This is a genomic window from Prosthecobacter sp. (assembly GCF_044232965.1).
In the GTDB taxonomy this organism is placed as follows: domain Bacteria; phylum Verrucomicrobiota; class Verrucomicrobiia; order Verrucomicrobiales; family Verrucomicrobiaceae; genus Prosthecobacter.
Genome location: NZ_JBIIKX010000004.1, coordinates 1 through 114,442 on the forward strand (window position 1 = coordinate 1; position 114,442 = coordinate 114,442).

Annotated in this window: 98 protein-coding genes and 1 pseudogene (1 of these 99 cut by a window edge); 54 read left to right on the forward strand and 45 right to left on the reverse strand. The window is 60.6% G+C overall.

Annotated elements, in window-relative coordinates; all coding sequences use genetic code 11:
* Positions 1-135 precede the first annotated feature (135 nt).
* The 13 genes and pseudogenes from ACILSI_RS02700 to ACILSI_RS02760 form a co-directional block, all read left to right on the forward strand.
* Positions 136-603, forward strand: a pseudogene (locus tag ACILSI_RS02700) (DUF1552 domain-containing protein); the annotation flags it as partial.
* A gap of 25 nt (positions 604-628) precedes the next feature.
* Positions 629-1,387 carry a hypothetical protein gene (locus tag ACILSI_RS02705; RefSeq protein WP_395720298.1) on the forward strand — a complete coding sequence of 253 codons (759 nt, stop codon included), beginning with the start codon at positions 629-631 and terminating at the stop codon, positions 1,385-1,387.
* A 17-nt stretch (positions 1,388-1,404) separates the two neighbouring features.
* A complete protein-coding gene (locus ACILSI_RS02710) occupies positions 1,405-2,397 on the forward strand; it encodes a G protein-coupled receptor LGR4 (protein WP_395720299.1) in 993 nt (330 codons plus the stop codon).
* 153 nt (positions 2,398-2,550) lie between these two features.
* A complete protein-coding gene (locus ACILSI_RS02715; protein ID WP_395720300.1) occupies positions 2,551-5,487 on the forward strand; it encodes a DUF1553 domain-containing protein in 2,937 nt (978 codons plus the stop codon).
* Positions 5,488-5,536: 49 nt separating this feature from the next.
* Positions 5,537-7,153 (forward strand): L-lactate permease, encoded by a 1,617-nt coding sequence (locus tag ACILSI_RS02720; RefSeq protein WP_395720301.1) that lies wholly within the window; start codon positions 5,537-5,539, stop codon positions 7,151-7,153.
* Between the two features lie 60 nt (positions 7,154-7,213).
* Positions 7,214-8,647 (forward strand): DUF1501 domain-containing protein, encoded by a 1,434-nt coding sequence (locus tag ACILSI_RS02725; RefSeq protein WP_395720302.1) that lies wholly within the window; start codon positions 7,214-7,216, stop codon positions 8,645-8,647.
* Between the two features lie 56 nt (positions 8,648-8,703).
* The gene (locus ACILSI_RS02730; RefSeq protein ID WP_395720303.1) at positions 8,704-9,426 is read left to right on the forward strand and encodes a hypothetical protein; all 723 of its coding nucleotides are present in this window, start codon (positions 8,704-8,706) and stop codon (positions 9,424-9,426) included.
* On the forward strand, positions 9,392-10,048 hold the full coding sequence (locus ACILSI_RS02735; protein WP_395720304.1) for a hypothetical protein: 657 nt from the start codon (positions 9,392-9,394) through the stop codon (positions 10,046-10,048). Before ACILSI_RS02730 ends, ACILSI_RS02735 begins: the two co-directional genes overlap by 35 nt.
* A 20-nt stretch (positions 10,049-10,068) precedes the next feature.
* Entirely contained in the window at positions 10,069-10,527 is a 459-nt protein-coding gene (locus ACILSI_RS02740) for a YhcH/YjgK/YiaL family protein (protein ID WP_395720305.1), read from the forward strand.
* 88 nt (positions 10,528-10,615) lie between these two features.
* Entirely contained in the window at positions 10,616-13,168 is a 2,553-nt protein-coding gene (locus ACILSI_RS02745) for a PSD1 and planctomycete cytochrome C domain-containing protein (RefSeq protein WP_395720306.1), read from the forward strand.
* Positions 13,165-14,613, forward strand: coding sequence for a DUF1501 domain-containing protein (locus tag ACILSI_RS02750; RefSeq protein ID WP_395720307.1), 1,449 nt, complete (start codon positions 13,165-13,167; stop codon positions 14,611-14,613). Before ACILSI_RS02745 ends, ACILSI_RS02750 begins: the two co-directional genes overlap by 4 nt.
* Before the next feature lie 30 nt (positions 14,614-14,643).
* A complete protein-coding gene (locus ACILSI_RS02755; RefSeq protein ID WP_395720308.1) occupies positions 14,644-15,900 on the forward strand; it encodes an MFS transporter in 1,257 nt (418 codons plus the stop codon).
* Positions 15,897-17,153 carry a hypothetical protein gene (locus ACILSI_RS02760; RefSeq protein ID WP_395720309.1) on the forward strand — a complete coding sequence of 419 codons (1,257 nt, stop codon included), beginning with the start codon at positions 15,897-15,899 and terminating at the stop codon, positions 17,151-17,153. Before ACILSI_RS02755 ends, ACILSI_RS02760 begins: the two co-directional genes overlap by 4 nt.
* A gap of 1 nt (position 17,154) precedes the next feature.
* Here the strand turns inward: ACILSI_RS02760 and ACILSI_RS02765 are convergent, their stop codons facing one another.
* Positions 17,155-17,940, reverse strand: a complete 786-nt coding sequence (locus ACILSI_RS02765) for a helix-turn-helix domain-containing protein (protein ID WP_395720310.1) — start codon at positions 17,938-17,940, stop codon at positions 17,155-17,157.
* Positions 17,941-18,011: 71 nt separating this feature from the next.
* On the opposite strand from ACILSI_RS02765, the gene ACILSI_RS02770 reads away from it, so the two are divergent.
* The 4 genes from ACILSI_RS02770 to ACILSI_RS02785 are packed head-to-tail and all read left to right on the forward strand — an operon-like array spanning position 18,012 to position 25,285.
* Positions 18,012-18,977, forward strand: coding sequence for a hypothetical protein (locus ACILSI_RS02770; protein ID WP_395720311.1), 966 nt, complete (start codon positions 18,012-18,014; stop codon positions 18,975-18,977).
* Positions 18,974-22,708 carry a PSD1 and planctomycete cytochrome C domain-containing protein gene (locus ACILSI_RS02775; RefSeq protein WP_395720312.1) on the forward strand — a complete coding sequence of 1,245 codons (3,735 nt, stop codon included), beginning with the start codon at positions 18,974-18,976 and terminating at the stop codon, positions 22,706-22,708. The genes ACILSI_RS02770 and ACILSI_RS02775 overlap by 4 nt, the downstream gene beginning before the upstream one ends.
* A gap of 1 nt (position 22,709) precedes the next feature.
* Entirely contained in the window at positions 22,710-24,101 is a 1,392-nt protein-coding gene (locus ACILSI_RS02780) for a DUF1501 domain-containing protein (RefSeq protein WP_395720313.1), read from the forward strand.
* A gap of 29 nt (positions 24,102-24,130) precedes the next feature.
* Complete coding sequence (locus ACILSI_RS02785; RefSeq protein WP_395720314.1) at positions 24,131-25,285, forward strand: hypothetical protein; 1,155 nt, start codon at positions 24,131-24,133, stop codon at positions 25,283-25,285.
* A gap of 79 nt (positions 25,286-25,364) precedes the next feature.
* Here the strand turns inward: ACILSI_RS02785 and ahcY are convergent, their stop codons facing one another.
* Positions 25,365-26,768: an adenosylhomocysteinase gene (ahcY, locus tag ACILSI_RS02790; protein ID WP_395720315.1), complete on the reverse strand. Its 1,404-nt coding sequence runs from the start codon at positions 26,766-26,768 to the stop codon at positions 25,365-25,367.
* A gap of 139 nt (positions 26,769-26,907) precedes the next feature.
* Between ahcY and ACILSI_RS02795 the strand changes: the two genes are divergently transcribed.
* Positions 26,908-27,543, forward strand: coding sequence for a DUF1080 domain-containing protein (locus tag ACILSI_RS02795; RefSeq protein WP_395720316.1), 636 nt, complete (start codon positions 26,908-26,910; stop codon positions 27,541-27,543).
* Between the two features lie 12 nt (positions 27,544-27,555).
* Here the strand turns inward: ACILSI_RS02795 and ACILSI_RS02800 are convergent, their stop codons facing one another.
* From ACILSI_RS02800 to ACILSI_RS02825, 6 genes are all read right to left on the reverse strand, one after another.
* The gene (locus ACILSI_RS02800) at positions 27,556-28,338 is read right to left on the reverse strand and encodes a ThuA domain-containing protein (protein WP_395720317.1); all 783 of its coding nucleotides are present in this window, start codon (positions 28,336-28,338) and stop codon (positions 27,556-27,558) included.
* 176 nt (positions 28,339-28,514) lie between these two features.
* Entirely contained in the window at positions 28,515-28,961 is a 447-nt protein-coding gene (tnpA, locus tag ACILSI_RS02805) for an IS200/IS605 family transposase (protein ID WP_395720318.1), read from the reverse strand.
* A gap of 308 nt (positions 28,962-29,269) precedes the next feature.
* Positions 29,270-29,809, reverse strand: coding sequence for a DUF4240 domain-containing protein (locus ACILSI_RS02810; RefSeq protein ID WP_395720319.1), 540 nt, complete (start codon positions 29,807-29,809; stop codon positions 29,270-29,272).
* Between the two features lie 23 nt (positions 29,810-29,832).
* Positions 29,833-31,473: a fumarate hydratase gene (locus ACILSI_RS02815; RefSeq protein ID WP_395720320.1), complete on the reverse strand. Its 1,641-nt coding sequence runs from the start codon at positions 31,471-31,473 to the stop codon at positions 29,833-29,835.
* A gap of 34 nt (positions 31,474-31,507) precedes the next feature.
* Positions 31,508-31,891: a molybdenum cofactor biosynthesis protein MoaE gene (locus tag ACILSI_RS02820; RefSeq protein ID WP_395720321.1), complete on the reverse strand. Its 384-nt coding sequence runs from the start codon at positions 31,889-31,891 to the stop codon at positions 31,508-31,510.
* Between the two features lie 9 nt (positions 31,892-31,900).
* On the reverse strand, positions 31,901-33,508 hold the full coding sequence (locus ACILSI_RS02825; RefSeq protein WP_395720322.1) for a hypothetical protein: 1,608 nt from the start codon (positions 33,506-33,508) through the stop codon (positions 31,901-31,903).
* A gap of 157 nt (positions 33,509-33,665) precedes the next feature.
* On the opposite strand from ACILSI_RS02825, the gene ACILSI_RS02830 reads away from it, so the two are divergent.
* From ACILSI_RS02830 to ACILSI_RS02845, 4 genes are read left to right on the forward strand one after another with little or no spacing between them, the layout of a single operon-like run.
* A complete protein-coding gene (locus ACILSI_RS02830) occupies positions 33,666-38,726 on the forward strand; it encodes a PVC-type heme-binding CxxCH protein (RefSeq protein ID WP_395720323.1) in 5,061 nt (1,686 codons plus the stop codon).
* 3 nt (positions 38,727-38,729) lie between these two features.
* Positions 38,730-39,062, forward strand: coding sequence for a DUF6883 domain-containing protein (locus tag ACILSI_RS02835; protein WP_395720324.1), 333 nt, complete (start codon positions 38,730-38,732; stop codon positions 39,060-39,062).
* A 17-nt stretch (positions 39,063-39,079) separates the two neighbouring features.
* Positions 39,080-39,301 (forward strand): DUF4926 domain-containing protein, encoded by a 222-nt coding sequence (locus ACILSI_RS02840; protein WP_395720325.1) that lies wholly within the window; start codon positions 39,080-39,082, stop codon positions 39,299-39,301.
* Between the two features lie 11 nt (positions 39,302-39,312).
* On the forward strand, positions 39,313-39,567 hold the full coding sequence (locus ACILSI_RS02845) for a hypothetical protein (protein ID WP_395720326.1): 255 nt from the start codon (positions 39,313-39,315) through the stop codon (positions 39,565-39,567).
* Here the strand turns inward: ACILSI_RS02845 and ACILSI_RS02850 are convergent, their stop codons facing one another.
* From ACILSI_RS02850 to ACILSI_RS02860, 3 genes are all read right to left on the reverse strand, one after another.
* On the reverse strand, positions 39,568-41,049 hold the full coding sequence (locus ACILSI_RS02850) for a PLP-dependent transferase (RefSeq protein ID WP_395720327.1): 1,482 nt from the start codon (positions 41,047-41,049) through the stop codon (positions 39,568-39,570).
* Positions 41,050-41,159: 110 nt separating this feature from the next.
* Positions 41,160-41,744: a hypothetical protein gene (locus tag ACILSI_RS02855; RefSeq protein WP_395720328.1), complete on the reverse strand. Its 585-nt coding sequence runs from the start codon at positions 41,742-41,744 to the stop codon at positions 41,160-41,162.
* 9 nt (positions 41,745-41,753) lie between these two features.
* Positions 41,754-42,935, reverse strand: a complete 1,182-nt coding sequence (locus tag ACILSI_RS02860) for a trans-sulfuration enzyme family protein (protein WP_395720329.1) — start codon at positions 42,933-42,935, stop codon at positions 41,754-41,756.
* 76 nt (positions 42,936-43,011) lie between these two features.
* On the opposite strand from ACILSI_RS02860, the gene pyrH reads away from it, so the two are divergent.
* The 4 genes from pyrH (at position 43,012) to ACILSI_RS02880 (ending at position 47,790) form a co-directional block, all read left to right on the forward strand.
* Positions 43,012-43,749 (forward strand): UMP kinase, encoded by a 738-nt coding sequence (gene pyrH, locus ACILSI_RS02865; protein WP_395720330.1) that lies wholly within the window; start codon positions 43,012-43,014, stop codon positions 43,747-43,749.
* A gap of 24 nt (positions 43,750-43,773) precedes the next feature.
* Positions 43,774-44,340: a ribosome recycling factor gene (gene frr, locus ACILSI_RS02870; protein ID WP_395720331.1), complete on the forward strand. Its 567-nt coding sequence runs from the start codon at positions 43,774-43,776 to the stop codon at positions 44,338-44,340.
* Positions 44,341-44,444: 104 nt separating this feature from the next.
* Entirely contained in the window at positions 44,445-45,122 is a 678-nt protein-coding gene (locus ACILSI_RS02875) for a UDP-N-acetylglucosamine diphosphorylase (RefSeq protein ID WP_395720332.1), read from the forward strand.
* A 52-nt stretch (positions 45,123-45,174) separates the two neighbouring features.
* Complete coding sequence (locus tag ACILSI_RS02880) at positions 45,175-47,790, forward strand: DUF6600 domain-containing protein (protein ID WP_395720333.1); 2,616 nt, start codon at positions 45,175-45,177, stop codon at positions 47,788-47,790.
* Between the two features lie 10 nt (positions 47,791-47,800).
* Here ACILSI_RS02880 and ACILSI_RS02885 read toward each other — a convergent pair whose 3' ends face one another.
* Positions 47,801-48,979, reverse strand: a complete 1,179-nt coding sequence (locus ACILSI_RS02885; RefSeq protein WP_395720334.1) for an enolase C-terminal domain-like protein — start codon at positions 48,977-48,979, stop codon at positions 47,801-47,803.
* 18 nt (positions 48,980-48,997) lie between these two features.
* Between ACILSI_RS02885 and ACILSI_RS02890 the strand changes: the two genes are divergently transcribed.
* From ACILSI_RS02890 to ACILSI_RS02910, 5 genes are all read left to right on the forward strand, one after another.
* Positions 48,998-49,372 (forward strand): hypothetical protein, encoded by a 375-nt coding sequence (locus tag ACILSI_RS02890; protein ID WP_395720335.1) that lies wholly within the window; start codon positions 48,998-49,000, stop codon positions 49,370-49,372.
* A gap of 100 nt (positions 49,373-49,472) precedes the next feature.
* A complete protein-coding gene (locus tag ACILSI_RS02895; RefSeq protein WP_395720451.1) occupies positions 49,473-49,787 on the forward strand; it encodes a PIN domain-containing protein in 315 nt (104 codons plus the stop codon).
* Positions 49,788-49,952: 165 nt separating this feature from the next.
* Positions 49,953-50,450, forward strand: coding sequence for a hypothetical protein (locus ACILSI_RS02900; RefSeq protein ID WP_395720336.1), 498 nt, complete (start codon positions 49,953-49,955; stop codon positions 50,448-50,450).
* 109 nt (positions 50,451-50,559) lie between these two features.
* On the forward strand, positions 50,560-51,153 hold the full coding sequence (locus ACILSI_RS02905) for a hypothetical protein (protein WP_395720337.1): 594 nt from the start codon (positions 50,560-50,562) through the stop codon (positions 51,151-51,153).
* A 113-nt stretch (positions 51,154-51,266) separates the two neighbouring features.
* Entirely contained in the window at positions 51,267-51,656 is a 390-nt protein-coding gene (locus ACILSI_RS02910; protein WP_395720338.1) for a hypothetical protein, read from the forward strand.
* A 159-nt stretch (positions 51,657-51,815) separates the two neighbouring features.
* Here ACILSI_RS02910 and ACILSI_RS02915 read toward each other — a convergent pair whose 3' ends face one another.
* Both ACILSI_RS02915 and ACILSI_RS02920 read right to left on the reverse strand, forming a co-directional pair.
* On the reverse strand, positions 51,816-52,337 hold the full coding sequence (locus ACILSI_RS02915) for a hypothetical protein (RefSeq protein WP_395720339.1): 522 nt from the start codon (positions 52,335-52,337) through the stop codon (positions 51,816-51,818).
* Positions 52,338-52,513: 176 nt separating this feature from the next.
* The gene (locus ACILSI_RS02920) at positions 52,514-53,938 is read right to left on the reverse strand and encodes a hypothetical protein (protein WP_395720340.1); all 1,425 of its coding nucleotides are present in this window, start codon (positions 53,936-53,938) and stop codon (positions 52,514-52,516) included.
* A 103-nt stretch (positions 53,939-54,041) separates the two neighbouring features.
* On the opposite strand from ACILSI_RS02920, the gene ACILSI_RS02925 reads away from it, so the two are divergent.
* On the forward strand, positions 54,042-55,568 hold the full coding sequence (locus ACILSI_RS02925; RefSeq protein WP_395720341.1) for a hypothetical protein: 1,527 nt from the start codon (positions 54,042-54,044) through the stop codon (positions 55,566-55,568).
* Here ACILSI_RS02925 and ACILSI_RS02930 read toward each other — a convergent pair.
* The 4 genes from ACILSI_RS02930 to ACILSI_RS02945 all read right to left on the reverse strand — a co-directional run bounded on the left by ACILSI_RS02930 (position 55,555) and on the right by ACILSI_RS02945 (position 59,322).
* Positions 55,555-56,406 carry an amidohydrolase family protein gene (locus ACILSI_RS02930; RefSeq protein ID WP_395720342.1) on the reverse strand — a complete coding sequence of 284 codons (852 nt, stop codon included), beginning with the start codon at positions 56,404-56,406 and terminating at the stop codon, positions 55,555-55,557. The genes ACILSI_RS02925 and ACILSI_RS02930 overlap by 14 nt on opposite strands.
* Positions 56,407-56,415: 9 nt before the next feature.
* Positions 56,416-57,330 (reverse strand): dihydrodipicolinate synthase family protein, encoded by a 915-nt coding sequence (locus ACILSI_RS02935; RefSeq protein ID WP_395720343.1) that lies wholly within the window; start codon positions 57,328-57,330, stop codon positions 56,416-56,418.
* 8 nt (positions 57,331-57,338) lie between these two features.
* Positions 57,339-58,481, reverse strand: coding sequence for an ATP-binding protein (locus ACILSI_RS02940; protein ID WP_395720344.1), 1,143 nt, complete (start codon positions 58,479-58,481; stop codon positions 57,339-57,341).
* 61 nt (positions 58,482-58,542) lie between these two features.
* Complete coding sequence (locus ACILSI_RS02945; protein ID WP_395720345.1) at positions 58,543-59,322, reverse strand: SDR family NAD(P)-dependent oxidoreductase; 780 nt, start codon at positions 59,320-59,322, stop codon at positions 58,543-58,545.
* A 53-nt stretch (positions 59,323-59,375) separates the two neighbouring features.
* Here ACILSI_RS02945 and ACILSI_RS02950 point away from each other — a divergent pair, with 53 nt between their 5' ends.
* Positions 59,376-60,752, forward strand: coding sequence for a neutral/alkaline non-lysosomal ceramidase N-terminal domain-containing protein (locus ACILSI_RS02950; RefSeq protein ID WP_395720346.1), 1,377 nt, complete (start codon positions 59,376-59,378; stop codon positions 60,750-60,752).
* Here the strand turns inward: ACILSI_RS02950 and ACILSI_RS02955 are convergent, their stop codons facing one another.
* Positions 60,753-61,733: a DUF3500 domain-containing protein gene (locus ACILSI_RS02955; RefSeq protein WP_395720347.1), complete on the reverse strand. Its 981-nt coding sequence runs from the start codon at positions 61,731-61,733 to the stop codon at positions 60,753-60,755.
* 142 nt (positions 61,734-61,875) lie between these two features.
* Here ACILSI_RS02955 and ACILSI_RS02960 point away from each other — a divergent pair, with 142 nt between their 5' ends.
* The 4 genes from ACILSI_RS02960 (at position 61,876) to ACILSI_RS02975 (ending at position 65,947) form a co-directional block, all read left to right on the forward strand.
* Positions 61,876-63,138, forward strand: a complete 1,263-nt coding sequence (locus ACILSI_RS02960) for an NAD(P)/FAD-dependent oxidoreductase (RefSeq protein ID WP_395720348.1) — start codon at positions 61,876-61,878, stop codon at positions 63,136-63,138.
* A 65-nt stretch (positions 63,139-63,203) separates the two neighbouring features.
* Positions 63,204-63,845, forward strand: a complete 642-nt coding sequence (locus ACILSI_RS02965) for an SHD1 domain-containing protein (RefSeq protein ID WP_395720349.1) — start codon at positions 63,204-63,206, stop codon at positions 63,843-63,845.
* Between the two features lie 39 nt (positions 63,846-63,884).
* Positions 63,885-64,556, forward strand: a complete 672-nt coding sequence (locus ACILSI_RS02970) for a response regulator (RefSeq protein WP_395720350.1) — start codon at positions 63,885-63,887, stop codon at positions 64,554-64,556.
* Positions 64,553-65,947: a sensor histidine kinase gene (locus ACILSI_RS02975; protein WP_395720351.1), complete on the forward strand. Its 1,395-nt coding sequence runs from the start codon at positions 64,553-64,555 to the stop codon at positions 65,945-65,947. The genes ACILSI_RS02970 and ACILSI_RS02975 overlap by 4 nt, the downstream gene beginning before the upstream one ends.
* Positions 65,948-65,953: 6 nt before the next feature.
* Here ACILSI_RS02975 and ACILSI_RS02980 read toward each other — a convergent pair whose 3' ends face one another.
* The 3 genes from ACILSI_RS02980 to ACILSI_RS02990 all read right to left on the reverse strand — a co-directional run bounded on the left by ACILSI_RS02980 (position 65,954) and on the right by ACILSI_RS02990 (position 71,535).
* Positions 65,954-67,375: a DUF1501 domain-containing protein gene (locus tag ACILSI_RS02980; RefSeq protein ID WP_395720352.1), complete on the reverse strand. Its 1,422-nt coding sequence runs from the start codon at positions 67,373-67,375 to the stop codon at positions 65,954-65,956.
* Between the two features lie 142 nt (positions 67,376-67,517).
* Positions 67,518-68,555, reverse strand: coding sequence for a 6-bladed beta-propeller (locus ACILSI_RS02985; protein WP_395720353.1), 1,038 nt, complete (start codon positions 68,553-68,555; stop codon positions 67,518-67,520).
* A gap of 82 nt (positions 68,556-68,637) precedes the next feature.
* Complete coding sequence (locus ACILSI_RS02990) at positions 68,638-71,535, reverse strand: PSD1 and planctomycete cytochrome C domain-containing protein (RefSeq protein ID WP_395720354.1); 2,898 nt, start codon at positions 71,533-71,535, stop codon at positions 68,638-68,640.
* A gap of 115 nt (positions 71,536-71,650) precedes the next feature.
* Between ACILSI_RS02990 and ACILSI_RS02995 the strand changes: the two genes are divergently transcribed.
* Positions 71,651-73,195 carry a cryptochrome/photolyase family protein gene (locus ACILSI_RS02995; RefSeq protein ID WP_395720355.1) on the forward strand — a complete coding sequence of 515 codons (1,545 nt, stop codon included), beginning with the start codon at positions 71,651-71,653 and terminating at the stop codon, positions 73,193-73,195.
* Between the two features lie 23 nt (positions 73,196-73,218).
* On the opposite strand, the gene ACILSI_RS03000 is transcribed toward ACILSI_RS02995, so the two are convergent.
* Positions 73,219-73,875 (reverse strand): hypothetical protein, encoded by a 657-nt coding sequence (locus ACILSI_RS03000; RefSeq protein WP_395720356.1) that lies wholly within the window; start codon positions 73,873-73,875, stop codon positions 73,219-73,221.
* 185 nt (positions 73,876-74,060) lie between these two features.
* Between ACILSI_RS03000 and ACILSI_RS03005 the strand changes: the two genes are divergently transcribed.
* Genes ACILSI_RS03005 through ACILSI_RS03025 form a run of 5 tightly spaced genes read left to right on the forward strand, consistent with a single transcriptional unit; the run spans position 74,061 to position 76,258 of the window.
* Complete coding sequence (locus ACILSI_RS03005) at positions 74,061-74,540, forward strand: TspO/MBR family protein (RefSeq protein WP_395720357.1); 480 nt, start codon at positions 74,061-74,063, stop codon at positions 74,538-74,540.
* Positions 74,537-75,355, forward strand: a complete 819-nt coding sequence (locus ACILSI_RS03010; RefSeq protein ID WP_395720358.1) for an SDR family NAD(P)-dependent oxidoreductase — start codon at positions 74,537-74,539, stop codon at positions 75,353-75,355. Before ACILSI_RS03005 ends, ACILSI_RS03010 begins: the two co-directional genes overlap by 4 nt.
* 4 nt (positions 75,356-75,359) lie before the next feature.
* On the forward strand, positions 75,360-75,503 hold the full coding sequence (locus ACILSI_RS03015; protein ID WP_395720359.1) for a DUF2256 domain-containing protein: 144 nt from the start codon (positions 75,360-75,362) through the stop codon (positions 75,501-75,503).
* On the forward strand, positions 75,500-75,745 hold the full coding sequence (locus tag ACILSI_RS03020; RefSeq protein ID WP_395720360.1) for a DUF3253 domain-containing protein: 246 nt from the start codon (positions 75,500-75,502) through the stop codon (positions 75,743-75,745). The genes ACILSI_RS03015 and ACILSI_RS03020 overlap by 4 nt, the downstream gene beginning before the upstream one ends.
* A 48-nt stretch (positions 75,746-75,793) precedes the next feature.
* On the forward strand, positions 75,794-76,258 hold the full coding sequence (locus tag ACILSI_RS03025; protein WP_395720361.1) for a hypothetical protein: 465 nt from the start codon (positions 75,794-75,796) through the stop codon (positions 76,256-76,258).
* Between the two features lie 9 nt (positions 76,259-76,267).
* Here the strand turns inward: ACILSI_RS03025 and ACILSI_RS03030 are convergent, their stop codons facing one another.
* The 4 genes from ACILSI_RS03030 to ACILSI_RS03045 all read right to left on the reverse strand — a co-directional run bounded on the left by ACILSI_RS03030 (position 76,268) and on the right by ACILSI_RS03045 (position 88,447).
* Positions 76,268-80,830: a protein kinase domain-containing protein gene (locus ACILSI_RS03030; RefSeq protein ID WP_395720362.1), complete on the reverse strand. Its 4,563-nt coding sequence runs from the start codon at positions 80,828-80,830 to the stop codon at positions 76,268-76,270.
* A gap of 86 nt (positions 80,831-80,916) precedes the next feature.
* Positions 80,917-84,381, reverse strand: coding sequence for a protein kinase domain-containing protein (locus ACILSI_RS03035; protein WP_395720363.1), 3,465 nt, complete (start codon positions 84,379-84,381; stop codon positions 80,917-80,919).
* A gap of 36 nt (positions 84,382-84,417) precedes the next feature.
* Positions 84,418-87,210 carry a family 16 glycoside hydrolase gene (locus tag ACILSI_RS03040; RefSeq protein WP_395720364.1) on the reverse strand — a complete coding sequence of 931 codons (2,793 nt, stop codon included), beginning with the start codon at positions 87,208-87,210 and terminating at the stop codon, positions 84,418-84,420.
* Complete coding sequence (locus ACILSI_RS03045; protein WP_395720365.1) at positions 87,155-88,447, reverse strand: protein kinase domain-containing protein; 1,293 nt, start codon at positions 88,445-88,447, stop codon at positions 87,155-87,157. The genes ACILSI_RS03040 and ACILSI_RS03045 overlap by 56 nt, the downstream gene beginning before the upstream one ends.
* A 205-nt stretch (positions 88,448-88,652) precedes the next feature.
* Between ACILSI_RS03045 and ACILSI_RS03050 the strand changes: the two genes are divergently transcribed.
* From ACILSI_RS03050 to ACILSI_RS03070, 5 genes are all read left to right on the forward strand, one after another.
* Complete coding sequence (locus ACILSI_RS03050; RefSeq protein WP_395720366.1) at positions 88,653-89,165, forward strand: RNA polymerase sigma factor; 513 nt, start codon at positions 88,653-88,655, stop codon at positions 89,163-89,165.
* A complete protein-coding gene (locus ACILSI_RS03055) occupies positions 89,158-89,493 on the forward strand; it encodes a hypothetical protein (RefSeq protein WP_395720367.1) in 336 nt (111 codons plus the stop codon). Before ACILSI_RS03050 ends, ACILSI_RS03055 begins: the two co-directional genes overlap by 8 nt.
* On the forward strand, positions 89,490-90,335 hold the full coding sequence (locus tag ACILSI_RS03060) for a Spy/CpxP family protein refolding chaperone (protein ID WP_395720368.1): 846 nt from the start codon (positions 89,490-89,492) through the stop codon (positions 90,333-90,335). Before ACILSI_RS03055 ends, ACILSI_RS03060 begins: the two co-directional genes overlap by 4 nt.
* Positions 90,332-91,756, forward strand: a complete 1,425-nt coding sequence (locus tag ACILSI_RS03065) for a hypothetical protein (protein ID WP_395720369.1) — start codon at positions 90,332-90,334, stop codon at positions 91,754-91,756. The genes ACILSI_RS03060 and ACILSI_RS03065 overlap by 4 nt, the downstream gene beginning before the upstream one ends.
* A 106-nt stretch (positions 91,757-91,862) precedes the next feature.
* Positions 91,863-92,381, forward strand: a complete 519-nt coding sequence (locus ACILSI_RS03070) for an RNA recognition motif domain-containing protein (protein WP_395720370.1) — start codon at positions 91,863-91,865, stop codon at positions 92,379-92,381.
* Between the two features lie 155 nt (positions 92,382-92,536).
* Here ACILSI_RS03070 and ACILSI_RS03075 read toward each other — a convergent pair whose 3' ends face one another.
* Positions 92,537-93,469: a PEP-CTERM sorting domain-containing protein gene (locus ACILSI_RS03075; protein WP_395720371.1), complete on the reverse strand. Its 933-nt coding sequence runs from the start codon at positions 93,467-93,469 to the stop codon at positions 92,537-92,539.
* A gap of 86 nt (positions 93,470-93,555) precedes the next feature.
* Positions 93,556-94,851, reverse strand: a complete 1,296-nt coding sequence (locus tag ACILSI_RS03080; protein ID WP_395720372.1) for an MFS transporter — start codon at positions 94,849-94,851, stop codon at positions 93,556-93,558.
* A gap of 153 nt (positions 94,852-95,004) precedes the next feature.
* On the opposite strand from ACILSI_RS03080, the gene ACILSI_RS03085 reads away from it, so the two are divergent.
* Positions 95,005-95,865, forward strand: coding sequence for a hypothetical protein (locus ACILSI_RS03085; RefSeq protein WP_395720373.1), 861 nt, complete (start codon positions 95,005-95,007; stop codon positions 95,863-95,865).
* 37 nt (positions 95,866-95,902) lie between these two features.
* On the opposite strand, the gene ACILSI_RS03090 is transcribed toward ACILSI_RS03085, so the two are convergent.
* From ACILSI_RS03090 to ACILSI_RS03125, 8 genes are read right to left on the reverse strand one after another with little or no spacing between them, the layout of a single operon-like run.
* A complete protein-coding gene (locus ACILSI_RS03090) occupies positions 95,903-96,076 on the reverse strand; it encodes a hypothetical protein (protein ID WP_395720374.1) in 174 nt (57 codons plus the stop codon).
* Between the two features lie 23 nt (positions 96,077-96,099).
* Positions 96,100-96,567, reverse strand: coding sequence for a hypothetical protein (locus ACILSI_RS03095; protein ID WP_395720375.1), 468 nt, complete (start codon positions 96,565-96,567; stop codon positions 96,100-96,102).
* A gap of 47 nt (positions 96,568-96,614) precedes the next feature.
* Positions 96,615-97,484 (reverse strand): ABC transporter ATP-binding protein, encoded by an 870-nt coding sequence (locus ACILSI_RS03100; protein WP_395720376.1) that lies wholly within the window; start codon positions 97,482-97,484, stop codon positions 96,615-96,617.
* Positions 97,485-97,489: 5 nt separating this feature from the next.
* A complete protein-coding gene (locus ACILSI_RS03105; protein WP_395720377.1) occupies positions 97,490-98,818 on the reverse strand; it encodes a hypothetical protein in 1,329 nt (442 codons plus the stop codon).
* Positions 98,815-100,869 carry an ABC transporter substrate-binding protein gene (locus ACILSI_RS03110; protein WP_395720378.1) on the reverse strand — a complete coding sequence of 685 codons (2,055 nt, stop codon included), beginning with the start codon at positions 100,867-100,869 and terminating at the stop codon, positions 98,815-98,817. Before ACILSI_RS03110 ends, ACILSI_RS03105 begins: the two co-directional genes overlap by 4 nt.
* Positions 100,870-100,922: 53 nt before the next feature.
* Positions 100,923-101,312, reverse strand: coding sequence for a type II toxin-antitoxin system VapC family toxin (locus ACILSI_RS03115; RefSeq protein ID WP_395720379.1), 390 nt, complete (start codon positions 101,310-101,312; stop codon positions 100,923-100,925).
* On the reverse strand, positions 101,309-101,533 hold the full coding sequence (locus ACILSI_RS03120) for a hypothetical protein (RefSeq protein ID WP_395720380.1): 225 nt from the start codon (positions 101,531-101,533) through the stop codon (positions 101,309-101,311). Before ACILSI_RS03120 ends, ACILSI_RS03115 begins: the two co-directional genes overlap by 4 nt.
* Positions 101,534-101,582: 49 nt before the next feature.
* Positions 101,583-103,199, reverse strand: a complete 1,617-nt coding sequence (locus tag ACILSI_RS03125; protein ID WP_395720381.1) for a formate--tetrahydrofolate ligase — start codon at positions 103,197-103,199, stop codon at positions 101,583-101,585.
* An 83-nt stretch (positions 103,200-103,282) separates the two neighbouring features.
* Here ACILSI_RS03125 and ACILSI_RS03130 point away from each other — a divergent pair, with 83 nt between their 5' ends.
* Both ACILSI_RS03130 and ACILSI_RS03135 read left to right on the forward strand, forming a co-directional pair.
* A complete protein-coding gene (locus ACILSI_RS03130; protein ID WP_395720382.1) occupies positions 103,283-104,305 on the forward strand; it encodes an NAD-dependent epimerase/dehydratase family protein in 1,023 nt (340 codons plus the stop codon).
* A 90-nt stretch (positions 104,306-104,395) separates the two neighbouring features.
* Complete coding sequence (locus ACILSI_RS03135; protein ID WP_395720383.1) at positions 104,396-104,908, forward strand: hypothetical protein; 513 nt, start codon at positions 104,396-104,398, stop codon at positions 104,906-104,908.
* 7 nt (positions 104,909-104,915) lie between these two features.
* Here ACILSI_RS03135 and ACILSI_RS03140 read toward each other — a convergent pair whose 3' ends face one another.
* On the reverse strand, positions 104,916-105,842 hold the full coding sequence (locus tag ACILSI_RS03140) for an aspartate carbamoyltransferase catalytic subunit (RefSeq protein ID WP_395720384.1): 927 nt from the start codon (positions 105,840-105,842) through the stop codon (positions 104,916-104,918).
* Positions 105,839-106,390, reverse strand: a complete 552-nt coding sequence (gene pyrR / locus ACILSI_RS03145) for a bifunctional pyr operon transcriptional regulator/uracil phosphoribosyltransferase PyrR (protein ID WP_395720385.1) — start codon at positions 106,388-106,390, stop codon at positions 105,839-105,841. Before pyrR ends, ACILSI_RS03140 begins: the two co-directional genes overlap by 4 nt.
* Before the next feature lie 135 nt (positions 106,391-106,525).
* Between pyrR and ACILSI_RS03150 the strand changes: the two genes are divergently transcribed.
* The 3 genes from ACILSI_RS03150 (at position 106,526) to ACILSI_RS03160 (ending at position 109,598) form a co-directional block, all read left to right on the forward strand.
* Positions 106,526-107,188, forward strand: a complete 663-nt coding sequence (locus tag ACILSI_RS03150) for a hypothetical protein (protein WP_395720386.1) — start codon at positions 106,526-106,528, stop codon at positions 107,186-107,188.
* Entirely contained in the window at positions 107,188-108,207 is a 1,020-nt protein-coding gene (locus tag ACILSI_RS03155) for a murein hydrolase activator EnvC family protein (RefSeq protein ID WP_395720387.1), read from the forward strand. The genes ACILSI_RS03150 and ACILSI_RS03155 overlap by 1 nt, the downstream gene beginning before the upstream one ends.
* A gap of 68 nt (positions 108,208-108,275) precedes the next feature.
* On the forward strand, positions 108,276-109,598 hold the full coding sequence (locus tag ACILSI_RS03160) for a neutral/alkaline non-lysosomal ceramidase N-terminal domain-containing protein (protein WP_395720388.1): 1,323 nt from the start codon (positions 108,276-108,278) through the stop codon (positions 109,596-109,598).
* Positions 109,599-109,603: 5 nt separating this feature from the next.
* On the opposite strand, the gene ACILSI_RS03165 is transcribed toward ACILSI_RS03160, so the two are convergent.
* The 6 genes from ACILSI_RS03165 to ACILSI_RS03190 form a co-directional block, all read right to left on the reverse strand.
* Positions 109,604-111,064: a hypothetical protein gene (locus tag ACILSI_RS03165; RefSeq protein WP_395720389.1), complete on the reverse strand. Its 1,461-nt coding sequence runs from the start codon at positions 111,062-111,064 to the stop codon at positions 109,604-109,606.
* Positions 111,065-111,143: 79 nt separating this feature from the next.
* Positions 111,144-111,566, reverse strand: coding sequence for a hypothetical protein (locus tag ACILSI_RS03170; RefSeq protein WP_395720390.1), 423 nt, complete (start codon positions 111,564-111,566; stop codon positions 111,144-111,146).
* On the reverse strand, positions 111,563-112,813 hold the full coding sequence (locus ACILSI_RS03175; protein WP_395720391.1) for a protein kinase domain-containing protein: 1,251 nt from the start codon (positions 112,811-112,813) through the stop codon (positions 111,563-111,565). The genes ACILSI_RS03170 and ACILSI_RS03175 overlap by 4 nt, the downstream gene beginning before the upstream one ends.
* Positions 112,814-112,870: 57 nt before the next feature.
* Positions 112,871-113,620, reverse strand: coding sequence for an RNA polymerase sigma factor (locus ACILSI_RS03180; RefSeq protein ID WP_395720392.1), 750 nt, complete (start codon positions 113,618-113,620; stop codon positions 112,871-112,873).
* A gap of 87 nt (positions 113,621-113,707) precedes the next feature.
* Complete coding sequence (locus ACILSI_RS03185) at positions 113,708-113,911, reverse strand: hypothetical protein (protein WP_395720393.1); 204 nt, start codon at positions 113,909-113,911, stop codon at positions 113,708-113,710.
* Positions 113,908-114,442: the final stretch of a formylglycine-generating enzyme family protein gene (locus ACILSI_RS03190; RefSeq protein WP_395720394.1), read on the reverse strand. The gene runs 554 nt beyond the window's last position; only the last 535 of its 1,089 coding nucleotides appear in the window; its start codon lies off the right edge, out of view — the gene reads right to left on this strand; it ends in the stop codon at positions 113,908-113,910. Before ACILSI_RS03190 ends, ACILSI_RS03185 begins: the two co-directional genes overlap by 4 nt.

The window sequence follows — 114,442 nt, forward strand, 5'->3', positions numbered from 1 at the left end:
CACGCACGCAAACGGGTGCTCAAGCTCTCGCTGCCTCAGAAAAAGCGCCCCTGGATGGACGCGATCTTCCGCCAAATCGAGGCCCGGCCACCACCCTTCGCTTACTCCATTGCATAATCCGGGTTCAAGCGACTCTTCGAAGCGCCGTCGGGCGGTTTGCAAAAGGAGCGTGAAGGGTTGGGCCGCCGCGGAAGCGTGCTGGAGGAGGCGCACGCTCTGGAGCTTCGAATCGGCAGCGAAGATCGTGGTAGTCTCGATCAATACTTCTCCTCAGTTCGCGAAGTGGAGATCCGGACCGAACGCGCCGATCACTGGCTCGACGTGCCGTGCCCGAAGATTGCAGAAAAGATCGCAAGCACCTCGCCCGCGTCATTCCACAAACCACGCTCGGCGATTACTACCGCAAGATGTATGATCGCATGGTGCTCGCGTTTTTAGACGGATGTGACACGCGTGGTTGCGTTCAGTTCCGGCGATTCAGGCAAAGGCCCGCCGATTTCTGAACTCGGCATCAATCAGACGCGCCATGCGCTCTCGCATCACAATCGCGATCTCGAACAGCTCGCCCGCCTCACGCAGAGCGATGCCTTCATCATGCAGTAGTTGACACACTTCCTCGACGATCTCCGTGCCGTCAAAGATCGCGCGTGAGTTCCGACTCGCGATTTTCAAGTTCGTCGGCAATCCCATGCAGCGCGGTTTCTGGCCTCGCAGTCTGCTCGATCAACGCATCGCGGCCTTCGCTGAAAAAGTGCAGCACCCCGAACTCAATCAGGCACCGCTCTTCCTCTACGGCCACTCCAACGGCAACGGCTTCTCGGCCATCTATCCCGCTGTCGAAGGCTCACGCGTCTGGGCCTGGGTTTCCATGCGTCCTGGCTCTATCTTCCAAGTGTATCAGCCCAAAGCCGCCCAGACTCCAGGCATGGTCATCTTTGGCGAGGACGATCCCTTCTTGGCCCGTCCGTCCAAAGAGCAAAACATGGCCGTCGTCGAAGCCATGCGCCAAAAAAACGCGGCGCTCTGGCTTTACGCTGTTGAGCCAAAGACGGGTTACGGCCCTGGCGAGAAAACCTGGCCGCTCGTCTTCTCCTTCCTGCGCCATAGCTTCGCCGCCCGCGTTCCTGCCGATACCAATCCAGCCAAAGGCCCGGTGAAACTCACCCCGCTCAAAGTCGAAGCCGGTCATACCGGCCAAAACTGGAACACAGTAACGGGCGGATACCAAACGATGCCCATCGCACCCATCGCACCCATCGCACCCATCGCACCCATCGCACCCTTCGCCGACTTCACCAGCGATAAATCTACCGCCTCCTGGCTCCTCAACGCCGCCTTTGCCGCCGACTGGCAAACATTCCAACGCGACGGCCAGCTCGCTAAATAATCTCACCACCAACCAACATGAAACTCACCCTCGCCCTATTCGCATCCCTCAGCGTCTACGCTCTCGAGCTCGATCCTCACGTCGAAGCCGTCACCCGCATCGTCGAAGGCGCCAAGGGCAAAGTCGAGAAGACCGAGGACGGCCAGAGCCTCAAACTCGTCGATCTCCAAGTGCCGAATGCCGGACCACACGATCACCGCAAAGACGATCCGTATGACGCGGCATTCTTCGAGCACCTCAGCCACATCACCACGCTGGAGTCGCTGAACGTCATCTCCACCAAAGCCAACGACGAATGGATCGCGCCACTCGGTAAGCTCACGAACCTCAAAACACTGCGCTTTACCAACAACGGCAAACTCACCGACGCCGGCATGGCGACCTTTGCTGGGCTCAAAAACCTCGAAACCTTCTCCTTCGTCGGCACCGCCATCACCGGCAAAGCTTACGCTCAATGCGCAGACTGGTCCAAAGTCATCAAAGTCAGCCACCGTGGTAGCAGCATCAACGATGAAGGCCTGAAGGAACTCTGCGATCATCTGCCCAACCTCGAAAGCATCAGCCTTGCCCACGCCAATTTCACCGACGCTGGCGCGCCACATCTCGCCAAGCTCACGAAGCTCAAAGGCCTCGAACTCGGCACCAAGAACGCCACGCCTGCGTGCCTGAAGAACCTTGCCAGTCTGCCGCTGGAGTATTTGCAACTCGGCGATGGCCTGGATGTCCCTGAAGGCATCGCCGCCATCAAAGCCGTCGCCACCTTGAAGCACGTCACGCTCACGGACTGCTCCAAACTCGACGACGCGGGCCTGAAACTTGCCGCCGACCTCAAGCAGCTCGAACAACTCGAACTCGGCCGCCTCGCGCTGCCCGATGAACGCATTCCACAACTTGCTGCCTTCGCCCACCTCAAGGAATTGAAGCTTATCGACCGCTCCAAAGGCTACTCACCCGAGACGCAGGCCAAAATCAAAGCCCTGCTGCCGAAGGTCGATGTGAAATTCCAGTGACTCCTTTTTCCTGCGCTTGCTTGTTCTTGGAGATGTAACTCATCGAAAATCCAGGCGGTGAAGGTGGCAAAATGTGAGGCGGCTGACGATCCAAGGGGTGTCCCGCGCTCGCGTGGCATGAAAACGCCGTTCACAGGCCGTATTGGATATCTCATGCGCCACTTCTGTCTCATCGCTCTCGCTGCCACGCCCGCTTTCGCGATGGATTTTGTGCGCGAGGTGCGCCCCATCTTTGAAAAGCACTGCTATGAGTGCCACGGCGCGGAGAAACAGAAGAACGACTATCGTCTGGACATCAAGGCGGTCGCTTTGAAAGGTGGCGTGGATCACGCGCCGAACATCATCGCTGGCAAAAGCGCGGAGAGTCCGTTGTTCCGCTTCGTGAGTGGCACGGACAAAGATCTGTCGATGCCGCCGAAATCGAAGCTCAGCAGCGCGGAGATCGACACGCTGAAACGCTGGATTGATGAAGGCGCGGTGTGGCCTGATGGCGTGGATGTGGCAAAACTGGAGGACAGAACGGATTGGTGGAGCTTCAAGCCACTGAGCGGAGGGCATAGGACGAAGGGCGGAGGGATTGATGCCTTCATTCAGTCGAAGCTAAAGGAACAAGGCCTCCCCCCCTCCCCTCAGGCTGACGCACGCACGCTCATCCGCCGCCTCTTCTTTGATCTCACTGGCCTACCTCCGACGCCGTCAGACATGTCAGACTGGTCGGACCTGTCTGACGGACGCTATGAAAAGCTCGTGGACACGCTCCTGGCTTCCCCCCGCTACGGCGAACGCTGGGCGAGGCACTGGCTGGATCTTGTGCATTACGGCGAGACGCATGGCTATGACAAAGACAAGCCGCGCAACAACGCCTGGCCTTACCGCGACTACGTCATCCGCGCCTTCAACAACGACAAGCCTTACTCTCGCTTCATTGAGGAACAGATCGCCGGAGATGCGCTCTATCCCGGCACCACGGATGGCATCACGGCGCTTGGGTTCATCGCAGCGGGGCCGTGGGACTATATCGGCCACGCGGAAGTGCCGGAGACGAAGCTCGATGGCAAAATCGCGCGCCATCTCGATCGCGATGACATGGTGCAGAATGCCATCGGCACCTTTTGCAGCCTCACCGTGCAGTGCGCACAGTGTCATTATCACAAATTCGATCCCATCTCACAGGAGGACTACTACTCGCTCCAGGCCGTGTTCGCCGGTATCGACCGCACCGACGTGGATTATTATCCCGACGATGCTTCGATGCAGAAGTTCGCCGCACTTCAAAAGCAGAAGAAGCAGCTCACCGACGAGATCGCCGCGCTGGAGGAGCCTTTGAAAAAGAAAGCTGGTGAAGCCTACACCGCGCTCAGCAAGCGCATTGACGGCGCGGCGGAGAAAGGCGCGAATCCAAACGCAAAACCTGACTTCGGCTACCACAGCGCCATTTCGCAGACGCAAGACGCCGTGAAGTGGGTGCAGGTGGATCTCGGCAAGAGCGTGCAGGTCGAGCGCATCGTGCTGAAGCCCTGCTACGACGACTTTGGCAAGATCGGCGGCGGCTTCGGCTTCCCGGTGCGCTTTAAGATCGAGGTCAGTGATGATCCCACCTTCAAGACCGGTGTCACGCTCGTCTGGCGGAAACACGACGCCACCTTCATGAATGATTTCGCGAATCCGGGGCTCAAGCCCTTTGAAACCGGCACAGCGGGAGATGACGGTGTCACCGGTCGCTTTGTGCGCGTCACCGCCGTGAAGCTCGCGCCGCGCATGAACGACTACATTTTCGCGCTGGCCGAGATGGAGGTCTATGAAAGCAAAAGCGGCCCCAACCTCGCCGCAGGCCGTCCCGTGACCTCGCTCGACAGCATCGAGGCCGCGCCGCGCTGGCGAAAAGCCAACCTCACCGATGGCATTGCCCCCGAGAGCCGCACCGAGGAGGACAAGCTGAAGCTCATCCGCGAGCGCGATGCCCTCATGCTCGCGCAAGCTGATGAAGCCACGAAGAAGAAGCTCCATGCCGCACGCAAGCAGCGCGATGCCTTGCCGCAACTACCCGCACCGCAGAAAGTTTATGCCGGAGCCGTCCACTACGGAAGCGGTGCCTTCAAAGGCACGCACGGCGTTCCGCGTACTATTCAGGTGCTCAAACGCGGCGACATGAAGCAGCCCGCGCAGGAAGTCAGCGCTGGCACGGTGACGGCACTGAGTGAGCTGCTCAAAGTTCCATTTAAGGTGGCCGGAGATTACGAATCTGACCGTCGTGCTGCTTTGGCGAAGTGGATCACCGACAAAAACAACGCGCTGACTTGGCGCAGCATCGTGAACCGCGTGTGGCAGCATCATTTCGGTCGAGGTTTGGTCGATACCGCGAATGACTTCGGCCGCATGGGCGGTAAACCGAGTCATCCTGAGCTGCTTGACTGGTTGGCGGTGACCTTCCGTGATGATTTCGGCGGCAGTTTGAAGAAGCTGCACAAACTCATCGTGATGTCGGAGGTTTATCGCCAAGCGTCCGACGCATCCGACCTATCGAAAAAGTCTGACGCCGCGAACATGTGGCTCTCTCATCAAAACCGCCGCAAACTCGACGCCGAGTCCATCCGCGACTCGATCCTCGCCGTCAGCGGCAAACTTGATCTAACCATGGGCGGCCCGAGCTTCCAGGACTTCATCATCGACAAGCCGCAGCACAGCCCGCACTACGAATACCATCTGCACGATCCCGAGGACCCGAAGAGCCACCGCCGCAGCATCTACCGCTTCATTGTCCGCAGCCAGCAGCAGCCTTTCATGACCGTGATGGACTGCGCCGACCCGTCCATGCGCGTGGACAAGCGCAACGAATCCCTCAGCCCGCTGCAAGCGCTCGCCCTGATGAACAACGGCCTCACCGTCGCTATGGCGAAGCACTTTGCCAAACGTGTGAGCAAGGAGGCTCAAGGTCTCGAATCGCAGACGAAGCGTGCCTTTGCCCTCGCGCTGGCCCGAGAACCGAAGGCCGATGAACTCGCCCCGCTTGTGGATTATGCGAAACGCGAAGGCCTCGAAAACACCTGTCGCGTGATTTTGAATCTGAACGAGTTCAGCTTTGTGGATTGAAGCAGGATGAGTGGTTGCAAGTTTGGCATCATGTGGACGCTTTAGAGCCATGACTTGGTCCCAAAACTATGATCCTCTCGGCAATCTGATTTTTTCGTCGCTCGTGGCGGCGTTGCCGGTGTTGGTGTTGCTGGGCCTGCTGGCTTTTTGGCATGTGCGGGCGCATTTTGCGGCGCTGGCGGGACTCGTGGCAGCTGCGCTGATCGCTGTGTTTGTTTACCACATGCCAGCGCAACTCGCGGGCATGGCGGCGGTGAGTGGCGCGGTGTTTGGCCTCTTCCCCATCGGCTGGATCGTGCTGAACGCGATGTTCGTTTACAACTTGAGCGTGGAGACGAATCAGTTCGCTGTGCTGCAACGGCAGATCGCCAGTGTCTCAGGAGATCGACGCATCCAGGCGCTGATGATCGCGTTTTGCTTTGGGGCCTTCATCGAAGGTGCGGCAGGCTTTGGCGCGCCAGTGGCGATCACGGGAGCGCTCATGATCGGGCTGGGCTTCAAACCACTCGAAGCGGCGAAACTGGCGCTCATCGGCAACACCGCGCCCGTGGCGTTTGGTTCGCTCGGCATCCCGCTCACGACGATGGCGGACATCACCGGACTCGACCTCATGAAACTCAGCGCGATGGTCGGCAGGCAGTTGCCCGTCTTCTCATTGCTCGTGCCATTCTGGTTGGTGGCAGCGCAGGTTGGCTGGCGTGGGATGCTGACGGTCTGGCCTGCGTGTTTTGTCACCGGGGCGAGCTTTGCCGTGATGCAGTTTTTGATGAGCAACTACCATGGACCCTGGCTGGTCGATATCGTCAGCGCGGTGGTGGCGATGGCTTCGTTGGTGTTTTTCATGAAGGTGTGGAAGCCAAAGGAAGACACCGACATGGTTCCGACTTCGGAGCCACCCACAGCTCAGGCTTGGAAAGCCTGGCTGCCGTGGGTGTTTCTGACCTTGTTTGTGTTTGTGTGGGGCATCCCGGCGGTGAAGACAGAGTTAAACGCGATCTTCAATCGCGAGATCGAGGTGCCGATGCTGCACAAGGCTGTCGAACGTGTGCCGCCCGTGGTCGTGCATGCGGAGATGGAGAAAGCAGTCTTCAAACTGAACCTGCTCAGCTCCGCCGGAACGTCGGCGATGCTTGCGGGAATGCTCGCGGGTCTTTGCCTCGGAGTATCGCCGCTTCGGTTGCTCGGCATCTATGGACGCACGATTTGGAAGCTGCGTGTGTCGTTGCTCACTATCTCGCTCATGCTCGCCATGGGTTACGTCACGCGCTACAGCGGCACGGACACCACGATGGGACTCATGATGGCCTCCACTGGCATGCTGTTTCCCTTTTTCTCACCGATCATCGGGTGGCTCGGCGTGGCGCTCACCGGCAGCGATACCTCATCGAACGTGCTTTTTGGCAATCTCCAGCAAGTCACGGCGAACCAACTGAATCTCTCACCGATCCACATGGCGGCCTCCAACAGCTCCGGTGGCGTGATGGGCAAGATGATCGACGCGCAGAGCATCGTCGTCGCTGCCGTGGCGACGGGTGGCCGCCCAGATAGCCCCGACGCTGGCACGGTGCTGCGCAGCGTCTTCTGGCACAGTGTCGCGCTGGCTTTGCTCATGGGCATGCTGGTGATGGCGCAGGCGTATTGGCTGCCGTGGATGGTGGTGAAGTGAGCCGCGATTGCGTGACAAGGCGTGACTCGCATGTCGCGTATGGATAATAGATACTCCTGAATGCTCACCCGCCGCCAGCTTCTTCAGACCACCGGACAAGGGTTCGGCGCGCTCGCGTTTGCCTCCCTGCAAGCGGGCGAGACAGCTCATCGCTCACAAGTCGTCGCGCCGAAGGCAAAGCGGGTGATCCAGCTCTTCATGGGCGGTGCGGCGTCGCACGTTGACTTGTTTGATTTCAAGCCGGCGCTGATCAAGCATCACGGCGAGGAATCGGACTTTGGTGAGAAGGTGGAGGCGTTTCAAAATGGGCTCGGGCCGTGGAAGAAGCCGGTGTGGGACTTCAAGCCCTATGGTCAGAGCGGCAGGATGCTGAGTGAGGCCGTCGCACCGCTCGGCGCGTGTGCGGATGACATGGCCTTCGTGCATAACATGGTGGGCAAGACCGGCGTGCATTCGCAGGGAACGTTGCTGCAAGCCACGGGATTCAATCTGCCTGGCTTTCCAGGCATGGGCTGCTGGGTGAGTTATGCGCTCGGCTCGTTGAGCGACAACCTGCCCACGTTCGTCGTGCTGCCGGATCACCGCGGCTTTGCCTCGAACGGGCCGAAGAACTGGGACAGCGCCTTTTTGCCCTCGCAGCATGCTGGGACGATCATTTATCCAGGAGCGGAGACACCCATCGCGGATCTGTTTCCGCACAAATCAGGCCGCTACATCTCAGCGCGTTCAGATCGCGCCGGATTTGAACTGCTGGAGCAGCTGAACCGCAAACACATGCAGCAACGCGAGGAAGACAGCCGTCTCGACTCGCGCATCCAGAGCTACGAACTCGCCGCGAAGATGCAGCTCGCCGCGCCGGAGGCGCTCGACATCTCGAAGGAGTCCGAGGCGATCAAGGCGATGTATGGGATTCAAGAACATCGCAAGGTCTGGCCCACGGAGATCAATGCCGAGGAAGAAGCCGACTACATGGGCCGCAAGTGCCTCGCCGCGCGGCGTTTGCTCGAGCGTGGCGTGCGCTTCGTGCAGATCTGGAGCGGCAACGACAACGGCTTCCCGCGCCGCAACTGGGACAGCCACGAGGACGTCGAGCGGGATCACGGTCCGCTCGCCTGGGGCATGGCGAAGGCGGTTTCAGCGCTCATTCTCGATCTCAAACAGCGCGGCCTGCTTGATGACACGATCATTCTCTGGACCACCGAGTTTGGCCGCATGCCCAGCACGCAGGGCGGCAAAGGACGCGACCACAACCCCTACGTCTTCACCAACTGGCTCTGCGGCGGCGGCATCAAAGGCGGTGTCACAGCGGGCGAGAGTGACCAATGGGGCTACAAGCCCCTCGACCGCGCCAACCCGACGACCTGCTACGACATCCACGCCACGATGATGCAACTGCTCGGCATTGATCACGAGAAGCTCACCGTCCGCCACAACGGACTCGACCGCCGCCTCACGGATGTGCATGGGCATGTGATCCGTGATTTGGTGGCTTGATGAAGCCTTTCAGGATCGTGATTAACTTGATCCTCGCATCCCGTAGTTCATCGGGCATGAACAAATTCCTGATTCTCCTCTCGGCACTGACCCTTCAAGCTCTGGGCCAGCCGCTTCGGCTCGCCACGTTTCGCGCGGACATCACGCCGCCCATTGGCGCGCCGTTGTGTGGTGGATTGGTGAAGCCGGTCGCGGGAGTCAGCGAGCCTTTGCTGGCGCTGGGAGTGGTGATTCTGAGCGACGACAAGCCGGTGGTGCTGTGCGCGGTGGACTGGTGTGAGATTCGCGCGGGGGATCATGTGCATTGGCGTGAGGTGCTGGCCCGGGCGGCGGGGACAACACCGGAGCGAGTGGCGGTGCAGAGTTTGCATCAGCACAATGCGCCGCTGGCGGATACGGCATCGCACAAGCTGCTGGCGGGGTTTGTCTCGCCTCCGAAGGTCCTCGATCTCGAATGGGCGGAACGGGCGCTGGCGGGTGTGGCGTCGAGTATTGAAGCGGAGTTGAAGAAGCCGTCGCCAGTGACACACATCGCGCATGGTGAGGCGGCGGTGGAAAAGGTGGCGTCAAATCGCCGCATCATGGGCGAGGATGGCAAGGTGGCAAAGATGCGGCTGAGTTCGACCAAGGACGCGACATTACGCGAACTGCCGGAAGGCACGGTCGATCCGATGCTGAAGACAATCAGCTTCTGGAACGACGAAAAAGAAGCTCGCAGCGCTGCACTATTACGCAACGCATCCGATGAGCTACTATGGCGACGGCATGGTGACGTCTGATTTCGTCGGCACGGCGCGTGAGCAGCGAACGAAGGATGATGGCGTGCCGCATGTCTATTTCACCGGCTGCGGCGGCAACATCGCGGCGGGTAAATACAATGACGCCAGCAAGGAAAGCCGGGTGCGTCTGGGCGAAAACATCCACACGGCAATGGTGAAGTCCGAGCAGGAGATGAAACGGGTGCCGCTGACAAAGATCGAGTGGCGTGCGCGCCCGGTGGTGCTGAAATCGAACACCGAATTCCCCGAGGAACGCATGATGAAGGTGATCGAGAACTCAGCGGCCGCTCCTTCGACTCGTATCAGCGCGGCGTTCCGCGTGGGATTCATCCGCCAGAGCGCGGCGGGCGTGCCGATTCAGTTCACGAGCCTGCATCTGGGCGATGACGTATGCCTGCTGCATCTGCCGGGAGAAACATTCATCGAGTATCAGCTCTTTGCCCAGCAGCAGCGTCCCGGCGGTTTTGTGGCGACGGCCAGCTACGGCGACGGCGGGCCAGGCTACATCCCGCTGGAAAAATCTTTCGCCGAAGGCGGCTACGAGCCGACACAGGCCTTCGCTGCACCGGAGTCAGAGAAGGTGATGCGGGAGACGATTGTGGAGTTGCTTCGCGCAAAGTGACTTGGTAACGATGACGCCTCATGATCCTCGACACTCTCGACCAAGCAGCCCGCTACGAATCGCTGAACTCCCGCTTCGCGAAGGCCTTTGCCTTCCTTCGTACGGTAGATGGCACGCAGGCGTTGGGCAGACATGATCTCGATGGCGATCACTGCTTCGCGCTGGTGCAGACCTATGAGACCAAGCCGATGGAGAAAGCGAAGTTTGAAGCGCATCGCAAATACATCGACGTCCAGTTCATTTACAGCGGCCGCGAAACCATCCTTTGGGCACCGCTGGCGGCGATGAAAGAGGAGACGATGGCTTACACCGAGGAAAAGGAGGCCGCGTTGTGGAAACTGGTGCCGGATGTGACGCCTCTGCACATGAGTGGTGGGCATTTCGCGATCCTGTATCCGCAGGACGCTCACGCGCCATGCATTGAGTGGGAAAAGCCTGAACAGGTGTTCAAAGTGGTCGTGAAAGTGGCCGTGGAGTGAGGTAGAGGCAAAATCGGGTGCTTCTGGGGCGTAGGTTTGTGCCCCCCCAATGAAGCTGACGCCTGCTGTTTTCCTTTGTTCCCTCGCCGTGACTGCTCACGGCGCGGATGCCGTGCTCACGTTTGAAAAAGATGTGCGGCCGATCTTGAAGACGCACTGCACACATTGCCATGGCGAGGAGGAGAAGCCGAAGGGCAAGCTCGATCTGCGGCTACGGCGGTTCATGGACAAGGTCGTCGTCGCGGGCGATCCTGAAAAGAGCAAGCTCGTTGAGTTGATCCGGTCCGGCGAGATGCCGGAGAAGGGGAAACCGCTCGCGGAAGCCGAGCTGGCCGCTATTGAGAAGTGGATCGTGCAAGGCGCGAAGACGGCGAAGACCGAGCCGCTCGCGCTGGCACCGGGACCGATCATTTCAGACGAGGATCGTGAGTATTGGGCCTTCCAGCCGATCCAGAAGCCAGCGGTGCCGAAGAATGTGGATGCGCAAAAAATGCGCACGCCTGTGGATGCCTTTGTTTTGGCCAAGATGAGTGAAAAAGGCCTGCAAATGGCCCCGGAGGCTGATCGCAGGACATTGATCCGCCGCGTGACGCTCGATCTGACCGGTCTGCTGCCGACACCAGAGGAAGTGGACGCATTTGTCGCCGACAAATCGCCGCTGGCTTACGAACAGCTCGTGGAGCGACTGCTGGCCTCGAAAAACTACGGCGAGCGCTGGGCGCGGCATTGGCTGGATGTGGTGGGCTATGCGGACTCGAATGGTTACACCGAGGCGGACAGCGTCCGCCCTCACGCGTGGCGCTATCGCGACTATGTGATTCGCTCAATGAACGAGGACAAGCCGTGGGACCAGTTCATCCAGGAGCAGATCGCGGGAGACGAACTCGCTGGCGCGACGCATGGCGACTATCAGCAGGCCGTGCTCGATCCGAAGAGAACCGACCAGCTCATCGCCACCGCGTTTCTGCGCATGGCTCCCGATGGCACGGGCGACACGGTGGATGATGCCAAGCTCGCCAAAAACCAGGTCATTGCCGAGCAGATCAAGATCACGACGTCCTCTCTCATGGGCATGACCGTGGCGTGTGCGCAGTGCCACGATCATCGCTACGATCCGATCACGCAGGCCGACTACTATCGTCTGCGGGCCGTCTTTGATCCAGCCTATCATTGGGAAGCGTGGCGCGCGCCCAACAGCCGCCTCTACTCGCTTTACACTCCGGAGCAACGCGCCAAAGCCGCCGAGATCGAGGCAAAAGCCAAGGAGATCGAAGTCGAAGCCCGTGCGATGTCGAAGAAGTTCCTCGATGAGATCTTCGAGGTCGAGATCAAGAAGGTGCCGGAGGCCGAGCAGGCCGCGTTCCGAGTGGCCCGTGACACGGCGGTGGCCAAGCAGACGCCGGAGCAGAAAGCGCTCATCAAGAAGTACCCCTCCGCGCTAGCCACCTACTCGCTGGATCTCTACGACAAGAAGAAGCAGGACATCGTCGATGCAAAGATGGCCGAGGCCACGAAGCTCCGCGCCACGAAGCCTGCAGAAGGCTTTGTGATGGCGCTCACCGAGGTGAAAGGCCAGATGCCAGTGTCGAAGCTCTTCAACCGTGGTGATCACGATCAACCAAAGCAGGTCGTGCAGCCCGGCGAGCTGGGCATTCTCGCCAGCCCACAGATCGAGCCCTTCAAGCCCGTGCCTGTCAGCAGCGGTTCCAGCGGCCGTCGTCTCGCGTATGCGCAGTGGCTTACGAGTGGGAAGCATCCGCTCGTGGCGCGAGTTTTGGTGAACCGCTTCTGGCTCAATCACATGGGTCGCGGCATCGTGAACACGCCCGGCGATTTCGGCCGCCAAGGCGAACTGCCCACCCATCCTGAACTGCTCGACTACCTCGCTGATGAGTTCGTGAAGAGCGGCTGGAAACTGAAGTCGCTGCATCGCCTCATCATGCTCAGCAGCGCCTACCGTCAGTCATCCGTGAATGATGCTTCGCTGCGTGCCGATCCCGAAAACCGATTCTATGCCCGCTTCAAAATGCGCCGCCTCGATGCCGAGACGCTGCGTGATTCGATGCTCGCCACCACCGGCACACTCGTGCAGGCCAGCTACGGCCCGCCGAGCGGCATCGGTCGTGATCCACAGGGCCGCGTGATCACTGGCATCGACAAAGGCACCATCACCACGCACAAAGTCGATCCCGCCGGTGCCGATGACTTCCGCCGCTCAATTTATGTGCAGGTGCGCCGCAGCAAGCCCGTCACCGTGCTCGACACCTTCGATGCACCAACGATGAGCCCGAACTGCGAGATGCGCAGCCAGACCACCGTCGCACCGCAGTCGCTCTTGCTCATGAACGACACCTTCGTGCTCGACAGTTCACGCCGTCTTGCCGATCGCGTCACCGCCGAGGCCCCGAACGACCGTGCCAAGCAACTCCAGCGCGTCTGGAGCCTGCTTTACAGCAAGCCCGCGACCGACACCGACATCGCAAAGTGCCTCAGCTACCTCGACGAGCAAACCAAGGCGCTCACGCAGTATCACCACGACATTCAGCACGCGAAAGGCGTCGTCCCGAATCCACCGCAAGAAGCCATGGCCAGCCTGTGCCAGATCCTTTGCAGCTCGAACCGTTTCCTCTACGTCGAATGAACCGCCCCCAACTCTGCTCACGTCGTCATTTCCTTCACGCCAACGGCTTCGGTCTTGGCACCGTGGCGCTTGCCTCCTTGCTGGAGCGCGATGGCCTGCTCGCCGCGCCGGTGAAGCCGGAAAGCTTTGGCGAGATCCGCTACGATCTGACGCCGAAGAAGCCGCACTTTGAGCCTCGCGCGAAGGCGATGATCTCGCTCTTCATGATGGGCGGGCCGTCGCAGATGGACCTCTTTGATCCGAAGCCGATGCTCACGAAGTATCACGGCCAGAAATTCCCCGGTGAGATCAAATACGACAACCTCGCACAAGCGTCGGCGAAGTGCTTTGGCTCGCCGTGGAAGTTCGAAAAGCAGGGCCAGTGCGGGATGGAGATCAGTGAGTTGCTGCCAAACCTGAGCAAGGTGGTGGATGAGATCACACTGATCCGCTCGATGACCTCCGGCGTGAGCAATCACGCGCAAGGTCTCTACGCGATGAACGGAGGCCGGATCACCGCCGGACGCCCCGCGCTCGGCTCGTGGCTGACGTATGGCCTCGGCAGCGAGACGGACGAACTGCCGGCCTACATGGTGCTCTCGCATCCTGGCGGCCTGCCGACTTTCCAAGGCGAGCACTTCACCAATGGCTGGCTGCCCGCGCTGTTCCAAGGCACGCTCGTGCGGCCCACCGAGCCGCGCATTTTGAATCTCGATCCGCCCGCCTCACTCGCCGGTGCGCCGCAGGAACGGCAACTCGCGTTGCTGAAGGCCTTCAATGAGGATCATCTCTCGCAGCATCGCGGCGAACTTGATCTCCAGGCCCGCATTTCCAGCTACGAACTCGCCGCAAAGATGCAGACCGCCGCGAAAGAGGCGCTCGACATCTCGAAGGAGCCGGATCACGTCAAAAAACTCTACGGCGTCGATAATCCGATCACGAAGGACTACGCCACGCGCTGCATCATCGCGCGTCGCCTCGTCGAGCGCGGCGTGCGCTATGTTCAGGTGCTGAATGCGGGTCAGTCGTGGGACCAGCACGGCTCGCTCATCACCGCGCTGCCGAAGAACTGCGAAGCCACCGATCAGCCGAGCTCGGCGCTCATCAGCGATCTCAAACAGCGCGGTCTGCTCGACACCACCGTCGTCCATTGGGGCGGCGAGATGGGCCGCCTGCCTGTGCTGCAAAACGACGCAGGCCGCGAGAAATGGGGCCGCGATCACAACACTTACGGCTTCAGCATGTGGGTGGCCGGTGGCGGTTTCAAGAAAGGCTACGTCCACGGCGAAACCGACGAATTCGGCCACAAGGCGGTCATCGACGAGGTAAAGCACTTCGATTATCACGCCACGCTGCTGAAGCTCTTCGGCCTCGACCACAGCAAGCTCACCTACAAGCGCAACGGGCTCGCTGCCTCGCTCACCGACAACCAAGGCGCGAAAGTGGTGGATCAACTCATCGCATAAATCGCAGTCACATCGCCGCTCGAATCCGACATGACCCCCGACGTTGATTCGAGCACGCCAAATCGGTCAGCGTCGTGGAAATGGACCATCTGCGGCCTGCTGCTGCTCGCTTCGGCGATCAACTACATGGACCGCCAGACGCTGGCGAATGCGTCCGTGCGTATCACGAAGGAGTTTCAGCTCACACAGGCGCAGTATGGCAACATCGAGGCTGTCTTCGCTTATGCCTTTGCGGCAGGCTCCATCGTGTTCGGCTGGCTGGCGGATCGTTTCTCCGTGCGCTGGTTGTATGCCGGCGTGCTGACGATGTGGTCGCTCGCCGGACTGGCGACGGGCTTCGTCCATAACGAACAAGAACTGCTGTGGTGTCGCATGGCGCTCGGGTTCTTCGAAGCCGGACACTGGCCTTGTGCCATCCGCACTACACGGGCGCTGCTGGATGCACGTGAACGTTCACTCGGCAACAGCGTGCTGCAAAGCGGCACCTCCATCGGCGCGATCATCACGCCGCTTATCATGACCGGACTCATGACGGCGGAGCTCGGCAGTTGGCGCGTCGCCTTTCAAGTCGTCGGCGCGGTCGGTTTCGCGTGGCTGGTGCTGTGGTTCGCGCTGGTGAAGAAGTCTGATCTGCCTGCACCGGTGAGATTGAGCACGAATGAGGTGGAGCCAGCCTCGGAGAGCCTGTGGAGCATCATCTTCAGCCGGCGCATGCTCGTCGTGTTCTTCGTGATCGCCTGCATCAACACGACCTGGCAGATCCTGCGCGCCTGGCTGCCGAAGATCCTTCAAGAAGGGATCGGCTACACGGAATCGCAGACGCTTTACTTCACGTCGGTCTGGTATGTGGCGACGGATGTCGGCTGTCTCGGCGCGGGCGCGCTCGCGGTGTGGCTTGGCAGGCGGAGGCTCTCGGTTCATGCCGCTCGCGTGATCGTTTTCGCCGCGTGCGGTGCGTTGTGCGCCACCTGCGCGCTCACGCCGATGCTCGACAAAGGCTGGGTCTTGCTTCTCGTGCTGCTGCTGGCCGGTGCGGGCGCGCTCGGCGTGTTTCCGCTCTACCATGCCTTCACGCAGGATCTCTCCGCGCGACATCAGGGCAAGATCACCGGCATCGCGGGTGTGGTCGCGTGGGTGTTGCCCGCGCAGGCGCAGAAGCTCTTCGGCGCGCTCGCGGATCGCACGCACTCGTTCGATCAAGGCCTCCTGCTCGCCTCCTTCTTGCCGCTCATCGCCGTTCTGCCTCTTTGGTTGTTTTGGGAAAACAAATCGGACCGCACCACATGAACACGAAGCTCATCAGCCGCCGCTCTTTTCTGCTCACCAGCGCTGCTGCGGCCGCCGCCAGCGCCGCGCCTGCTCCAGCGCGCAAAAAGATCGCGCTCATCGCCACCGTCGTCTTCGAGAAATCACACGCACAGCATTTCATCGACCGTTTCGCGCTCGGCTATGGCTGGGGTGGTGAATGGCGAAAGCCGGAGGTCGATCTCGTGTCACTTTACGTCGATCAATTCCCCGAGAAGGATCTCGCCCGTGGTCGCTCGAAGCGCTACGGCATTCCGATTCACAAAAGCATCGCCGAGGCGCTCACGCTCGGCACTGGCAAGCTCGCCGTCGATGGCGTCGTCATCATCGGCGAGCACGGCGAGTATCCCGAAAACGAAAAAGGCCAGACGCTCTACCCGCGCTACGAGTTCTTCAAAGAAGTGCTCAAAGTCTTCGAGTCCAGCGGACGCAGCGTGCCCGTCTTCAACGACAAGCATCTCTCCACCGATTGGAAGAAGTGCGTCGAGATGGTCGCCGACTCAAAGCGCCTGAACTTTCCTTTCCTCGCTGGTTCCTCGTTGCCCGTGACACGCCGCCTGCCAGCCATCGATCTTCCATTGGGCACGCCTTTGGCCGAAAGTGTCTGCGTCGGCTACGGCGGCGTCGAGAAATACGACTTCCACGGCCTCGAAACCGCCCAGTGCATGTCCGAGAGGCGCAAAGGCGGCGAAGTCGGCATCAAGAGCGTCCTCGCGCTTCGTGGTGACGCGATGTGGCAGCACGCCGCCGGCTTGAAACAAACGCAACGCCTCCTACTCGCCGCACTGAGTCGTAGCCACACGTTGCCCGTCAAAGAAGGCTATCCCACCGAAGCAATCAGCTTCGAGTGGGCGCGAAAAAACTTCCCCGACGCCTATGCTTACTTCATCGAGCACCGCGATGGCTTCCGCACCACGCTCTTCATGCTCGGCGTGCGCGACTTCAACTACGCCGGCCTCAACAGCGAAACCGGCGAAATCGCGTCCTGCCAGATGTTCCTGCCCATGCCGGCCTCCGTCGCCACCACCGCGGACTTCTTCAATCCGCTCGTGCATCACATCGAGCGCATGGTGCTTGAGAATCGAGCTGCTTATCCACCGGAGCGCACGCTGCTAACCTCCGGCATGGTCATCGCTGCCGTCGAGTCGCTTTATCAGAATGGAAAGGCCATCAAGACGCCTGAGATGGAGGTGCGCTACACCGTGCCGGGGGAATCGACCTTCTGGCGCGATTAATTCATGAGCCCACCCTCGGAATCGCCAAGGCTGGACGAGTGCGGTCCTGCTGCTGGCGTCGATAAGCCAGCGGCGTGAGTCCGGTGAAGCGCCTGAAGCGCTTCACGAAGGAGCTTGGATCGTAAAAGCCGCAGTCGATAGCGATCTCGGCCACGCTGGTGGCAGTGCGGCGCAGGGCGTCGATGGCGTGAAACATGCGCACCTGCTCCACAAAGGCATACGGCGTCATTTTCATGCGCTGCTTGAAGACGCGCATGAAGTGCGTCTCCGAGAAAGCGCAGCGCCGCGCGAGGTCGGCGATGGTGATGCGGCCGGCGTAATGATGCCGCACATGATCGATGGCCGGGAGCAGACGGTTCAGCTCGTGATCGTGGCCGGCGACGTCGTTGTATTTCTCATTGATGGTGATGAGGCCGATGACCTTGCCCTTCGGGTCATGCAGCGGATACTTGCTCGACCAGGCCCAGCTGGACGGATGATCGAAGAAGCTCGTGGCATGGATTTCCTTGATCAGCGGCTGGTTGTTCTCAAAGACGAGCAGGTCGTTCTGGCGGTAGCTTTCGGCGATGATGCGCGGGAAGAGGTCAAAGTCGGATTTTCCCACCACATCGAAATCAGGAGCCAGATGAATGGCTTCTTTTAGCGCCCGGCTCATGAAGACATAGCGGGAATCGAGATTCTTGATCATGAACATCGCACCCGGGAGCTGATCGAGCGCTTCCAGCATCTGTCGCGAATCCGCGAGGCGGGTAAAGAAATGGCGTTGGACCGGATTGAGGGCGTTCATGGCGGGATATTACCATTTTTTGATGGCAATGCCACACAGAGGCCAGGTGGCTGGTAGCGTTGGTTTACGACATGCATTTTCTCTCGCTCATCGGTGCCTCGGCACTGCTCTCGATATCCCTGGCTGCCCAGGAGACCCAGGTGATGCCCGGCTCAGTGCTGATCGCATCTGCGGATGGTCTCAGCGTGTTTGATCGCACGGGCGCGATGTCGTTTGGGCAGTTCTTTGTGTCAATGAACGAGGACAAGCCCGGCGCGGCGGTGTGGAGCGACATGATCTATGACGGCTGCAGGCTGGCATCGGGCAACTATCTCGCCTCATCACACGAGTGGGTGCGCGAGCTGACCAATAAGGGCGCAGTGGTCTGGGAGTATCGTGTGCAGAAACCCGTCGAGCTGAAAACATGCATCCCTTTGCCGAACGGCGATGTGATGACCGTCGATGCCGAGAAGATGGAGATGCTTCAACTCACGGATCAGGGGCGTCGTATTGCGAAGCGCATCCCGGTGCCGACGGACGTGAAAGCCTCGCCGCACAATCGCTACAATCTGCTGCGTCGCACGGAGGCGGGCACTTTCCTGCTCGCTCTGCGGGCGGAGAAGGCTTTCATCGAGATCAACGAGTCGGGCAAAGAGCTCTGGCGGCATCCGGTGCCGGACTTGCCCGTGGTGGCGGAGCGTCTTGCGAATGGAAACACGCTCATGTCCTGGCGCGGGGGCCTTCTGGAGGTGAATCCCGATCACGAGCTTGTCTGGGAGCTCAAGGCCGCGGACATCGAGGACTTCAAGGTCCTGATCTTCGGCGGTTTTCATCGCTTCGAGAATGGCAACACGCTCATCGCGAACTCTGACTGGCATTATCACGATGCGAAGGAGGCGGCGGTGCAGCTCTTCGAGGTCACCCGCGACAAGAAAGTCGTTTGGAAACTCGGCGTCGAAGCCTTTGCTGGCAGGAAGCCCGGCTCTCTGGAGCCCAAGACTGGCAATATCGAACACCGCATCATCGGCATCCAATGGCTGGGGGAGGATCGGAAATGAAGCGTGGGATCGTCCTCGGCTGTTTTCTCGTCGTCCGTTTCGCCAGCGGTGCTGATCTGTTTTCATCAAAGATCGAGCCGCTCCTCAAGCATCGTTGCTACGAGTGCCACTCGCATGAGAAGAGGATCAAAGGCGGACTCGCTCTCGATTCGAAGAGCGGCTGGGAAAAGGGTGGGGACAGCGGGCCGGCGATCGTGCCAGGCAAGCTGGAGGCGAGTTTGCTGATCCAGGCGGTGAGTCATGTGGAGAAGGACCTCAAGATGCCGCCGATGACCATGCTGCCCGCGGCGGAGATAGAATGGCTCAAGGAATGGGTGCGTCAGGGGGCACCTGATCCACGCACCGCGGCTCAATCGACCGCGCTCAACGCGAATGATGCCTGGGAGGTCGAGTTTCAGAAGCGTCTTGACTGGTGGAGCCTCAAACCCATGCGTCCCGCCACCACCGGCAGCGTGGACGGCTTCATCCAAGCCGCTCAAAAGACCGCCGGGCTCGAAATGACTCCGCAGGCCTCGCCGGAGGTGCTGCGTCGTCGTTTGAGCTTTGTGCTCACTGGCTTGCCGCCGTCCGACTCGTCGGACATGTCCGACCTGTCTGACTACGTCGATCATCTTCTCGCATCACCCCACTTCGGCGAACACTTCGCGCGCCACTGGATGGATGTCGTGCGCTACACGGACACCTACGGCTACGAATGGGACAATCCCGCCAAAGGCTCCCACGAATACCGCGACTACCTCATCCGCGCCTTCAACGAGGACATCGGCTTTGATCAATTGCTCCGCGAGCACCTCGCGGGCGATCTGCTGCCGAAGCCGCGCATTCACGCGAAGGCACAGACCAACGAAAGCCTCATCGGGCCGATGTTTTATCACCTCGGCGAGCATCGGCACGGCAGCAGCCTCATGTTCAACGGCATCCATCAGGAGATGGTGAACAACAAGATCGACGCCTTCTCGAAGGCTTTCCTCGCCACCACCGTCGCCTGTGCGCGTTGCCATGATCACAAGCTCGAAGCCGTCTCGCAGCGCGACTACTACGCGCTCGCCGCCATGTTCACCACGCCGCGTTGGACCTCGCGTGTCATTGATGCGCCGGGCAAGAACGACGCCGCCATCGCGAAGCTCAAACAACTGCGCCAAAGCATCCGCGATGAACTCGCCGCGCTCTGGACAAGGCAGGGCGCTTTTCAAGCACCCACACTCAAAGCATGGGCGGTCAAAAACCGCCCCTCCTTGGAAAACGCAAAGCCGGAGGACATCGCGTATCCGCTCGCACGCCTGCTGAATGACACACTGTGGCTCACGCCGCAAAATCTCCGCGCCACGGCGAAGCAGACGACCTTCATCATCGACAAGGATCACTCCATTCTCGCCACGGGCACCGCGCCGGACAAAGACAGCTACACGGTGAACTTCACCACCGAGCCCGGCGCGGTGAGCGAAATGCAGCTCGAAGCACTCACGCATCCCACCTTGCCCGAGCGCGGCCCTGGCCGCACGAATCGCGGCAACTTCGTGCTCAATGACCTCCGCATCGAGGTGAAGCCTCGCATGGCCGATGGCAGCACGGGCGCGGCGAAGCAGCTCAAGCTCGCGACCGCACGCGCCAGCTATGCGCAGCCCGGTTACGAAGTGGAAGGCCTGCTGAAGCCTGCTGCGGGCCGCCGTGGCTGGGCGGTCGGCCTCGCGCCGCAGAGCATGGATCACATCGCACGATTCACCTTCACCGAGAGCGTCGATCTGCCGCATGGTGGCGACTGGACGATCAGGCTGGACCACTCGTATGGCACCGATCATCTGCTGGGCCGCTTTCGCATTTCGATGGGCCGCGAAGTGGCCTCGACCAACGATGCGGCTCAAACCGCTCGCTGGCAGGGACTGGCCGCCGAATGGCAAAAAGCCCGCGAAACGGCGAAAACAAGGAACGGCGCTTTTCAAGCGCCCTGGGCGGTTACAAACCGCCCTTCCTTGGGTTGGGTCTTTGAGGGCGAAGGCTTCATCCATGGCCAAACCGACGACGGAACGCCTCTCATCGCCCTCGAAGGCGAAAACGTCCTCGCAGGCTTGTTGCCGCGTGGATGGCATTCGCACGCGTTGAGTTCGAAACTGCCCGTAAGCCTGCGCATGCCGCCGCAGCATCTCGTTCCAGGCAAGTTCGTGAGCCTCAACCTCGCTGGAGGCGAGTTCGCCGGGCATCTCGTCGTCGATGATCACGCCTTCCAAAACGAAACCATCGCGTTCTACACGAACCCCAAGCCGCAGTGGCGATCCTTCACCGACGCCGAGCTGAAAAATGGAGCGCAGCAGGTCACCATCGAGTTTTGCACCTCGTCGCTGAATCCGAACTTCCCACCACGCACCGGTTTGGCCAAGGGCCTCAAGAACAATGACTTCGGCTATGACAAACGCAGTTGGCTCAGCATCACCGGCATCGTCACGCATGACGCCGCTGGCACGCCGCAGGATGAACTCGATGCCTTCGCCAATTTGTATCCGGACAAGGCCGCCACGCCTTGGGAAAGCATCGCCGCGTGGTTCAATGCCGCCGTGAGCCGCTGGTGCGAAAACAAACCGCGCCCAGGCGACCGCGAGGTGCTCGATTGGCTGCTCGCGAACGCTTTGCTGCCCAACAAAGCTGAATCCAGCACTATGCTCGCTCAGCTCATCGCCGACTATCGCCGCATCGAGTCCAGCATCGCCTTCCCACGCACGGTGAACAGCATGGACGAGCGCGATGTGATGCCCGTGAAGTATCCGCTCAACGTTCGCGGCAACGTGGACACCACTGGCGAACTCATTGAGCCCGCCTCGCTGAAAATGCTGCATGGCGAAGGCATCACCAACCGTCTCGCCCTCGCCGAATCGCTGCTGCATCCCGAGCATCCGCTCACCGCCCGCGTCTATGTGAACCGCGTCTGGCAGTGGATCTTCGGCACCGGCCTCGTCGCCACACCCGATGACTTTGGCCGCCTCGGCGACAAACCCTCGCACCCCGAACTGCTCGACTGGCTCGCCCGCGAGTTCGTCCGCGAAGGCTGGTCCACCAAGCAACTCGTGCGCAAACTCGTGCTCAGCCAAACCTTCCGCCAAGGATCCGGGAACAGCCCAAGGAAGGGCGCTTTTCAAGCGCCCACGGCGGTTACAAACCGTCGCTCCTCTGATGTCGATCCCAACAACCGCCTGCTCACCTTCTACCCCACGCGTCGCCTCGAAGCCGAGTCCATCCGCGATTCCCTGCTCGCCGTGTCCGGCCAACTCGATCCCCAACTCTACGGCCGCCCCATCATGCCTCTCCGTCCCGTCGAGGACGGCGCCAAGCGCCTCTTCACCGGCCCCCTCGACGGCCACGGTCGTCGCTCCATCTACCTGCAAATGTCCATCATGGACCCACCGAAATTTTTGACCGGCTTCAACCTCCCCGACCTCAAACTCTCTACCGGCAAACGCGACGTCACCAACGTCCCCACCCAAGCCCTCATTCTGCTCAACGATCCATTCGTGAACGCGATGGCCAAGGCATGGGCGGAGAAGTTGGTGAAGGAGAAGTCCGTGAATGTCGAAGAACGTCTCCGACTCATGTTCACCCGCGCTTTCGCCCGCCAACCGAACGATGCAGAAGCAAAGCGCTGGTTAGCCGCACTCGACGACTTCGGCGGTGACGCACCCGAAGCCTGGGAACGTCTCGCCCACGCGTTTTTCAATGCCAAGGAGTTCATCTACTATCACTGACATGAACACTCACGACCACCGCCATTGCTCACGCCGCCAAGTTTTGGCCTCCGCTTCCGCAGGCTTCGGCATGCTCGCCCTCCGCGCTATGGCCGGGATGCCGCTGCACAACCGCGCACGAGCCAAGAACATCATTTTCTGCTTCATGGACGGCGGGCCGAGCCATGTGGACACCTTTGACCCGAAGCCGATGCTCAAAAAGCACGAGGGCAAACCCATCGGCGAGAGCGCGGTGACCAAGCGCTCGCAATCGAACGCAGGTCGCGTGTGGTTCGGCAGTCCGTGGGAGTTCCGGCAGCGTGGACAAAGCGGCCTGTGGGTCAGCGATCTGCTCCCGCACATCGCGCAAGTGGCGGACAAGCTCTGCGTGGTGCGCTCGATGGTCGGCGAGCTGCCGCTGCACGGTCAGCAGAATCTTTTGCTGCATACTGGGCGCATCCTCGGCCAGGCACCGAGCTTTGGCGCGTGGGTGTCGTATGGACTCGGCACCGAGAACGCGAACCTGCCCGGCTACGTCGTGCTCAACAACGATTGGGTGCCCAATGGCGGCCTCGAAAACTTTGGCAGCTCGTTTTTGCCCGCCAGTCATCAGGCCACGATGGTGCGAGCCAAAGGCGTGCCCGTGGATAACATCGCGCCACAGGACGCCGCGCCCATCCAGCGCCGCAAACTCACGCTGCTGGCCGAGCAGGACGCCGAGTTTGCCGCCATCACCTCCGACGCACGAGCCATCGAAGGGGCCATCGCGAACTACGAGACCGCCTTCCGCATGCAAAGCGCCGTTCCGGCCATCGCTGACATCGCCAACGAACCCGCGCACATCCGCCAGCTTTACGGCGTCGATTCCACCGACGAGCACCAGCGCTTCTACGCCACACAGGCCCTCCGAGCACGCCGATTGGTCGAAGCCGGCGTGCGCTTCGTCGAGATCACCTGCCCCAGCTTTGACGGCAACAACTCGCCCTGGGACCAGCACGGCCTCCTGAAGCAAAACCACGAGAAAAACGCCCGCATCACCGATCAAAGCGTCGCCGCGCTCATCACCGATCTCGATCAGCGCGGCCTGCTCGATGAAACCATCGTCCTCTGGGCCGGCGAGATGGGCCGCACACCGCACACCCCCAAAATCAGCGCCACTGCGGGCCGCGATCACCACGTGAACGGCTACAGCCTCTTCATGGCCGGCGGCGGCTTCAAAGGCGGCATGACCTTTGGCGAGACCGATGACTTCGGCAACGCGGCGGCCAGTGATCCGCTCAACATCCACGATGTCCATGCCACGCTACTGCACCAGATGGGCATCGACCACGAACGGCTGGTCTTTCGCCACGGTGGCCGCGACCAGCGGCTCACCGATGTGCATGGGCGAGTGGTGACCGAGTTGCTTGCATAGTCTTGCGGCAAATTGGCGTTTATGCCGCCATGAAGCTTGTTATCACGCTTGTATGCCTGCTGGCAGTTCGTTGTTTCGCCGACGATCCCGTCGCGGCATGGTCCAAGGATGTGCGCATCAAGCCCGTGTCATCGGTGGAGGGCAGGCATTCGATTCACACGTATTATGTGACGAATCCCGAAAGCCCCGATGGCAAACATGTGCTGTTTTTCACCTCCACTCATCCCGCAGGCTATGTGGGCGAGGTTCGCATCCTGGGGCGGACCACAGGGAAGGAGACCGTGCTGGCGGAGAATGTGCATACCGAGGACGCTCATCGTGCGGCGTGCCAGCAATGGCTTTCCGGCGGTAAACGCGTGGCGTTTCATGAGGTGATCGACAAAAAGTGGCGCGTGGTCGTGGTGGATGTCGAGACGCTGACGAAGACGATCGTGGCCGAAGATCATCAGGTTGGCTTTGGCAGGCCGGAGGGCGATTTGCTGCCGATGTATGGCTGTCATTGGAATCCAGGGCCGTATCGCGATCTCGAAGTGTGGGACGCGACGACGGGCCAAACGACCACGCGGGCCAAAATCAGCGAGGTGGAGGCGAAATACGGCGAATGGCTGACGAAGGAGTTCGCAGGCAAGCCGTGCTCGATCTTCTTTCCGGTGATCAGCCCGGACTTGAAGCGTGTGTTCTTCAAAATCGCCGCAGGCAACGGCGGGGACGATTTCATGGCGAAAAACGCCAGTCACCGGCAGGGACTTGTTTGTTACGACTTCGAGAAAGGCGCGTGCATCTGGCAGCACGGCAAGTGGGGGCATCCAGGATGGACGCCGGACTCGCAGCATATCTTTGAGATGGGGAACGTGAACTTCGACATTCTCACCGGCAAATACACGAAGCTCAAAGACGTGCCGAATCTGCGCGGATCGCATCCCTCCGTGAGTCCCGACGGCAAACTCATGGTAACCGACGGCCTGACCGAGCCGGTGGGCGGCAAACCGAACGAGTGGGGCATCCTGGTGGCCGACATGATCGGCGGAAAGTGGACGCTGCTCCATAGCTTTGAGCAAAATCGCGGCGCACGCTCCTGGCGGCGCAATGATCCGCATCCTGTCTACAGCGCGGATGGGAAGCGCATCTATTACAACACCAGCGATGGCCAGTTCACGCGACTGATGGTGGCGGAGCGGCCGTAAGTGGGTTGCGTGGAAAAAAAAGAGCGGCCATTGCTGGCCGCCCTCGTGGTCTTGGGGGTTGTGAGTGGTTCTGCCGCGATTAGTAGCGGTAGTGATCCGTCTTGTAGGGGCCTTCGACGGGGACGCCGATGTAGTCGGCTTGGTCCTTGGAGAGGACAGTGAGCTTCACACCGATCTTGGCAAGGTGCAGACGGGCGACTTCTTCGTCGAGCTTCTTGGGCAGGACGGTGACGCCGACAGGGCGGGTGTCCTTGGTTTCCCAAAGTTCGATCTGAGCGAGCGTCTGGTTGGTGAAGCTGTTGCTCATCACGAAGCTCGGGTGGCCAGTGGCGCAGCCGAGGTTCACAAGACGGCCTTCCGCCAGCATGAAGATGCTGTTGCCAGCCGGGAAGGTGTACTTGTCCACCTGGGGCTTGATGTTGAGGCGCTTGACGTCGGAACGGGCGTTGAGCTTGTCGACCTGGATCTCGTTGTCGAAGTGGCCGATGTTACAAACGATGGCCTGGTCCTTCATCTTCTCCATGTGTTCAAGGGTGATGATGTCCTTGTTGCCGGTGGTGGTGACATAGATGTCGCCGTAGCCGAGGGTGTCTTCGATCGGCATGACGCGATGACCTTCCATGGCGGCCTGAAGGGCGCACACAGGGTCGATTTCGGTGACGATGACCTGAGCGCCCATGCCGCGAAGGGCAGCAGCGCAGCCTTTGCCCACGTCGCCGTAGCCGCAGACGACGCCGACTTTGCCGGCGATCATAACGTCGGTGGCACGCTTGATGCCGTCGAGAAGGGATTCGCGGCAGCCGTAGAGGTTGTCGAACTTGGACTTGGTGACGCTGTCGTTCACGTTGATGGCTGGGAAGAGCAGCTTACCTGCCTTGGCCATTTCATAGAGACGATGCACGCCGGTGGTGGTCTCTTCGGAGACGCCCTTCAGATCTTTGACGATCGTGTGGAAGATGCCGGGCTGGTTCCTGGCGATGTCCTTGAGGAGGTCCTTGATGACCTTCACTTCGTGGTTGTCAGAAGGAGTGTCGACCCACTTGTCGCCGTTTTCCATTTCATAGCCCTTGTGGATGAGGAGGGTGACGTCGCCACCGTCGTCGACGATGAGCTGAGGGCCTTTGTCTCCTGGGAAGATGATGGCCTTCCAGGTGCACCACCAGTATTCTTCGAGGGTCTCACCCTTCCAGGCGAAGACGGGCGTGCCGGAAGCGGCGATGGCGGAGGCAGCGTGGTCCTGAGTGGAGAAGATGTTGCAGGAGGCCCAGCGGACATCGGCACCGAGTTCCTTGAGCGTCTCGATGAGCACGCCGGTCTGGATGGTCATGTGCAGGGAGCCGGTGATGCGGACGCCAGCGAGGGGCTTTTTCGGGCCGTACTTCTCACGGGTGGCGATGAGGCCGGGCATTTCGCTCTCGGCGATGTCGAGTTCTTTGCGGCCGAAGTCGGCGAGGGCGATGTCTTTTACTTTATAGTCGGACATGAGGTGTCGTGTGGGTTCAGGTTTGGGGTGAAATGGAACAAATCAACGTATCAGGATGCGTTGATATGTTCCAAAGACTCCCCTCGGTGTCAAACGGGGATTTATCTCGGTCACAGAGTCCGTTTGAGCCTGACCCACCATGAAACTCGCCTGCGTCCTCTCGTTCCTCCTCGCTCTGTCCCTCCACGCCGAAGATTTCCACCCCGCCACCGATGCCACCGGCTTCGTGCCCCTTTTCAACGGCAAAGACCTCACCGGCTGGAAAACGACCGGAAACTGGCTGGTCGAGCCGGATGGCAGCATCTCGCTGCATCCGCGCGAGGGCGAGAAGGGCTGGCAGCGCTACGACGCCTACCTTTCCACCGAGAAGCAGTACGCCGACTTCACGCTCGACCTCGAATTCAAGATCAACGCCAAGGGCAACAGCGGCGTGTTCATGCGCGTCGGCGACTTGAAGGATCATGTCAAAAGCGGTTTCGAAGTGCAGATCCTCGACACCTACGGCCTCGAAAAGCCCGGCCACCACGACTGCGGCGGCATTGTGAAGGGCATCGGCCCTTCGAAGAACATGGTCAAACCGGCTGGCGAGTGGAATCGCTACACCATCACCGTCAAAGGCCGCAGCGTGAAGGTCGTTTTCAATGGCGAACAGGTCATCGACGCCATTCTCGATGACATCCAAATGTCCGACCGCCCCAACCTCGGCCACATCGCCTTCCAAGACGAGGCGCTGCGCGTCTGGTATCGCAATGTCCGGATCAAGGAGCTGAAATAGGCCGGGCCAGCTTCACGACGAGAGCCTGCCACCCTCCACATGCACCGTTCCGCCGCGCACCTGGATGGCTTCGCGAGCCTGCTCCACAGGCACATGACGCGGCGTGCCCGCCGGTGAACCCTGCGGCCGCGCCCAGCGGATGCCGTTCGCGATCACACGCTGCACATCGGGATGGTGATAAATGGGATACACCTCATGCCCGGGGCTGAAGTAAAAGATGCGACCGCTGCCGCGTGTCCACGTCGCTCCGCTGCGGAAGACCTCGCCGCCTTGGAACCACGACACAAAGATCAGCTCGTCCGGCGTCGGGATGCCGAAGGGCTCGCCATACATTTCTGATTGCTCGATCTCGATGCAGTCGCCTAGCCCCGCTGCGATGGGATGACCCGGATTCACCACCCACACGCGTTCGCGCTCGCCCGCCTCACGCCAGCACAGCGCACAGCTCGTGCCCATGAGCCGTTTGAAGAGCTTCGACCAGTGCCCGGAGTGCAAAACGATCAACCCCATGCCCGCGAGCACCCGCTGCTGCACCCGCGTCACCGTTTCATCGAGCACCTGATCATGCGCCGCATGCCCCCACCACAGCAAAACGTCCGTTTCATCGAGAATTGCCTGCGAAACGCCCTGCTCCGGCTCATCGAGGGTCGCCGTGCGAATGATGAAGTCGTCGTGCTGGCCCAAAACCTCCGCCAGCAGCCCATGAATGCCCTTCGGGTAAATCGCCGCCACCGCCGCATCCCGGCGCTCGTGCACAAATTCGTTCCAGATGGTGACGCGGATGGGTGTGGGCATGATTTGCATTCAAACGCATGCGATGAAGCGATCAAACGGGCATTTGCTGTTCCGTCCTCGCGCGCCGCCGATCTGCCTCACGAGCCGGAGGCTCGAAAGAAATTAGCCGGTGGTGCAACCACCGGAACCCGGCCACCCAAACGCCCCGCGCCCTGAAAGGGCGCAAGAAGCCCGCCCTACCACAAAAACCTCTCCTCATACGCCACCATGCCGCGTTTCAGCATCGCCACGTATTCCTCCTGAAACGTTTTCACGCGATGATGCTCCTCCTGGTTCAGCACATACGCCCGCACGGCGTCCAGATCCGGCGCGGCGAATGTGAACGCCCCATAACCCTCCTGCCACGCAAAGCCCGCCAGCCGCAGTTCCTCGTGAATCCAGCGGGAGGACTCGCTCTTCACCTCCCGCATCACGTCCGCGAGGCAATGCGACGCCCGCAGACCGGCCGCGATGTGGATGTGATCGCCCGTCCCACCCACAGAATGCGCCACGCCGTCCAAGTTTCGGAGGATGCCGCCGATGTATTCGTGAACGCGTTGCCGATGCGTCGGCGAGAGCCAGGGTTCCCGGTTTTTCGTGCTGAACACGAGATGGTAGTGCAACGAGAGATGCGTCGAAGCCATGCAGGATCGTTTCAGATCGAAAACCACGACGCAACGATGAAATCGGCCCCACATCGGAAATTCAGCCCCGTGCCGGAGGCACGAGAGAAATTAGCCGGTGGTGCAACCACCGGACAACGCCGACGAACCACGAACCGCGCCCTGGAAGGGCGCGAGAAGGGCACGCGACGTCTGGCGGGCAAAATCGCCGGTGAACAATCCCACGTCTCTCGCGCCCCTGCCGGGGCACAGGCCATGTGGTGCGGCCCGGTTCCGGTGGTTTCACCAGCGGCTAATCTCTTTCGAGCCTCCGGCTCGGGGATACCCTCCTAAGCAAACGCTGATTCGCCAAATCGTGCATAAAGGCGAGGAAGCATGTTTTGGGCAGTTTGACGGTTCGGATGCCCATCTAGCCGTGGCCATAGATCACCAGGACGGTTGTCCGGCGGCAGATACTCATTCAGCAAATCAGTTCCGGCTTTTACACGACTTTGTTCATCAAAGACTTTGAATGGAAGGTGCCAAAAATGCCCTTCGTGGGGCGTCCACAGTGCCGGGACTTCAATCACACGGTCTGGATCAGCTACGAGGGTCTCAAACAATTCGTTTGGAATGACGGAGAGGTTATCTGTGAAATCCAAGAAGCCATCATTCCCTAGCGCCCCATCCCAAACCATGAACGCCGCATTGATCAGCAAAGGAGTGAACGCAAGCCGACGTCGCTTGGTTTGGATGACGTTGAAATCAACAAGGTCGGCGAGCGGCAGGACCATCAGTTTTCGATGAAGAACTTGCTCGTGCATGTCCCAATCGCCCTGCGACTCCGACCATGCGACTTGCAGCAATTCATGAAGGTCTGTCTCATTCATGGCCGAAATTAAAAGGCACTGCCTTAATGCTTCACCGAGCACCCGGGCCCGACGCTTTGGAAGAAGTCATTCCCCTTGTCGTCGATGAGGATGAAGGCCGGGAAATCTTCGACCTCGATCTTCCAGATGGCTTCCATGCCGAGTTCGGGGAACTCGACGACTTCGACCTTCTTGATGTTTTCCTTGGCGAGGATGGCGGCGGGGCCGCCGATGCTGCCGAGGTAGAAGCCGCCGTGCTTTTTGCAGGCATCCGTGACCTGCTGGCCGCGGTTTCCTTTGGCGATCATGATCATGCTGCCGCCGTGGCTTTGGAAGAGATCGACGTAGCTGTCCATGCGGCCGGCGGTGGTGGGGCCGAAGCTGCCGCTGGGCATGCCGGCGGGCGTTTTGGCGGGGCCGGCGTAATAGACGGGGTGATTCTTGAAGTAGTCCGGCAACGGCTTGCCGGCATCGAGCATCTCTTTCAGCTTCGCATGCGCGATGTCGCGGGCGACGATGATGGGGCCGTTGATGAGCAGGCGCGTGGTGGTGGGATACTTGCTGAGCTCGGCGCGGATCTCGACCATGGGGCGGTTCGTGTCGATGCGCACGGCGTTGGTGTCTTTGCGATGGCGCAGCTCCTCGGGGATGTATTGCAGCGGGTTCGTCTCGAGCTTCTCAATGAAGACGCCGTCACGGGTGATCTTGCCCTTCGCCTGGCGGTCGGCAGAGCAGGAAACGCCGATGCCGATGGGCAATGACGCGCCGTGGCGCGGCAGGCGGATGATGCGCACATCGAGCGCGAAGTATTTCCCGCCAAACTGCGCACCGATGCCGCACTCGCGGGCGGCCTGGAGCATCTGCGCCTCGAGCTCGACATCGCGGAAGGCGCGACCGTGCTCGTTGCCGGTGGTGGGCAGGCCGTCGTAATACTTCGTGGAGGCGAGTTTGACGTGTTTCATCGTCGATTCGGCCGAGGTGCCGCCGATGACGAAGGTGAGGTGGTAAGGCGGGCACGCGGCGGTGCCGAGCGTGACCATTTTGTCGGTCAAAAACTTTACGATGCTCTTCGGATTGAGCACGGCGCGGGTTTCCTGATACAGGAAGGCCTTGTTGGCCGAGCCGCCGCCTTTGGCGATGAAGAGGAATTTATACGCGTCGCCATCGGTGGCATACAAATCGAGCTGCGCGGGCAGGTTGGTGCCGGTGTTCTTCTCGTCGAACATGTTCAGCGCGGCGTTTTGCGAGTAGCGCAGGTTGTTCTCCGTGTAGGCGAGATAGACGCCCTTCGAGAGCGCGGCCTCGTCACCGCCGCCGGTCCAGACCTGCTGGCCTTTTTTGCCCATGATGATGGAGGTGCCGGTGTCTTGGCAGAACGGCAGCAGGCCCGCAGAAGCCACGTCGGCGTTTTTGAGCATCGTGAGGGCGACCATGCGGTCGTTCTCGCTCGCTTCTTTGTCATCGAGGATGGCGGCGACCTGCTTCAGGTGCTTCGGGCGGAGGAAGAAATTGATGTCATGAAACGCCTGGTTCGCGAGCAGCGTGAGCGCCTCGGGATCGACGACGAGCATCTCCTTATCGCCCAGTTTTTCGATGCGGACGTGATCCTTCGTCAGCAGGCGGTATTCGGTGTCCTCGGTGCCGAGTTCGAGGAGTTCTTGGTAGTGGAAGGCGGGGGTTGGCATGGTGTGAGAAGAGTTTGAAATAGGTTACGAAACATCAAAGCGCAAAGACCGGCTTCTTCCAGATTGGCACGCAGGTCTTGATCTCCTTCAAATACCAGCGGCACAGGTCGAAGGATTCCGCGCTGTGCTTCGTGCGCACCTTGATGATGATGCTCGGTTGCTCGGCGGCGACGAAGCCGAGGCGATGCTGGATAAAGACGCGATGCGGGCCGTGCTCGCGTTCACCACGCTCGACGAGTTCGCGCAGCATTTTCTCCGCCATGAGCAGGTAGGCGCTGTAGTCGATGCCGGAGATCGCTTTCCCATCTTCCATGCCACGCACCACGCCGAGAAACTGCGCCTCGGCGCCCTCGCCGGACTTAAAGACCGTCGTGGCGGGCTGGATGGGTTCTTCGTTCAGGATGAAGACAGGTGGCATGCGGGCAGTTTACTTTTTGAAACGTGAGACGTGTTTACCTCCTGCATCATCCGTGTCGAAGCGACCACACACTTTGCCGGATTCCGGGTCAAAGATAACCGTAGACCAATCAGAACCATCAAACACGACCCAATGTGTTTTGGGATGATAAGCCACCCAAAGAGCTGATCCAAGCCCTTCGACCACAGGTTGATACTCCCCTTTGGCACTGAGCCAGCCAACGGATTTTGTGCAACAGACCAAGAACCGGTCACCACCAACATCCATAATCCATCTTGGATCATCCATGCCTTTGAGGTCGAGGTTCCAAACAAAATCTCCTCGACGGTCAATACATGCGAGCTTGTTATAGCCAAGTAACAACATCAGCCCTGGCTTTGAGCTGGATGTGATAAAGCGCCAATCTGCCATCGATTGGGATACGGGGGACTGCCAGAGGAGCGAACCATCCGCCCCAAATTCTTCCGCCATCGATGAACCCGATAGCAGCCATAACCCTCCATGCCACGCGGAGGCGGGGGTGCTGCCCAAAGAAAAAACACGCATTTGGATGTTACCTTCTCGCGTCGCCAAAGCTCCGGTGTTGTTGCTTATGCCGCCCCAAATGAGCCCGCTGCAAAATGGCTGTCCTGCATCAATCCACACATCTTCTTCAGCCTTGGTTTGCTTGGCGGCTGTATCCAACCAAACCAAATCAATACGCCCACCAGAATGTTTCCTGACGACAGGACACGCGAGCGGTTCTGGCAAGCTCTCCCAGCTTGAAATTGTGCCCCTCCATTTACCCTTTTCCAGCATCGGGATGAGCTGCTCCGGCGGCGTTCCCCAGTCCAAACTGCCACCAATGCCTGATCGGAGCAGCATGGTGGATAGCGCCTGAATGGTCGGATCATAATGGCCGATGCTCTGCCGGAAGATGCTGGCCGCCAAAGCCGCATCCGCCGTGGCAAAGAATCGAGCAAGCCACAAACGAGTTCTCAGATAATCTTTGTCATAGTGGATGTGGCTGGACCGCTTCCACAGCCGTAAGGCCCATTTTTCAGCCATCGGTGGCGGCAGATCACCCAAGAGTGGGGCCAGCATTTCAGGTCTTGCCCAGGCAAGCTCGGCGTCTGTCGCCTTCTCAGGTTCAATTCTGCCCATCAACTCAAGCACACTGGCCAAAGCCTTCCACTTTGCCCATTCACACTCCTCTGCCACGGCATACATTGCCAGTTCACCGATCGACATCGCGCTGCCGGTTTTCCCGAGTTTGCGCAATACTGCATCCACGACCCTTCTTTTGTCATGAAGCCTTTGTAGTTTGAGTTCTGTAGTGGCCTTTCTCCAATAGGCCGAGACGTCCTCCCTCGTGCGATCTGCTTTCCAGAGATATTCATGTTCGATCTGGCTCACTTCCAAGTGCGAAACATCGGGAAGCCAGCTTTTTGCCAGAATCCAGTTTGCTGCCACATAGTTGAGAAGCTCTCTCTCGGTTGCTCGGTATAGCGAGCTTGCGGCAAGAACCTCATCCACCGATGGCGGTGGTGGTGGGTCTGGGATTATGTAGGTGGTGGCCCAACTCCAAGTGTTGAAGACGAGGCTGAACGCCAAAACCTGTGAACGTATGGTCATCATGTTTGGCATCCTCTAATGCTTTTGTGAAGTTTCAAGGAACGTCGGCGCTGCAGTGCTCGTGTTACACAAGTGAGTGTTCAGACGGATCGAATGGCCGATGGCGCATAAAACTTGTCCGCCACGGGCCAAATCTGTTAGCGTTGGTTTTTGCCCAGCCATGAAAACGGTCCTTTTCGCCCTCCTCGCGGCCTCAAGCCTGCACGCCGCCACGCAGATCACCTGGAAGCGCCAGCAGCTCCACGGTGACTTTTATTCCGAAGGTGCCGCGATCGGCGACATCAATGGCGACGGCAAACCGGACGTCGTCGCCGGGCCGTTTTGGTGGGAGGGGCCGGCTTTTGAAAAGAAGCACGCCTACTACGAGCCGAAGATCTTCAGCATCAATGGCTACTCGGACAACTTCTTCGCCTACGTCCACGATTTCGATGCCGACAAGAAGAACGACATCCTCATCCTCGGCTTTCCCGGCAAGGAAGCGCGGCTTTACCTGAATCCCGGCACGCACGACCACAAACCGTGGCCGATGCACCTCGTCGCCGACGTGGTGGACAACGAGTCGCCCGTCTTCACTGACATCACCGGCGACGGTAAACCGGAGATCGTGTGCAGCACCGGGGGCAAATTCGGCTGGTTCGCCCCGAACTGGGCCAAGCCGACCGAGAAATGGCCCTTCGTCGCCGTCACGGATGATTTGAAGGTCGCGAAATTCACCCACGGTCTCGGCGTCGGCGATGTGAATGGCGATGGAAAGCTCGACCTCCTCGAAGCGCGGCGCTGGTGGGAGAATCCAACCAAGAACGAAGAACTAGGAACCAAGAACTTCACCCAGCACAACTTCGCCGCCGGTGTCGGCGGTGGGGCGCAGATGTTCGCGTATGACTTCGATGGTAACGGCGCGAACGACGTCTTCACCGCTCTCGCCGCGCATCGCTATGGCGTGGCGGTGTATTTGCAGAATAAAGTGGTGCAGGCCTCTGGCCTGCCTGACGCAGCCGGGACGGCTGCACCACACTGGAACCGCGTCATGCTCGCCAGCGAGCAGCCGCAGGACAACGACTACGGCATCGTCTTCTCCCAGCCGCACGCCGCGCACCTCGCCGACATCGACGGCGATGGCGTGCAGGACATCGTCACCGGCAAGCGCTACTGGGCGCACAACGGCCACGACCCCGACGAGCGTGGCCACCGCGTGATCTATTGGTATCAAACGAAGCGCGACGGCAAAGGCGGCGTCGATTTCGTCCCGCACCTCGTCGATGCCGAAAGCGGAGTCGGTGTCGATGTGCAGGTCGGTGATGTGAATGGCGACAAGCTGCCCGACATCGTCGTCGGCAACAAAGCGGGCGTCTTCATCCTCACGCAGGAGCGGAAGGACACCACCGCCGACCTCACGCCAAAGAAGCTCTATGGCCCCGCGCTCAAACCGCAGGCCGAATACGCCAAAGGAAGCGTGGCTGCAGAAACGATGATCGAACTCAAGGTGTTGTCCGAATCAGAGTTTGAACTCAAAGGCAACCGCCATTCGAGAGACGAGCTGTTCAGGCGCATTCAAGCAGCCGCATCGATGATGCCAGATGTTGTAGTGAATCTAAGTCCAGACTCTCCAGCCTCCACAGAGACGCTCAAACGCATTCAGAATGACTTGGTGAGCGATACTGGAGTTCGCTGGGTTACCAACAAGCCCAAATCGCTCGACCTGATGCAACTACCCGGCGGCTTCAAAGCCGAGCTGATCGCCGCGGAGCCGGACCTCGTGCAGCCGATGGCCTTCACCTTCGATGAACGCGGGCGCATCTGGGTCGTGGAAGGAAATAGCTACCCGCAGCCTCGCGAAGTCGGGAAAGGCCAGGACCGCATCAAGATCCTCGAAGACCAGGACGGCGACGGCACCTTCGAGACGAAAAAGGTGTTTTGTGAGGGGCTCAATTTGGTGAGCGGCATTGAGCTGGGGTTTGGTGGAGTGTGGGTCGGTGCCGCGCCGTATTTGATGTTCATTCCGCGGGATGGGGATAAGCCGATGGCCTTGGTCAAGGAGTCAAAGGGTCAAGAGGTCAAGGATGCCTCGAAGCCAGCCTTGACCCCTAACTTGACCAACTTGACTGCCTTGACCCAAGTCCCCGGCCTCAACTTCACCGCCTACGCTCTCCTCGACGGCTGGGGCACCCAGGACACTCACGAAACCCTCAACTCCTTCATCTGGGGCCCGGACGGCTGGCTGTATGGCTGCCATGGCGTCTTCACGCACAGTCGCGTCGGCAAGCCGGGCACGCCGGATGACCAGCGCGAGCCCATCAATGCCGGCGTATGGCGCTATCATCCCGTGCGGCATGAGTTCGAGGTCTTCGCGCATGGCACCAGCAACCCGTGGGGGCTCGATTACGACCAGCATGGCGAGTGGTTCGTCACCGCGTGCGTCATTCCGCATCTCTACCACATCGTCCCCGGCGGTCGATACCACCGACAGGCCGGGCAGCACTTCAACGCGCACACTTACGAAGACATCAAGACCATCGCCGACCACGCGCACTACGCCGGCAATCCGCGCCCCGATGTCACCTTCGACAAAACGACCGGCGCAGGCGTGATGAACAACGACACCAACGCGCTCGGTGGCGGACACGCGCACTGCGGCCTCGCCATCTACCAGAGCAGCCTCTTCCCGCCGACGTATCGCAACCAGCTCCTCTTCGGCAACCTCCACGGCCATCGCCTCGTCGCGAACTACACCGACCCGCACGCTAGCACCTACATCGGCAAACACGCCGCCGACTTTCTCCGTGCGAACGACATGCACTTCATCCCCGTCACGCAACGCGTCGGCCCCGACGGTGCCCTCTACGTCAGCGACTGGAGCGACCAGCAAATCTGCCACCGCGGCAGCGGAGCCGTGGAGCACTGGGATCGCAGCAATGGGCGGCTTTACCGCATCAGCTACGACGGCTGGAAGCCGTGGAAAGGCGATCTCGCGAAGGAAAGCGATGAAGCGCTCGCGAAACTCGCCGTGCAGACCGAGAACGAGTGGGAATCGCGGATGGCGAGAAGGGTGCTGATGGAGCACCAATACAGAGGCGACACATTGAAAAAAATCTCTGTTCTGGCAGATGACCCAGCCAATAAAGTTGGTCAAAGGCTTCGTGCGCTATGGACGATTGCGGTAACGGGCTTTTACTCTCCAAATGCTGTCTTCAAACGCAACGGCGATAAACTCATCCCGGATGCCACTTCTACAGCTTTGGACCTTGGTGGTGAACCTGACGAACGCTTGCGAGTTTGGCAAATTCGCCTCGCTGGTTCACTTCGAGATTTCACGGACAATTCTCCCGGCCAACGTGAGTTTGTAGAGGGGATGGCTATCCAGCTTTCCAAGGAATCCTCTCCAATCGTCAGGTCACAGGCAGCATCATTCCTCCAGCGTCTTCCCATCGACCAGCGCAAAGACCTCGCCACCGCGCTCCTCAAGCACGGCGAAGACAAGGACGATCCGATGATCCCGTTGCTCATCTGGTATGGCATCGAGCCGGTGGTGGCGGCGGACCCGGCGGTGGGGATGCAGCTCGCGAAGGTGTCGAAGATGCCGAAGGTCACCGGATTCATCTATCGTCGCCTCTCGTCGGATGACGCGGGACGCACGAGCCTGCTCAAACTGGCCGCCGAGACACCGGATGCCGTTTTGAAGCTCGATTTGCTGAATGCGTTGGTCCAGGCCTCACGAAATGGTCACCAGATCACGAAACCGGATGGCTGGAGCGAGCTGCGCCAGAAAGTGGCTTCGGCTTTAGCCGAACCCTATCCAGATGCGGCTAAAGCCGCAGCCACTTTGCTCGAACTCGAAGCCTCCATGGGCATCGAAACGGCTCTCGCGACCTATCGCGACCTTCTCGCCTCCGCGAGCGCTCGGACCAGCGAACGCGAAAACGCGCTCAACGTGCTCCTGCAGGCCAAAGACGCCTCCACGGCCAAAACCCTGCTCCAACTCATCCAAAACGACGCACCGGCCTCGCTGCGTCGAAAGGCGATTCAGGCGCTCGCCTCGCTCAAAGATGCCGAAACGCCGAAAATCCTCGGCGCGGCCCTTCCGAAGCTCTCCGCGAACGAATTGCCGGATGCGGTGAACACGCTCGCCTCGACCAAGGAAGGCGCGAAAGCACTGCTGAAGGCCGTCGAGGCCAAAACCGTGCCCGCGACGGCCCTTTCGCCGTTTTTGGTGCGCCAGCTCACCGCCTTCGATGACGCGGAGATCAACGCCCTCATCAAATCCGCCTGGGGCGATGTGAACGCGCCCAAAGCCGACCTCGCCGAGCGCACGAAAAAGTATCGCGACCTCCTCACGCCCGCCAAACTGGCCAAGGGCGACCTCGCGAAGGGCAAGATGCTCTACACCGCCACCTGCGGCCAATGCCACAAACTCTTCGGCGAAGGCCAAAACGTCGGCCCCGACATCACCGGCAGCAATCGCGCGGACTTGAACTACCTACTCGAAAACGTGCTCGATCCGAACGCGGTGATCGGCAAGGCCTACCAGCTCAATCTCTTCACCATGAAAGACGGCCGCGTCATGAGCGGCGTCATCAAAGAAGAAAACCCCGCCGCCGTGAAGATCGCCATGATGGGCGGCGTCGAGTTCACGCTGCCGCAGGCGGACATCGCGAAGCGCGAAGTCTCCAAGCTCAGCACGATGCCGGAAGGGCTGTTTGATGCCTTGCAGCCCGAAATGGTGGTGGATCTCGTGAAGTATCTGCAAAGCGGTGCCACGCCCGGCGGCGTGAAAGGCCCCGCGATCAGCGTCGAAGGCGCCCTCGAAGGCGAAACCCTCAAAGTCCTCGAAATCACCGGCGGCAAAACCGGCAAGCAAGGCATGGGCGGCTTCGGCAGCGACTGGAGCGGCGGCGCGCAGCTTTGGTGGACCGGCGGCAAGCCCGATCAAAAACTCACGCTCGCCATTCCGGTCAAAGAAGCCGGCAAATACACGCTCTACGGCGCTCTCACCATGGCCCGCGACTACGGCGTGGTGAGCATCACGCTCGATGGAAAGCCCGTGGCCTCGTCCTTTGATGGCTACAACTCTCCGAAAGTCATCCACACCGGCGAAAAGGAATGGGGCACGCATGAACTCAACGCCGGCGAGCACAAACTCATCTTCACCCTCGCTCCGTCGAATCCGGCGGCGGCACCGGGGAACATGGTGGGCTTGGATTATGTGAGGCTGGAGAAGAAGTGAATCATGAATTTGCCTGGTGCCCAGCATGCGATCGTCGAGATCGAAAAGCTGAGCGATTACTCGTTCAGCCCGGATCATCCGGTAGGAAAACACAAGGCGAGAGTTTTTGAGTCATCATTGGGATTGCGCCGGGAGCATGCGGTGGAAATTCAAAACCGCCTGCTCGACGCGGCGCAGACGTATGACTGCATCGCCACCAAAAACACCGCACACGGGCAGCATTACGAGATGGACTTCATGCTCACACGTGAAGGCAGATCTGCGATGGTGCGCGCCGTCTGGATCATTCGCCATGGTGAAAAATCACCTCGTTTGGTGACTTTCCATGTGATATAAGTTCTGACGTTGTCCTTATGGAAACACGCCCCATTCATCAGCTCGATTCCGTGGCACTGCTTCATGCGGTGCCCGAGGAACACCTCGCCGCAGGACAGGTCGGTGCAGTGGTGGAGGTCTATTCCCCGGATGAATTTGAGGTCGAGTTTGTCGATCTTCACGGCAAAACGCTGGGGCTACGCACCTGCCGCCGGAACGAACTGCTTCTGTTGCAGCACGAGGCGCTCGCTGCGGCGTGAGGAACTGAGGCATGCGCGATCTCCATTCCACCAGGGCCATGTGGCTCAAGGGCTGGCTGTTTCTGCTCATCGGTCTGCTGTCCGCCGCGATCCTGCTGGTAGAGAACTGGAGCTGGCGCACGGCGCTGCTGCTGGCGCTGTGCGTGTGGGGCTTCTGCCGCGCCTACTACTTTGCGTTCTATGTGATCGAGCGCTGGGTGGACCCGAAGTTCAAGTTCAGCGGGCTGGGAAACTTTTTGCTCTTTCTGTGGCGATCACGGAAGTGATCAAACCAACGCCAGCGCCTCATCAAACCGTGCGATCAGCTCCTGCGTGTCTTCTAAACCGGCGGACACGCGAATGAGCCAGCGGCTGACGCCGACGCTTTCGACCCAGTCGAGTTCCTCATAGTGGGCGAGCAGCGTGTAGGGGCACACGAGCGTGAAGTTGGTGCCGAGGCTGGGGCCTTTGCACACGCGCAAAGCGTCGTAGAACTTCGCGCTTGTCTGTGCGGGATCTTTGAGCGTGAAGGAGAACAGGCAGCCGTGTCCGCCATTCTCGCGGCGGATGAATTCGTAGCCACGTCCGCCTTCCGTTGCGGCATGCCACACGCGATCCACCTTCGGATGCGAGCGCAGGTGATAGGCGAGCGCCTTCGCGTTGCGGCTCATCGTGGTGGCGCGTTGCACGAAGTCGCGGCTGTTGAGTTCGAGCGCCACGGCATCACCGCGCCAGAGTTCGTGATCGGCGTGCGCGGTCAAAAACGCGGAGAAGGCCTCGTGATGCGGCGATTGACGATTCAATACAACGCTGCCAGCCAGGACATCGCCAGCGCCTGAAAAACTCTTCGTCAGGCTCGTGGTGACGACATCGGCGACACGATGCGCATCAACATGCGCGACGGTGGAGATGGTGTCATCGACGACGATGGGCACGCCCGGTTGTGATTCGGTGCGAATCGCAAGCAAGCGCTCGAAATCGACGCAGCGGAGCAGGGGATTGCTCGGCGCTTCGCAGAACAGGCCCGCCAGCGGCTCGTTTTGCAGCAGCGTGCGCAGATCGTCATACTCGCTGTCTTTGATGAGCGGCAGGAAGTGTGCGCCGCTGCCGAAGAATTGCTGTAGCTTCAGCACATCGACATAGGGGAAGTCGAGCTGGGCGGTTTTGCGGCCCGGAGACAGATGCGTGAGCATGCGGTGCACTGCAAAATTCGCCGCCATGCCGGAAGGAAACAGAAACACGTCCTCGGGTTGTTGTCCGGCGAGTTGGGCGATGCGTTCGCGGATGATGCGGTTCGCAGCCTTGCCTTCTTCGGCAGTCGCATCGCTTTGGTGTTCTCCCAAAGCATCGCAAGCCTGCCGTGTGCTCACGCATTCGCCGCAGAAGCGCCAGAACTTGCGTGCCTTCACATAACTGTCCGCAGGAAACACCGCGACGCCGAGTTGATGCGCTGTCCATTCGACCACGCGGCCGGTTTCGATGAATTTCACGCAGCGCTTCGCATGTACGACACGCGGAAACACGAGGCAGCGCTCGCCTGCGGCGGCGAATTCCTTTTCAGCCGCTTCAAACAGCCGTGTGATGGCTGGCGGGCAGCAGAAGCGCGGGTAGCCGGATTTGAACTTTGAAACGATCTCTTGATCGCCTTCCTCATAGCCGATCACATGCTTCCACAGCGGCAGGCACACGGACACGCCGAGGTCGTGGTCAGGGATCGCCTTGCCGAGGTCTTCGGCGTTGCAGAGAGGGTGGGTAAACAGGTCGGTCATTGGGGGGCGCGGCACTTTTCTTCATGCACGGGCGGGAGGCAATGGGAATGAAGATGAGCAAGTGTGGAAGCTGTTGAAGGGGTTCTCCTTCGCAGCTCTCTGCAGCATGGCTACGATCTCATACCCGTGGCCGCGTCCCGCTGCTGGTTCTTGTTTGCCAGTTTTTTCCGCCGGTTAAAGTCGGCCAGCTCGTTGCGGTAGCGCTTCAGGGCCATTTTTTCGTCCATCACGAAGTACTCTGGCATGACCCTCCGCATGCGATATTCCACATGGGGTAGTGTCAGAACCTTTGCCATTTGCTCCTCGGAAGGCAGCGCAGCACGCTCTTCATCGAGATCTTTCTTGTTCGACTCGTCCCCATAGGTCCAAAAGCTGACAAGATGGCCTTTGCTTGCTTCCACCATCTCGAGCAATTCATCGATGGCCTCCTGTATGTCCGTCTCTTCCAGCGCGGCTTTTTTCAGTATGACATCATGGTATTTGTAAAAAGTGGCCGCCATATTTAGCAAATGGCTGCGCAGGGAGGAGGACTCATCAGAACCCCAACCTCCTGGTTCTGTGATGAAGAAAAAGTCATAGAACCACTCCCAAGAGTAATCGAATTCGACCCCATCGCACTCCCAGATTGCGGCACCGCCAATCTTGTCGAAGTGAGTTCCGGAGAACTCCTGATCCATGAAGTAAAACTTGGCCATGGCTAAAAGTCACTTCTTCGCCAAGGCCCGGTCAATATCCTCCCACAGATCCTCAACGTGCTCGATGCCGACAGAGAAGCGCACGAGGCCGTCGGTAACGCCGGCAGCTTCGCGGGTTTCTTTGGGAATCGAGGCGTGGGTCATGCTGGCGGGGTGAGCGACGAGGCTTTCGATGCCGCCGAGGCTTTCGGCCTGGGTGAACAAGCGCAGGCGGCGGATGAAGGCGAGGGTGTCGCCGTAGCTGAGGCCAAAATCAGCCAGCAGCATGCCGCCGCCGGCCTTCATCTGCTTTTTGGCGAGCTTGTACTGCGGATGGCTCGGCAGGAAGGGGTAGTTCACGCTGCGGACGCTTTTTCGGCCTTTACGGCCCTTGCGTTCCTCCAGCCGTTTCGCGAGCTCGAGGGCGTTGGCGCAGTGACGCTCCATGCGCACGGCCTCGGTCTTCGCGCCGCGGGAGATGAGCCAGGCGTCGAAGGGGCTGGGCTGCAAACCGATGGCCTTCTGCGCGAAGATCATTTTTTCCTGCCACTCGTCGGAATTGGAGCAAACCGCGCCGCCGAGGCTGTCGCTGTGGCCGTTGGTGTATTTCGTCGTGCTGAGCAGGGAGAGATCGGCACCGAGATCGAGCGGCTGCTGGAGCAGGCTGGAGGCAAAGGTGTTGTCCACGGCGACGACACTGCCGACGCTGTGGGCGGCGGCGCTGAGGGCCTTGATGTCGAGGATTTTCAGCAGCGGATTGGTGGGTGACTCCAGCCAGACCAGCGCGGGCTTGAGCTGCGCGATGAGGCCATAGTTCGCGGAGTTGGCGAAGTTGGCGTATTTGATGGTGACGCCGAAGCGACGCAGCACCTTTTCAAAGATGCGGTAGGTGCAGCCGTAGATCTGCTGCTCGGAGAGGATCACATCCCCCGCTTTGAGCGAAAACAGGATGGCGGAGATGGCGCTGAGGCCGCTGGCGAAGACGGTGCAGTATTTCGCGTTTTCCAGGCTGGCGAGCGTGCATTGCAGGTTGCGGAAGTTCGGATTGCCGGAGCGGGTGTAGTCAAAACCGGTCGGATTGCCGGTTTCAAACGTGGAGGTCATGTAGATCGGCGGGATGACCGCGCCGGTCTCGCTGCGGTAGTCCTGGCCGACGTGGATGGCGCGTGTTTCAAAGCGTGCGTCGGCGGGAAGGGTTGGGTCTTCTTTCATGCGCGATGAATGCCGCAGCAGATTTGGCTTTGCAAGGCCGCTGCGCTCATGCTTTATGGTTCAACTCTGCTCTTTCATGCCTGACTCCACCGCTCCTCGAAAATTCCGTCGTGTTCTTCTCAAACTCAGCGGTGAAGCGCTGAGACAGCCGGGCAGTACGGACAACATCTCCCCGCCCATCGTCGAGGACATGGCGGCGCAGATCAAAGCGGCGCATCAGACCGGCCTCGAAATCGCCCTCGTCGTGGGCGGCGGCAACTTCTGGCGCGGCGTGACGGCCAGCAACAAGGGCATGGAGCGTGCCACGGCGGATTACATGGGCATGCTGGCCACGGTGATGAACTCGCTGGCCTTGCAAAGCATGCTGGAGGCCATGGATGTGCCGACCCGCGTGCAAAGCGCGATCAAGATGGACAACGTGGCCGAGCCCTTCGTGCGCCGCAAAGCCATGCGCCACCTGGAACTGGGCCGTGTAGTGATCTTCGCCGCCGGCACGGGCAATCCATTCTTTTCCACCGACACCACCGCCGCGCTGCGCGCCAGCGAGATCAATGCCGAGATCGTGCTCAAAGCGACCAAAGTCGATGGCATTTACGATTCTGATCCCGCCAAGAACCCGAACGCGGTGAAGTTTGACCGCATCAGCTTCCACGAGTGCCTCACACGCCAGCTCAAGGTGATGGACTCCACCGCCTTCTCCCTCTGCATGGAAAACAACATGCCCATCGGCGTTTTCAGCATGAACGAGCCGGACAACATCCGCCGCGCGCTCGTCGGCGAGCACCTGGGCACGCTGGTGGATGCCAAAGGCTGAGCGAAATCCCAACCTGACACTGATATGGACCCTGAATTGACGATGATGGAGGCCGACGAGGCCATGACGAAGGCGGTCGAGCACGCCATTCACGAATTTGCCACCGTGCGCACGGGCAAGGCCAACCCCACGCTGGTCGAAAACATGGACGTGCATGTGATGAGCTACGGCAGCCACATGAAGCTGAAGCAGCTCGCCATGATCACCACGCCGGACGCGCGTCTGATCCGCATCGAGCCCTTTGATTCCTCCACGCTCCAAGACATCGACCGCGCGATCCGTGAGTCGCGTCTCGGCCTGAACGGCAGCATTGAGGGCAAAGTCATCCGCCTGCCGATTCCGTCCCTCTCCACCGAACGCCGCGAGCAGATGGTGAAGATGTGCAAAACCCTCGGCGAAGAAGCCCGCGTGCGCGTGCGCTCCGCCCGTCGTGATGCGCTCGAAGCCATCAAGAAGGGTGAGAAGGACGGCAGCATCACCGAAGATGACCTCCACCGCATGGAGAAGGAAATCCAGACCATGACGGACAAGAAGATTGCCGAGATCGACCAGCATGTGGCCTCGAAGGAAAAGGAGATCATGACGGTGTAGACCGATGCGGTTTCAAGTCTCAAGTTTGAGGTTTCAAGTTCATCGCAGCTCGAACACGATCCCACGCTTGAAACTTTGAACCTAAAACTTGAAACATCTGTACAGTGTTCCCCGCCCGCGACTACCTCGATCTCACCCACACGAAGCATGGCATCCTGTTCCCGGATGACTCGCCGGTGTGGGCTGCGCTGACGCGTATCGAGTCCTACCTCGAGTTCAGGCTGCAGCGCGAGATTCGCACGCAGGTGCCGCCGGGAGCGTTCATCGGTGAGGATGTGTTCATAGATGAGGGGACCACGCTGGAGCCTGGCGTGGTGATCAAAGGCCCGGCGTGGATCGGGCGGAACTGCCAGCTCCGCGCCGGCTGCTACATCCGCGAAAATGTCATCATCGGTGATGGCTGCGTGCTCGGAAATTCGTGTGAGTTCAAAAACTGCGTCATCTTCGACGGCTGCGAGGTGCCGCATTACAACTACGTGGGCGACTCCATCCTCGGCCACAAGGCGCATCTGGCCGCTGGCGTGATCCTTTCCAATGTGCGACTGGACCGCCTCGAAGTCACCGTCAAGACCGACACCGACATCCTGCCCACCGGCCTGCGGAAATTCGGCGCGATCATCGGTGATTACGCGGAGATCGGCTGCAACAGCGTCATCAGCCCCGGCAGCATCATCGGCCGCCGCAGCATCCTGTATCCGCTGAGCCACTTCAGCGGCGTCCTCGGGGCCGATTTGATGCTCAAAACGAGGCAGACGCAGCAGGTGGTGAAGCGGAAGAAGTAGGAGCCGGGGTGAATACATCTTCCTGGGCGGCGTCAGACTGGACTCCACGCCCATGAATGCCCGCTTCCGCTCCCTTTTCGCTGTCACCGCGTTTCTTCCCCTGGCCAGTTGTGAAAAGCCGGTGCCGCCCGCCGTCAGCGCGGCCCCAGAGGCCGCGCCCTACAACGCCGCCACCGAAAGCCAGCTTGCCGAGGCCCGCGATGCCTTGCAGCGGCAGGCATTGGAGATCGAGACGAAGACCGCTTTGATGGACAAGCAGCTCGCCGACATGGAGCAGGCGCTCAAAGATCGTGAGAATGCCGAGCTGCGTGGCTCTTTGGAGGCTTTGAAGCAGCAGAACGAAGCCCTCCGCGCTCAAGCAGACACGGCGCGGCAGCAGAGCAATGCCGTCACGCAGCGCATCGCCAACACCACGCCTCGTCTGAATGTGACGCCGCAAGTTTCGGCCCCGCGTGATCACTCGCTCTTTTATGAGCAGCTCACCCCCTATGGCCGCTGGATGGATGTGAGCGGTTACGGCTACTGCTGGCGGCCCACCCTCACCACGGCGCGCTGGCGGCCGTATGTGGATGGCTGCTGGGTGTGGTCGTCCATGGGCTGGACCTGGCAGTCCAACGAGCCCTTTGGCTGGGCCACCTATCACTATGGCCGCTGGGTGAATCTCTCGCGCCACGGCTGGGTCTGGGTGCCCGGCAGCGAATGGGCGCCTGCCTGGGTCTCCTGGCGTCAGAGCCGCGATCACGTCGGCTGGGCGCCGCTTCCACCGGATCGTGGCTCCATCAGCGGTGTTTATCGCGACTGCGACACGCAGTACAACCTCGGACCGTCCAGCTACACCTTCATCACCACGAATCATTTCGTGCAGCCGAGCTACACCACCTACTGCGCCCCCGTGACGCAAAACACGACGATTTTCCAGAGCAGCGTGAACGTCACCCAGATCGTCCGCTGCGACGACCAGCCCCGCCGCGGCATGTTCCAGCACCACGGCGGCCCGCCGCGTGCCCAGATGGAACGGGATTGCGCGCGTCCCGTGCCCCAGATCCAGGTGCAGTCAGTTGCGGCAAGCGAAATTCCGAGGACACACCCAGGGCATCGCCACCCTGAGGCATTGGCACAGCCGGTCATGGTTGAACTCCCGCTGCTGAGGGCCGGTGCGCCTGCCATGCGGCCTGAAATGGCCGAGCGCATCGAGAAACCGAGGCGTGTGGATGCCTTTGAAGGCGTCCCCCAGCGCGTCGCGACCGAGATTCGTGAGACCATCGCAGCAGAAAAGCTCACTGCCGCCGTGCAGCAGCCGGTGACTGTGATCGAAACAACAGTGCCGCCCATCGTCGCCCCGCCCGTGGAAACACCTGCCACTGTGGTCAATGCGCCAGTAATCGAGTCAGCCTCTCCGGAAACGGTGCGTCCTGCCATGGCGATTGAGGACAAGCCGATGACCCAGCCTGCGGCACCCATCGCAGCCACACAAACCAGCGTCATAGCCGAGCAACCCGCCACACCAGCAGTTGCGGATCAGCCAGCCGCCACAGCCCCAGCGACTCCTCCCGTGGTCACAGCGGCAGAGCCAGAAAAAACGCCTCCAACCACCGTGGTGATGCCTGCGGAACCTGTGGTTCCAGCTCCAACCGTCGTCGTTGAAGCCACACCTCCCGCCGTCCAGCCCGTTCCGGTTGTTTCCGTCGAAATTCCCACCTCCCAGCCACCCGTGGTGCAAACCATGCCCGCCGCTCCCGCTGTGACGGAAACGCCAGTTCCGCAACAGAACGAAACACCCGCCCAGCAGCCTGCCGCCGCCGAAAAAATGGCTGTGGTGCAAGCTGCGGAGGCAGAAGCCGAAAAAGCACGCATGCAGGCCGACGCTGCCGCCATGCAGCAGCGCCAGCAGGAGGAACTCGCCGCCCAACAAAAAGCAGCGGCGGAGAAAATGACGACCGAACAAGCGCAGATCGCCGCCGAGACTGAACGCACCCGCCAGCAGGCCGAAGCGACTGCCATGCAACAGCGTCAGCAGGAGGAGCTTGCCGCCCAACAACGTGCCATGTCGGAAAAAGCGACGGCTGATCAAGCCCTGGCCGCTGCTGAGGCCGAACGCGTTCGCCAACAAGCCGAAGCGACTGCCATGCAGCAGCGCCAGCAGGAGGAGCTTGCCGCGCAGCAACGCGCCATGGCCGAAAATAGGGCCGCAGAGCAGGCCCAGGCCACCGCGATGCAACGTCAGCAAGAAGAAGCCGCTCGCCGCGCCCAGGAAATGGCGCAGCGTGAGGCGGAGGAGCAGGCCCGTCGTCAAGCTGAGGCCGAGATGCGTCGCGCTCAGGAAGAAGCCGAACGTCGTGCGCAAGAAATGGCCCGCCAACAGGCGGAGGAGCAAGCCCGCCGCGCTGCCGAGCAGCAGATGCGCCAGCAGCAGGAGATGGCACAGCGCCAAGCCGAAGAACAGGCCCGTCGTGCCGCTGAGGAGCAGATGCGCCGTGTCCAGGAAGAAGCGCAACGCGCTGCCGCCGAAGCCGCCCAACGCGCCGCCCAAGAGGCAGCCATGCGCGCGCAGGAAGAGGCCCAGCGTGCCGCCGCCGAGGCTGCCCAGCGCGCTGCTGCCGAAGCCGCTCAACGCGCCGCCGAAGAAGCCGCCCGCAACCAGCCACAGCCTCCGCCACCCGGCTCATAACGATTTTGCCTCACCAGTCCGTCACCGCGCCATCCGGGCTGAACTCGCGCAGGACGATCTCCTGCTGGAAGGGATGCTTCTTCACCTCGGCCTCGTTGATGGTGATGCCAAGGCCGGGTTTCGTGTTCGGGCGGACGATGCGGCCTTTGGCTTCAATACTGAAACCTTCCTCGACCACGTCCTGACGCCATGGCACGTCGTTGTGCACGGTTTCGCAGATGATGTAACTCGGCTGCGAGAATCCGAACTCCAGTGATGCCGCAGTGCTCACCGGCCCTTGCGGATTGTGCGGTGCCAAAGCGATGCGATGGGCCTCGGCGAGCGCGGCGATGCGTTTGGCGGCGCTGAGGCCGCCGCAGTGGGTGATGTCGAGCTGGCAGATCTCAACGGCACGCTTCTCGAACATGTCTTTGAAGGCCTCCAGGTTCGTCACACGCTCGCCGCTGGCCACGGGCGTGGTCAGGGCGGCATTGATCTTCGCGAGGCCATCGACCGCCTCCGGCCAGCAGGGCTCTTCGAAGAAGTAGAGGCCGAAATCATCGAGCGCTTTGCCAAACTTCAGCCCCATGGCCGGTGAGGGCCGCGCATGGCAATCGACCATGATGTCGATGTCCGGCCCCACGGCCTCACGCATCGCCGCGACGGCTGCAGCAGCAGCGCGCACGGGTTTCATTCCCTCGATCGGCATCGTGCTCGGCACGGCCATGCTTTTGAAGGCCGTGTAACCATCCGCCACGGCCTGCTGCGCCAGTTCGGCGAAGCGTTTCGCGTTGTCGGCGGGCGTTTGATAAAAATCCTCCATCTTCCCGCCGCCGAGGTGGCAATAAGTCCGCACCCAATCCCGCACCGGACCGCCAAACACCTTCGAGAGCGGCATGTTGGCGACTTTGCCCACGATGTCCCACAGCGCGAGATCGATGCCCGCGATGGCCGTGGCCCGCACGATGCCGTGCCCATGCCAGAAGTGCTGTCGATACATCATCTGCCACAGATACTCCACCCGCGTCGGATCCTCGCCGATAAGCAGGTGCGACATGTCTTCAATCGCCCCCACAATGCTCCGCGTGTGCCACTCCAACGTCGCCTCCCCCCAGCCGATCAGGCCGGGCTGATCCGTGACGACTTTAACAAAGATCCAGTTACGCATCCGGGCATGGCAGACGAGGGTTTCGATGGCGGTGATTTTCATGGGTGTAGAAGGACAGATTTGGAACCGCTGATCAATCCTTTACGCGTTGATCAGGGGCACGGCATGGTTCAAACGGTTGTAACAGTTCGGATTGATCTCAATCCTCGACAACACGAACTCGATCTTGAAAATCATCCGCTGGAAACGAAACTCCGCACCATGGCTGCCACCTTGAACACTCTCCACGCCGATGGACGCATCGTCTTCTCTTTCCCGGAAGAAGCGCTTCCGCACAGCGAGCAGGCCAGCTTCGTCGCTTTTGTCAAAGCCGAGTGGGCAGCGCGCCAGAGCCGCTTCACCCAGCAGGACGCTGACCGGCTCGCCGACGAGGTGGACGCCTCTTGGTGGTCGAACAACAGGCAGCGCATTCTCTCCCAGATCGCTGCGGCATGAGCCCATGCGTCGTCATTGATGCGAACCGCATCTTTTCGGAGCTAATCGCTGCGAATCACCAACTCCGCCGCGCGTTTAACTCGCTGCCGAAGACCCGGTTATTTGCTCGAAATACGTCTTCGTAGAAATCTTCAAACACAAGGAGCGCATCGCCGATGCCAGCGGTCTTTCCGAGCCAGAGCTTCTCTCTCTGCTGCATAGCATTCTCGAGAGAATTGAGTTTATCGACGAGGACAGCATTCGCCTGGGAAGCTGGATCGAAGCATGGCGTCTCTGTCGTGATGTGGACGAGAACGACACCGCCTATGTCGCGCTCGCCCTGGACCAGGACGCAGAGCTTTGGACCGGAGATCGAGTGCTGGAGTCTGGACTGCGCAAAAAAGGCTTCATCCGCTTCTTCGTGTCGCCGCCTTGAAGCTGCGGGAATAAAGTATCAGCCCCCAGCATTCAGATTTGTTTCACTGAAAATGCCAAGCATCTAGCCCTCGTAGCCACCAAAGGAGAATGCCCAGAAGGTGCCGCCAATCAGCTTGCTGAGGCATAATATTGACTTCACCATTCCCAAACCCAATAATCCACTATGAGTCATCAACTGTCTGCCGTAGCTGAGGAGCTTTGCCAAGAAGCGGCGGAGGTATCGTTAGCGTGGTTCGGAGCCATGAATGAACGTGTTGTTGATTTCACACTCCCGGATGGTTACGCTGAACCAGGGGGCGAGGCATCTATAGCAATAGGCGCTTGGTTCATGATGAATGCACTTCAATGTGCCAAGGAGAAAAGCTCGTTAAAACCCGAGGAACAAAAAATCTTCGCGCAGGAAATGAGTGCTCTGCTTTTTGGTTCGGCGGCGCAAGATGGCTGGCAAATGATAGAAGAATGGGCTGGTCTTGAAGCAAGCCAGGCAGTGTTTAACTTTGCCGCGAAAGTAGCTAGACACATCACGGGAGATACGCATCCCCTGGAGGCATCAATGGAAATTGCCAACTGCGTCCCGGTGTTAACTGATGCAAACCTCAAACTAGCCGAGGCAATTTTCGCTAAACACCGACTGAAGCGGAAGAAGTGGGGGATTTTTTGAGAGGAGCACTTAGCCGCACACTTGGAGACTTTCAAAAAGCGCTGGAATTCAAAACACGGACATCCCCTGCTTATTCGCAGAATAGTTTATTCGGAAAAGAACTGAACCAATGACCATTACGCCCCAAGAACCCAGCCTCGTGTTTCATTTTCGTAGGCTCAGCAGCGCCAGACGTGAAGTCACCATTAACGGCTGCCCCTGGCTGGTGCTTGGACCAACCAGCAATGAGCGTGGTATCGACCTTGATGCTGATTGGGGGCCAGAAAGCACCTCTTCAGATCTTATAGCAGCCGAACTCATTGATCGCGTTTTCGAGCCCGATGTTCCAAGCTATGGTCGCATTCGAGGATGGCCTGCAATGAATCGAGATTACAGACAAGCAGTAGCGTTGAGTCTTCTGGCTTCGGAGTCTCGTTCAGAGTTTGTGATCACCAGCGCTCAAATAATAGCACTCGCGCCGTCAGAATACTCGGTTGCTGCACCGTTGGAGCGACCGAAGTGGCCGAGTCCGGGAGAAAAACTACGTTTTAGCGCGGCTGGATCTGCGTCTATCGTCGATCCGCCTGAGTATGCTCGCAAACTTCTGATACTAAGTAACATTTACACTTTAGCCTCAATCGAGTGTGCATCAACCTCCACCAAGGTAACCTTGGCTGAAACGGGTGATGCTGAGTTCAACTATATCTGGTTTGAGCGCCTGTGATCACACCACCAGTCAAAACGATGCCTGATATGACCTTGGAGCCAGTCGGCGGCAAGCCACTAGCTGAATCGGCGCTTGATTTCTCCAGCACCAGACCCTTCTCCTAATCAAAAATGAAGGACTCAAATCAGAGAGCACTTTGGCATGCGCTGTCGGTTCTTGGTGACTGGTTCCATCGGCTTGGCGGAGCCGCAACCTACCCCGGTTTTCATGAATCAGATATTCCGCTATACATCGTCATTGCTCTCTCTGAACACCTCGGCATCCCCCTGTCCATCAATGCTGAAATTGTTGACGATAGATTCAAACAGGCCGCAGCATCAGTTCTGCCGAAAGTGAAAGAACACATCGCGCAAGTCTCTGGAGCACCAGAAGACTGCTTGGCGGCACTGTTCAACTTCGTCGAATACGCGGACCAGAAAGTCAGGGGCTTGCGTGACGCAGACTCAAAGGCTTGGCGTTTAGTTGTTGCCGCCGTCATGGAAAAAATGCCAGCCATTTAGTGCACGGCCCAGCGTGCTTTTGGCCCGCGTGGAAAAACTAGCGAGAATGCCCTGCGTCTTTGCGGCTCTCGCCTGCAAATCGCTTTTGTCCCAGCCGATCTCGGCTTTCGGTGCTGCCATCGCAGGCAGCGTCCGATGTCAATGAGGGGCTCCGATGAACTACTTCTCAGTCTGTTCATCCAATTCGATGAGGAGGTCCGTGAGAAACTTGTCCGCGAGATCTTGCTCAACCACAAACCTGAACCAACTGGTAATCATCATCAGGTGATCCATTCTCTCGATAGATGACTGGCAGCGCAGGCCAAGACTTGAGCTGGCCTTCAATGCTTCATTGACCTCATGCATCCAAGATGATTCATCCTCCAAGCAGCAATAGCATTGATGCCAAAAAGAGATGCGGACAAGGCCGTTCTGGCGCAACAAATGCAGAGACATGCTCGAACAAGGGGGATCGCCGTCATATTGCGGTTCATAAGCGCAAGAGCCGAGCCTCTCTTCTACAAACTGCTTGATTTCATTCCTCATGCTCGGCCCGCTCATGAGCTGGCCCAGATAAACATTGGATGAGCGCAAAGCTACCTTAACGGAGCTTCGCATGGTCCAACCGTTAAAACTGTCATGCTCCAAACCAGTGGGTTCAAAGGATAGGGAGCCTAGATTTTTCAGTTCGAGTGCCGCCATGAGTTTGAGAGTTTCCAGCCGAACGCTCTGGCCGCAACACCTTTTGAGGCGTGTTCGGCTGCGAAACGCTTCCCACCAGCGCCCCGTCTCCGACAGCCTGTGGTCCGGTCACATCATCGCCTCGCCTGCCATCAAAAAAGATGCCAGGCGTTATGGACTCTGGTGCTGGAGTGGTGCTAGGCCATCCGGGAAGAAATCGCCTCAATCAACTGCTCCAAACTCCCTGGGGCGACGACGGCGATGGTCTCTTGATAGATGCCGGTGTCGTAAAGCTCACGCGGCGGGAGATAGCTGGCACCCCAGTCGGCGGCGATGGTGGCGATGAGGATGATTTTGTCGGGGAAGCGGCGGCGGAGTTCGGTTTGGAGGAGGGAGTAGCTTTCACCTTGGACGCCGAGCCAGATGGCATCGCCGAGATGCCAGAGGACGACTTGGAGCGGATAGGTTTCGCCGTGGGGGAGCTGGTGGAGGCGATGGAGGAGTCGGGTTTTGCGTTCGGCCATGGCGCGGCAGTCGGCGGCGCGGGATTCATCGCCAGCGGCGCGGGCGGCGGCTTCGTCGGACTTGAATTGATCGAGTTCGGCCTGGGTTTGCTCGATCGTTGGCTGGCCCGGGCGATAGCGCAGCGGCTCGTGCCAGCGCTGGAGCTTCCAGGTGGCTTTTTCGGCGAGATCGATGCTTTGATGCTTCCACGAGCCGAGCGTGGCACCGGAGACGACGGGGCCGGTATAGACAAAAATCGTCCCAGCGGCGGGAAGGGCGGTGAGGGCCGAAAGAGCGGCATAACCGAGTTCGCGGCCGTTTCGATCCGCCACGGCGGTGTCGCCAACGAAGCCTTCGCGCGGGCCGAGTTCGCCGCTGGCACCTTGGAGGAAGAGGCAGGGAGCGCCGGTGTCGCGTTCGACGAGTTCACGCATCGCGCCGATGTAGTCGGGGCTGATGAGTGTGTTTTCCCATGCGAGGGTGGTGGGATGGCAGGCGTAGTTCACGATGCTGGCGAGCATTTGGCCCGCATCATCGGTCACGCGGGCGACGATGAAGGTGTCGTCGGCAGGTACACCGGGATTGTGACCGCAGACGAACTGCTTCCCGTCCCAAAAATCGCGATGCGTGGCCAGCGAGCACTTTCCACGGCCATACACGATGCCTGCGGGCTTCAGCGAGGCGATGGCGTCGCGGATCAAAGCGCCCGCTTTCTCTCCGAGCGACTGCAAATAAGGCGGAATGAGATCACCGCCGGGCAGATTGGCCCGATCGAGGCCCATCAAGCCCGCGCCATGCGTGTGTGAGAAGACGACGAGAATCTCCTCCTTGCCCACGCCGCCGATCTCCGCGGCCTGCGCGACGAGATTCGCATGCTCGGTGGCTCCCATCACGCAATGGTCGAGCGCGAGCAGGATCTGCCGCTCGCTGCCTTCCATTGGCGCAAAGACGGTCACGGTGGCCCGCAGCGGCCGGTGGATGCCCGTGGCGCGTTCATGCTTCGCTGCACCCCACATGCGGTGGTAGATGTCCGCAGGCGGTGTGATGTCGCACCACTTCAAAGCAAAACGGCAGCGGCTTTGCGGCGTGGGGTCTTCGGTGCGGGAAAGGGCGAGCATGAGGCGGGTAGAATGATGAAGGGTAAAATGATTGCAGAGGCGGATTCCTTCAGAACATCATTTTACCTGTCATTATTTTACCATCTGTCTGCGTAGTCCTGTCATGAAGCACCTCCTCCTTGCTCTCCTGACCGTTTCATCGCTCTCCGCCGATCCCATCGCCATCGGCTCTCGCCGTGAGTTGTTCGTGGATGATTTTTTGATCGAAAAGATGACCGGCAAGGCCGAGCAGCGCCTGCATCACCCGCAGCCGCAGGAGATTGCCATCACGCATGATTTGCCCTGGGAGGGCAGCGGCAGCGGCTACCACAGCGTCTTCAAGGACGGCGACAAATACCGCATGTATTACAAGTCCTGGCAGCTCACCGTCACCGCGCCGGGGAAGGTGAACACGGGCGAGCATCCTCTCTTCACCTGCTACGCTGAGAGCGATGACGGCATTCATTGGCGGAAACCAGAGCTCGGCCTGCATGAGTTCAAAGGCTCGAAGGCGAACAACATCGTCATCCCGCATGGCAAGATGGGGAAGGTGAATCCCGACGGCGGTCATCCGGCGGTCTTCAAAGACGACAACCCGTCCGCGCCGCCCGAAGCTAGATACAAGGCCATCGTGCGCTCGAACTCGCCGAAAGGCCTCCTCGCGCTGAAATCGCCCGACGGCCTCCGCTGGTCGCCGATGGCGGATGCGCCGGTGATCACGGATGGGGCCTTTGATTCGCAAAACCTCGCCTTCTGGGATGCGCACAGCGGCCAATACCGCGCCTACTGGCGCTACTTCACCGAGGGCACGACCGATGAGAAGAACTGGAAGCCCTCCGGCGATCGCGCCATCCGCACGGCCACGTCGAAAGACTTCATCCATTGGGAGAGTCAGCACGACTTAAGCTACACCGACTCACCCAGCGAGCAGCTCTACACGAACCAAGTGAAGCCCTATGCACGCGCCCCACATCTGCTGCTCGGCTTTCCCACGCGCTACCTCGAACGCGGCTGGTCCGAGAGCATGCGGGCGCTGCCGGAACGCGAGCACCGCGAGTGGCGCTCAAAGGCCAGCGACCGCTATGGCATGGTCGTCACCGAAGGACTCTTCATGGCCAGCCGTGATGGCGTGACCTTCAAGCGATGGAACGAGGCCTTCCTCCCGCCCGGCATCGAGCGACCCGGCACCTGGAACTACGGCCATCAATACATCGCCTGGCATCCCGTGGAGACAAAGTCTGCCCTCGAAGGCGCACCGAACGAACTCAGCCTCTACGCCACCGAGAGCTACTGGACAGGCAACAGCAGCCAGCTCCGCCGCTACACAATGCGCCTCGATGGCTTTGTCTCCATCCATGCGCCGATGAAGGGCGGCGAACTGATCACCAAAACGATCACCTTCACCGGCAAAACCCTCACGATGAACTTCGCTACCTCGGCCGCCGGTGGCGTGAAGGTCGAAATCCAGGACGCGAACGGCAAACCGCTGCCCGGCTTCGCTTTAAGCGACAGTGAAGAGCACTTCGGCGATTCTCTCGAACGCACCGTGGTCTGGAAAAACGGCACCGATGTCAGTTCGCTCGCCGGAAAGGTCGTGAAGCTGCGCTTCGTGCTGAAGGACGCGGATGTTTACTCGATCAAGTTCGAGTAAGCCCGAGCAGCTTTAGCGAGTCGCGGTGAATCATCGCCTCGACCTGATTCACATCCAGACGCGGCAGCTTCGCGCCCTCCAGCATGTCGTTGAGTTTGCGGATGCCTTCGATGCTCGCGTTCACCGTGGTGAAGGGGAAGTCGGTACCGAAGAGCAGCTTGTGCCACACGCCGTATTCCTGCGCGAGCATCAGAGAATTGTAGAGCTGCCACGGGCGATAATGAAGCGCACTGACATCGGCGAAGACGTTCTCGTGCTTCCGGATGGTCACGATGCACTCGCCCTCATACGGGTGCCCGAGGTGCGCGAGGATGATCTTCACGCCGGGATGCTTCAGCGCCACCGGCTCGATCAATCGCGGCAGTGTGAAGGCCAGCGGTGCCTGGGCGATGAACGTGGTGCCCATATGCAGCAGCACCGGCAGGCCGTTTTTCTCCGCATACTGCCACAGCGGCTCCAGCTTCGGATCATCGGGGCTGAAACCCGCATACATCGGCAGCAGCTTGATGCCGCGCAGGCCAAGTTCTTCATGTCCCACGCGCAATTCTCGCTCCCAGCCTTCCTGAGTGGGATCTATCGACATGAAGCCAATCAGCCGCTTCGCATCCCGTGCCACGTATTCGGCGATGGTCTTGTCATCGACCCACAGGCCGCTCAGCTTCGCTTTGCCGCCGAAGACGATCGTCGTCGTGTCCTCCGGGGCTGATGCGCGATAGGCCTCATACGTCGCGCTCATGTCCACCTTCACCCCAGGCCGCGCGCGACCTGCCTGCGTGATGAAATCGTCCGAAAAGTCAGCGGGAAAGTTCCAGGCGTGGGAGTGGACGTCGATGATCATGGCTTCAAATCATTGGGCTGCTGCAATCATGCGATCAAACTGCCGCTCCACCTCACGGGTTGTCTCTGCGTCGAGTTTGAAGCCAACGGGGCCGCGTACGAGTGTGTTCTTGAAGATGCCCTGGCGGACGAGCAGATGCTTCTCCACTGCCAAGAAGCCGTCGAGGCTTGTCTGCATCGAAATCAGCGCCGAAAGCGGTCCGTGGATGCGATCTGCCTTTTCGGCATCGCCAGCTTCGAGTGCATTCCACAGCGGAACGAGGCCGCGAATGAGGTCCGCGCCCGGCATCGTGCCCACCACGCCGCGTTTGAACGAATCGACGAGCGCAATGCCGCCAGTGCCTTCAAAGACACGAGCACGGCCCTTCGTCGCATCCCGCAGCTCACTGAGCTTCGGGCCGATAGGACTCGCCTCCGGTTTGTACTGCACACGGTCCGGTCCGAACTCGTCCAGCAGCCGTGCCTGCATCGCAATGGGCATCGGTTTGCCGACGTAGCCGCTGGCGTCCTGCACGATGACAGGAATCTGGATCGCCTCAATAATGCGCGTGTAATACGCGAGCAGCTCGCTTTCACCGATGCCTATCGAAACCGGCGGAATCGCCATTACCGCGTTCGCGCCGACGCTTTCGGCGTGTTTGGCATAACGCTCGGCCACTTTGGATGACTCTGCGCCGACGCTGATGACGACCACACCGCGATCTTTGCCGAAACGGCACGCTGCGGCGGCGAGTTCCTCGCGTTCCTCGCTGTCGAGGCGCAATGTCTCGGACACCATCGCCATCACGATGCCGTTCGCACCGCAGTCATAAAGCCAGGCGATCTCTCGTTCGAGCGTTTCGAGGTCGAGTGTTTCATCGTTATGCCAGGGCGTCTGGAAAACGGGCAGAACGCCGCGAAGTTCGTGGGAAGGTTTGGCAGGCATGTCTGGCATCATTTTGTGGTGATTCGCTCAATCAGCGTGTTTAGGGTGATGAATTCCACCTTCACACCTGAATACTCGCGGGTGAAGGCTGGTTTCGCGTCTGTGGCGACGACGACCAACGCGGCCTTCGGATAGGATTTCGCGAAAATCTGGAAGTTGGAGGGATCAAAATCCTTCGCCGACCACTTGCACTCGATGGCCGTCACCGTTTTGCCGCGCGGCTGCCAGATGAAGTCGATCTCGTGCCCCTGCTTGTCCCGCCAGTAGTGCAGGCTGGAGAGCGGCACGCGGGCGCTCATTTCGTTCAGCACATAATGCTCCCACAGTCGGCCGCGGTCATCACTGCGCAGCTCGCTCCAGCCGCGGTGAGCGCAGACGAAGCCGGTGTCAAAGCCATACACCTTCGGTGCGGCCACGATCTCGTTTGCCAGCCGCGTGCTGAACGGGCGCAGCACCAGCGCCACCGACGTGGCCTCCAGCACGCCGAGGTAGTTCATGATCGTCTGGCGCGCCACCTCGCAGGGCGCGGCAAACTTCGTCGCCTCAAAAATGCCGCTGCTCTGCGCGATGAGCAGCTCCACAAATTTCTGAAACGACACCCGCTTCTCCAACCGGAAGAGTTCCTGGATGTCCTTGGCCCAGTAAGCGTCCATCCACTCCTGGAAATCGCGCTCCGGCGGCTCCGGCGAGAGGAAGAACGGCGGCAATCCGCCGTGCAGCAGGCGCTGGTTCAAATCACCGCTGTCGAAATCTTCCAAGTCCGCCTCGATCATCGGTGTGAGCCACAGCTCGGTCTTCCGCCCAGCCAGCGTGTCGCGGAAACGGCTGCTCGCCCCAAGCGTGGAGGAGCCCGTCGCCAGCACGCGTGTGCCCGGAAAATGATCCGCCGCGATTTTCAGCAGCTCGGAGGGATTGGGAAGCCGGTGTACCTCGTCCAGCACGATGCGCCGGCCCTTCATTCCCTTCAAAAATGCTTCTGGATCCTCCATCGCCCGGCGCACCCTCGGTAGCTCGCAGTCGAAATACTCCACGCCATCCAGCGATTGTGCCAGCGAGGTCTTCCCGGCACGCCTCACCCCGCGCAGCCATAAAACGGGCCGCGTCTTCCACTGCTTTTCGATGCAGTCGAGCCAGAAGCGCCTCTTAACCATACGCCATCACATTGGCGTTTAGTTAAACCAAACGCAAGTCTGCTTTCGTTTGGTTAAGCCATCACCACAGCAGCTTGCCACCATCAATCACAAGCACACTGCCCGTCATGTAGCTGCTGGCCTCGCTGGCGAGATAGAGGGCGAGCGGGCCGATCTCTTCTGGGCTGCCCCAGCGGCCCATGGGAATGCTGTCGGCGACTTCGCCTTCAAACTCGGGCTTCTCCCCGATCCAGCGGCGATTCGCATCGGTTAAAAACGGCCCTGGCGCGATGGCATTCACGGTGATGCCATGCACGGCCCAGTCGGCGGCCACGGCCTTCGTGAACATCGTGAGCGCACCTTTCGAGGTTTCGTAGCTGCGTCCACGCATCGCCTTGCCGGGCCAGAGAGCGTTGATGGAGGAGATGTTGATAATGCGGCCCCATTTTCGCGGGATCATCGCACCACCGAGGCGTTTGGTGAGGATGAAGGCCTGCGTGAGGTTCAGATCGAGGATGCGCTGCCAGTCTTCGAGCGCGAGATCCTCGGTGGGCGTGTTGATGCGACGACCGCCGACGTTGTTGATGAGGATGTCGATGGGCGCATGATCCTTGAGCACGACATCGCAGAGACGCTCGGCTTCCTCGGGCTTTGAGAGATCGGCTTGAACCGAGGTGACGTGCAAATCCTCGCTGCACAGCTCCTCACAGGCCCTGTGCAGATGTTCGGCGTTTGACCCGGCAATGATGACCTGGGCACCCGCCTCGCCAAGCGCACGCGCCATTTCCAAACCAAGCCCGCGTGAGCCGCCAGTGATCAAGGCACGGCGTCCGGTGAGATTGAATCGATCCAAAACTGACATGAAAACAGATCGGCGCAGTGAAGGGAGTCTTTCAAGCGTGGCGTATCCTCACCATGATCACACGGCTGCTTTTCTGCCTTTTCTTCGTTACCCTGTCTGCTCAAGCCGGTGACTTCCGCGTCGGCGCGGCGCAGGTGGACATCACACCGAAGGACGGCACGCCGCTGGGCGGCTTCTACCGCTTCCGTGGCTCCGCAGGGGTGCTTGATCCGCTGTTTGCGAAGACCATCGTCGTCGAAAAGGACGGCACGCATGCCGTGATCGTCGTGCTTGATCTCTCCGGCACGGTGCGGCCCGTCGCGGCGGCGGCACGCCAGGCGATTCAGGAGCAATGCGGCATTGAGGGTGATCACGTCATGATTTCCGGCACGCACACGCACACCGGGCCGCAGCAGCCGCGCGGCTCGCTCATGGATGACCTTACGAAGGTGAACTCACCACCCGGTGTGGCCTACATCAGCGCTTTGCCCGGCCTCATCGCCCAGTCGGTGAAGGAGGCGAAGGTCAAACTGGCTCCGGCCAAGGTCTCGGTGGCGACAGGAAAAGCCGAGGGCATCAGCTTCAACCGCCGTGTGCTGCGTGAGGGAGTGAAAGAAGCCCTTTGGCAGCCGCAGAAGTTCAATCCGGCCACCGACAGGCCTGCGGGGCCGGTGGATCCCGAGGTGGGCGTGGTGGCGTTTCATGGTGCGGGCGCGGATGCCACGCCGCTGGCCTCGTTGCTCAACTTCGCCATGCATCCGACCTCCGTGGGTGGTGGTGTGAAGATCTCCGCGGATTATCCCGGTGTTTTCACCAAGCTCGTCAGTGAACGCCATGGCCCCGGCATGATCTCCGTCTTCGCCAACGGCTGCTGCGGGAACATCAATCACAACGACTACTTTGCCGGCAAACGCCGCAGCACCCTCGAACTCGGCACCTCGCTCGCCGATGCGACAACTGCCGCATGGCCGAGCTTGAAGGCGGTCGCCACATTCAAGCCGCGCATTCGCTCCGAACAGGTCACCCTGAATCGCCGCACCTACACTGAAGCCGAGATCGCCAAGGCCCGAGACATTGCCGCCAACATGTTCACCAAGAACTTCGGCACGGTGCCGATGGCGGAGGCGGTTTGCATCCTGGAGACGGTTGCAAAGCAAGATGTGCCGTTGCTTGCCGAGGTGCAGGTCATCGCATTCAGCGACGAACTGGCGATTGTCTCGCTGCCGGGCGAGATTTTCGTCGAACTCGGTCTCGCACTGAAAAAAGTCTCCCCCTTCAAGCACACGCTCATCGCCGAGCTGGCGAATGGCAGCATCGGCTATGTGCCAAACCGCGAAGCCTACCCACAGGGAAACTATGAGATCGTCAGCGCCCGTTGCGAGGCAGGCAGCGGCGAGAAGCTCGTCGAAGTCGCGCTGAAGCTGCTGAGTGAGGTGAAGATGGCGAAGTGATCACGCCGCCTTTGGCGCGCGGATGTGTGCCCAGCAGTGGACGTGGGGATCGCCGCGGAAGAACCAGATCATGTTCGGGCCTTCGATCTGCCAGACGTCCCAAACGCCGTCCTTGCCGACGTCTTGGTTCTTGTAGAAGGCCATGTGCAGGTTGTCGAAGCCGCCGGCTTCGATGTATTTCATGGATTCCTCGGCCTCGGATTGGCGGAAGGGCTTCAGCAGGTCAGCGATGACTTTTTTGACGAGGCCTTTCTGGTCGGAGCTCATGTCGGAAAGGCGGAGGCCTTCGAGACCCGAGGTCTTGCCGGTGAGTTTCACGGTGTCGTTACCATCTTCATCGCGGGATTCGGCGAGGAGGGCTGCTTCGCGTTGTTTGCCGTCGAGTGCCTGAAAGACCTCGTTCGCACGCTTGGCCTGGTACCAGTAGGCGTTGCCGGGATGATCGGGCTTTTCGTTGAAGCCTTGGGCGGCATGGCCGTAGAAGATCGGGCCGCCGAAGGCCGCGCCTTTTTCGCTGTCGCCATCACAACGGCGGGTGCAGTGGCGGCCGGTGAGGACGAACTCGAACTGGCTGGTGCCGGGTTCGCCAAAAAGCGCGATGGAGGCGCTGCCGAAGCCGCCGTCGCCCTTGTTGTCCTGGTCAAACTGACGCCAGACCTCGGATTTGTACTCGTCGCTGTGCAGCTTGTCGAAAATCTCGCGCACCAGCTCCTGCTGGTCGGCTTTGAGCACGTCACGAATCTTCTGCGGGGTGATGTGCCAGTTGTTATCGACCCTCAGTCGGCGTGGATCGCTCCAGCCGAAGCAGAGCGTCTTGCGCTGGGCCTCGTCCATGCTGCCGTAGAGCTGCTGGACAAGCGTTTCGGAGGCGGCGGCCTTGGTTTCGGCGGCATAGGCGGAGCCGAGGAAGCCTGCGGCGACGGCTTGCGCGCCGCGGGTGATCATTTCACGACGAGACAGGGAGGGGTGGAGCGTGTTCATGGCTGGGTTGTATCAAACACGGCCCGAAAGGGGAAGTTTTTGTTTTGCACGTGGCTTATCACGGGCGGGCATGGAAGCGATGCCGAAATGGTATGGCGATGACGAGTATCAGCGGACAGCTTGGCTTCGTATTCCCGTTGTCATGAATATGAATTGCGATCACGAAGTCATCATTATCGGCGGCGGCCCGGCGGGCACCAGCACGGCAGCCATCCTTGCCGAACACGGCCACAAGGTGCTCGTGATTGAGCGCGAGAAGTTCCCGCGGTATCACGTCGGCGAGTCGTTGATTCCCTTCACTTTTGGGCCGCTGGAACGGCTGGGATTGATCCCGATGATGAAGAAATCACACTTCACCAAAAAGTACAGCGTCAGCTTCGTACAGCCAGACGGTCGCCGCTCGCAGCCGTTTTACTTCTATAACCGCTACGACCGCGAAACCGTCGCGCAAACGTGGCAGGTGATGCGCTCGGAGTTTGATGAGCTGCTCATGAATCATGCGCGGAGCAAAGGCGCGGAAGTGCGCGAGGAAACATCCGTCACGCAGCTTCTCAAGGACGACAGCGGCAAGGTCATCGGAGTCGCCGTGCAGAATAAGGATGACAGCAAGGAGCACCTGCTCTCCAAGCTCGTCATCGACGCCTCTGGCAAGGAAGCTTTTGCCTCCGTGCGCGAGGGCTGGCGCGTCGGCGATCCTTATCTGAACAAGGTGGCCGTGTGGACCTACTACAAAGGATCCAAGCGTGAGTCCGGCATCGACGAGGGCGCCACAACGATCGCCTTCGTGCCGGACAAGGGCTGGTTCTGGCACATTCCCATGCACAACGACATGGTCAGCGTGGGTGTCGTGGCCGAGGGCAAGTATTTGAGCCGCGACGGCGTGAAGGATCCAAAAGCGATCTTCGAACGCGAGATCAGCGAGAACCAATGGATCGCGGATCACCTCTCCCAGGGTGCCTCCACCGGCGAATACTGGATCACCAGCGAGTACTCGCGTCATTCCAAGTATGGGGCGTCTCCCGGCTTGCTGCTCGTCGGCGATGCGTTTGCCTTCCTTGATCCTGTGTTCAGCAGCGGCGTCATGCTGGCGCTGAAAAGCGGCGTGCTGGCCGGTGAGGCGGTGCATGAGGCGCTTGCCGCCAATGATGTGTCTCCGCAGCGCTTTGCGAACTACGCCGAACTCATGCGCCAGGGCATCGATAACATGCGCAAGCTCGTCTATGCCTTCTACAACCCGAATTTCTCGTTCAAGGAGGTCGTGATGAAGTATCCCGAAGCTGGCGATGAAATCACCGACTGCCTCTCCGGTGACGTGAACAAGGACTACTCCAGCCTCTGGAGCAAGATCCGCGAGTTTGCCCCCATCCCCGACGAGTTGCCTTACGGCGTGCCGCTGGCGGCTTGAGGCGGTGAAGATGAAATGATTTTCATTATCGCGGCCCGTGGCTAGGGGCATTTTGCCTCACTGTCATGAAAACGACCCTTCTTCTCGTCAGTCTTCTTCTCGGTTCCACCCTGCAGGCCCGCACTTGGACCGAAGCCTCCTCCGGCCGCTCGGTCGAGGCGGATTTCGTTCGCGTGGACGGTGAGACCGTCGTCATGCGCATGTCGAATGGCGCGACGACCCAGTTCCCCATCGCCCGGCTGAGTGCGGCGGATCAGGAATTCATCAAGCAGCAAGCCGGTGCGCCGTCCGGCAGTTCCACCAAAACCAACAGCGCATCAGTCGAGAAATCCGATTCTACCGAGAGCAGCAGCAAAGATGACGTGAAGAAACAACTGCTCGGCACCTGGGACGGTTACATGGCCGACAGCGACGGTTCGAAGCATGGCGATATCCGCCTTGTCATCACCGAGGACAAAATCACCGCCTCCAATCCGCAGGGCAATCGCGAGATGGGCGCGGGTACCTACAAAATCTCAGGCAAGCGCATCGACGCCACCGGCACGGAAGGCCAGTTCTCGGGCAAAAAATACGAAGGCATCTTCGATCTCGACGGCAAGACGCTGAAGTGGTGCTCTGCGAACGATAACCCCAACTCCAGCCGCCCCAGCAAGCTGCAAACCAACACTCAGGCTGGCCAGTTCCTCATGGTGCTTGAGAAGAAATAACGGGTTTCTCGACCCCGATTGCCGCCTTTCTTGGCCTTCATGCGCCTCCTCGTCATCGAAGATGAAATCAAAGTGGCCCGCTTCATCGAGCGCGGGCTGCGTGAGGAAGGGTTCACGGTCGAAACGGCTCTCGATGGTGAATCGGGGCTCCAGAAGGCCCAGGCCGGCAGTTTTGATCTCATCATTCTCGATGTGATGCTGCCAGAGCGCGACGGCTTCTCCGTGCTACGTGAGCTGCGTGCTTCCGCTATGTCCACACGCGTGCTTATGCTCACTGCCCGCGATGGTGTGGGCGACCGCGTGCAAGGGCTCGATCTCGGGGCGGATGATTACCTCGTGAAGCCCTTCGCCTTCGCCGAGCTGCTCGCCCGCGTGCGAGCGCTGCTGCGACGCAGCATTGCAGAGGAGACTGTGCTGCTCCACGCCGCCGACTTGCAGGTGGACGTGCGTGCGCGGCGTGTCACGCGTGGCGGCCAGTTGGTTGTGCTCTCGGCCAAGGAATTTGGCGTGCTCGCGCATCTGCTGCGGCGCGCCGGGCATGTGGTGACGCGCGCCGAACTGGCGGAAACCGTGTGGGAAGACCTGCCAAACACACCGAGCAACGTCATCGAAGTCACCGTTTACCATCTGCGCGAAAAGATCGACCGTGGCTTTACTCCCGCGCTCATCCAAACCGTGCGTGGCGCGGGCTACCTGCTGCAAAAGTCATGAAATCCCTCCGCACCCGTCTCTTCATGAGCTTCACGGCGCTTCTGGCGGCGGCGTTGGTGACTTTTGGCATCATCACATGGCTCGTGGCGCGCGAGGCCATGATGAACGACGTGGACGATTTTCTCCGCACTAAGGCGACACTGCTCGGACGCTTCGTCACGCCATCAAGGAACCGTATCGAGCCCTGGATCGAGCAGGACATGCAGATTCAGGAGCGCCACTTCATGCTGCAAGTCTTCAGGGCGGATGGTGCTTTTGCGAGCAAGTCGAGCAACCTTGCCACCACGATCCCGCTGAGCGATGAGGTGCGTCGTTCCGAACATCCCGCCGGGAATGCGGTGATCGAGACGCTTTACGCCGACGGCCGCGCCTTCCGCGCAGCCACGCACCCGCGCCGTGAGATGTGGGGCGACCCCGTGGTGCTCTACGCGCAGGCCTTGATGCCGTTAGACAACGTGCTGGCACGCGAGCGCCGGTTGCTGGCGTGGCTGGCGAGTTGTGGTGCTGCCATGCTGGCCGCAGGTGCCGTTGCTTCCTGGCATCTGAGCCGTCAGTGGCTGCGGTCCGTTTCCAGTTTGGAAGAAGCCGCGCGTGGTCTCAGTAGCTCCGAGCTGGGTTTGCGTCGTCTGTTTGTGCCATCGGATGACGCGGAACTGGCCGCGCTCGCCCAATCCTTCAATCACCTGCTCGACCGTCTCGAAGCCGCGCACACCACGCAGCAGCGCTTCACCGCGGATGCCTCGCACGAGCTGCGCACACCGCTTACCGTGCTGCGTGGCGAGATTGAGGTCGCTCTGCGCAAACCACGCGCCGCTGAGGAATACCGCGAGGTGCTTGTCAGCAACAAGGAGGAAATCGAACGCCTCTCCCGCCTCACGGAAAACATGCTTGCGCTCGCCCACGTCGATGTGGGCGATGCCATCACGCAGCGTGAACTCGTCAACGTGAGCGAGCTTTGCTCAGGCATGGTCACCAGGCTGCAAAACCTCGCCACGGAGCGCCGGATCACGCTTCATCACGAAGACACCACCACCGAACCACTCAGCGTGAATGGCGACCGCATCGCGCTGGAGCGTGTGATCTTCAACCTCGTCGAGAACGCCGTGAGGTATTCGCCCACGGGTGAAAACGTGACCGTGCGCGTCTCCAAGGCACCACCGTGGATCGAAATCCAGATCATCGACACCGGCGGCGGCATTGCTCCAGAGCATCTGCCGCATCTGTTCGAGCGCTTCTACCGCGTGGACAAAGCGCGCTCGCGCACCCACGGCGGCAGCGGTCTCGGCCTGTCCATTGTGAAGGCACTCGTCGAAGCTCACGGCGGCAGCGTGAGCGTCAGCAGCGAAGTCGGCCACGGGAGCAGCTTCACCGTGCGGTTGCCCGCAGCGTGATGCGGCTCACACCAAAATATTCTTCACCACCTTCGTGGGCTCCACGCCGGTGAGTTTGAAGTCGAGCCCCTGGGCGCGGAACGTGAAGCGCTCGTGGTCGATGCCGAGTTGGTGCATCACGGTGGCGTGCAGGTCACGCACATGAACCGGATTCTCGGCCACGTTGTAGCTGAAGTCGTCCGTGGCGCCGTAGGTGAGGCCAGGTTTGATGCCGCCGCCGGCCATCCACATGGTGAAGCAGCGCGGATGATGATCGCGCCCGGCCTCGGGGCTGTCCCATTTGCCTTGTCCGGCCACGCCGCGACCGAATTCGCCGCCCCAGAGCACGAGCGTCTCGTCGAGCAGGCCGCGTTGCTTCAAATCTTTGATCAGCGCCGCGCTAGGCTGGTCGGTGTCGCGACAACGTGCGGTGCACCAGCTCGGCAGACGGCTGTGATGATCCCAATCGGGATGGAAGAGCTGGATGAACCGCACGCCACGCTCCGCAAGCCGTCGCGCGAGGATGCAATTCGCCGCGTAACTGCCCGCACGACGCGAGTCCGGCCCATACATCTCGAACACATGATCCGGCTCGTCGCTGAGATCCGTCAGTTCCGGCACGCTGGCCTGCATGCGGTAGGCCATTTCATATTGGCGGATGCGCGTGGTGATCTCCGGATCGTACGTTTGTTCAAAACGCATCTGATTGAGCTCCGCGAGCCCGTCGAGCATGCCGCGGCGAAGATGACGCGGCAGCCCCTCGGGATCGCTCAGATACAAGACGGGGTCCTTCGAGTTGCGCAGCTTCACACCTTGATAACGCGACGGCAGAAAGCCGCTGCCCCAGTAGTGATCGTAGAGCGGTTGATCGCTCGGGCGCTGCATCTTCGAAATGAGCACGAGGTAGTCCGGCAGGTTGCGGTTCACGCTGCCGAGCCCGTAGCTGATCCACGCGCCCATGCTCGGACGGCCGGGAAGCTGATGTCCGGTCAAAAACTGCGTCATCGCCGGCGCGTGATTGATTTGATCCGTCGTCATCGACTTGATGAAGCACAAGTCATCCGCCACGCCTTGCAAATGCGGCAGCCATTCACTGATCGTCGCGCCACTCTGGCCGCACTTCGCGAATTTCGTGATGCCTGGCAGGATGAGCTGCTTCTGATTCGCCGTCATCGTCGTGAGCCGTTGACCCTGTCGCACGCTTTCCGGAAGCTCCTTGCCCGCCCATTGCATCAAACCCGGCTTGTGATCGAAAAGCTCGATCTGCGACGGTCCGCCCGATTGCGTGAGAAAGATGACGCGCTTCGCCTTCGGCGCAAAATGCGGCAGTGATGGCAATCCAGGCACTTCCTGCTGCCCGAGCGCATGCAGCGCCATCGCGCCGACGGAAACGCCAGTGCATTGGCCGAGGAAGTAGCGGCGCGTGGTGTTTAAAGAGTGTTCGCTCATAAATAGAGAGGTGTTGCTCGCGACAGCGTCCTGAAGTGCGCCGGCCCTCCGGCGCTTTCGAGCGTCGTTTGGCCTGCGGAAAGCTCCAGAGGGCTGGAGCACTCCAAAACGCTGCCGCGTCGTTCGATGTGCCAGTGCGTGATCATGATTCGCGATGCAGTTTGTAGGGATACACATTCCCGCTGTTCCACTGGCACACATACAGGTCGCCCTGCGTGTCCACGCAGACGTCGTGGCAGTTGTTGAAGACCGGTTGGTCTTGCAGCAGCACCTTGAGGCTGCCGTTTTCATACTCGGGGGCGTGACCGCCGGGATTCGAGATCACTTTGCCGTCCGCATCGAGGATCGTGACAAAGCCTCGGCTCTGCCACATGCGGTAGTCGTTCGGTTTTGCGCCAAAGCAGACGCCGGAATACAAGTTCGTGCCGTGGATGACCGGACGGCTCACATACGCGCCGGGCAGATACACGCCGCGCACGTGCGTGCCGTCGAGCTTGAACCAGTTGAATTCATTGCGGATGCGCTCGGTGACGACGAGCAGCGGCTCGCCGCCGCGTGTGTCGATGGCGACACCATGCGCTTGCATGAACTTGCCCGGATTCACCGGCTGCGTGCTCTTCCCGCCAAACTTCGAGATGAATTTCCCGCTCTTGTCGAAGCGCAGCACATACTGCGAGCCATAACCATCCGCGACGTAGATGTCGCCATTCGGCGCGACGGCGCTTTCGGTGGGCGCATAGGCCTCATTGGGCTTGTAGATGCCTTCTTTCGTCGGATTCGGCAGTTCGAGCACGATCTGACCATCGAGCGTGACCTTCACGACGCGTCCCGTGGTTTCGCAGATGTAGAGATGACCATCGTGAAAGGTCAAACCGTGTGCGCCGCTCATGCCGAGCGTCCATTGGCCGAGCAACGCGCCCTTCACGTCGTAGATGAGCACGTTGTTCTGTTTGTGATTGGTAAGCAGAAACAGACGACCATCCGGCACCTGCACCATTTCATGGCAATCCTTCACCGGCGTCTTCGCCGCATCCGCCTGGCTCCACAGCTTATCGACGCTATAACGATGCGTGCCATGACCGACGATCGCGCCGTGAAACTCCGGCGCGGTCTTCGCGAGCGTTTGAACGAACGGAGCCGCAAGCACGGCGGTGGTGAGGAATTGGCGGCGGGTTGTCATGGTTTGGATTGGGCTGACAAAAAGATTGATGGCAAAAAAATTCAGAATCAGTCCATATTTTTGCCATCAATCTTTTTGCCAGTCATTCATGGGTTATGGCTTCATCGAGATTGAGCACCAAAGTGGCCACGAGCGCATGCGCGGCCAGTTCAGGCGTTGTTTTGAGTTTGCGGGCGTCTTCGGGATGCTCGCGGTAATGTGTGGAAGCACGATCCAGCTCGCGCTTAAGCACCGAAAGCTCCTTCGCGGTCGGTTCGCGGCTCAAAACGGCCTGATAGAGTATGGGGAGCCGTTCTTCGGCTTTCGAGGCCAGCATTCGCTTCGCGAGCGCTTGCGAGGCTTCCATGATGGTCTGGTCATTGAGCAAGGTCAGCGCTTGAAGCGGTGTGTTCGTGCGCGTCATCGCCACCTCGCACACGCGACGTTGCGCGCTATCAAAGAGGAAGGTCGGCGCGATGCTGCGACGCCAGAAGGCATACAGCGTGCGTCGATACTGCGCCGCGCCTTGGCTCGGTTCATAAGTGAAGCGGCCCATGAAAATTTCCTCCCACACGCCTTCCGGCTGATGCGGCCGCACCGGCGGGCCGCCGAGTGCGGGATTGAGCAAACCGCAAGACGCGAGCGCCGCATCACGAATCATCCACGCAGGCAGACGGAAGCGCGGGCCGCGTGAGAGCAGCAGATTCGATGGATCAGACGAATCGGACCGATCAGAGCTCTGCTGATACGTCTCACTCGTCACGATGGTCTTGATGAGGCGCTTCACGTCCCAGCCATTCTCCATGAAATCCACCGCGAGCCAATCAAGCAGCTCCGGATGCGTAGGGCGCTGGCCTTGGAGGCCGAAATCATCCGGCGTGCGGACCAAACCGGCACCGAAGAGCATCTGCCACACCTGATTCACAAACACGCGGGCCGTGAGCGGGTTGTCCTTCGATGTGATCCACTTCGCGAGACCGATGCGATCCTTCGCGAGCCCTTCCGGCCACGGCGCGATGGCCGCAGGCACGCCGCGCGGCACCACATCGCCCTTTTTGTCCCAAACACCGCGTAGCAGCACATGCGTGTCACGCGGCTCTTTGCGTTCGGCGAGCACCATGACGTTCAATTTGCCCGCAGCGGCCTGCACCTCCTTGAGCTGCGCATTCGCGCGATCCAGCGACGCCTTCGCGAGTTGATACGGCTCATAATCCTCCAAAAACTGCGCGAGCAGCTTCTCGCGGTCGATCTGGCCTTTCGCGAGCTTTTCGAGCGGCGTGGGCCTGATTTCACTCACGGCCGGTCCGGGCTGATCGGTCGCGGAAAGGCGGAATTTCGCGATGTTGGCGTCGCCATTCGTCGAACGATGACGCAGCTCGAAAATCAGCTCTTCATCGCTTTCGAGCACCAGCGGCTCGGCGAGGCCGTAAAGCGCGGTGTGAGGCTGATCCTTGGGAAAACCCTTCGTGGTCCAGCCATTGCGCGGATCGTCATCGAGCGTGCCTTTCACATCGCCATACTCGCGGGCCTTGCCTTCGACCTTCGTGTCGGCCACGGCGCTTTTGACGAGGATGTCGCGGATCTGCGAGCTGCCTTTGCGGCGCACCTGCACCTTGATGTCCGTGAGGATGAACTCGCCCGTTTTGCCTCGGGAGAGCACGCCGTCCTGTGGCAGCACTTCGAGCTTCAATCCGGTGAGGCGAGGCAGTTTGATGGTGGAAATGAGGCGGTAGTCATCTTGCTTCGGATTTGGGCCGCTCACGGTGACGATGCCGTCCTTCGTTTGAGCCAACTTTGAGCCCTCCTGCGACTCCACCGCGCCGAGAACGACCTGCCACGCGTTGTGATCCGGCTTGATGCGCTTCTTCTGCTCCTCCAACCACGTCGCGAAGGGCTTCTCCGCGTCCGCTTTGGCCTTCGCTTCGACGGGTTTGCGTGCCTCGACGAGCTTTTGCGATTCCTCGACCGCCCGCTTCGCGTTCGGCGACTGGTAGGGCATGTAGGGCTTCGCATTCGTGCCCGCCGCGCCGTCTTCGTCGATGCTGTTGAAGAAGGCGTTCAGCGCGTAGTAGTCGTGGTGCGAGATGGGATCAAACTTGTGCGTGTGACACTGCGTGCAGCCCAGCGTGAGCCCGAGCCACACCGTGCCCATCGTGTTCACGCGGTCGATGACGTAGTCGATGCGGCTTTCTTCTTTGTCGCGCCCGCCCTCGCCGTTTGTCATGTGGTTGCGATGAAAGCAGGTGGCCAGTTTTTGCTCCGGCGTGGCATTCGGCAGCAAATCCCCCGCGAACTGCTCCAGCGTGAACTGATCGAAGGGCTTGTTCGCATTGAACGACTCGACCACGTAGTCCCGCCAAGGCCAGTTCGTGCGCGTGGCATCGGACTGGAAGCCGTCTGTGTCAGAGTAGCGGGCGGCATCGAGCCAGAACATGGCCATGCGTTCGCCGTAGTGGGGGGACTTGAGGAGCCTGTCGATGAAATCGGTCGGATCGGACTGATCGGTCGGATGAGGAGGGAGGCCGGTGAGGTCAAACGAGAGCCTGCGGCGCAAAACATGCTCCGCAGCCTTCGGAGACATCTTCAGGCCTTCCTTTGCGAGACGTGCCTTCACGAAGAAATCCACCGGATGGCCTTCGGTCTTCGCTTTGACGGGCTTTTCGAGGGACCAATGTTTTCCCCAGGCCGCGCCTTCGCTGATCCAGCGCTTCAAAAGAGCCACCTGTTCGGCTTTGAGCTTCGGTTTGTGAGACTTCGGCGGCGGCATGATCTCGTCGGGATCATCGGTGGTGATGCGTTCGATGAAATCACCGGACTTCAGCACCTCGCGGGCACCTTCGGGCGTATCGAGCCGCAGATCGGCTTTGCGATGGCTTTCATCTTGTCCGTGGCAAGCGAGGCAGTTGTCCGAAAGCAGCGGCAGCACCTCGCGACTGAAACTCACCGGCTCCGCGAGAGCGGAAGTCGTCAGAGGGAGCAGCAGAAGCAGGGTTTTGGTCATGCGGGGCAACATGAACAAACCAACGCGGCTGAACATGCATGGTGCGTGCATTGGCTTTGGACAATCCTGAGATTTTGCGTCGTCGCGGATTCGGCCCCGGGCGTAAACCACGTCCATGCCGCGTGTTTCCCGTCTCATCCTTGTTCTTGGTGATCAGCTCGATCTGAGGTCGGCGGCTTTGGACGAGTTCGATCCGGAATCGGACGCGGTGTGGATGGCGGAGGTGGCGGTTGAGTCCACGAAGGTGTGGAGCACCAAGCCACGCATCGCGATGTTCATCACGGCGATGCGGCATTTTCGCGAGACGTTGCGCGGATGCGGCTGGCGGGTGGTTTATCATGAAATGGGAGCGCATGCGGATTTCGCGAGCGCCTTGCGGGCCAGCGTGGATGAGCTGAAGCCGAAGCAGCTCGTGATGGTTCACGCTGGTGAGTGGGCGGTGCAGCGGGAGCTGGAGAAGATCGCGGCGGAGCTGAAGGTGCCGCTTGAGGTGCTTGAGGACCGGCACTTTCTCTGCACCACTGGCGAATTCGCGAAGCACGCGGAGGGACGCAAGCAACTGCGCATGGAGTTCTTCTATCGCGAGATGCGGCAGAAAACCGGTTTCCTCATGGAGAAGGGTAAGCCCGTGGGTGGGCAATGGAACTTCGATCACGACAATCGTGAGTCGTTTGGCAAGGCCGGTCCCGGTTTGCGTGTGCCGCCACGTCGGTTCAAGCCGGATGCGATCACGCAGCAGGTGATCGCGATGGTGAACGAACGTTTCGCGAAGCATCCGGGCACGCTGGATGATTTTGACTGGCCGGTGACGGCCGAGGAGGCGCGACTGGCACTGCAGGACTTCATCGAGCATCGGCTGGCGGAGTTCGGGCAGTATCAGGATGCGATGTGGACGAACGAGCCGTGGCTGTATCACTCGCGTCTCAGCGCGGCGATGAATCTGAAGCTGCTCGATCCGCGTGAGGTGATCGCGGCGGCGGAAAAGGCGTGGCGCGACGGCAAAGCGCCGCTGGCGGCGGTGGAGGGCTTCATCCGGCAGATCCTCGGCTGGCGTGAGTATGTGCGCGGCATCTACTGGCGGTTCATGCCGGATTACCTGGAGCGAAATGCGATGCAGGCGCATGAGCCGCTGCCGGAGTTTTATTGGACCGGCGAGACGGACATGCGCTGCCTGCGCGATGCGATCACGCAGACGCTGCGCTACGGTTACGCGCATCACATCCAGCGGCTGATGGTCACGGGCTTGTTCGCGCTGCTCTTCGGTGTCGATCCGAAGCGGGTGCATGAATGGTATCTCGCCGTGTATGTGGATGCCGTTGAGTGGGTGGAGCTGCCGAACACGCTGGGCATGTCGCAATACGGCGATGGCGGCGTGATGGCGAGCAAGCCGTATGTGGCGAGCGGCAAATACATCCAACGCATGAGCAACTACTGCTCCGGTTGTAGCTTTGATCCGGCGCAGAGCACCGGACCGAAGGCCTGTCCGTTCACCACGCTGTATTGGGACTACCTGCTCCAGAATGAGCCTGTGCTGCGGCAGAACCAGCGCATGAGCATGCAGGTGCGCAATCTTGCGCGGCTGGATGAATCGCAGCGTGGGGCGATTCAAGAGCAGGCGAAACAGCTTCGGGTGGCGTATTCGAAGACATGCCATACCTGAGGCATGCGACATTTAGCGCCTACCTACTTGGACCCGGATTCAAGAACTATTGAACCATTCTCGATCGCAAACCCGGTCACCCCAAAATCTTGAATGTACTTTTCCAGATAATGGTGAATCGACTTGCCCCCAAACACTGCGTTGAGAGCCGACTCCGGGACTTGAACACCATTGATCGAAAGCTTGTCGAGTTGAAGCTTCAACGGATCCCTGTCTTTAGGTGATTTGACCTCTGCTTCAGCATTCAGGAACTTTCCCTTGAATGGCATTCTGGTGAGCGGGAAACTTGCCTTAATGTGGCCTGTGTTATCTTTGATGGTGAGGTAAAATCGACCGCGCGCCTTTCGATTGGCGGCGATCAACTGGTTGAGCTCGTCTTGTGTGTAACTGAGGCTGATGAATTTCTTCGGGTTCGAAGCCTTGTTTTCGACGCTCTCCCTCGCAAATTTTTCCCACTTTGCTCGCAGTTCTGCTTGTTGCGCAGGCATATCAACTATCGTCGGGAGCTCGACCGGCTTGTCGGACACCAAGGCGTTGTTGACGCCCAGAAAGCCGGCAATCGTCAGGCCCAGCACAAGAACCACCACGGCCAGCAGGCTAAACAGACAGCCTTTGCCAACACATCCTGATTTTCTCTTTTCGGTTTCTGGCTGGGTGGGGGCTTCGTTGATTGAGGACATTTTGTGGTCGGTTGATTGATTCTAACAAAAGGGCTGGTCTGTCATTTGCCAGCGGTGCGACAGATACTCCTGCTGCCCACCCTGCCAAGGCATTTCTGCCAAGGCAGTGCTCGTTGTCTGGGCTTTGACTAACAAGTCGAGACAAAGTCGGCGAAACCTCTCTTGTCGGCGTAAATGAACGCATCATGAGCGAACCACCCTCCAAACTGCGCCACGGCCTCTCTTTCGCCGGATTCTTCGTGGTAACGTTCTGTGCTCCGGCGTTGAGCGCGTTCATCGGCATGCCGGGTGCGTGGTATGCCGCGCTGAACAAGCCATCATGGAATCCGCCAGCGTGGCTGTTTGGTCCGGCGTGGACGCTGCTTTACACGCTGATGGCCATCGCGGCCTGGATGGTGTGGAAGCGCGTCGGCTTTGGGAAGCCGCTGAAGCTCTACTTCGTGCAATTGGCGCTGAACGCTGCGTGGACGCCAATCTTCTTTGGAGCGCATCAGCTTGGCTGGGCGCTGGTGGAGATCGTGGCGCTGTGGGTCGCGATTCTGATGACGCTGCTGAGCTTTCGTCGCGTCAACACTACAGCCGGATGGCTGTTCGTGCCGTATCTGGTCTGGGTCACGTTTGCGATGACTTTGAACTTCACCCTCTGGAAGCTGAACCCCGCATGAATCGAACAAAATGGCTGATCACGGGATGCTCAAGCGGCTTCGGCCGTGCGATTGCTGAAGGAGCGCTGGCTGCCGGGCAGCATGTCATCGCCACCGCACGCGATGTGCGCAGCATTGCCGACCTGGAACGCGCTGGAAGCTGCGAGGTGATGGCGTTGGACATCACGGATGCCGATCAGGTGCGCGAAGTCATCGGCGCAGCGGGTGAGCTCGATGTGATCGTGAACAACGCGGGCTACGGCCTTGTCGGCGCGGTGGAGGAATGCAGCGATGAACAGATCCGCCGCAATGTGGAGACGAATTTCTTTGGCCCGCTGAATGTGATCCGCGCCGCGCTGCCGGGGCTGCGGGCGCAGAAAAGCGGGCACATCGTGAACATCAGCGCGGCGGCAGCGATCTCGAACTACGCGGGCTTTGGCATCTACGGCGGTGCAAAAGCCGCGCTGGAGCTGATGAGCGAGAGTTTGCGGCTCGAACTCGCATCGTTGGGCATCAAGGTCTCGCTGGTTCAGCCGGGGCCGTTTCGGACGGACTTCATCGCACGCGGGCTCGAGAAGGCGGGGACGCAGATTGACGATTACCAGGCGAGCGCGGGCAAGTTTGGCCGTTTTCTCGACTCGATGAATGGCAAGCAGCCCGGCGATCCCGCGAAGGCAGCGGCAGCGATTGTGAAGATGGTTTTAGAAGGCGAAGCACCACTGCATCTGCCGCTGGGGAAGTATGTGGTGAAGAAATTCCGCGACAAAGCCGCCGCGTTGACGCGTGAGGCGGAGAAGTGGGAGGCGGTGGCCGCAGGCACGGAGTTCGGAGTGTGAAGTCATGCATGGCGTGAAGAAACAGCACCTGCCGCAGAAGATTTGCGCTGCCTGCGGACGTCCCTTCACCTGGCGGAAGAAATGGGAGCGTGACTGGGAGCAGGTGCGCTTCTGCAGCGACTCGTGCCGCCGCAGGAAGGTTCCATGAGCGAGGCGGATCGTATTCGCGAGGTGCTGATGCAGATCGCTCGCGGAAAAAGTGATGGCTGCACTTTCTGTCCTTCTGAAGCAGCGCGTCGTTTGAGTGACGAATGGCGGACCCTGATGCCGCGTGTGCGGGAACTGGCGGCGGAGCTGATGGAGGAGGGGAAGCTGGTCTGCACGCAGCGTGGCGAGCCTGCGCATCCACTGACGACACATGGGGCGATCCGGCTGGCAGAAGCCCGTTGAGACTTGAAGAAGTGGCACCCAAGCGATGTGCGAGGCGTAAACAAAGACATGGCCGTTCACACCTTGCACACGAAGCAGATCATCCGGGCGAGCCTGGCGGAGGCGTGGGCGTTTTTCTCCAATCCTCGCAACTTGGCGAAGATCACGCCGCCAGAGACGGGATTTGAGGTGCTAACACCGGACTTGGAGCCAAATATTTATGCGGGGATGATGATCGCGTATCGCGTGCGGCCATTGCTGGGTATTCCGATGACGTGGCTGTCAGAGATCACGCTGGTGGAGGACGGTGTGAGGTTCATCGACGAGCAACGCGTGGGGCCGTATGCGGTGTGGCATCATGAGCATCGGTTTCATGACTTGGGCGATGGACGCGTCGAGATGGAGGACAAAGCGACGTATGTGCTGCCCTTCACGCCGCTGGGGGATCTGGCGCATGCTCTTCTGGTGAAGCCGCAGCTCGCGAAGATTTTTGCGTTTCGCGAGAAGGCGGTGCGGGAGCTGTTTCCTGGCTGAAAAGAACTGTTAGCGGCTCACGCGGCACTGCGGCATGAGTTTTTGAAACTCGGCGGCGGCCTCCAGAGTGACCGCGGTGCCGATGATATTGAGAGTGCTGAGTTTCTTGAGCGCTTTCAGCTTCACGAGGCCAGCATCGGTGATCTTGGTCGACTGGAGGTCAAGAACGCTCAGATTGGGAAGACCCGCAACGGCGGACGCTGCCTCGTCGTCGAAGCTGGTGCCGGGTATATTTAGCGAAACGAGGGTTTTGAGGCTGCCTAGGGCGACGAAACCGGCCGGGGTGATTTTTAGAGAGGTGGTGCGGAATGTATGCAGTTTTTTGAAGGTGCTGATGGCCCGCAGACCTTCATCCGTGAGCCCACTGACAAGGGTGTCGAGTTGAGTGATCGAGGCAGCTCCGGCGATTTTGTCGAGTCCCTGACCGGTGACGTTCTCGGCCCCCGTGATGCCGAGGAAGTCGAGTTTTTTGAGGCCGGCGATGTGGGAGAGCACACCGTCGGTGAGGGCACTGACACCCTCGAAGTTCAGCCAGTTCAAGTCATCGTTGTCCGCAAGAAAGGCGAAGGCGGCATCACCAGGTCCGGTCGTGCGAAAATAGGCACGCCGTAGATCACGCAGGCCGTTGAAGGCGGTAAAGTCCGCGTCTTGGGGCGGCGGGAGGACAGAGCCGTTACGGTCAAAGTTGAGTTCGATGATGTCGAATTTGCCGGCGGGAATTTCGGCTGCCTTGGTGACGGGGGGCAACTGGCCGCCGTTTTTAATGGCGACGAAATTACCGCCGTTGTTGACGACAAATTGAGCGGCGTTGCGCCAGGAACTGCCGCTGGTGGCCGCAGGTTTGGGCGGGGAGGCCGCGATGGTGGCTGTTGCCGCCGCAGGTTTCGTCGTCGCAACTGCGGCAGCACCGGATTGTGGCTTCTGGCTGGCGAGGTCAACTCGCAGAGCGCTCACACGCTTGGCGTCGTCGAGCTTGTTGGTCTTGGTGAGATCGGCGATGTAGGCGTCGAGAGCTTTGAGGTAGAGCTCGTAGAGCGGCGCGGCCTTGGCATCACGCTCGGACGTGATTTTCGCGAGAGCGGTGCGGTAGGTGCCCCGCAGGGTTTTGAGAGCTGCGGGCGTGCTCTCGTTATCTTCAACAGGAACGCCTTGGCCTTTTTCGAGCGCGGCTTTTTCAGCATCGAGCGCGGTGACTTCAGCGAGGCTACCTTTGGCCTGTGCAGCGGAACGCGCACGGACAATGCCGTTGGCGAGGTAGCTTTGATTGAGCGTGGCGAGGACGGCGAGGAAGGGCTTTTGCGCATCGGTTTCATAGCGTGAGCGGAAGCCGGCCTCGAGCTTGGCGATCTGAGGATGAGCAGTGAGAAGCTCGGCCCGGTCCCATTCGACAAGAAACGGCGCTTTCAGGTCTGCTGGCACATCGTCCCATGCGACGTTGTCGATGTAGAACGCGAGATGCGGGTCCGTGGTCGTTGGGACGCTTCCCGGCCAAAGTGACATGTCGAATGGCTCCCCGCTGACCCATTTCCATGGTCCGCCTTCCGGCGCTCGATGGCCGCCGAGGAGGACATGTGAGTGAATCCCCTTCAGCATCAGCAGTGAGTTCTTCAGCCACTCGCTTTCCTCCTTGCTGGTGATCGTGGCCAGATGCCCGCCCATGGATTCAGCCTTCGCCTTGGCGGCATCCCACAGGAGGTTTCCCTCGATCCATTGGTAGCGGTGGCCGCCGAAGGTGTGGACTGCTCCAGATTTGAAGTCGGCCGCTGACCCCATGGCGGCCACGGGTGGCGTTGAAGGCGAAGTTGTCACCACGGCCGCAGCGCTGGCGACGGCGGCAGGCTTTGGCGCGGGGGCCACCCTGATGCGATGGAAGATGACTTCGGCATTCTGACATGCGACGGCGAGCTGCGTCGTGTCGCGCTGATTGTAGCTCTGGGTGTGCAAACTCAAACGTTTGAAGTCGCCGCTCCATTGGATCACCTCCTTGTCATCGATCAGGACGCGGGCGTTTCCGCGCCGGATCTCCACCTTCGCACGAGTTCGCTGCCCTGGCGTGAAGCCGGCATCGAGTGACCGAGCCTCCGTGCGGCCGGGATCATCCCAGCGCTTGCCATCCAAGTTTGCGCCGAGGCTGATGAATTTGGAGCCAAGATGCAGCGCAAACCGGTGCCCGGGCACCACGAGGACTTGAGACACGGTCCCCCAGTTGGCTCGTCCCATGGTCACGGTGAACTCGATCTCAAAATCATATTCCTCCGGTGGCGTGGGGATGAGTTTAACGTAACTCATCCCGCCATCTGCCTTGCAGTGCAGTCCGTCAGCCGTCATGGCCCACTCGCCGAGGGTCGCGTCAAGAGCGATGTCGGCATTGGCGAGGAGGTCGGTCCAGTCTGAGGGCATCGCGGGCGTGCTGCTGGCGACGGGGGCTGTAGTCGCAGGCATCGGGTTCGTGCCGGCGTCATCCCATTCGATGAGGTAACCGCCACGACGGTCGGCCTGGCCGAGGCCGTTGCTGCGGATGTCTCCCCAGCCCCGGCTCATTTGCGAAAAGCACAGTGCAAACTCATCCGCTCCGCCCGGCTCATTCGTGCCCCAGGCCGTGAAGGTGAAAGGCTCGCCAGTGATCCAGGTCCACTGCCGCGTGGGGTTGTCCTTGGTGCCTCCGAGCCAGAGAGAGAGGCCTTGAGGCAGTTTGGTGACGAAGGTGTCCAAGACCCATTGGTTTTCTTCCTGGCCGGTGATCGTCGCCAGATGACCGCCAGCGGCGGCTGCCTTGGCTTTGGCTTCCTCCCAATTGAGCTTTTCAGGAGAGAATTGATAACGATGGCCACCAAAGGCGAGTACTTCGACTGGTGGTGGGTTTGTGGTCTGCTTGTCGAGCACAGCCGTCTCCACGCGGATGAGTTCGATGCCCTTGCTGGCCATGAGGCCCGGGAAGCCTTCCGTGAGAGTGTTGTCCTGGGTTTCGCTCAGCAATTGCCCATCAAAGAAGAAGGTGAGGTGGTCGCCGATGGCATAGAGCTCGGCAGTGTGCTCGGTACCGGTGCCCAGCGGTGGCCGACTCTTGAGCGGGGCCAGCGTGCGCCGCTCACCGTCCTTCTTGAGGGGGAGAACATCCAGTGAACCGCCGAGTTTTTCTTTCGTCCAGACAGTGATCACATAGCGCGGACCGATGCCAACTTTGTTAAGGCGTTGAACGAGGTCCAGAAAGGCAGCGTCACTTTGGGAACGGAAGCGGATGCGTAGTGCGGAATCCTGGCGCAGGTCAGCAAAGAGGCGCATGGGATTTTTGGGCTCCACGACGCGCATTTCGCTTCCCACCCGCTGCCAGGCCGGACCCCACGGATCTGTGCCTGCCAGTTCATCGCGCCATTGGGCTGTGGGCGCGAAGTTGGAGAAGCCGGAGCTGTCCGTGACGTCAGCGGGTGCTGGCATGGTAGCCAGAGCGCTGGCATCTGAAGGCTTCGGGGTAGCTGCCGCCGTTTGTGACGCAGGTTTCTTGGCTGGCGGTTTGAGCATGTAAACCAGCCCTGCAATGAGAACGACGGTAGCGGCGATGCCGATGAGCGGGCCGAGGCTGGATTTTTTGACCGGGGCTGGAGCTTGATGGACAGGCTGTTCGGGGTTTCGCTTCTGCGGTCCACTGGTTGCCTGCCTCTGGGCCCGCGTGGCACGGGCAGCAGCCTCAGCGGCGGCTTGCTGCTGCTGGATGAGCACAGAACGCGGCGTGGTCAGGATCACATCGAGTTCCTGGCGAATTTCCGCTGCGGTTTGATAGCGCACTTCTCGATCCGTCTGCATCGCCTTGGTGATGATGCCATCAAACCGCGGATCGGTACCGAGCTTTGTGCCGGGCAGGCTCCAGATACCGCGCGGGATTTCGCCGGTGAGCATCTGGTAGAGCATGACACCGACGGCATACAAGTCTGCGCGGCCATCGAGCGGGATGCCGGGGATCAATGCCTCGGGCGCGACGAAATCCGGCGTGCCCATGGCCATGTTCGTCTTCGTCAGGCCGCTCTGGCCTGCATCGCTGGCCTTGGCGAGACCGAAGTCCGCCACTTTGACCGCGCCCTCCATGTTGATGAGGATGTTGGCCGGTTTGATGTCGCGGTGGATGATGCCGTTGCGATGCGCGTAGTTCAGCGCGTCGCAAACATGCGCCGTAATCGAGAGAGCGTAATCCTCGGGCAGTTTGCCTTGGGAAATGATCATCTGGGACACATCGGTGCCGTTGATGAACTCCATGACGATGTAGAGCAGGCCGGTCTGGGTTTCGCCAAAATCATAGACATCCACAATTGATGGGTGATTCATCCGAGCCATCGTGCGCGCCTCGTTTTTGAAACGCTCGGCGAACTGGGAGTCCTCATCGTCGATCAAATCGACAGGCAGCACCTTGATGGCCACGGGTCGGTCCAGCGAGATCTGGACGGCCTTGTAAACCGCACCCATGCCACCGCGTCCGAGCAAGCTCTCAAACTGATACTGCGGCAGCATGGCCTGCATCTCCTCCAGCGATGGCGGCTGCCACTGGCCGGAGGGCTTGGAGGCAGAGGATGTTGTGCTCATAAGAATCGCAGTGGCGGACAAGCCACGATGAAGACTAGCAGATTGTGTTCCGGGGCGGCAAGCAGGATGTCAGGGGCAACAAGCCGCTATTTCTGCGTGGCAATGCGCTCTCGCAATTCCTGCATCTCCTGCGCTTCCTTGATCTTGTCCGCTCGAGTGAGTTCGATGACGTAGGCATCGAGCGCTTTGAGGTAGATGTCATAGAGCGGCGCGGCAGCCTTCGCGCGATCCGCCTCCAGTTTTGCGAGTGCCGCGCGGTAAGTGCCGCGCAGCGCCTTGAGAGATTCGGGCGTGCCTTCAGCATCTTCGGCGGGAACAGCGCCGCCCTTTTCGATGGCGGCCTTCTCCGCATCCAACGCGGCGATTGCATCGGCGTCTTGCGCCGCCGCGCGCGCACGGGTGATGCCGTTGGCGACGTAGCTTTTGTTGAGCACGGCCACGGCGGCCAGAAACGGCTTTTGTGCAGCGGTTTCGTGGCGGGCTTTGAAGCTGGCTTCAAGCTGCGCAAGCCGTGGATCAGCGGGGATGGCAACTGCCGGCACAGTCGTCTTCTTCTCAGTCTCAAGGCTCAGCGGCTGCACGGTGACGCGGTGAAAAGTGACCGCACGTCCGCCGATGCTCGCCTGCTCAGGATCGTTCCTGATGAGCCAGGCCGTGCTCGTGCTCAAACGACTGGTTGGACCGCGATAGGCACCCATGAGCCTGCCATTGACCATGAAACGGAGGTCCACATTGCCGGGCGTGCGCCGAACTTCGGTGCGCATGAAAGTCAGCTCACCTGGAATCATTTGGAATGAAGTGGAGCGGCCGGGTTCGATCTCAGGTTGTTGCGGATCCAGGCCATCCACCTTGCCAAAGCCGGCCCAGCCGCCGTCTCGTGGCCACAGCCAGCAGGTGGTGCGGCTTTGATCTCCCACGGGAATGGTGAGGCCGACATCACTGCCTCCGTCCACGCTGTTCGTGAACCAAGCCTCGATCACATAGTCGGGAGCAGACACCACCGGAAAGTCCAGGCAGCCTTTGTAGGGTCCGGGATTTTTCAGGGGTTTGAGTTCGACGCCGGTGGCGGTCTTCGTCCAGGAGAACGTTTCGTCGGACTTGAGACTCACCGTGGTCAGCACATCGGTAACTCCAGGTGCCAGCGGCGTAGCGAGGGACTTCTGCCGCGTTGCGAGGTCCATGCCACTGGCGGAAGCGGCGGCAGGCGCTGATGACACTGCCATCGTTGGCGTGCTGGATTTCTTCAACTCACCGCTCAAATCACGCCATTCGAGGTTCTTGAACTCAACGACGGCGGTGTCGCCACCAAACTGCGTGCGCACGCCCTGATGAAACGTGTCGCGCACGTCGATGATCGTCGCGCCATCGAGCTTCACTTGGAGGCGATCACCTTGGGCAATGACTTCGAGATCAAACTCCGCACCTTCAGCGAATGGGCGCGGTGCTTTGACCTCCATGAGTGATTTTTCATCACTCGACGATTTGCCACCATTCAGAACACGGCGAAAGAGCAGGAATTTGCCATCGCTTGTGATGCTCAACCCATAATGCATCAGTCCGTTGGTTGGAGTATCCCGAAAACGAATGGGCCACACATAAGTCCCGCCAGTAAAGCGCATGCGTGCACGAATGGCCATGTCCTTGCCACGTGGAGCATCAAGATAAGTCTTTCCCGCGCGCATCCAGCCGTCCGGCAGTTCGGTGACGCCGGGGCGCTTTTTCATGGCATCGGTGAAGACGGGCTGCCACGCGCCGCCAGATGCTAGTGCGGCTCCGGCAGCAGGCACTGGTGGCGTGGTGTCCACCACGGGTACAGAACCCGGCGCACGGACTTCAGCCTTGTGAAAGATGATGCCGCCGTTCCAAGCACCGACACCGAGGTATTTTCGATCCGGCATGACATATTCGGTGATGCCGCTGAGCCGTTTGAAGTCACCGCTCCACTTCAGCACTTCCCGGCCGTCGATCAGGGCGCGCAGGGAGCCTTTGCGTACCTCGACCAGGCTGCGATAGCGCTGGCCTGATAACAGTCGTGGTCTTTTAACCATGGCTTCCTTGCGAGTCGAGACATCCATGTTCACACCGTTCAACACCGGGCCAAAACCGAACGGCGTGGGATTGCTGTTGCCTAATCCCATCTTCCATAGAATGGATTTGCCCTGCAAAGGAACAACCTGGCTGGCCTCCTGAGTGCCTTCTTTGATGGTGAATTCGATCTCGAAGTCGTACTCCTCCGGCGGCGTGTGGCGGAAGGCGAGAAGTTGCGGTCCAGGAGTTCGTTTCAGCACCAGTTCCTGAGCGCGCACCTCCCACTCTCCCTTGATCGCGTCGCGCTTGGCATCCACGAGGGCCAAGAGATTCACCGGACCCGTCACGGTGGGGGGCGATGAATTTGCCGATGGTGTGGTGGGCTTTGGCTGACCGGCAGTGTCCGTAGTGGTGTCAGGAGCCGGCTTGGCTGGCTGCTTTCCACCCGAAAGCATGAACAGCCCCGCCAGCCCGCCGATCACCACCATCGCGATGAGGTAGATCAGCGTGTCGTTGGATTTTTTCTTCACCGGTGGTGCCGCAGGTGGCCGGATCTGCCCCTGCGGCATGGGCCGTGAGCCACGTGGACCCGCTTGCGGCTGAGCACCGCTGGGTCTGTTGGCCGCCGGTTGCTGCGCCGGTGTGGCGGCCGGTTTCGGTTCCTTCTTTGGCAACGGCTGCGTCATGATCACATCGAGATCGCGTCGAATCTCCGTCGCATCCTGGTAACGCATCTCACGGTCGGTCTGCATCGCCTTCAAGATCACGGCGTCAAAGCGCGGATCGGTGCCGACCTTCGTGCTCGGCATGGACCACATGCCGCGTGGGATCTCGCCGGTGAGCATCTGGTAGAGCATCACGCCCATCGCGTAAAGATCTGCGCGTCCGTCCACCACCGTGCCGGGAGAGAGCGCCTCAGGGGCCACGAAATCAGGCGTTCCCATCGCCGTGTTCGTCTTCGTCAGGCCGCGCTGGCTGGAGTCGTTCATCTTGGCGAGGCCAAAGTCCGCCACCTTCACCGTGCCCTCTTGATTGATGAGAATATTCGCCGGTTTGATGTCGCGGTGGATGACGCCGTTCTTGTGTGCGTAAGCCAGCGCGTCGCCGACGTGCGCCGTGATCGCCAGCGCATAGTCCTGCGGCAGTTTGCCCTGCGCGCGGATCATCTGCGCCACATCCGTGCCGTCGATGAACTCCATCACGATGTAGAGCAGCCCGGCCTGCGTTTCACCAAAGTCGTACACCTTCACAATGCCGACATGATTCATCCGAGCCATCGTGCGCGCCTCGTTCTTGAAGCGCTCGGCGAAATTCGCGTCCAGATCGTCGATCAAATCCCCCGGCAGCACCTTGATGGCCACGCTGCGTTGCAAAGACACCTGGCGGGCCTTGTAGACCGCGCCCATGCCGCCGCGCCCGAGCAGCGAGATGAACTCGTACTGCGGCAGCATCGCCTGCATTTCTTCCAAGGTCGGCGGCTGCCATCCTTTGGAAGGTTTGGAGCTGGAGGATGCGGTGCTCATGGGATGAGGTGAAGAAATGTCGCGCAGCAGATTGGATCACTTCGGCACGGCGATCTCGATGTCCTTGAACCAGACCGTGCCGCCGTTGCTCTGGAGGCCGATGGTGCCCTCGCCCAGCTTCGCCTCGGGTTTCCCAGGCGCATCTTTCCAGTCGGCGGGCTGCGTCCATTCGTTGACCTGCTTGCCGTTGATGAACGAGGTGATGGTCATGCCACGAACGATGATGCGGAAGTCGAACCACTCGCCATCATGTACAACGAGGCTGTCCACCGGCTGAACACTCCAGAAACTGCCCGTCTTCTGAGGATCCTTGTTCTCGTTGGCAATCTGAACTTCCAACGCATTGCCAAAGGACGCCCCATCATTGTTGCGCCGGCAGTGGACGAAGACTCCAGAGTTGGCACTGCCTTCGGTCTTCACCTTCATGGAGAGATCGAAATCCTTCATGATGGGCGACACGTCACGGTTGCCCATGAACATCAAATTGCCACGAGGGCCGGTCGCTTTGATGCAGCCGTCTTCCACCACGAATGCCTCCTGCGGCCCTTGGTAACGCCAGCCTTCGGTGTTGGCGCCGTTGAAGATTTTCTTGGCGGTCTTGGGTGCGGCGGCATTGGAGGCCGGTTGTGGGGCTTCCCTGGCTTCTTCACCGGGTTTTTGCATGGCTTTGGCCTCACGCAAAGTCTGTACCTTCTTCGCTTCGTCGATTTTGCCCGCCTTGGTGAGTTCGGCGACATAAACATCGAGCGCCTTGAGGTAAAGAGAGTGCAGCGGCGCGGCCCTGGCATCGCGTTCGGCAGTGATTTTGGCCAGGGCTCCACGGTAAGTGCCGCGCAGGGCTTTGAGCGACTCGGGTGTGTCGGCGGCATCTTCAGCGGGAACGCCACTGCCTTTTTCGATGGCGGTCTTTTCCGCATCGAGTGTGGTGACTTCGCTGAGGCTGCCTTTCGCCTGCGCGGCTGCTCGGGCGCGGCTGATGCCGTTGGCGACGTAGCTTTGATTCAGCGAAGCGAGGGCGGCGAGGAACGGCTTCCGTGCATCAGACTCATATCGCACCTGATAGCCAGCGTCGAGCTGTGCGAGGCGTGGATCGTTCGCGATGAGCGGCGACATTGCCAGCACCACTCCGCCTGCAGCGCCCATGCTCGCATCACCGCGCACCGGCGCGACCCGTCCTCCCTCCAACGGCCTGAGCCAGCACGCATGCCATGTCACAGGATCGATGGATTCCAGCGCCGGTCGATCGATGTCCAACTCCACACCCTTTTTCAGGCTCGATTGCTGGCGCTTGCTGCTCAAATCGCTGGCCGGCCCCTGGTAGCGGAAGAGCGGCTGGTTTTCCAAGGTGACGTTGATGTCTGCGTTCGCGTCCTTGAGCGTCACTTGGATGCGCGCGCGGTAACGTTTGCCATTCTCCAGCCGCTGCGGCACGCGGGTGGGATTTCCCTGGTCGCGCGTATTCTTGCCGCGAACATGAGCCAGTCCGGCGAAGGGTGTGAACTCCTGCAAATACGCGGTGACGATCCGATCGCCATCCAGCGGCAACAACACACTGACCGTCCCTGCTGGCCCGTGACGAGTGAATTCGAGCTCCAACTCATAGCTCCCCGTCACCGTCGCGGGCAATGCCAGCAATGGATGATCCTTGTTGGCCTCGTCCTGGTTGCCAATGAGGCCCGCGCCCTCCCTCCGCCAGAGGCCGATTTCGGCGTCCTTTTCCGGGTCAGCGATCGCCATGAGATCCATCCAGCCGGGACCGGCGGGCGCGGAGGACGGAGGCGGAACAGCCGGCATCGTCGTTGCTGACGGAGCCGGTTTGACAGCAGCTCCCGTCACACCGCCCGGCGGCCGAAGCTCGGCCTTGTGAAAGGTCGTGATCGTATTGAAGCAGGCGATGCCGGGATGCCTGGCGTCTGGCAGGATGAATCTCTCGTCGCTGGCGAAGCGCTTGAAGTCACCGCTCCATTTCACGATCTCCTTGCCGTCAAGCAGGGCGCGCAGGGAGCCTTTTCGCACCTCCACGAGGCTGCGGTGGTGCTGCCCCATCTGGAAAGTGGCGGCCTTGGCCACGGCCTCGGTTCTCCCGGCCTCACTGATATCCTTGCCATCGAGCTTCGGCCCGAAGCCGCACACGGTGACGCCAGGATTCGGCACCTGCATTCTCCAGAGGATCGCGCCATTCGGCGAGGGCAGAACCTGCATGACGTCCCGGTTGCCATTTTGCAGTGTGAACTCGATCTCGAAGTCGTATTCCTCGGGAACTGACTGGTTGAAGCCCAGAACCTGATAAGGCTGCAGCTTGCCATCGATTGTTTCAGTCTGAGCCTGAAGTCCTTCCGGTCGAGTGAGCCACTTGCCCTTTACCGCGTCCTTTTTCACATCCACGAGGGCGAGGAGGTTCACGACACCGGCGGATGCTGCGGCAAGGGGGGCGGGCTTCGCGGTTCCACCGTCATTCCATTCGACGATGTAACAGGATCGCGGCATGGCAGCAGGCGCGTCGTCCCATCCGCCCGTGGCGGTCATGATCAGATTGCGGCCGCTGCGGTCTGGCTGGCCGTTAGCCCAGCGTTTAAAATCAAAAGACTCCCCCGTCACCCAGCTCCAAGTGCTTTCGTCTTTCATCACGCCGCCAATCCATGCGCCCCCTACTGGAACTTTTCCATTCAAGGCCGCCGTCAGTTGATCACTTTCCTCACGCGTTGTGATGACCGCCAGAGTGCCGCCCATGGCCTTTGCCTTGTCGTAGGCCTCGTTCCATTTGAGGTTCCCCTCAACCATCTGGTAGCGATGGCCGCCGAAGGTGAGAACATCGAAAGACTTGCTCACAGGCGCTGTGCTTGTTGTGGTGCTGGCAAGCGGGGGCAGGTTTTGGATCAGATTTCGGTGTTTCCGGCTTGGACTCCGCGACCGGGTTGACTTCGGACGGCTTTTTCCCACCGCCCGCGAACATGAATACCGCCACGGCGATGACCACGACCGCCGCCGCGATGCCGTAGATCATTCCCGTGTTGGATTTCGGGACGGGAGCCGAGGCAGGCTTGGCGGCGGGTTCTTTGCGGATGGGGGCATCCGCGCTCCGTTGCTGCGGAGCACCGGGGCTTTTGCCCTTCGGCTTCTGCGGGAGCGATTGCTGTGCCACCACCTGCTGCGCGGGAATGGTCTGCACGCCGGTCTTCGCCGCAGGCGCGGTTAGGATCACATCCAGATCACGGCGCAGATCGAGCGCGGTCTGGTAGCGCAGTTCACGGTCCATCTCCATGGCCTTGCCGATGATCTTGTCGAAACGTGCGTCGGTGTTCAGCGTTGTGCTCGGCATGCGGAAGGCTCCGCGTGGGATCGTGCCGGTGAGCATGTTGTAGAGCATCACGCCCACCGCGTAGAGGTCCGCACGGCCATCCAGCGGCACACCGGGCATCAAAGCCTCCGGTGAGACAAAATCGGGCGTGCCCATGGCCATGTTCGTCTTCGTCAGGCCCATTTGAGAAGGGTCAGTGGCCTTCGCCAGGCCGAAGTCGGCCACCTTGACCTGCCCTTCCATGTTGATGAGCACGTTGGCCGGTTTGATGTCCCGATGCACGATGCCGTTTTTGTGTGCGTAGCCGAGCGCATCGCAAACGTGCGCGGTGATGGAGAGCGCGTAGTCCTCCGGCAGCTTGCCCTGGCTTTGGATCATCTTCGCCACGTCCGTGCCGTCGATGAACTCCATGACGATGTAGAGCTGGCCGTCGCTCGTTTCGCCAAAGTCGTACACATGCACAATCGAAGCATGATTCATCTTCGCCATCGTGCGCGCCTCGTTCTTGAAACGTTCGACGAACTGCATGTCGTCTTCACCGGCCTCGGGTGGCAGAATTTTGATGGCAACGATGCGGTCCAGCGACTTCTGCCGGCCTTTGTACACCGCTCCCATTCCACCTTGTCCAAGAATGCTGAGTATCTCGTAGGCAGGAAGCATTTCCTGCAACTGCTCTGGCGTCGGAGGCTGCCAGCGCAAGTGGCTGCCACCCGTGGTGCGCTGATAATTCGTCGGCGTCGGCCGCGGTGCTGAGGGATCGTCAGGCATGTCGTGAATGAAAATTTAGGGAAGGCTAGCGCAAATGCCGAGCCGAAGGCGAGGAAAACTTGGGGCTACTCAACCACGGAACACACAGAAGAGAAAACCAACTTCTGATTTCCGTGTATTCTGCGTTTAGAAATTCCAGCGCGCCTGCATTTTCTCACAAGCGTGTCATACATGCGCCCCGCCCGCGTCACTCAGCGGGAAATGAATGGAACGCTCCATCGCCGACCAGCTCGAAACTCTGCATCCCGACGCCTTTGGCTGGGCGCTGCACTGCTGTGCAGGCAACCATGCCCGGGCCGAGGACGTGCTGCAAAACGCATACTTGAAGCTCGCGCAGGAGCGCGCTTCTCACGACGGCCACTCCAGCTTCAAGACGTGGTGGTTCGGCGTGATCCGCCTCACCGCGCACGAGGAGTTTCGGCGGCAGCGCTACCGCGACTCGCTGGTGGGCAAACTGCTCGCCATCTTCATCGAGGAGCATCATCCTGCGCCTTCACGGCAGATGGAGAGAGACGAGCGCAACGCGGAGCTGCGGCGTTGCCTCGCACAACTGCCCACTCGTCAGGCAGAAGTGCTGCATCTGGTCTTTTACCAAGACCTCACCATCCAAGAGGCTGCGAACGTGATGCGTGTGGGCCTCGGCTCCGCGCGTCAGCATTACGAACGTGGCAAGGCGCGCCTGCGCTCGCTGCTGCAACCCGATTCACCTCATGAATGACAACGACCTTCATTCGATCTTCACCCAGCAGCGTCAGTGCGATCACGAACACGCCCCGGTATGGCAGCCGGAGCTGTTGCATCGTCCTCTGAAGTCGCAGCGCCACTCGCTGCGCTGGCTTCCGGTTTCCTTGGCAACGGCATGCGTCATCGCGATTGCGTTGTTCTTCGCTGATTCGCCCAAACACGACGCCAAACTGAGCGAACTGCCGCCGCTGCTTGATTCGCCGCCGGGAGAGTTGTTCGCCAGCCTGGAGCCTTCATTCACCGCGTTTGATGCCCCATCCGACTTTCTGCTGCCAACCCACATCAACCTGCACATCCCATGAAAACCATCGTTTGCTCTCTCCTGCTGCTCGTCACCGCCGGTCTGCATGCCGCCAACGTCGAGGACTGGCTGAAAAACGGCCTGCTGCATCCTGACTTGATCACCTCCGTGCGTGAGGAACTCGCGCTGACGGAGGACCAGCAGTCCAAACTCAACGCCCAGCTCAGCGAGGCCCGCCAGCAAGCCGAGCCGCTGGAGCAGGCGGTGAAGGAACAGCAAAAAGCGCTCAATCACCTGCTCAAGGACACCACCACCACTGCCGAAGCCGCGAGTGCTCAGCTCACGAAGCTGATCGAGGCCGAGGCCGCCGTGAAACAACTGCAACTGCGGACCTTGATCGGCGTGCGCGATGTTTTGACACCGGAGCAGTTGCAAAAAGCCCAAAAACTCGGCCCACCGAAGATGGCGGCGAAAAGCGGCGCTAAATCTCCTGTGATGGCGAAGGCCGGCAAACTTCGCGCGGCGGTGGAAGCGCTCGGTGTGCCACCGACGGACGCCATGAAGGCACGCGGCGCTGAGATCGAGGCGTTGATCAAAAGCGGCGATCTCGCAGCGGCGGACACCGCCTTGGACAAGCTGATCGAAGACTCGCGCTTCAAGGAACTGGAAGCCGAGGATGAGGTCGTGGACTTCTCGAAGTTTGAAACCGGCAGCGCCGATCTCGAATCGCTGCGCCAGCGTTTTGAAGCGGTGCAGGCGGCTGGCCAGGAAATCATCTCACTCCCGCTGATGCGGCAGATGATTCAGGCGAAAAAGGCATTTGAGGAGGCCAAGGAGGCCCAGGATGCCGACAAAGTGGGCCGCATCCTGACCTATGTGGAGGGGAAGCTGAAGGAGCAATGAGTCGCTTTGCTTTTGCCTGCCTGATGGTGCCCGCGCTGGCTGCCGGGCTCACCACGGATGAGGCCGAGGCGCGGCTGCGCATGGCCCTACAAATCGCCCGCGAGCACAATGATCGCGCGTTGGTTTCCCAAGTCGAAAAAGTAGGACGTGACTTCAAGGCAGCGCTGCCAGCAGATGCGGACGAACGTTTGTGCAAAGTTGAAACTGCCGTGGGCATTGATCGCGGTGGCTGGTCGATGGCGGGGCAGCCGCTGTTTCATCCGACGGCGGTGATGAAGGCGCAACAGCCCGAACTGAGCGCCAAACTCATCGCCGCGATGCAAAGCGATGACGCGGCGCAGGTGCGTGCGGTCACACAGGAAATGCTCACTCTTCTCGGCGATCAAGCGGGCGTGCCGGATGGCCGACGCGCAGGTAAAAAAGCGGAGCCAAGCACGATCGACGAGGCGGAGGCGACGAAGCTGTTTCTCGATGCCTTGAAAAGAGAAGGACGCGCGGTGCGGCAGCTCAGCGAAGGCAAACCAATACCGGATCAGATGCTACGGCTCTATGCCGACGTGTTGCATGGCGTGGCGATCATCCGCCCCTTCGTCGAAAAGCATGCGCCCGGCTCGATTCCAGACCTGGACAAGCTCACGAACGGCGTGGCGACGATTCTCACGAGCTTGCAGCAGCCTGAGGGCCATTTTCCTTTCCCCGACCTACGTGGGAAGAACATCCGCTTTGGTGACATGATCAACCGTCAGCTTTCGGCAGGCAAAGCCGAGGTGAAGAACGGCTGGATCGTCACCGCCGACCCGGATGGCGGCTCGCAGTTCGACACCGGCGTCTGCGGCACGGCATTGTTGCTCGCAGGGCAGCTTCATCACAACGAGACCTGGCAACAGGCTGGCTTGAAGGCTGCGGATTGGGCGCTGAGACAGAAATGCTGCGCGAACTTCAACTACAACGCCTTTTCCGTCTCGCTGCTGGCGCAGGCGTTTCGTGTGACCGGTGAAGCGAAGTATCTCGACGCCGCGCTGAAGAAATTTCGTATCGGCGTGGCCCCCGGTCAGGCACCGAACGGCCGCTGGATGGATGCGCACAACGCGCGCACGGTTTACCATCTCATCATCCTGCGCGCGCTTGGTGATCTAGGCAGCGTTGTGCCCGCAGACCGGACCACAGAACGTGCGGAGCTGGATGCGGTGACGCGACCCGCCATCAAGGCGCTGCTGAATGAGTTTGATGCGATGGGGCTGACCGTGGACGCGCTGCCGGAGTTGCAGACGCTGGCGACGCTTTACCCAGAGGATGAACGATTGCAGGCGGCGGTGCCTGCGACGGCAGGTCTCATCGTCGGCAAATGCACGAACGGCGAACGGGTGAAACTGGGGTCTGCGGCGGCCCAACTGGCGGCGCTGGTCCGGGTGAAACCCTGAAAAAGATTCGTTTGCCTTTGGCCCGATTCTGGCGATAAAACGCCCTCAAGTCACCTGTGAAGGGTTAGGCTCAGTTGTTCATCAGGTGATTTCAGCGGTGGTGTGCATGAGTTTGATCTGGAAGTGGGAGATCGAACCTAACAAAGCAATGAACACCAAGATGTATGTGGGCAATCTGCCCTTCTCGGCTTCGGATTCTGATATCCGCGAGCTCTTCTCCCAATACGGCACCGTCTCTGACATTTTCCTGCCGATGGACCGCGAAAGCGGCCGTCCGCGCGGATTTGCCTTCGTGACGATGGACACTCCTGAAGCCATGCAGGCCGCGATCACCGCGCTCAACGGCCAGGAATTTCAAGGCCGCAAGCTCGGCATCAACGAAGCCCGTCCGCGTGAAGAACGCCCCGGTGGCTTTGGTGGTGGCGGCGGCGGAGGTGGTGGCCGTGGAGGCTACGGCGGTGGTGGCGGCGGCGGCGGTGGCCGTGGCGGCTACGGCGGTGGTGGTGGCGGAGGAGGAGGCCGTGGCGGCTACGGTGGTGGTGGCGGCGGCGGCGGTGGTGGCAAGCGCTTTGACCGCGGCAGCCGTGGCGGTCGTGAAGGTGGCGGCGAAGAAGGCGGCTGGTAAGCCGTTCCTTCCCTCCCTTTGATTTCGAAGCCCGTGAGGCAGTGCGGCTGGTTAAACCGGCCCCTGCATCACGGGTTTTTCTTGCCGCAGTTGTGTGATGAAGACGCCGGGCGTGTCCGTCCTTGCCGGATTTGTGCTTCAAATCTGCACCGCCCTTAGCGGCGGCGGCGGAAGATCAACCCAGAGAGACCCAGCAGCAGGAAGCTGGCGCGTGAAGGCTCGGGCACCATGCCGGTTTCCACCAGGATGTTGTCCACGGCGAATCCGTTGCCGTCGGCAGGACCTTCAAAGTACAGCGTGTTGAAGGAATAATAGGGGCTGGAGGTGTCCAGGTTGCTGACATAGGTGGTGGCATCCTGGGTGAGGTCCATCTGCAATCCGCTGGCGGTGCGCGTGAGGCGCAGCGTGGTGTTGTGCGAGGCTGCGGTGCCGTCGATGGTGGTCTTGTTGACGACCCCGCCGATGGACTGGATATCCCCCATTTCGGGCGTACCTGGCGGCGCGAAGTTGGTGGGGCTGTCGTTGTCGAGCAGGATGGCGGAGAAGTTCTCTGGTGGCGGGACCCCGCCGTTGTCATACCAGTTGGCCTCCTGACGCACGGCGTAATTGCCGAATTTGCCACCGGTCGAGGTGTTATCCCAATAGCTGACGTCCGCCAGATAGCCGGTGTCGTCATCGTAGTTGCTCGCGCCAGTCGTGGAATTGTCGCTGTAAAGCCCGTAGCGGAAGAAATTGAAGGGCTGAGTGCCGCCGCCGGTGCTGGGAGCGGCAAAATACAAGTAGTCAAACGACACCTGCACATACTGACCGACACTGCCGAGCAGAACGGCGGAGCCGATGCTCAGCCCCACATTGCTCTGGTTCGTGTTCATGGAACCCCCCGGGTTGTAGTAAACGTTTTTGTTGACGCTGTTGTCCAGCAGGCTGGTGGTGTCGGTGGTCACGATCCAGGGGTTTACGGTTTCGTGCGTCCAGCCGGCGAAGGCGAAGCCCGTGGGCGCAGAGTCGAAATTTTCACTGAAAACGACCGTTGCGGCGGCCTGTTGCGCGGCCAGGCAGGCCGCCAGTGTGAATATGATCGTACGCATGCGTGGAAACCTCCGTCTCTGAGTGGCTGCTGTCAGGTTGATCTGCGGTATTTATCATGAGCCCCCCAGAATCGTCGAGGATTAAATCAAGAATCCTGCGTCACGGGCTTTTCTGCGTTCACGAACAGCGCGAAGACACCCGCCAGCACAAAGGCCACCGCGCAGAGCCACACGCCCTCGTGGAAGTCGTGGTTCGTGTCGAAGGCCTTCAACACGGCGGTGAACAACAGCGGCATGATTGCCGCGCCAAAATTCCCCCACATGTTAGACCAGCCAAAGAGCTGCGCCTGATATTTGCCGCTGATGTCTTGCATGGTAGTCCACATGGCAGGCAGGCCAAAGTCTCCAAAGAATGCCACCATTCCAAAGGCGAGCAGGATCGTCCACGGCGTGTCCATCCACAAGGCGACGATATAAAGTCCCGCTGCGATAAACTTGGTGATGGACATCGGCAGCATGCGACCGAGGCGACGACCATGCAGCCGGGTGATTAAATCCGTGCTCCAGCCGCCCACGATGATGCCGGCGATGCCAATGAAGAGCGCCCCGCTTGTGATCCAGCCGTTTGTGACATCGTCAAAGTGCTTCACTTCCTTGAGGTAGCGCGGGAAGGTCAGCGCGGTGAAGGCCCAGCCAATGTTAGTGAAGAACTGCACTGCATTAGCCATCCAAAGATTGCGACTACGGCAGGCCGCGCGGAGTGGGAAACGCCTTGCTGGCTCTCGCTGCGGCTGAAAATCCCCGCGCCCTTCGGCGAGCAATTCGATTTCCGCGTCGTTGCAGTTGGGATGCAGGCGCGGGTGATCGCGGAACACCCGCCAGAAGAACAGCGCCACCCCGACACCGGCCGCGCCATAGACCCAGCCGGCCCAGCGCCAGTCCCCAAATCCCATGATGACTTTCACTGTCAGGATTGGTGCCAGCACCAGACCGGCACGTCCGCCCAGAGTGATTATGCTGCTGGCCATCCCGCGCGAGCCGATGTGTGTCCAGCGAGTGATGAGACTGCTGCTGGCCGGGTAGTAGCCCGCCTCGGCCAGACCGCATAGCAAGCGCGCGAAGAACAGCGTCCAGAACCCCGTTGCAAACCCGGTGGCTGCCGTGAAGAGAGACCACGCCGCGATGTACACGGTAATCAGAGCCCTCGCTCCAAAGCGGTCACTCAACCACCCGGCGGGCACCTGGAACAGGGCATAAGACCAAAAAAATGCGCCCGTGATCCAGTCCGTCTGCTGCTTGCTGAAAGTGAATTCTGCCTCAAACGAGTCCGAGGTGATGATCTGCGCCAGGCAGATGCGGTCCAGATACATCAGGAAGGCCACCATGGTCGCCGTGGCGAGGATTTGATGACGGACGATGGAAGGGCGGGCGGAGGAAGACATCGGGGAAAGAAGACGCGGGATTTTTGCCAGCCCTAGCAGGATTCCGGCTTGATGCGAAGTTCAAAGGCGTGCATGACCCCGGATGGCAGGCACAAAACGTGCGCATTGAATGCCGTTGCGCCCTGCCGCCGTCTCAGAAACCCTTCCACTGTCATGACTGCCATCAAAAACCTCTCCGCGCTCCTGGTACTCAGCTTTCTCGCCTCCGGCGTGCTGGGCTGGTTCCTCTTCCAATCACGCACCGATCTCACCGCCCTGCGCACCGAGATGGAGCAGATCAAAATCTCTCACGCCGACGACTTGAAGGCGAAGGAGGCCGAGTTTCAGCGCACGCTCGACGCGCAGTCCGCGCAGCATCAGAAAATGATCACCGCGCTCAATGACGAGCACGAGAAGAAGATCGACGACCTGCGCAAAGGCGAGCGCCAGCGCCTGGCCACCGCCGCGAAGGAGTTTGAAAACATCTTCGAGGGCAATAAGACCACGCTGCAATACATCAACCTCCTGGAGGACAAGGTGAAGGCCGGGCAGACACTCTCCAAGGCTGAGGTCGAGAAGCTCACCATCATCACCACCGGCCTCGGTTACTTGAAAAAGCAGTATCAGAAGCCCATGCAGGAATTCCAGGAACTGGCCGCCTACTTTGAGGCCCAGGCTTCGAAACAGGTCGAGAAACCGAAGGGCGGCTTCTTCAAGCGCGTGTTCAGCAAGGAGTTCCGCGAGCAGGAGAAGGAATACGCCCGCCAGGAAGGCGCCAAGGAGGCCTTCGAGCAGGCCCAGGGCAAGTTCACCACCGCCTACTCCTCCGCCCAGCGCGCCATGGCCGGTGTGAACCTCGACGCCGACCAGCAGATCCAAAAACTGCACGCCTACATCGACGACAAGCAACAGATGAACGCGGAAGACCTCAGTTCCTTCTTCTCCAAAGCCCGCCAGGCTCTGCGCACGCATCAAGACGTGCTCGACTTCGAACCCGACGCCGTACCACTGCCCGCGCCGAAGCCGCAGCCGTGATATTGGATGACCCCAGCGGGATCACGCATGGCTGAACTCACCGCATCGGCATGAACAGCGGGCCCATGGCTGGCGCGTTGGGATCCTGTTCTTCGGCGGCGGTTTTGTCCGGTGGTGGACGCTGGGCGGTATCTGTGGTGCAGCCTGCGAAGAGGAGGGCGGTGAGGAGGGCGGTGAGGAGGGCAAGAATGCGGGTGTGTGCTGGTTTCATGGGAGGATCGGGTTGAGGAAAGCTTACTTCGGCATTCGGGCCTTGAGGTCATCGACGTATTTGCGGTCATCCTCGCTGAGCAAGGCCAGCGGCACCTCGACGGGCTTTTGGTTCACCATCAGGCGCACTTTTTCATCGCGGATGAGCGTGGGCTTGGCAGGAAGCTCGGCGGGCGGGGCTTTTTCGACGGCTTCACGGGCGGCGGCGGGGTTTGCGGCGTCGAACTCGATCACGGATTCCTCGAAAGCAATGATGGTGCCCAGCAGCGACCTGCCATCGGTGCTTTTCCACTGCCGAGGCTCCCCGAGCAGGAAATAGGAGGTGAGCTTGGTCTTCGTGGGCGGAGCAGGCTTGGTGCTGACGCCGTTGTTGATGGTCACGCCGCCGCTGCCGTTGATCCCGCGTGTCTCAAACTTCCCGCCCGTGGTCGGCACGGCCACCTGGGCGTTGAGCGTGAGCGCCGCCGTGAGCGCGAGGAAAACCGCTTTCATAAAGTAAGGCTACCATGAAAGCGCCTGATCGCGCAATGACGATCACGCTAAGCCAGCGCCGCGTAGTCGATAGTGGTCAGGCGGTCCTGCTTCGCGCCCATGCGGGGCACGCAGGCGAGCAGCGCCTTGGTATAGGCGTGTTGCGGGTTGCGGAGGATCTCATCCACCGGGCCGGTTTCGACGATCTGGCCGCGAAACATCACGGCCACGCGGTCCACCACGCTGCGGATGATGCCGAGATTGTGCGTGATAAGGATGATGCTCATGTCGAGATCGCGGCGGAGCTCGGCCAGCAGGTCCATGATCTGCTTTTGAATGGTCACATCGAGCGCGGTGGTCGGCTCGTCGGCGATGAGCAGCTTCGGACGCATGCACAGCGCCATGGCGATCATGACGCGCTGCTGCATGCCGCCGCTAAGCTCGTGCGGGTAGGCGTGCAGTCGTTTGCGGGAATCGACGATGCCGACTTTGTCCAGCCACTTCACGATCTCGTCATCGCGACCGGCCTTCGAGACATCGGGACGATGCAGCGCGAGCGCCTCGGCGATCTGCGTGCGGATGGTGAGCACGGGATTGAGCGAGGTGGTCGGCTCCTGGAAGATGTAGGCGATCTCCTTGCCGCGAATACGACGGAGCTGGCCCTCGTTCATCGTCAGGATGTCGTTTCCGGCCAGGGACATCTCTTTGGCGGTGATGCTGGCGGGCGGCTCGGGCAGCAGGCGGGCAAAGGAGAGCGCGGTGGCGCTCTTGCCGCTCCCGCTTTCGCCCACGAGGGCGATGCACTCGCCTTGCTTGAGTTCGAGGTCGATGCCGCGCACGGCCTGCATCGGCTCCGCGTCATGGCGGCGGAACTCGATCTTCAAATCGCGGATGCGCAGCAGGGGCGCGTCGTTTTTGGGAGTGGCGGCGTCGGACATGAGGCTCAGGAGGGGCGTGGTTGAACGATGCGACTGACTTGGATCAAACACAAGGCGGCAAGCGCGATGATACCACCGGCTTCGAGCAGGGCCGTGGGATCGGTCAAAGTGTGCGCCGCGTCCTGCGATGAACCAACCGCGAGCGGGCGGAACCATCGGGCGAGCGGCACACCCAGTTCCAGCAACAGCGTCGGCTGCAAAGCGCAAGCGACCGCGATCCAGAGCAGCGTCTGCGCAAAGACGGCGCTGATCCAGGCCACGAACATGCGGCATTGCACGAAAGCGACATGCCTGAGCCAGAGGCCCGCTTCCGAAACACCGAACGAACGCGCAGGATCGAGCGGGAGCTGCTTTTCTACGCCCGTCCATGCTTCATGCCAGGACGCGCTGCCTGAGAGGAGCACCGCAAACCACAGCACGAGCCATGGCGAAGATGAAAACGGCGACAGCGTCATCAATCCCAAGCCCCAGAGCGGCCACGGCTGCCAGGCAAACGCGGTCAGAAGATTGGCGGAAGGCCGCAAGCGGCCACGCAGAAAATGCAGGCCGCCGCAGAGCAGCGCCATCATGAGGCCGCCCGTGGCCAGGCCGATCGCGATGCCGTTCACATCCACCGCTCGAATGGACTGCGCCATCCAGCCGCCCCAGCCCATGAAACGCAGCACGTCCTCAATGACGATGAGATAAACCGGAGCCACGAGGCAGAGCGCCTGCATTCGCGCCCGCAGCAAAGGCAGCAACTGACGCAGATGGTGCCGCCACAGCCGTGCATCGGATGGAACACCCCGCGCCCGCAGTGCGAAGTCGAGATCGACGGTCGCCTTGGCATCGGTGATCACGCAGTAGATGATCTCGCCGGCCAAAGGCACGGCAAGCAGCAGCGCCGGAGCCAGAAACTCCCACAGCAGACGCGCCAGCGTGATCTGCCAGACGTTTTGCGCCACCGGCAACTCAGTGGGCATCAGCGTTTCGACCGGACCGCCATACTTGCCGATCCACAGACTGACGAAGCCCCATGCCAGCGCCGCGACTGGCAGACAGGCAAGCGCACGACCGATGAAAGCGACGAGCGCCTCCGCATGTCGTCCCAAACGGCGTGTGAGCAGTCCGACGGCCAGCCCCAGGCTCATGGCCAGCAGCAGCGCGACGATCAACACCCCAAGACTGAAGCCGCAGCGCATCCCCATTTCAGTCGCGGTCGAAGGAAGCACGAGCCAGGTCTCCACCGGCTGTTTGGAGAGCGCCAGCACTCCCACGGCGGCAAGCAGGCCACCGCACAGCACATGCAGCGGCAGCCAGCGGGGCGGTTGGGAGAGGTTGGGCGCGTTCGTCATTCCGGGAGGCGCAGTTTGAGGTCGATGACAGGTTTGGCGGGCGTGTGCTTCGTCGGCATGGCGAGATGGCGCAGCGTCCATGCGCCAGTCGGGTTTTCCGTCGCGGTTTCATCCGCCAAGCCTGGCACGGTGGCGGCCTCGTCGTGCGTGGTAAAGAGCGTGAGCAGCGGATGCAGCGGCAGAAGTTGGGACTCCAGAGCACGAACACGTTCCGGAACCCTGATAGGATCAAACTCAGTGGCCAGCGCCTCCAGTTGAAGATCAATCTGCGGATCAGCGATGCCGCAGAAATTCGTGCCGCCAGGGCTGGCCTGCGCGGAATGCCACCACGGCAACTGATCCCAGGACACCTCGAAGCGCTGGTCCAGCAGCACGGCGTCAAAACGATGCTCGCGCAGCCGTTGCGCGAGCGTGGACGCGTCCGGCGCGTATTCGAGCGCCACCACCGCGCCCAGTTTGCGCCATTGCTGCGCCAGAAGCTCTGCCGTGCGCCGGTGCAGCACGTCTTTGGCAGGAACGAGCAGCGTGAAGCGAAACTCGCGATCCACGCCGCGTGCCATGCCCTCCACATCACGCGGCCAGCCTTCATCCGCGAGAATCTGGCGCGCTTTTTCGAGACCGTACGGAATGCGTGGTGCCCGCGTGCTGAACCACAGACCCGGCGCAAAGAGGCTGGCGTCCGCATGCCCGAGACGACCCGGCACCACGCGGATCAGCTCCCCGATGTCCGTGGCCTGCGCCAGCGCCGCGCGAAAACGCGGGTTCTTGAGGATGTCATGCCGCGTGTTCCAGAGCACGACGAGCCGCTGACGCGGTGGCGTGAAGCGCAGTTGCGTCAATTGAGCATGATCTGCCGCCGATGCCGGCCACACGAGATCCACCGTGCGCGTGCGCATGCCGATTTGGGTCATCAGCGGTGAAACGGCGAAGCTGAACAGGAAACGCGGCGCTTCTTTGTCGCGATTCACCGGCATGAGGATGAGCGAACGCGCGTCACGCGAGGCGATACGGTGGCCCCCGGCTCCCGGCGGCGGTTGTTTGAGAAAATCCACCTCCCTGGCCTGCGGATGCTCGCGCAGCCACGCAGCGGGCAGGATGGGCATGTCCGCGAAAGCGCCCAGCGCGGGGCCGTAGCGCCTGCGGAAGGTCACATGCAGCCGCGCACCATCGTTTTGTGTTTCGAGGGACTGAATGTGCCGCAGCGCGTCGCGATTTGGCAGCGGCCAGTCGCTGACGCGTAGAAACTCAAACGTGGCCCTCGCGTCCTCGGCCGTCACCGGCTTGCCGTCATGCCAAAACTGGCCAGGACGGATGTCGAGATCCAGCACCGGCTCCACCAGCGCCCCCACCTCTCCGCGCAGCGTGAGCGAAGTCCGCTGGGCCGTGCCGGCGTCGAGCGACGCGCGCAGATCATCGATCAACCGCTGCGAAGACCCGGCCACGACGATCTCACATGCGTTTGTGCCATCGAACCACACGCGGCGGATTTGTTTGGCCTGCGAAGACGTGGCCATGAACTTGTCCCAGGCCTCGCGCAGCGGTGTTTCACGTTCGATACGCCAGAAGGCGGCGAGCTGCGGACGCAGGTCCGCGATGACTTCCAAGGCCTGCTGTGCGCCAGCGGCGGCGGTTTCGGTAAAACTCAGCCGCAGCTCGTTTTCCACGGCCTGCGCGGCGTCGAGATGCCATTCGCTCCAGCGGTTTCGCTCGCCGATTTGAGCCTGCAAACGCTCCAGCGCCTGTTTGGCCGTGGCCGCGTCGGCAAACCAGCAGGTGACCTCCTGTGTCCAGCGCCACAGGTCTGCCAGCGCTGGCTGCAAAGCCCCGTGCTCGTCGATGCGGAGCAGCGGCTCATGCACGAGGTCGGCGATCTGGCGCTCGGCCTCGGTGGCGGGCAAAAACGGGTTCAGCGCGGGCGCGTTTTGCGCCAGCATGACCACCAGCCCGTCCTTCGGCCGCTCATGGCTGCGCTTTGACACCGCTGCCGCCCACCACGCCAGCGCTGCGACGAGCAGCGGGAAGCCGAGGATGAGCGTGCGGGTCAGGATCATGCGGCGGAGAAGCTAGAGCCTGCGCATGATATGGGCAAGAAAGGAGGTTCCCATCACCACACCACCGTGGCGGATGGATACTGAGTGATGAGCTGGTCGGAGGTCACGATGGACGCGTGAATGCCCTCCGCTGTGGCAATGATGATGCGGTCACAGGGATCAGCATGCAGACCCGGCAGAGCAGTGCTCGCCAGCACGACGGTGTCGGTGATGGGAAGGACTTGAAGCCCGTGGTGGGTGACGGCGAGGTTCCACCATTCTTCAGGAGACATGTCGAGGTCTAACTTGCCCTTTCGATGCTTCACCCCGATCTCAAAGGCACTGATTGCGGAGACGTAAAGTGAGTCCGGCCTTTCACGGATGATCCCCCGAACCGCCTGGCCCAGCCGCGAAACCTCGCGTGCCAGCCAGAGGATGGCGCAGGTGTCGAGCAGCAGTTTCATCGTGATTCTTCAGGCCATTCGTCTTCTGAAAGAGGCGTGGTCGGGTCTTCGAAAAACTGCACGCGTTGCAAGGCAGGATGCGGCTCCAGCGGATTGCGCCTGGCCCCGCTCTGCGCGGGCAGGATCGTCAGCAGCGCCCGAGCATGCTGGGGCAGCGGCTCGCCGCCCTTGGCGGTGACGCGTCCTTGATCCAGTTCGACTTCGAGAGTGAGCAGACTCATGGCTGGAGTTTATCCGCCAGCGTGTCGCGTTGCCAGCATCATTTTAGGCTCAGATGCCGCTCATGACGCCCTCGTCGGTTACCTGGATGCGCTCGGCGGAGGGCACCTTGGGCAGGGCGGGCATGCGCATCATCGTGCCGGTCAGGGCCACGAGGAATCCGGCTCCGTTGGCGATCTCGAAGTCGCGCACCGTGATGGTGAAGCCGCTGGGGCGGCCGCGCTTCTTCGCGTCGTCGGAGAGGCTGTCCTGCGTCTTCGCCATGCAGAGCGGCAGCTTGTCGAAGCCGTTGCGGGCAAAGAGGGCCAGCTTGGCCTTCGCTTCGTCGGTGAGCAGCACACCGTCGGCGCCGTAGATTTTTGTGGCGATGGCGGTGAGCTTCGTTTCGACGCTGTCGTCAGGATGATAGAGGAAGGGCAGGGGCTTGGATGCCTGCGGCAGGGCGGCGAGCACCTTTTCCGCGAGCTGCACGGCTCCGTCACCGCCTTCGCCGAAGACATTGGCTGTGGCGCAGGGCACGCCGCGTGCGGCGCAGAACTCATGCACGAGCGCGAGCTCATCCTCGTGGTCGTTGGTGAAGCGATTGATCGCCACAATGACCGGGCGCTCGAATTTCGCGGCGCTGTCGAGGTGCGCGGCCAGATTTTCCAGACCCCGGCTCAGCGCGGCGGTGTCCGTCTGCGTGAGCTGGTCCAAGGCGGCTCCGCCATGCATTTTAAGGGCGCGCACCGTCGCCACGATGACGATGGCCTCGGGCGCGAGGCCGCTCTGACGGCACTTGATGTGCATGAACTTCTCACCGCCGAGGTCGAAGGCGAATCCGGCCTCCGTGACGGCGAAATCGGCATGCGCCAGCGCCATGCGCGTGGCCAGCACTGAGTTGCAGCCGTGCGCGATGTTCGCAAACGGGCCGCCGTGCAGGAAGGCGGGCACTCCTTCGAGACTCTGCACCAGATTCGGCATCAGCGCCTCTCGCAGCAGCGCAAGCATGGCCCCGGTGACACGGAATTCCTTGGCAAAGACCGGCTGGCCCTCCGGCGTGAAGCCCACGACAATGCGCTCCAGGCGGTGGCGCAGATCCGGCAGTGATTCGGAGAGGCAGAGGATGGCCATGATCTCCGAGGCGGCGGTGATGTCGAAACCGGTGACGCGCTCGGTCGGTTTGCCCACGGCAGTGCGCACCACGCGCAAGGCGCGGTCGTTCATGTCCATCACGCGCTTCCACAGCACCCGCTCGGGCGTCAATGGTGCGCCGCCTTGGAAGAGGTGGTTGTCGATGACGGCGGAGAGCAGATTGTGCGCGCAGGTGATGGCGTGGAAGTCGCCGGTAAAGTGCAGGTTGATCGCATGCGCGGGGCGCACGCTGCTTTTGCCGCCGCCCGTCGCGCCGCCTTTGCGGCCGAACACCGGGCCCATGGAAGGCTGGCGCAGCGCCAGAGCGACGCTTTGCCCGACTTTCTTCAGACCCTGCGCCAGACCGATGGAGACGGTCGTTTTGCCCTCGCCGGCCGGTGTCGGGGTGATGGCGGAGACGAGGATCAGCTTCCCACGCTGCGTCTTCGACTGCAGGGCCTTGAGGCTGACCTTGGCCATTTCACGGCCGTGAAGATGAAGATGTTCCGGGGCGATACCGAGTCCGGCGGCGATGGGGGAGATGTCCGAGTGCATGGGCGGGGAGAGCGCCAATGATGGCAAGGCGTTCGGTGAAGCAAAGGCTTTTCCAATCGCGAAATCGGTTCTTAGTTCAGGCCATGCCTCCCGCCAGCCTGGAAGAACTCGAAGAACGCCTCAGCCGCCCCACGCCCGCTGTGGTGGACCTGATGCGCGCACTGCCGGGAGACATCATCATTCTCGGTGCCGCAGGCAAGATGGGGCCGTCTCTCGCCCGCATGGCCAAACGCGCCAACGATGAGGCAGGGACGAAGCGCCGCGTGATCGCGGTGTCGCGTTTCAGCACACCGGGTTCGGCGGAGGAATTTCAGCAACATGGCATCGAAACCATCGCGGTCGATCTGCTGGCAGCGAACGCCGTGGCCTATTTGCCGCATGCGCCGAACGTGGTCTTCATGGCGGGCATGAAATTCGGCTCCACCGGCCAGGAACCGATGACCTGGGCCATGAACGCGTGGCTGCCCGGCCTCGTGTGCGAGCGCTACCACCGCAGCCGCATCGCCGCCTTCTCCACGGGCAATGTGTATGGCCTTGTGCCGGTGGAACGCGGCGGCAGCAAGGAGGAGGACGCGCTCAATCCTGCTGGCGAATACGCCATGAGCTGCCTGGGCCGCGAGCGCATCTTCCAGCACTTCAGCCAGACACGCGGGACGCCCGTTTCACTCATTCGCCTCAACTACGCCTGCGACCTGCGCTACGGCGTGCTGGTCGATGTCTCGCAGAAAGTCTGGAACGGCGAGCCGGTGGACGTGCGCATGGGTTACTTCAACACCATCTGGCAGGGCGATGCGAACGCGCTCTCGCTCCTCAGCCTCGGCAAAGCCCAAAGCCCCGCCTGGACCGTGAACCTCACCGGCACCGCCACGCTCAGCGTGCGCGAGGTCGCGAAGCGTTTCGGTGAACTCTTCGGCAAACCCGTGCAGATCACCGGCAAAGAGGCCCCTGACGCGCTGCTGAGCAATCCCTACCGCAGCTTTGTCGAACTCGGCATCCCGTTCATCCGCGATGAGGAGTTGATGGAGTGGGTCGCAAGCTGGGTTTCGCGCGGTGGCGAATCACTCGGCAAACCGACTCACTTTGAGTCGCGGGATGGGAGATTTTGAGAGGGAATGAGTCTTGTAGAGTTCATGCTTTCCGCGAAGAGATGACGCCCATCGGCGTCATGCCTGTTTACCAGCCAATCGTTTGCTTCCATGAGACCACGCACTCATACCCTAATACGAGCAGCTATCATTGTAGGCGTTCCCATAATGCTTGTCGCATATTGGGTAGGTGCTTTCGGCTATTCCTCTCGGCGGCCAGTATCTCACACTCCCGGGTCTCCTTATCTGAGTGGTGAATCACTCGATTCCAATCCTGTATTACTCATCCAAGTCCGCGATAAACCTTTGCGCTCGATATGGAATCGCCCAGTCTTATCGATATCAGACACCAAAGAGATTCGAGCACTCCAAGCTGAGCTCTCAAAATACTCGATTCGCGATTATTCTTTTTATCCGGACGCACCAAACAATTCCCATCATTACAAAGAGATTGGTTTCGCCACCTTTCTTGGAGACGAAACGGAGTCCATATCAGTAATTCGCCAAAGCGCCGATCGTTTCTACGAGTTCCTCACGCTTGATCCCAATGGTCTAAGCGCCACGGTCTCATACTTCTACGATGAGTCAGGCAAGCTTCGCCAGTTACTCAAACTTGCTGACTAACAAGCGCTCACTCCGCCGCCCCCGGTCTGAGCCAGTAGAGCACGCTCATTCTCACCGCGATGCCGTTTTCGACCTGCTGATTGATGAGGCACTTCTCGTAGTTCATGCCGGTGTCGGTGATTTCGACGCCGCGGTTCACGGGGCCGGGATGCATGAGGTGGAGGCCGCGTTCACGCAGGATTTCGACGCGCTCGTTGGTGAGGCCGTAGTTCTTGTGATACTCGGCGGCGGTGGGGAAGAAAGGCTCGTCGAGGCGCTCGCTCTGCACGCGGAGGAGGTAGATGACATCGGGCTTCCACTCGAAGGCGTCGCGCCAGTTGCCAAACTGCGGGATTTCCTGCGGCACCTCACGCGGCATCATCGAGCCAGGGGCCAGATAGGCCACCTGCATGCCGAGGCGGCGGAAGATGAGGCTGGTGCTGCGGGCGACGCGAGAGTGCTGGATGTCGCCGACGATGAGGGCGCGGCAGCCGCGCAGATCCTTGTGAATCTCGCGCAGTGTGAAGGCATCCAGCAGCGCCTGGGTGGGATGCGCGTGCCAGCCATCGCCGGCATTGATGACGCTGGCGCGGGTGTTTTTGGCGATGAGGTTCGGAATGCCGGCCTGCTTGTGCCGCACGACGATGTAATCGACGCGCATGGCCTCCAGGGTCTCGACGGTGTCCAACACGGATTCGCCTTTCACCACGCTGCTCGATTCGATGTCGAAGTGCGTCACGTCGGCGCTGAGGCGGCTGGCGGCGACTTCAAAGCTGGAGCGCGTGCGGGTGGAAGGCTCGTAGAACAGCGTGAGCATCGTCTGGCCCTTGAGCGTGGGCACTTTCTTCACGCTGCGTTTGAAGAGGTCTTTGAAGGGAACGGCGTTGTCGAGCACGAACGCGATTTCCTCATCCGTGAGCGAGGCGATGTCGAGGAGGTCTTTGCGCGGGGTCATCTCGGTGAGGCTTGGGTTTGCACGGTGCAGGCGTCCTGGCCGTCCACTTCTTCAAAACGCACTGCCACGCGCTCGCCGGGAGCCAAAGTGACCTTGAGCGCGGAAAAATCGGGCTGCACGGGGAACTCACGCCCGCAGCGGTCCACCAGCACGGCCAGTTGCACGCGCTTAGGGCGGCCAAAGTTCAGCAGTTCATCCAGCGCAGCTCGCACGCTGCGGCCGGTGTAGATCACCTCGTCGCAGAGCACGACATTGACGCCATCGAGGTCGAAGGGGATGTCCGAGCCTTCGAGCTTCGGCACCATCTGGAAGGTGCTGAGGTCATCGCGATACTGCGTGATGTCGATGGTGCCGAAAAGCACCTGGGTGCAGCCGAGCCGCTTGATTTCTGTGGCGATGCGCTGCGCCAGCGGCACGCCGCGCGTGAAAACGCCCACGAGGGCAATGCTCTCCGCGCCGGCATTGGCCTCGCAGATGCTTTTTGCCAAAGCAGCGACTCCTTCGGCCATCTGGGCCTTCGTGAGGAGGGTGCGTACAAGTTCTGGCATGGTGGCGGGTGCGCGGAAAGTCCGGTGATTCGCGGTCTTGTCAAATCAGGGGATGGAATCCGCCTGCGGAGAAGTTTCGCGCCCGATTCCGCCTCCAGGGTTGCAAAGCCGGCGCTGCTTTGGTTTGATGCGCGCATGAGAAATCTTTTGCGCGTCTTGTCGGTGACGGTCGTCTGTGGTCTTCTAACCAGTTGCGAGGTGTTGCAGCTATTTCGAGATAACAAGGTGCTCATCACCAGCCATGTGCAGAGCAACGAGGTCGAGCATCCCAGCGAGATCATGCGGCTGCCCATCGGCGGGCAGGAGATGACGTTCAAGAAGGTGCCGGAGTTCAGCCAGCGCAGCATCGCCGCGTTTCAGCCGTTTCCCGCTGATGACGGCCAGGGCAACGGCCTGTTGCTGCAGCTTGATGCCAAGGGCAAAAACTACCTGGAGGCCGCTTCCCGCCTGCACCAGGGCATGGTCATGCTGACCATGATCAACGCAGTGCCCGTGGACATGGTGCAGCTCGACCAGCCGATCATCGACGGCCGCTTCACCATCTGGCGTGGTGTTTCCGACGAGACCATCAAGGAGATGGACAAATTTTACCCGCGTCTGAACCGCCTGAAGTCTGCCTCCCGCTGGATGGACATGCTGCCTTCCACCGACAAGGAAAAGTTCAACGCACGCCGCGTCGGGAAAGAGGCCGAGGCCGCCGAGAAAAAAGCCAAACGCGACATGGAGCGCGGCATCATCCACACGGCTCCGAAGACCCGGGACATCCCGCTCGAAGGCTACACCCTTCCTGGCACCTGATGAACCTCCGCCTCCTCACCCTGCTCGGTCTGCTTGCCGTGCTGCCTTCCACGCAGGCGCAAAACCTCCTGCTGCCCACCGACAACCGTACGTTGTTTGATCAGCCGGACGCGTTCTTCCAGTTCGTGGACCGCGATTTCGAAGGCGCGAAGACCACGCCCTGGGAAGGCGGGCAGTTTGGCTTTGTGCGTGATCCGCGCCGCCTTGGCAAAAGCATCGCCTACGCGCGTTTTCACGAAGGTCTCGACATCAAGCCGCTGAGGCGGGACGCGCAGGGCAATCCGCAGGACGAGGTACGCGCCATCGCCGACGGTCTCGTGGCCTACGTCACCGCCGCGTCGAACCTGAGCAACTACGGCCGCTACATCGTGGTGCGGCATGACTGGGGCCAGGGCTCGTTTTACTCCCTCTACGCGCATCTGCGTGAAGCACACGTCACCGCCGGCCAGAAGGTGAAGGCGGGCACGCCGCTGGGCACGCTCGGCTACACCGGCAGCGGCATCGACCAGCGCCGGGCGCATGTGCATGTGGAGCTGAACCTCTTTCTCTCCAGCCGCTTCGACGAATGGCACGCGGCGGGCTTCGCCACGCCGAATCATCACGGCGTCTTCAACGGCATGAACCTCATCGGTCTCGATTTGCAGTCGCTTTACCTCGCGCAGCGGAAAAACCCGGACATCACCCCCGCCGGAGCCGTGCGCGCCACGGAAAGCGGCTACCGCGTGGCCGTGCCAGGTGATGCCACGATGGAGATCGTGAAAAACTATCCCTGGCTCATGGATGGCGGCCGCCCTTCGGACCAACCCGTGAGCTGGGAGGTCACCTTCAGCCGCTGGGGCCTGCCGCTGGCGGTGAAAGCCTCCAACACCGCCGTTTCACAACCCGTCGTCACCTGGGTCAAGGACGCGGGCATCCCGCATTACCTCCACACGCGCGGCTGCGTGACCGGCGGCGGCAGCACCGGCAAGCTCACGACCGAAGGCCTCCGCTTTGTGAAGCTTGTGTGCGGTTGGTTTTAGGATGTCCGGGAATCCACTCGTTACGGCTGTGCGGAAAGTTTGACATGCGAATGCGGCGTATTTTGAGCATGCTCCTCGGAAGAATCATCACCGCTGCCCTTTTGGCGACCACCGTCATTGCCGCTCCACCTGGGGCCACACCACTGTCGCCTCCGGTGCCACCAAAGTCCGTCGCACCACACGTTCTTGCGAACTGGAAAGTTGGCGTGGCCGTCGCCAAAGTAACGCCGCAAAAGATGCTCTTTATGGCAGGCTATGCATCGCGCAACAAGCCTGCGGAAGGCAAGGTGCAGGATCTGTTCGCCAAGGCGCTCGCGCTTCAAGATGATCAGGGAAACAAGCTCGTGTTTGTGACGCTCGATCTCATCGGCGTGCCGCAACTGCTGCGCCATGCGGTCGCTGAGCGTGCCGAGAAGGAATTCAAGCTGCCGCAGGCGAACCTCGTCATGAACGCCTCGCACACGCACAGCGGACCCTCGCTGCGCACGACGCCGCTCACGGAGAAGGACAAGGACAACCCGAAAGCCAAAGACTCCTGGGAATACACGCAGAAGCTGCAAAACGACATCGTTGGCATCATTGGCAAGGCGCTGGCGGAGGTGCAGCCTGCGCGGCTCACCTGGAACAAGGCGCGCTGTGGCTTCGCCATGAACCGCCGCCGCGACTACACGCTGCCGCCTGATCATCCCAACGCGAACAAAGCGCCGAACCCAAACGGCCCGGTGGATCATGAAGTTCCCGCCCTGCGCGTCGAAGCGCCTGATGGCACCTTGCGCGCGACGCTTTTTGGCTATGCCTGCCACAACACCAGCCTCGGCTTTTACAACTACTGCGGCGACTATGCCGGTTTCGCGCAGGAATACCTCCAGGAGCATCGACCCGGCTTCACCGCGTTATTTTTAATGGGCTGCGGTGCCGATCAGAACCCCTATCCGCGCCGCAGTGATGTGGTGCCGGGTGTCACCGACCTCGAACTCTCGATGCAGCATGGCAGATCGCTCTCCAATGCCGTAGAAATGGCGCTCGTCGTGAATCCACGCCCAATCGCGGGTCCGATTCGGGCCGCGTATGAGGAGATTATCCTCGATTACGCCAAACCGGGCCGCGACCCGCATCCTTATCCCGTGCAGGTCATCAAAATCGGCAACGACCTCACCTTCATCACGCTGGGCAGCGAGGTCGTGGTCGATTACTCACTGCGCTTCAAGCGTGAGTTTGCCGGTGAGGCGGGCGTGTGGGTGGCTGGTTACTCCAACGACTACACCGGCTACGTCCCGAGCCTTCGTGTGTTGAAGGAAGGTGGCTACGAGGCCGCCGCAGGCTGGGCTGAAAGTGTTGAGGATCGCATCGCGAAAAAAGTTCACGAGATGCACGCTCTTCTGTCAAAGTGACCGGCTCACAAGCCTGACAATCGCTTCAAAACTTCCACGGCCTTCGTTTCAAAGATGGCCTGCCACTCGGGTGCCACAAGAACATCGCAGTCCTCCTGCGCGTAACCCGTGTTCCGACGCTGGGTCTCGGTGGCGGTGTAGTAGATGTAGCCGTTCGTGTAGCCGGAAACATGGGCGTTGGCATCCTGCGCGGCTTTTTTGATGTTGAGGCCGACTTGAGCGGTGATCTCGCCGGGGAAGGTGACGAGTTTGAAGCCACCAACGCGGAGTCCACAGACTTCGACATCGAGCGTGGCTTTGTCGGCGGCCCGGGTCTCGGCGAGGTGCCTTTTGAGCAGAGCGAGGTTCGTGTTCAGCCGCGTGAGCTTTTCCATGATGGCAATGTTGCCAAGGTAGGCTTCGACGAGCGCCTTGTTGTCAGCGTCAAGCTGCTGGAGCGGCTTCGAGTCCTGCAAATAGCCCTGCGCGTAGTGCGAGGGCGTTTCGGGCCACAGTTTGTGCTGCATGAGCAATGGCAGGAAGGTCTTGAAATTGATGTTCGTGGGCCGCAGGGCCGCGAGGAGTGCCTTTTGCTCGGATTCGGCGTTTGAGATGCGCTTTTCGAAATCGGCGGCACGAGGCACGGCGATGACTTCGCGGCTGATTTTCAGCGTGGCGTCGTTTTGCGGCTCAAACCGACGAATCGCGGCCAAAACGCTCGCACCGAGCATGGCACCGAGCGGCTCGGCATTCGCGGGGCGGCTGACTTCTTTGTAGTGAACGGGATTGATGTCACCGCCGCAGCCTTGGACGAAGAAGGCCATCGCGCCCGTGGCCTCTTCAATTACTTTCGAGGCGAAACCGGGATAATCCGCGCTGTTGCCTTTGCTTGGCGGATTCATGATCGGATGGCAGGCGAAGTGATACACCACCGCGAACGGCGTGCCGTCCGCGCGATCCAGCCGCAGCAGGCCGACCTGCGGATCAATGGGGCCGATGCTGGCGACATCCTCATCACGCGGCATCGAGTAGGCGCGCCGCATATCGACCTGTGTACCGTCTTTGAGCGTCATGCGGCGGTTTTCACTGATGCGGCTCTCGCTGCCGACTCCGGCACTGACTTTGACGGGCACCAGGTTCTTCGCCGCGTCCTTCACCGCCTGCACGACGAGTTGCTGCAAATCGGTGCGCACGATGCCGTGGCAATGGCTCGCATTGATGATGACCTCGTCGGCGAGATCGCCGAGTTCCTTCCGCACATTGGCGAGGAAGCCATTCCCGATGCGCCCAATGCCGCCAATCGCCACCGCATCCACCGTGATGAGCACGGCGGTCGTCTCGCCGCTCTTCAAAACGAGCGCCTTGGCAAAGCACGGATCATTCACCGGCCCTGTGCGGTCGGTGATGTCCACCTTCGCAATGCCAGCGAGGATTTCGGCGTGCAATGGCCATGCGAAAACGAGGGAAGCGAAGAGAAACCATTTCATGAGGCGTGCGAGTAAGAGCCGGGAGGCCTTCAAAAAACGTCTTCTGTTGCGGTTCCTTGTCTGGAATCCGCATGGCGGCTCAGACCTGCGAAGCATTACCGCCAACACGCAGCAGGAAACCGACAGCAATGCAACCGACCACTGCACTGCTCGTCCACCACCAGGGTAGCGGGCATTGCATGCCGAGCGAGATCCAAAGCAGGCCGGCGATGAGAAAGGCCCAGCTTAACAACCTCACGAGCGGCTGGTAGCGCGCCGGATCGCGGGCGAGGAACCACAGCACGAGGGCGAGGACCACGGAGGCGCAGGCGGCATCCGCCGTCATGAACACGGAGAGCGGATCGAGCCGCGGCTGGCCGTAACCCATGAACCAGGAGAACTTTTCCAAGGCCTGCGCGGGGAGCAAAATGCCGGGCAGGCCGGTGAAGAGCACGAGGGCGGCGGCACGCAGCACAAGGCTTTGACGCGCGGTGGATGCGGAGGCGGAGTCAGGGGTGTTCATGGGCGTTTGGGGTTGGAGAGTTTTTGGAAAAGCAGGACGATCAGCACCAGCAGGGCCAGCATCGACCAGGTGCCGTAGCGGCGGTAGGTGCCGGTGGCCTCCATGAGCAGATACACCGCCCACACGCCAAGGATGAGAGCCGCGAGGAATGGCACCGCCCATGGATGCGCGAAGTTCAGCGTCCAGCCGAGACCAGCGATACGCTCTGGCACGGCGATGCGAGGATCTTCACGGCAACAGTAGATGAACCAGAGATACCAGTTCGCCGGATCATCGGTGAAGCGTGAGAGATCGGTTTTGACCGGTTGATCGAGGCCCGCCGCAGCCTGTACCTGCGTGCGAAACTCCGCTGCGGTGGCAAAGCGCAGCTCAGGCGTCTTTTCGAGCGCCCGGAGCACGATCTCATCAATGCGCACATCCACCTGCACACGCTTCGAGGGCGGCTCGGCCTGCTCGCGCGGCCGTTCACCGGTGAGCATTTCATAAAGCACCACTCCGAGTGAGTAGATGTCCGCGCGGTGATCGGACCGGCCGTCCGCCTGCTCTGGCGCGGCATAGTCCGGCGTGCCAAACGGCAGCGAGGCCAGCGGATGATGGGATGGTCGTTGTTCTCCAGTATCGCCCTCAGGCGCGCTGTGCAGCATCTTGGCTATGCCGAAGTCCGCGATCTTCACCACGCCCGATTTGTCGAGCAGGAGGTTCTCCGGCTTGATGTCGCGATGCACGATGCCGCGACTGTGCGCGCATTGCAGGGCCTCACAAAGCGGCGGGATGATGCTGAGCGCCTCCTGCGGGGACAGTCGGCGCTCCTGGAGCACCTGGCGGAGATTCAGCCCGTCCACATACTCCATGAGCAGATAATAAAAACCGCCCGCCATGCCGAAGTCGTACACACCGACGATGTGCGGATGATTCAATGCGGCGAGCGCCTGCGCTTCTTTTTCAAAGCGGGCTGCGAAGAAGGGGTCCGCCGCACGCTCCGGGGCGAGCAGTTTCAGCGCGACGAGCCGGTTCAGCGATTTTTGTCTGGCTTTGTAAACCACACCCATGCCCCCGCGGCCCAGGCATTCGAGAATTTCCAGTTGAGGGAAGAAGGGAACGAGCGTCTCGGGGGCGAGCGGTGCTGGCGCATCCGCAGCCACCGGCATCGTGTCGGCAGCGAGGTTCAAGGCACCGAGGCGGCGGGCGCTCAAGCCGTCCACAAGAGTGTCGGCTGCGGCAGGGCTGGATGGCGGGGACTGGTTCATTCGTCTGAGGATGAATTAAGCGTCCGCTCTTCTTTGTGGCAAAAAAGGCAAAAAACTTCAGCCCGCTCCCAGCGCGGTGATCACCGCCCGCATTTCATCCTCGATGTCGGCATCTTTTTCCACGGTCGCGGCGACTTCCTCGCGGAAGATCTCGCGAAAGCGTTTGCGCAGGCGATGCACGACGCTGCGGGCGGAGACGGCGCTCATCTTCAGCACGGCGGCGAGCGCCTCGTAGTCCGTCTCGCCACGTTCGGCGACGAGGCAGGGCTTCAGATGCTCATATTCTTCCTCACGACCCGCCTCCACATACTCGCCGCGCAGGCGCTGCATGACCTTTTGCAGCAGAGCGAGCGCCCATTGGCGGTCAAACAACGCATCCGCATCGCCTGCCGTGCTCTCTGGCGCGGGAATCTCCGCCAGCTCCTGCGGGTCCAGTTCAAAGCGAACAGAGCCACCGCCGCGTTTCTGAGCGCGCAGATGATCCCATTCGTTCGCCAGGAAACGCTTCAAGGCCATCAGCAGGAAAGACCGGAAGCGCCCCCGTGCCGGGTCCGCAGCCGAGAGCCAGTTTTTCGCCAGCAGCCGGGAAAAGAACTCCTGCGTCAGATCCTGGGCATCGTGCGGTGAATGTCCGCGACCGCGCACATAGGCATAAAGCGGCGGCCAGTATTGCCGGCAGAGCGTTTCCAAAGAAGCCGCCGATTCGTCCGGTGTTTCAGCCTTCGCCTGCAAAACGAGTGACCATCGCGTGGTGTGAAACGCCGACCGGCGTGTCAAAGAGGGGTCTGGGGCGGGAGCATCGGCCATCACTCCCATCATAAGCATCGTCGGGCTGATGTGGCAGGAAATCGTGTGTTCTCCATTTTCGCGCTCCCCGCACAGACACGCGGTGCATCAAAATGACGAGAGAATCGCATACGAAGACGACCTCGGCGGGATCTGCACGCGCAGCTTGAACTTGCCCCAACTCGCCGCGCTGATCGTGGCAGTGCAGGAGTAACCTTCGAGCGACACCTTCACGCCGCCGAGATCGGGCGACTGGGCGTTCAGCGTGGTCGTGAGCCAACAGAAAGCCAGCCCGTGAAGCAAAGTTTTCATGGCATCGGGATGCGCCTGCCCAGACAGATGCGGAAGCCGTCGCGCGAGTCCGAGTAAGTCACGTTCTTGATTCCCAGCCGGACGGCGCAGCGTGCGTTGCCCGGCACATCGAAGTAGTTTCCGCCACGGCACACAGGGCGGGATACGGCACGTTGTTCCGCGTTCTCATAATGGATGTCTTCATGCCCGCCCTTCGGATCGAAGTGGTCGATGACAAACTCCCACACGCCGCCGCACATGTCGGCCAGACCGAAGCCGTTGCGACCCTTTTTACCGTAATGATCCACCGGTGAGACGAACGCGAATCCATCGCTCCACGGCACCTTGGCGAGTGGCCATGCCTTTGTGCGTCCCGGCAGGACATCCATGCTGGAGATGTTCAGCCTGCCTTCGCCGTTCTCGATCTCATTGCCCCACCAGAAGTAGCGGCTTTCCTTGCTGCCACCACGGCAGCCATACTCCCACTCCGCCTCCGTGGGCAGACGGTATTCCCATCCCTCAGCCAGCCGGCCCGCTTTGCGTTCGCGTTTG

What these genes read in the sequence shown, in the direction of transcription:
- ACILSI_RS02710 (WP_395720299.1), top strand. Translation starts at nt 1,405, where the DNA reads ATGAAACTCACCCTCGCCCTATTCGCATCCCTCAGCGTCTACGCTCTC.
- ACILSI_RS02715 (WP_395720300.1), top strand. Translation starts at nt 2,551, where the DNA reads ATGCGCCACTTCTGTCTCATCGCTCTCGCTGCCACGCCCGCTTTCGCG.
- ACILSI_RS02720 (WP_395720301.1), top strand. Translation starts at nt 5,537, where the DNA reads ATGACTTGGTCCCAAAACTATGATCCTCTCGGCAATCTGATTTTTTCG.
- ACILSI_RS02725 (WP_395720302.1), top strand. Translation starts at nt 7,214, where the DNA reads ATGCTCACCCGCCGCCAGCTTCTTCAGACCACCGGACAAGGGTTCGGC.
- ACILSI_RS02730 (WP_395720303.1), top strand. Translation starts at nt 8,704, where the DNA reads ATGAACAAATTCCTGATTCTCCTCTCGGCACTGACCCTTCAAGCTCTG.
- ACILSI_RS02735 (WP_395720304.1), top strand. Translation starts at nt 9,392, where the DNA reads ATGAGCTACTATGGCGACGGCATGGTGACGTCTGATTTCGTCGGCACG.
- ACILSI_RS02740 (WP_395720305.1), top strand. Translation starts at nt 10,069, where the DNA reads ATGATCCTCGACACTCTCGACCAAGCAGCCCGCTACGAATCGCTGAAC.
- ACILSI_RS02750 (WP_395720307.1), top strand. Translation starts at nt 13,165, where the DNA reads ATGAACCGCCCCCAACTCTGCTCACGTCGTCATTTCCTTCACGCCAAC.
- ACILSI_RS02755 (WP_395720308.1), top strand. Translation starts at nt 14,644, where the DNA reads ATGACCCCCGACGTTGATTCGAGCACGCCAAATCGGTCAGCGTCGTGG.
- ACILSI_RS02760 (WP_395720309.1), top strand. Translation starts at nt 15,897, where the DNA reads ATGAACACGAAGCTCATCAGCCGCCGCTCTTTTCTGCTCACCAGCGCT.
- ACILSI_RS02765 (WP_395720310.1), bottom strand. Translation starts at nt 17,940, where the DNA reads ATGAACGCCCTCAATCCGGTCCAACGCCATTTCTTTACCCGCCTCGCG.
- ACILSI_RS02770 (WP_395720311.1), top strand. Translation starts at nt 18,012, where the DNA reads ATGCATTTTCTCTCGCTCATCGGTGCCTCGGCACTGCTCTCGATATCC.
- ACILSI_RS02775 (WP_395720312.1), top strand. Translation starts at nt 18,974, where the DNA reads ATGAAGCGTGGGATCGTCCTCGGCTGTTTTCTCGTCGTCCGTTTCGCC.
- ACILSI_RS02780 (WP_395720313.1), top strand. Translation starts at nt 22,710, where the DNA reads ATGAACACTCACGACCACCGCCATTGCTCACGCCGCCAAGTTTTGGCC.
- ACILSI_RS02785 (WP_395720314.1), top strand. Translation starts at nt 24,131, where the DNA reads ATGAAGCTTGTTATCACGCTTGTATGCCTGCTGGCAGTTCGTTGTTTC.
- ahcY (WP_395720315.1), bottom strand. Translation starts at nt 26,768, where the DNA reads ATGTCCGACTATAAAGTAAAAGACATCGCCCTCGCCGACTTCGGCCGC.
- ACILSI_RS02795 (WP_395720316.1), top strand. Translation starts at nt 26,908, where the DNA reads ATGAAACTCGCCTGCGTCCTCTCGTTCCTCCTCGCTCTGTCCCTCCAC.
- ACILSI_RS02800 (WP_395720317.1), bottom strand. Translation starts at nt 28,338, where the DNA reads ATGCCCACACCCATCCGCGTCACCATCTGGAACGAATTTGTGCACGAG.
- tnpA (WP_395720318.1), bottom strand. Translation starts at nt 28,961, where the DNA reads ATGGCTTCGACGCATCTCTCGTTGCACTACCATCTCGTGTTCAGCACG.
- ACILSI_RS02810 (WP_395720319.1), bottom strand. Translation starts at nt 29,809, where the DNA reads ATGAATGAGACAGACCTTCATGAATTGCTGCAAGTCGCATGGTCGGAG.
- ACILSI_RS02815 (WP_395720320.1), bottom strand. Translation starts at nt 31,473, where the DNA reads ATGCCAACCCCCGCCTTCCACTACCAAGAACTCCTCGAACTCGGCACC.
- ACILSI_RS02820 (WP_395720321.1), bottom strand. Translation starts at nt 31,891, where the DNA reads ATGCCACCTGTCTTCATCCTGAACGAAGAACCCATCCAGCCCGCCACG.
- ACILSI_RS02825 (WP_395720322.1), bottom strand. Translation starts at nt 33,508, where the DNA reads ATGATGACCATACGTTCACAGGTTTTGGCGTTCAGCCTCGTCTTCAAC.
- ACILSI_RS02830 (WP_395720323.1), top strand. Translation starts at nt 33,666, where the DNA reads ATGAAAACGGTCCTTTTCGCCCTCCTCGCGGCCTCAAGCCTGCACGCC.
- ACILSI_RS02835 (WP_395720324.1), top strand. Translation starts at nt 38,730, where the DNA reads ATGAATTTGCCTGGTGCCCAGCATGCGATCGTCGAGATCGAAAAGCTG.
- ACILSI_RS02840 (WP_395720325.1), top strand. Translation starts at nt 39,080, where the DNA reads ATGGAAACACGCCCCATTCATCAGCTCGATTCCGTGGCACTGCTTCAT.
- ACILSI_RS02845 (WP_395720326.1), top strand. Translation starts at nt 39,313, where the DNA reads ATGCGCGATCTCCATTCCACCAGGGCCATGTGGCTCAAGGGCTGGCTG.
- ACILSI_RS02850 (WP_395720327.1), bottom strand. Translation starts at nt 41,049, where the DNA reads ATGACCGACCTGTTTACCCACCCTCTCTGCAACGCCGAAGACCTCGGC.
- ACILSI_RS02855 (WP_395720328.1), bottom strand. Translation starts at nt 41,744, where the DNA reads ATGGCCAAGTTTTACTTCATGGATCAGGAGTTCTCCGGAACTCACTTC.
- ACILSI_RS02860 (WP_395720329.1), bottom strand. Translation starts at nt 42,935, where the DNA reads ATGAAAGAAGACCCAACCCTTCCCGCCGACGCACGCTTTGAAACACGC.
- pyrH (WP_395720330.1), top strand. Translation starts at nt 43,012, where the DNA reads ATGCCTGACTCCACCGCTCCTCGAAAATTCCGTCGTGTTCTTCTCAAA.
- frr (WP_395720331.1), top strand. Translation starts at nt 43,774, where the DNA reads ATGGACCCTGAATTGACGATGATGGAGGCCGACGAGGCCATGACGAAG.
- ACILSI_RS02880 (WP_395720333.1), top strand. Translation starts at nt 45,175, where the DNA reads ATGAATGCCCGCTTCCGCTCCCTTTTCGCTGTCACCGCGTTTCTTCCC.
- ACILSI_RS02885 (WP_395720334.1), bottom strand. Translation starts at nt 48,979, where the DNA reads ATGAAAATCACCGCCATCGAAACCCTCGTCTGCCATGCCCGGATGCGT.
- ACILSI_RS02900 (WP_395720336.1), top strand. Translation starts at nt 49,953, where the DNA reads ATGAGTCATCAACTGTCTGCCGTAGCTGAGGAGCTTTGCCAAGAAGCG.
- ACILSI_RS02905 (WP_395720337.1), top strand. Translation starts at nt 50,560, where the DNA reads ATGACCATTACGCCCCAAGAACCCAGCCTCGTGTTTCATTTTCGTAGG.
- ACILSI_RS02910 (WP_395720338.1), top strand. Translation starts at nt 51,267, where the DNA reads ATGAAGGACTCAAATCAGAGAGCACTTTGGCATGCGCTGTCGGTTCTT.
- ACILSI_RS02915 (WP_395720339.1), bottom strand. Translation starts at nt 52,337, where the DNA reads ATGGCGGCACTCGAACTGAAAAATCTAGGCTCCCTATCCTTTGAACCC.
- ACILSI_RS02920 (WP_395720340.1), bottom strand. Translation starts at nt 53,938, where the DNA reads ATGCTCGCCCTTTCCCGCACCGAAGACCCCACGCCGCAAAGCCGCTGC.
- ACILSI_RS02925 (WP_395720341.1), top strand. Translation starts at nt 54,042, where the DNA reads ATGAAGCACCTCCTCCTTGCTCTCCTGACCGTTTCATCGCTCTCCGCC.
- ACILSI_RS02930 (WP_395720342.1), bottom strand. Translation starts at nt 56,406, where the DNA reads ATGATCATCGACGTCCACTCCCACGCCTGGAACTTTCCCGCTGACTTT.
- ACILSI_RS02935 (WP_395720343.1), bottom strand. Translation starts at nt 57,330, where the DNA reads ATGCCTGCCAAACCTTCCCACGAACTTCGCGGCGTTCTGCCCGTTTTC.
- ACILSI_RS02940 (WP_395720344.1), bottom strand. Translation starts at nt 58,481, where the DNA reads ATGGTTAAGAGGCGCTTCTGGCTCGACTGCATCGAAAAGCAGTGGAAG.
- ACILSI_RS02945 (WP_395720345.1), bottom strand. Translation starts at nt 59,322, where the DNA reads ATGTCAGTTTTGGATCGATTCAATCTCACCGGACGCCGTGCCTTGATC.
- ACILSI_RS02950 (WP_395720346.1), top strand. Translation starts at nt 59,376, where the DNA reads ATGATCACACGGCTGCTTTTCTGCCTTTTCTTCGTTACCCTGTCTGCT.
- ACILSI_RS02955 (WP_395720347.1), bottom strand. Translation starts at nt 61,733, where the DNA reads ATGAACACGCTCCACCCCTCCCTGTCTCGTCGTGAAATGATCACCCGC.
- ACILSI_RS02960 (WP_395720348.1), top strand. Translation starts at nt 61,876, where the DNA reads ATGAATATGAATTGCGATCACGAAGTCATCATTATCGGCGGCGGCCCG.
- ACILSI_RS02965 (WP_395720349.1), top strand. Translation starts at nt 63,204, where the DNA reads ATGAAAACGACCCTTCTTCTCGTCAGTCTTCTTCTCGGTTCCACCCTG.
- ACILSI_RS02970 (WP_395720350.1), top strand. Translation starts at nt 63,885, where the DNA reads ATGCGCCTCCTCGTCATCGAAGATGAAATCAAAGTGGCCCGCTTCATC.
- ACILSI_RS02975 (WP_395720351.1), top strand. Translation starts at nt 64,553, where the DNA reads ATGAAATCCCTCCGCACCCGTCTCTTCATGAGCTTCACGGCGCTTCTG.
- ACILSI_RS02980 (WP_395720352.1), bottom strand. Translation starts at nt 67,375, where the DNA reads ATGAGCGAACACTCTTTAAACACCACGCGCCGCTACTTCCTCGGCCAA.
- ACILSI_RS02985 (WP_395720353.1), bottom strand. Translation starts at nt 68,555, where the DNA reads ATGACAACCCGCCGCCAATTCCTCACCACCGCCGTGCTTGCGGCTCCG.
- ACILSI_RS02990 (WP_395720354.1), bottom strand. Translation starts at nt 71,535, where the DNA reads ATGACCAAAACCCTGCTTCTGCTGCTCCCTCTGACGACTTCCGCTCTC.
- ACILSI_RS02995 (WP_395720355.1), top strand. Translation starts at nt 71,651, where the DNA reads ATGCCGCGTGTTTCCCGTCTCATCCTTGTTCTTGGTGATCAGCTCGAT.
- ACILSI_RS03000 (WP_395720356.1), bottom strand. Translation starts at nt 73,875, where the DNA reads ATGTCCTCAATCAACGAAGCCCCCACCCAGCCAGAAACCGAAAAGAGA.
- ACILSI_RS03005 (WP_395720357.1), top strand. Translation starts at nt 74,061, where the DNA reads ATGAGCGAACCACCCTCCAAACTGCGCCACGGCCTCTCTTTCGCCGGA.
- ACILSI_RS03010 (WP_395720358.1), top strand. Translation starts at nt 74,537, where the DNA reads ATGAATCGAACAAAATGGCTGATCACGGGATGCTCAAGCGGCTTCGGC.
- ACILSI_RS03015 (WP_395720359.1), top strand. Translation starts at nt 75,360, where the DNA reads ATGCATGGCGTGAAGAAACAGCACCTGCCGCAGAAGATTTGCGCTGCC.
- ACILSI_RS03020 (WP_395720360.1), top strand. Translation starts at nt 75,500, where the DNA reads ATGAGCGAGGCGGATCGTATTCGCGAGGTGCTGATGCAGATCGCTCGC.
- ACILSI_RS03025 (WP_395720361.1), top strand. Translation starts at nt 75,794, where the DNA reads ATGGCCGTTCACACCTTGCACACGAAGCAGATCATCCGGGCGAGCCTG.
- ACILSI_RS03030 (WP_395720362.1), bottom strand. Translation starts at nt 80,830, where the DNA reads ATGAGCACAACATCCTCTGCCTCCAAGCCCTCCGGCCAGTGGCAGCCG.
- ACILSI_RS03035 (WP_395720363.1), bottom strand. Translation starts at nt 84,381, where the DNA reads ATGAGCACCGCATCCTCCAGCTCCAAACCTTCCAAAGGATGGCAGCCG.
- ACILSI_RS03045 (WP_395720365.1), bottom strand. Translation starts at nt 88,447, where the DNA reads ATGCCTGACGATCCCTCAGCACCGCGGCCGACGCCGACGAATTATCAG.
- ACILSI_RS03050 (WP_395720366.1), top strand. Translation starts at nt 88,653, where the DNA reads ATGGAACGCTCCATCGCCGACCAGCTCGAAACTCTGCATCCCGACGCC.
- ACILSI_RS03055 (WP_395720367.1), top strand. Translation starts at nt 89,158, where the DNA reads ATGAATGACAACGACCTTCATTCGATCTTCACCCAGCAGCGTCAGTGC.
- ACILSI_RS03060 (WP_395720368.1), top strand. Translation starts at nt 89,490, where the DNA reads ATGAAAACCATCGTTTGCTCTCTCCTGCTGCTCGTCACCGCCGGTCTG.
- ACILSI_RS03065 (WP_395720369.1), top strand. Translation starts at nt 90,332, where the DNA reads ATGAGTCGCTTTGCTTTTGCCTGCCTGATGGTGCCCGCGCTGGCTGCC.
- ACILSI_RS03070 (WP_395720370.1), top strand. Translation starts at nt 91,863, where the DNA reads ATGAGTTTGATCTGGAAGTGGGAGATCGAACCTAACAAAGCAATGAAC.
- ACILSI_RS03075 (WP_395720371.1), bottom strand. Translation starts at nt 93,469, where the DNA reads ATGCGTACGATCATATTCACACTGGCGGCCTGCCTGGCCGCGCAACAG.
- ACILSI_RS03080 (WP_395720372.1), bottom strand. Translation starts at nt 94,851, where the DNA reads ATGTCTTCCTCCGCCCGCCCTTCCATCGTCCGTCATCAAATCCTCGCC.
- ACILSI_RS03085 (WP_395720373.1), top strand. Translation starts at nt 95,005, where the DNA reads ATGACTGCCATCAAAAACCTCTCCGCGCTCCTGGTACTCAGCTTTCTC.
- ACILSI_RS03090 (WP_395720374.1), bottom strand. Translation starts at nt 96,076, where the DNA reads ATGAAACCAGCACACACCCGCATTCTTGCCCTCCTCACCGCCCTCCTC.
- ACILSI_RS03095 (WP_395720375.1), bottom strand. Translation starts at nt 96,567, where the DNA reads ATGAAAGCGGTTTTCCTCGCGCTCACGGCGGCGCTCACGCTCAACGCC.
- ACILSI_RS03100 (WP_395720376.1), bottom strand. Translation starts at nt 97,484, where the DNA reads ATGTCCGACGCCGCCACTCCCAAAAACGACGCGCCCCTGCTGCGCATC.
- ACILSI_RS03105 (WP_395720377.1), bottom strand. Translation starts at nt 98,818, where the DNA reads ATGACGAACGCGCCCAACCTCTCCCAACCGCCCCGCTGGCTGCCGCTG.
- ACILSI_RS03110 (WP_395720378.1), bottom strand. Translation starts at nt 100,869, where the DNA reads ATGATCCTGACCCGCACGCTCATCCTCGGCTTCCCGCTGCTCGTCGCA.
- ACILSI_RS03115 (WP_395720379.1), bottom strand. Translation starts at nt 101,312, where the DNA reads ATGAAACTGCTGCTCGACACCTGCGCCATCCTCTGGCTGGCACGCGAG.
- ACILSI_RS03120 (WP_395720380.1), bottom strand. Translation starts at nt 101,533, where the DNA reads ATGAGTCTGCTCACTCTCGAAGTCGAACTGGATCAAGGACGCGTCACC.
- ACILSI_RS03125 (WP_395720381.1), bottom strand. Translation starts at nt 103,199, where the DNA reads ATGCACTCGGACATCTCCCCCATCGCCGCCGGACTCGGTATCGCCCCG.
- ACILSI_RS03130 (WP_395720382.1), top strand. Translation starts at nt 103,283, where the DNA reads ATGCCTCCCGCCAGCCTGGAAGAACTCGAAGAACGCCTCAGCCGCCCC.
- ACILSI_RS03135 (WP_395720383.1), top strand. Translation starts at nt 104,396, where the DNA reads ATGAGACCACGCACTCATACCCTAATACGAGCAGCTATCATTGTAGGC.
- ACILSI_RS03140 (WP_395720384.1), bottom strand. Translation starts at nt 105,842, where the DNA reads ATGACCCCGCGCAAAGACCTCCTCGACATCGCCTCGCTCACGGATGAG.
- pyrR (WP_395720385.1), bottom strand. Translation starts at nt 106,390, where the DNA reads ATGCCAGAACTTGTACGCACCCTCCTCACGAAGGCCCAGATGGCCGAA.
- ACILSI_RS03150 (WP_395720386.1), top strand. Translation starts at nt 106,526, where the DNA reads ATGAGAAATCTTTTGCGCGTCTTGTCGGTGACGGTCGTCTGTGGTCTT.
- ACILSI_RS03155 (WP_395720387.1), top strand. Translation starts at nt 107,188, where the DNA reads ATGAACCTCCGCCTCCTCACCCTGCTCGGTCTGCTTGCCGTGCTGCCT.
- ACILSI_RS03160 (WP_395720388.1), top strand. Translation starts at nt 108,276, where the DNA reads ATGCTCCTCGGAAGAATCATCACCGCTGCCCTTTTGGCGACCACCGTC.
- ACILSI_RS03165 (WP_395720389.1), bottom strand. Translation starts at nt 111,064, where the DNA reads ATGAAATGGTTTCTCTTCGCTTCCCTCGTTTTCGCATGGCCATTGCAC.
- ACILSI_RS03170 (WP_395720390.1), bottom strand. Translation starts at nt 111,566, where the DNA reads ATGAACACCCCTGACTCCGCCTCCGCATCCACCGCGCGTCAAAGCCTT.
- ACILSI_RS03175 (WP_395720391.1), bottom strand. Translation starts at nt 112,813, where the DNA reads ATGAACCAGTCCCCGCCATCCAGCCCTGCCGCAGCCGACACTCTTGTG.
- ACILSI_RS03180 (WP_395720392.1), bottom strand. Translation starts at nt 113,620, where the DNA reads ATGGCCGATGCTCCCGCCCCAGACCCCTCTTTGACACGCCGGTCGGCG.
- ACILSI_RS03185 (WP_395720393.1), bottom strand. Translation starts at nt 113,911, where the DNA reads ATGAAAACTTTGCTTCACGGGCTGGCTTTCTGTTGGCTCACGACCACG.